A 115,343-nucleotide genomic window follows, 5' to 3' on the forward strand; every position below is an offset into this window, starting at 1 on the left:
TACAGCGCAGCCCGAGGGTGCGGGGGTGAGTGGGTTTTGACATGCCGGTCTTGTCGCCCAGGGGCGCGAGCGCTCGACCGTTTGCGTTTTTCACTGCTTATTCTCTTCGAAGATGACCCGTATGCGGGTTACGTTATTGTTGGTTCAACGCACCGGCGGGGACTTCTGCACATAGTGAGGAGTGTGTAATACCTAGCTTGTGCAGCCACCCGCGGCCGGGACGGTAGCTGGTCCAAGTGGGTCCGTCAAATCGGAAACATCTGAAAATAAATGCGGACAGCGATCCCGTATCGACCACATGCGAGTGGACGCTGCGATTGTCACTGGGTTTGATGTCGCACAACCTCTCATTCAAGACGGAAAGAACGTTGAAATCCGTCCTCAACCTGCTCTCCCTGCGGACTACATCCCGCACAGCTCCCAACGCCACGCCCTTGATCTGATTGCTACGTATCGCTGGCATATCGCTGCTGAAGTCCCAGAGTGGCCTCAGCGGTGTCCATTCTGCTCCACCGCTTAATATCCTTTTATGCCACAGCAGTTCTAGTCTCCGCGCGCGGCCCTCGACCGCACTACACGCTGAAAGCCGCCTCCTCGCTGACAACGCCCGCATTCGACGCGTCCCTGCGTAACCGCCCGATCGCCGCGCGATTCACTTTCCCCTGCTCGGTAAGCGGCACGCGTTGCACGGCGGCCATCCGCACGGCCTTCGCAACGTGCACGCCGCACGCCGCTTCGAGCGCACGCATGCATCGCGCGATATCGACACGCTTGCCCGCCCACGGCACGACGACGACATCCCACAGATAGCCGCGCGCGACATCCGCCGATGCCACGGCGCGCGCATAGCGGACATCGGGCAAGGCGCACAGCGGCGTTTCGATTCGCGCCGGACCGATGACCGCGCCATCGATCTCGGCGACATCGGCGGCGCGTCCGAGCACATGCAGATGCACGTTTTCGTCGATGAAGCCGATATCGCCGGTCAGGCACCAGCCGTCGCGAAACTTCTGCGCCGCTTCGATCGGCTGCCGGTGATAGCCCTGCGCCACCGCTCTCGATCTCACCTCGATGGCGCCGTGCTGTCCCTCGCGCGCGAACCTGCCATCGGCGCGGCGAAGACGCACATCGACGCCCGGCCGGATGCGGCCCGCCGTGTCCAGCAAACCGGGATCGGCCAGATAATCCGATGGCGTCAGCACGCTCACGAGCCCCGCCTCGCTCGCACCGTACATATGCGTGAGCACGGGTCCGAGCCGCGCGATCGCGCGCCGCCGCAGAATCGCGGGCGCCGATCCGCCGATATGCGCGATCGAGCGCAGCGAAGACAGATTGCGCCGATCGACGTCCGGGTGATCCATCGTTTCGAAGAGTTGCGGCTCGACGAGGAGCACATCGGTGATGCGTTCGGCTTCGATCGTCGCGAGCGTGTCGGCGGGATCGTAGGACGGTTTCAGCACCACGGTGCCGCCGCCCATCAACGTGTTATCGACGAGCACTTGCGACAGATAGGCGAGCGCCCCGTTGACGAGCTGCCGACGGTCCTCGGGACTCGGCGCGCTCACCATCGCCGAATACACCGCGAAGCTGCGGCGGCTCGCTTTCGGCGCGCCGGTCGAGCCGCCCGACGATACGACCACCGCGAGATCATCGCGTCGTGCGCGGCTTTGCACGGGCACATCGTGCTGCACGCGTGCGCGCATATCCAGACGCGAACGCGCCGGGCCCGTGCCGACATAAGCGAGGCGCGCGCCGCTGCGCTCGGGCACCAGATGTCTTGTCTCCGCGAACGCGACGAGCAATGCCGGCTGCATGCGGGTCACGAACGCCGCGCGCTGCTCGGCCGATGCGATCGCGGGCAGGAACATCGTCGCCGCGCCGAGCAGGTTCGTCGCGTAACGGATGGCGAGCGCGTCGGGGCAATTCGGCGCGAACATCGCGACGAGCGCGCCGCGCGTAATGCCGAACGACGCGAGCGCCCGCGCATAGCGATAGATCGATGCGCGCAGCGCGCCGCCCATCACGTCTTCGTCGAGATAGCGCAGCACCGCGCGATCGGCGTGCGCATCGAGTTGATCGAGCAGGACATCGACGTAGGACCGATAGGCCGCTTTTTCACAGGTTTCCATGACCGCATCCCTCCTTTGTGAGCGATGGATGCAGTGTGCTTATGGAGAATGAGGTGAAAATGAGCGGCTACGCGATCTCTTTCGAAAGCACGTCGCCGATGGCGCTCGCCGTCGCTTCCACATTCCGCTCATTCAGCGCCGCGACACACATCCGCCCCGAACGAATCAGATAGACGCCGTGCCGCTCGCGCAGCACATCGACTTGCGCGGCGGAAAGCCCCGTATACGTGAACATCCCGCGCTGCGCCAGATATCGCGCGAGCATCGCGTCGGGCACGTTGCCGCGCAGCCGTGCGTGAATCTCGCCGCGCATACGCGCGATGCGCGTGCACATCGACGCCAGCTCCTCTTCCCACGATTGCCGCAGCGCCGGCGTCGTGAGCACGTTCGCGACGATCATCGCGCCGTGCGTCGGCGGGTTGCTGTAGTTCGCGCGCACGGCGCTCGTCAGTTGCCCGAGCACGCGCGGAGCCGATTCCGCCGACTCGCAAACCACCGACAGCGCACCGCAACGTTCGCCATACAGCGAGAAGTTCTTCGAGAACGAATTGGCGACGAACGCCGGCACGTTCTGACGCACGAGCTCGCGAATCGCGAACGCGTCCGCATCGAGCCCGGCGCCGAATCCCTGATACGCCATGTCGATGAACGGCAACAGCTCACGCTGCCTGATCGCTTCGATCAGCTTCACCCATTGCGCATCGGTGAGATCGACGCCGGTCGGGTTGTGACAGCACGCATGCAGCAGCACCACGCTCCTCGCGGGCAGATCGCGAATGGCCGAAAGCATCGCGTCGAATTTCAGGCCGCCGCTCGCTTCGTCGTAGTACGGATACGTGCCGACCGTGAAGCCCGCGCGCTCGAAGATGAAGCGATGGTTGTCCCACGTCGGATCGCTCACCCAGACTTGCGAGTCAGGGAAATAGCGCTTGATGAAGTCCGCGCCGACCTTGAGCGCGCCGGAGCCGCCGAGCGTCTGCACGGTCGCGATGCGGCCTTCGGCGCGCGCCACGGAGTCATCGCCGAAGACGAGCGACTGCACGGCGTCGCGATATGCTGCGAGCCCCGACATCGGCAGATACGGCTTCGCCGCGGGTTGCGCCAGCCACTGCGCTTCGGCTTCGCGCACGGCGCGTATCACGGGCAGACGGCCTTCGTCGTCGTAGTAGATGCCGATGCTGAGATTGACCTTGTTGTCGCGCGGGTCCTTCGCGAAGTCTTCGTTCAGCGAGAGGATCGGATCGCCGGGATAGGCATCGATGTGTTCGAACATGACTGTCTCCTTCAGACGCGCGACAACGCCGCACTCGCGCGACGACGGTTGCGAACGGCATAACCCACGCCCAGCACCGCGAGCCACACCGGAATCAGATAGACCGACATGCGCAGATCGGGAATCAGGCACATCACCACGAGAATGCCGCCGAGGAACAAGAGGCACAGATAGTTGGTGAGCGGATAGCCGAGACTCTTGAACACGGTCGTCTCGCCGGCGCGCGCCTTTGCGCGGCGGAATTGCAGATGGATGAGGCTGATCATCGCCCAGTTGATGATGAGCGCCGACACGACGAGGCCCATCAGCAACTCGAACGCCTTGCCCGGCATCAGATAGTTGATGAGCACGCACGCTGCCGTCGCGATGGCGGAGACGCCGAGCGCGATGAGCGGAATGCCGCGCTTGTTCACCTTGAGCAGCGCGCGCGGTGCGTTGCCTTGTTGCGCGAGGCCGTAGAGCATGCGGCTGTTGCAGTAGACGCCGCTGTTATAGACCGACAGCGCCGCCGTGAGCACCACCGCATTGAGCACGTGCGCGACGAAGTTGCTGTTCATCGCGTGGAAGATCAGCACGAACGGGCTGCCGCCGGTCACCACCTTCTGCCACGGATACAGCGAGAGCAACACGCCGAGCGCGCCCACGTAGAAAATCAGAATGCGGTAGATCACCTGATTGGTCGCACGCGGAATGGTGTGCGACGGATCGTCCGCTTCGGCGGCGGTGATGCCCACGAGTTCCAGCCCGCCGAACGAGAACATGATGACGGCCATCGCCATCACGAGACCCGAGAAGCCGTTCGGGAAGAAGCCGCCGTGACGCCACAGGTTCGTGACGCTCGCTTCCGGTCCGGCGCCGCCCGAGACGAGCAGCCAGCCGCCGAAGCCGATCATGCCGACGATCGCGACCACCTTCACGATGGCGAACCAGAACTCCAGCTCGCCATATGACTTCACGCTCGTGAGGTTGATCGCGTTGATCACGCAGAAGCACACGAGCGCGGACACCCACGTCGGGATGCCGGGCCACCAGTACTGCACGTAGATGCCGACCGCCGATAGCTCGGCCATCGACACGAGAATGTAGAGCACCCAGTAATTCCAGCCCGACAGAAAGCCCGCGTATTGCCCGCAATACTTGTCCGCGAAGTGGCTGAACGATCCCGCGACAGGCTCGTCGACGACCATCTCGCCAAGCTGACGCATGATGAAAAAAGCGACGATGCCCGCGATCGCATAGCCGAGCAGCACCGACGGTCCCGCCGTCTTGATCGTCTGGGCGATGCCGAGAAAGAGCCCGGTCCCGATCGCGCCGCCGAGCGCGATCAACTGAATGTGACGGTTCTTCAGGCCGCGCTTGAGCGTGCCGTGTCCCTCATGTGCCACGTGTCTCTCTCCTGTGCTCAATTTAGGGGAATCAGTGTAAATTTGTTACGGCACAATATGATTTTCTAAGACGCGCAGACAAACCCTAGGTTCCGCGTCCGGATTTCATGATTGGGCTCATCGGAGAAAGAAAATTGCAGACTATCGAGTTCGATCGTATCGACCTGCGTTTGCTCGGGATTCTGCAGTCGCGCGGACGCATCTCCAATCTCGAACTGGCGGAAGCGATCAATCTGTCGCCCGCGCAAACGCTGCGGCGTCATCGAAGGCTGGAGGAACTGGGTGTGATCAAGGGCTACGAGACACGGCTCGATGCGCAGGTCCTCGGCTTCGGCGTGGTGGCCTTCATCCAGGTGACGATGGAACGCGGCCACGTGCGCGATCTCGCGAAGTTCAAGAACGTCGTCGCCAAGCTCGCGGAGATACAGGAATGTTTCGCCGTGACCGGCGATATCGATTACATGCTGAAGGTGATCGCGCGGGATCTGAAGGGGCTGTCGGAGTTTCTGCTCGATACGCTGATGCGCATTCCCGGCGTGAGCGGCGTGAAGTCGAGCGTGTGTCTCGACGAGCTGAAGTGCGTGAGCGCGGTGCCGCTGGACGCCTAGCGCGGCCCGCGCTCGCCTGCGCGATGTTCAGATCGACATCCCGCCCGACACTTCGATGCGTTGCGCGTTGACCCAGCGATTGTCCTCGGACAGCAACGACGCGATCATCGGTCCGATGTCGTCGGGCAGGCCCGCGCGGCCGAGCGCAGTCATGTCGGCGATGCGCTTGTTCAGCTCCGGATTGTCGCGCACCATGCCGCCGCTGAAATCGGTCTGGATCGCACCCGGCGCGACCACGTTGACGGCGATTCTGCGCGGCGCGAGTTCCTTCGCCAGGTACTTCGTCAGCACTTCGACCGCGCCTTTCATCGAGCCGTACGGCGCGCTCTCCGGCACGATGATGCGTGTCAGTCCCGAGGAAATATTCACGATGCGACCGCCGTCGCGAATCAGCGGCAGCAGCTTCTGCGTGAGGAAGAACACGCCCTTGAAATGGACGTTGTAGAGCGCATCGAGTTCGGCTTCCGTCGTCTTCTCGATGCTGTTGTGATGCGACGTGCCCGCGTTGTTGACGAGAAAGTCGAAACGGTCGGCGCCCCAGTCGGCGAGCGTCGTGCGTACATCGTTCACGAAGGCGTCGAAGGCGCTCGTGTCGCCGGTATCGAGTTGCAGCGCGCGCGCCTTGCGGCCCGTCCCGGCGACGAGCGCCGCGACCTGCCCGGCTTGCGCCTCATTGCTGTGATAAGTGAAGATACTGTCGATGCCTCGCGCGGCAAGGCTCAGCACCGTGTTTCGGCCAAGCCCGCGGCTGCCGCCCGTGACGATAGCGATCTTTTCCTTCGACATGGCTCACGCTCCTTCAAAGCCCACAGAATAGCGAGCGGAGCGCCGATCGATAATCCACTTCAATCCGCACGGGCCGTGCGAAAAGTCGAACAGCCGCGCGATCAGCCGCACAATCAGGCGCGTTGAAGCACGCGCGAAAGCACTTGTTCTTCGAGTTCGGCGAAGCCCAGCGCCGTGCGTGTGCGCGGCCTTTGCAACGACACCGCGGTATCGAGCGTGATGCGCCCCGCGTCGATCAGCACGATGCGATCGCCGAGCGACACCGCTTCCTGCACGTCGTGCGTGACGAGCAACGCGGTGAACTTGTGCTCGCGCCACAGCCGCTCGATCAAGCCCTGCATCTCGATGCGCGTCAACGCATCGAGCGCGCCGAGCGGCTCGTCGAGCAACAGCAGATCAGGCCGATGCACCAGCGCACGCGCGAGCGCCACACGCTGACGCTGCCCGCCCGACAGCCGCGACGGCCAGTCCTTCTCGCGTTCCGCGAGGCCCACTTCGGCGAGCGTCGCGCGGGCATCGTCGCGTTTGCTGCGGGGCAATCCGATCATCACGTTGTCGAGCACGCTCTTCCACGGTAACAGGCGCGCGTCCTGAAACATGATGCGCACTTGCAACTCGCTTGCGCTCGCCGGTGCGTTGCGCTGAACGACGCCGCCCGTCGGCTGATCGAGACCGGCGACGAGTCGCAGCAAGGTCGACTTCCCACAACCGCTTCGTCCGACGATCGACACGAAACTGCCGCGCTCGATCGAGAAATCCAGTTGATCCAGCACCTTGCGCTCGCCGAAGCGCTTCTCCACGCCGCGCAGCGAGACGGCGAGATCGCGGCCCGCGAACGGCGCGCGCGCATGGGGTTGCGTTTCGGCGCGCCTGAATACGGGCGTAAGCGTATCGATATCGATCAGATTCATGATTGCGCCTTCGTTTGATAGGCCGGATGCCAGCGCAGCGTCGCGCGTTCGATCGCGCGAGCGGCCATGTCGGCGAACTTGCCGAGCAGCGCGTAGAGCAGGATGCCGACCACCACGACATCGGTTTGCAGGAATTCGCGGGCGTTCATCGTCATGTAGCCGATGCCCGATTGCGCGGAGATCGTCTCGGCGCCGATCAGCCTCACCCCCATCAGGCCGAACGCGAAGCGCACGCCCACGTGAATCGACGGCAACGCGCCCGGCAAGATCACATGCCGATACAGCGCGAAGCCGGACAGACCGTAACTCTTCGCCATCTCGATCAGATCGCGATCGACCGAGCGAATGCCGTGATACGTGTTGACGTAGACCGGAAAGAACACGCCCAGCGCCACCAGCACGAGCTTGGCTTCCTCGCCGATGCCGAACCACAGGATCAGGAGCGGAATCATCGCGAGCGCGGGGATGTTGCGGATCATCTGCACGGTCGAGTCGAGCGCGACTTCGGCGGGCTTGAAAAGACCCGTCGCCAGCCCGAGTACGAAGCCGATGCCGCCGCCCATCGCGAAGCCCGCGAGCGCGCGGCCCGCGCTGACCTTGACGTTGGCCCACAGATCGCCGGATTCGATCAGCGTCCACGCGGCCTTCACCACCGCGAGCGGTTCGGGCAGCACGCGCGACGAAAGCCCGCCGGTGCGCGCGGCGCTTTCCCACGCGATCAAAATCAGCACCGGCACGAGCCACGGCAATGCGCGGCGAGCGATGGCATTGAGCGTCATGATGCCGACACCTTCGGCAGCTCCGACGTGCCGATAACTTCGCCGAACGGCCCCGACAGCGGTCCGCTCGCCTGCTCGCGCTGCTTGCGCGGCAAGAGCGGAAACACGAGTTCGGCGAAGCGATACGACTCTTCCAGATGCGGATAGCCCGAAAGAATGAAGGTGTCGATGCCCAGTTCCGCATATTGCTTCATGAGGCCGGCGACCTGCTCCGGATTGCCGACGAGCGCGGTGCCCGCGCCGCCGCGCACGAGCCCGACGCCCGCCCACAGATGCGGATACACCTCCAGCTTGTCGCGGCTGCCGCCGTGCAGCGCGGCCATGCGGCGCTGGCCTTCGGAGTCCATCTTCGCGAACTGCGCCTGCGCGCGGCGAATGGTGTCGTCGTCGAGCTTGCTGATGAGCTTGTCGGCGTCCGCCCATGCTTCCTGCTCGGTCTCGCGCACGATCACATGCAGACGAATGCCGAACTTGATCGAGCGGCCTTCGTCGGCGGCGCGGCGGCGGATGTCGGCCAGTTTCTTCTCGACGTCCTCGGGCGGCTCGCCCCACGTCAGATACGTGTCGATGTGCTTCGCTGCGATATCGTGCGCCGCCGCCGACGAGCCGCCGAACCACAGCGGCGGATGCTGCTTCTGCACCGGCGGATACAGCACCTTGCCGCCCTGCGATTGCAGATGCTTGCCGTCGAAATCGAAGCTGCCGTTATCGTGCGACTGTTCGAGCAGGCCGCGCCAGATGGTCAGGAATTCGTCGGTGATTTCGTAGCGCGTGTCGTGATCGTGGAAGACGCCGTCGCCGGCGAGCTCGTTCGGATCGCCGCCCGTCACGACATTGATGAGCAGACGCCCGTTCGAGAGCCGGTCGAACGTCGATGCCATGCGCGCCGACAATCCCGGCGAACTCAGGCCCGGACGGATCGCGACGAGAAACTTCAGACGCTTCGTCGCCGGAATGAGGCTCGACGCGACCACCCATGCGTCCTCGCATGAACGGCCCGTGGGCAAGAGCACGCCTTCATAGCCGAGCGTATCGGCGGCGACCGCGATCTGGCGGAAGTAGTCGTAATTCGCGGCGCGCGCGCCTTGCGAGGTGCCGAGATAGCGACTGTCACCGTGAGTGGGAATGAACCAGAAAACATTCATCGCGGAATCTGCCTCGTCTGTTCGTCGTGTGTTGAATGAGTGCTTGCCGCGAACGATGGCAGCGGCGCTCCGACGAGTCTAACGACGCGTCGCGCGCAGCCGAACCATCGATTCGCGCGAAGGATATGCGTGATCGTGCTAACGCCCGGAACGCGCTCAGGCGACGTTCCAGCGCGCCTCGGTCACGTCGAGTTTCTTCGGAATCAGCTTGAGCCCGGTGAAGGTATCGGCGATCTGCTGCTGGTACGCGAGCGTGGCCGGCTCGATCTGCTGCACGCCGTACGACGTGCGCCTGAGCGCGGTTTCGAGGATGTCGGTATCGAGCCCGACGAGCGGCGACAGTTGCGCGGCCACGGCCGGCACGTTGTCGCGCGCCCAGCGATCGACTTGATCGAGTTCTTCGAGCACGGTATGCACGAGCTGCGGCTGCGCCGTGGCAATCTTGCGCGTCGCGAGGTAGTACTGCACGTTGCGCACGAGCCCGCTCGCGTCGGTGAGCTGACGGGCGCTGGCCTGCTTCTCGGCGGCGGCGAGATACGGGTCCCAGATCGCCCATGCATCGATGCTGCCCTGTACGAAGGCGGCGCGCGCATCGGCGGGCGCGAGATAGACGGGCTGGATATCGGACCAGGCGAGGTTCGATTTTCTGAGCGCCTCGACGAGCAGAAAATGAACGTTCGATCCCCTGTTCAGCGCGACTTTCTTGCCGCGCAATTCCGCGACCGACTGGAGCTTCGAATCCTTCGGCACGACGATCGCCTCGGCGCGAGGCGCGGGCGGCTCGTGGCCGATATAGACGAAATCGACACCTGCCGCCTGCGCGAAGATCGGCGGCGTTTCACCGACCGTGCCGATATCCACCGCGCCCGCGTTGAGTCCTTCGAGCAGTTGCGGCCCGGCGGGAAATTCGAGCCATTGCACGGTGATGCCTTGCGCGGCGAGGCGCTTGTCGAGCGAGCCGCGCGCCTTGAGCACGACGAAGTTGCCGTACTTCTGATAGCCGATGCGCAGTGTCTTCGGCGCGTCGGCGGCTTGCGCGATGCGCCCGGCGAGTCCGCCCGACAGCCCCGCACCGAGCGCGGCGAGCGTGAAAAGCGTGCGGCGACGCGCGGGAAGGGAGGGCGTGCTCTTTCGGTCGGACATGCGGGGTTCCTCGTTGATCGAAGGCATCTTTACCGATGCCACTCCGAGGATGCTATCAACGCCCGCCTTTGCGGCTAAACGAGAAATCGTGATATCGATATCGTGCTTCGCGAATCTCATTCGTCACGCATATCGATAGCGCCCGATATTATTTGTCGCGCACGCGCCGCGCCTCTAGCATCACGCTTCCCTCAATAGCATGCGTGTGCATCATGAAGATCAAGCATCCATTCAAAGCCACTCTGTTCTCGATCCTGCTCGCGTGCGGCGTCGTGAGCGCGCAGCCGTCGCTCGCGGCGAATCAGACCGTGCGGGTCGGCATCATGTCCGGCGAAGACGAGGACGTGTGGCGCGCCGTCGCCGCCAATGCCGCGAAGCACGGCATCACGGTGAAGGTCACGACCTTCTCCGACTACACGCAGCCGAACGAAGCGCTCGCGCAGCACGACCTCGACGCCAACTCGTTCCAGCACAAGCCTTATCTGGATGCGCAGATCCAGGCCCGTCACTACGACATCGTGCCCGTAGGCTACACGTATGTGCAGCCGATCGGCCTGTATTCACGCAAATGGAAATCGGTCGATGCGCTGCCGCAGAACGCGGCCATCGGCGTGCCGAACGACCCGAGCAACGAAGGGCGCGCGCTTCTGCTGTTGCAGGCCAACGGCGTGATCAAGCTGCGCGAGAACGTCGGCCTCCTGCCGACCGCGCGCGATATCGCGAGCAACCCGAAGCACGTGCAGATCAAGGAACTGGATGCGGGCATCGTCGGCCGCGCGATCGGCGATCTCGACGCTGCCGTCGTCAACACCGACTGGGCGATCAAGGCCGGCATCAGGATTCCGCAGGAACGCATCGCGCAGGAGCAGGTGCCGGGCAATGCGTATCGCAACTTCATCGCGGTCAATGCGAAGGATGCGCAGGCGCCGTGGGTCAAGGCGCTCGTCGAAAGCTATCAGCAGACCAACGTCGCTTCGTCGATTCTGAGCGTGTATCACGGCGCGACGCTGCCCGCGTGGGAGGGCGCGCCCCAGCATTGAATCGCCGAAGTCTCGATGACGCGGCGGCGCAATGCCGCCGTGATGCCTGAAGCCTTTGCCGCGCCACCCGATTGTCGCGCGCCGTTCTCCAAAGCGTCTCCCTGACGGGCGTTTATCCGCCCGCGCACAGCCGACATACTCGCGCTCATTGCGACATTTCGATGCGGCGGCATTCGCCGATCAGGCAAGAGACTCATCATGAACATTTCACGGTTCTTCATCGACCGGCCCGTTTTCGCGGCCGTGCTGTCGGTGGTCATTCTGCTCGCGGGACTCATCGCGCTCACCAAGTTGCCCACTGCCGAGTATCCCGAGGTCGTGCCGCCTTCGGTCGTCGTGCGCGCGCAGTATCCCGGCGCGAATCCGAAGGTGATTGCGGAGACGGTGGCTTCTCCGATCGAGGAACAGATCAACGGCGTCGAGAACATGTTGTACATGCAGTCGCAAGCGAACAGCGACGGCAACATGACGACGACCGTGACCTTCAAGCTCGGCACGGACCCCGACAAGGCCCAGCAACTCGTGCAGAACCGCGTGTCGCAGGCGTTGCCGCGTCTTCCCGAAGACGTGCAGCGGCTCGGCGTGACCACGGTGAAGTCATCGCCTACGCTCACGATGGGCGTGAATCTCGTATCGCCGAACGATCGCTACGATCTCACCTACCTGCGCAACTATGCGCTCATCAATATCAAGGATCGCTTCGCGCAGGTGCCGGGCGTCGGCGAAGTCGTGCTGTGGGGCTCGGGCGATTATTCGATGCGCGTGTGGCTCGATCCGACGAAAGTCGCGCGGCAGAACATGACCGCGACCGATATAGTGAAAGCGATCCGCGAGCAGAACGTGCAGGTCGCGGCGGGCATCGTCGGCGGCGCGCCGATGACGACGCATGTTCCGCTGCAACTGAGCGTGAACGCGCAAGGGCGTCTGAAATCGGAGGACGAGTTTCGCCGCATCATCCTGAAGACTTCGCCCGATGGCGCCGTCACGCATCTCGGCGATATTGCGCGCGTCGAACTGGGCGCGTCGGAATATGCGCTGCGCGCGGGCATGGACGGAAAGAAGGCTGTGCAGATCATCATCTTCCAGCAGCCCAATGCGAACTCGCTGCAAATCTCCGACGATATCCGCAAGATCACCGCCGAGCTGCAAAAGGACATGCCCGAAGGCGTGAAGGCCGAGATCGTCTACGACCCGACGCAGTTCGTGCGCGAGAGTATCGACGCGGTGGTGCACACGCTCTTCGAAGCGGTGATTCTCGTCGTGCTGGTCGTGATCGTGTTTCTGCAGACATGGCGCGCATCGCTCATTCCGCTGCTCGCCGTGCCGGTGTCGATCGTCGGCACGTTCTCGCTGATGCTCGCGTTCGGCTTCACCATCAACGCGTTATCGCTGTTCGGCATGGTGCTCGCGATCGGCATCGTCGTCGATGATGCGATCGTGGTCGTGGAGAATGTCGAGCGCAACATCGCGTCCGGTCTGTCTCCGCTCGAAGCCTCATACGAAGCGATGCGCGAAGTGAGCGGGCCGATCATCGCGATCGCGTTGACGCTCGTCGCGGTGTTCGTGCCGCTCGCGTTCATGTCGGGGCTGACGGGACAGTTCTACAAGCAGTTCGCGATGACCATCGCCATCTCGACGGTGATATCGGCGTTCAATTCGCTCACGCTCTCGCCTGCGTTGTCCGCGCTGCTGCTGAAGGATCATCACGCGCCGAAGGACTGGCTCACGCGCGCGATGGATCGTGTGTTCGGACCGTTCTTCAAGCTCTTCAACAAGGTGTTCAATCGCGGCTCGGAGCGTTATGGCAGCGGTGTGCGCGGCATCATCAACCGCAAGCTCGCGATGAGCGTGATTTACGCCGTGCTGCTCGGCGGCACGGTCCTCTTCGGCAAGATCGTGCCCGGAGGCTTCGTTCCCGCGCAGGACAAGGACTATTTCGTGAGCATCCTGCAACTGCCCGCGGGCGCATCGCTCGATCGCACCGAGAAGGTCGTGAGCGACATGGGCCGGATGGCGCGCCAGCAACCCGGCGTCATTCACACGCCCGAGTTTCCGGGGCTTTCCGTCACGGGTCTCATGAATTCGTCGAGCAGCGGTCTCGTGTTTTCGGTCGCGAAGCCTTCGAAGGAACGCGGCAAGGGCGAAACGGGCGCGGATATCGTCGCGGGTCTCAACGCGCAGTACAGCGCGATCAAGGATGCGGCCATCGCCACGTTCCCGCCTCCGCCGGTTCAGGGGCTCGGGACCATCGGCGGATTCAAGCTACAGATCGAGGATCGCGGCGCGCTCGGCTACGAAGCGTTGAACAAGGCGACGCAAGCCTTTCTCGCGGCGGCCGCGAAAGCGCCCGAGCTCGGACCCGCGTTCTCGAGTTATCAGATCAACGTGCCGCAACTGAATGTGGAGCTTGATCGCGAGAAGGCGAAGCAACTCGGCGTCTCCGTTACCGATGTCTTCGACACGATGCAGATCTATCTCGGCTCGCTCTACGTGAACGACTTCAACAAGTTCGGCCGTGTGTATCAGGTGCGCGCTCAGGCCGATGCGCCCTTTCGCGCGAACGCCGACAGCATCCTGCAACTGAAGACGCGCAACGAGCGCGGCGAGATGGTGCCGCTATCGTCGCTCGTGAAAGTCACGCCGACGTATGGCCCGGAGATGGTCGTGCGTTACAACGGCTTTCTCGCCGCCGATATCAACGGCGGTCCGGCGCCCGGCTATTCGTCGGGTCAGGCGATGGCGGCCGTCGAACGCATCGCGAAGGAAACGCTTCCGCGCGGCATCCGCTTCGAATGGACCGATCTCACCTATCAGCAGATCCTGACCGGCAATGCCGCGTTCTGGGTCTTTCCGATCAGCGTGCTGCTCGTGTTCCTCGTGCTCGCGGCCATGTACGAAAGCGTCACGCTGCCGCTCGCGATCCTGCTGATCGTGCCGATGAGCATTCTGTCCGCGCTCGCCGGCGTGTGGCTCACGCGCGGCGACAACAACATCTTCACGCAGATCGGCCTGATGGTGCTCGTGGGGCTGTCGGCGAAGAACGCGATTCTGATCGTCGAGTTCGCACGCGAGCTGGAGATGCAGGGCCGCTCGATCGTGCAGGCGGCCATCGAGGCGTCGCGGCTGCGCCTGCGCCCTATCCTGATGACGTCGATCGCGTTCATCATGGGTGTCGTGCCGCTCGTGATGTCGACGGGCGCGGGCTCGGAAATGCGCCGCGCAATGGGCATCGCCGTGTTCTTCGGCATGCTGGGCGTGACGTTCTTCGGCCTGATGCTCACGCCCGTGTTCTATGTGATCCTGCGCAAGCTGTCCGGTTCGAAGCCGCTGCGCGACAGACCCAACCGCGCGACTCCGGCTGCTTCACCCGTGGCGCGCGTGCAGGCCCAAGAGCAAGCGCGAGAACCCGCGTTGCTCGACTGACGCGATTACGCCGTGCGCTGCAAGGTCTCGGCGAGATGATTGACGACCGCGCGTGTCTTGGCGGCCATCTTCTGGCCGAGCGAAATGATCGCGTGCACGGGCGGACCGTCGACATCGGCTTCGGGCAGCACATGCACGAGCCTGCCGGCGCGCACATGCGGCAACGCCACGCGATCGAAAATCTGCGCGATGCCGAAGCCCGCGACGGCCGCCTCGACGAGCGCCTGACCGTCCGCGAGCACGAGCACCGGCTGCGGCGCGAACGCTTTCGCCGATGCACCGTCGCGCAAGGTCCAGGGCCGCAGCCGCCCCATCGGGCCACGGAAGATCACAGCGTCGTGATCGCCCATTTGATCGATGCTCTCGGGCGTGCCTTTGCGGTCGAGATAATCCGGCGACGCATACAGGCCGCTGCGCAGATCGCAGAGCTTGCGCACCGTCAGTTCGCTGTCCTCGGGCAGCGCGCCGATGCGCACGACGACATCCCATCCCTCGCCGATCGGGTCCGACATGCGATCGGTCAATGCAAGCTCCAGCGTCACCTTCGGATGCTTCGCGCGAAAGTCGAGAAAGCTCGGCAGCAGCAGCCTGCCGAAGCCCGCGGGCACGTCGATCTTCACGCGTCCGGCCGGCTCCGAGCGGCGCGCCGCGAGTTGCTGCTCGGCTTCGCGCAGTCCGTCGAGCGCATCGCGCGCAGCTTGCAGATAAGTCTCGCCATCTTCGGTGAGCCGCACGGCGCGCGTCGTGCGTTGAAAGAGGCGCGTGCCGAGCCGCGCTTCCAGCCGCTGCACCGCCTTGCCCACATTCGACTTGCTGTTGCCCATTTCTTCCGCGGCGCGCGTGAAGCTGCCGGTTTGCGCGACCGCCACGAAGACGGCGATTTCGTTGATCGGTGCATCGACGCGCTCGCTCATTGCTCGCCCCTTTTGTTGGTGCAAAGCACTGTAGCAGCGTTGTCCGGACATCGCCCGCCATGCCGATTGTCTCCGCGCGAGCGACGGTGCGACGCCCCCAGCAGCGTTTATCGGCGCGACCATTCCCGCGATACTTCATTCCAACGGGAAGCACTCCCGGCACTCCTTCACCGATACGAGGCACACCATGAAACTCTTTATCGCTCAGGCCACCTGTTCGCTCGCGGTGCAAGCCGTCGCCAACGAGCTGGGTCTCGCGCCCGAACTCGTGCATTTCGATGTATTCGGCAAGACGACCTCCGATCAGTCCGACTTCGCCGAAGTGAACGATCTGCTCTATGTTCCCGCGCTCCAGATCGACGGCGAAGCGGAACCCTTGACGGAGACGATCACCATCGCGTCATATCTCGCGGACCAGCATCCCGAGTCCGGACTGATCCCGAAACACGGAACGATCGAGCGCGCGCGCATGGATCAGTTGCTGACGTTCATCGCGACCGAGATCGCGCAGAAGCATATCCCGCTCATGCGCAAGCTGATGACGCCGGAAGGCATCGCGTTTCACAGCAACAAGCTGCTCAAGGCGTACGGCAAGCTCGACGCGCGTCTCGCCGATGGCCGCGCGTATCTCACGGGCGAGCAATTCACCGTTGCCGATGCCTATGTGTGGGCAACGATGTGGCACGAACGCTCAGGCGTCAATCTGGATCATCTGACGAACCTGAAGGCGTATATCGAGCGTATCGAAACGCGCGCCTCGGTACGCAAGGCGTTACGCGACGAGGCGGAACTCGTCGCGGCGCACAAGGAACGGCTGGCGGCGTAAATGTGGCGGCGAACCCGCCCGTCGATTCAATGAAGACGCCGCACCGCGCGCAGCAGCAGGTCGCCGTCTTCCGTGATGCGAGGCAGGCGGGCGCCGCTCACGAGTTGTTCCATCGCGATGAGCTGGCGTTCGAGAAGCGTGTCGAGTTCGTGCCGGTCGCCGATCTGGTCGGCGGCGTCCTTGACTAGCATGAGGGTTGCAAATTCGTGTGCGCTGAGCATACCTGTCTCCCGATCGTTCGAATAACTGATGTAGGTCGGCGTCGGTTGAAGGCAGGGGCGCGCATGATTTCAGCGCGCGCTTCAGGACACATGACCCGGGGGTACCTCTGGCCGCGAAAAGCAGCGGGACTTGATAATAGGGCGGGGTCGTCATCCGCGGCAATTCGGGTCGTCCCGGATATTGGGAGTTTGAAAGCCGCCAATCGCGATTCTCACAGCCCGCGCACCACCTCTCTCACAAACGCCGCAATGACCTCCTCGTTCCTCGACAGAAGCAGAAACGATCCGACCCGCGTCGACACGAGCAGCCCCGCTTCGATCATCGACGCGATATGCGCCGAAACGGTCGACTGCGAAAGCCCGCTGCGTGCCTGAATCGCGTTCAGGGGCACGGCGCCGGCGAATGCGGCGTGCGCGTGCGGGAAAGCTTCCGGGGCTTTCAGCCACGCAAGGATGTCGCGGCGCAAAGGATTCGCGAGCGCCTTGTGGATGAGATCGGCGTCCATTTCAGAACATGTCCGGTGCAGGTTCGCCCTTCCCGGCCCGGACGACCGTCTCCTGCCCGGACCTCGATGCGATGAACGGACCCGTGATCATGCTCGAATAGCTCTGCCCCGGTCCGACCATCGGGAACACATCGGCGTTCTGATCGATCATCACTTCGAGAAAGGCCGGGCCATCGAACGCGACGAATTCACGCAGCTTGTCTTCCAGTTCGCCCGGCGTCCGGACGCGACAGGCAAACTCGAAACCATCGGCCTGCGCCGCCAGCACGAAATCCTTGCGATGCAGCGCCTTGTCGCTCACGAACATGCGCCCGTCGTAGAAGAGCCGTTGCCACTGCCGGATCATTCCGTCGCCGCAATTGTTGAGCAGCAGCACCTTGACCGGCACGCCATAGGTGCTCGCCGTTTCCAGTTCGCCGATATTCATGCGGATGCTGCCGTCACCGTCGATATCGATCACGAGCGCATCCGGCCGCGCGAACTGCGCGCCGATCGCCGCGGGCAATCCGAAGCCCATCGTTCCCATGCTTCCCGATGTCAGCAGGCTTCGAGGTTCGACAAAATCGAAGAACTGCGCGGCCCACATCTGATGCTGGCCCACGCCCGTGCTGATGATCGCCCGCCCGCCGGTGATGTCGCTGAGTTTCTCGATCACCCATTGCGGCTGAATCGCGCGATTGTCGCGATCGTAGTTCATGCCGTGACTGCGCTTCAGATCGTTCACATGTTCAATCCAGCCGGAAGGTGCCCGCGATGCAGGACCGTGCTCCATCAGCGCAAGCAGCGCGCGTTTCGCGTCGCCTACGTGATTCCAGTGCGTTCGTTGGACCTTGTCGATCTCCGCTTCGTCGATGTCGATATGCGCGACATGGCGCGCTCCCGGTGCGAACGCATCGGGACGGCCACCGGCCACGCGGTCATCGAATCGCGCACCCACGGCGATCAGGAAATCGCAGTCTTCCACCGCATAGTTCGCACACGCAGCGCCGTGCATCCCCAGCATGCCGAGCACGCGCTCATGTTTCGCGGGCATCGCGCCGAGTCCCATCAATGTCGTCACGACGGGAATCTCGTAGCGTTCGCTGAAGCGGCGCAATTCGGCCGACGCACCGGACGCGATCACTCCGCCGCCCACGTACAGAAGCGGTCGCCTGCTTTGTGCAAGCAGATCGAAGAATGCGGCGCATTTGCGTTCATCGAGACGATCGGCCTTCGCCATCTGACGAAGACGCTCCGAATAGCCGCGAAGCTGCAACGTGCCCTGCCCGCGATACACGCCCTTCCAGTTCTGAATGTCTTTCGGAATGTCCACGACGACCGGCCCCGGCCGGCCCGTGCGCGCGATCTCGAACGCGGTGCGCAGCGTCTGTTCCAGCTTGTCCGGATCGGTCACGAGAAACACCTGCTTCGCGCACGCCGACATGATGTTGAAGACCGGCGCTTCCTGAAACGCGTCGCTGCCGATCGCGGCGCGCGGCACTTGTCCGCAGATGAGCACGACGGGCACCGAATCCCCGTTGCAATCGGCGATAGGCGTGACCGCGTTCGTCGCGCCCGGCCCCGATGTCACCATAAATACGCCGACCTTGCCGCTGGCTCTCGCATAGCCCGCCGCCATGAAGCCGGCCGCCTGCTCGTTGGCCGGCACGACGAAGCGAATCTGCTTCTGCGGCTGGTCCGCATGCATTTCGTTGAAGCGGAAGACCGCGTCGTAAGTCGGCAGGATGGCGCCGCCGCTATATCCGAACAAGGTATCGACGCCTTGTTCGGCAAGCACGCGCAGGATGATGTCGGCGCCTGAAATCGCCTCGTCGATGTGCTGGGTCATCGCCGCCTCACTTCGCGAATGCACGCGTGATGACATCGCTTTGCCGCGCGACATGCTCGCCGTGATAACCCGGCGCCGTCGATGCGGAGGCAGCGGGTCCAACATACGAGAGCGTCGCGCCCGCTGGCAGCATCTCACGCAACTGCGGCTCGACGAAACTCCATGCGCCCTGATTGCGCGCTTCCTCCTGACACCAGATCACACGCTTCACGTTCGGATAACGCGCGAGCACCGCGGCGAGCCCTTCGGATGGAAACGGATAAAGCTGTTCGACGCGGATGATCGGCGTATCGTCGATGCCGTGCTTGCGGCGATAGTCGAGCAGCTCGAAATACGCCTTCCCCGAAGTGACGACGACACGCTCCACGTTGCCGTCACCCGCCGTATCGGTGGCCTCATCCGGCAGGATTTCACGGAACGCGCCGTGCGCCAGCTCGTCGAGCGTGCTGACCGCTTCTGCGTGCCTGAGCAGCGACTTGGGCGTCATCACGACGAGCGGACGGCGATCGAACGCGAGCGCCTGCATGCGCAGCAGATGGAACATTTGCGCGGGCGTCGTCGGCTGCATCACGCGCATGTTGTCCTGCGCGCTCAGTTGCAGATATCGTTCGAGCCGCGCCGATGCGTGCTCCGGTCCCGCGCCTTCCTGTCCGTGCGGCAGCAGCAAGGTCAGCGCGCTGCGCTGTCCCCACTTGGCCGCGCCCCCCGCGATGAACTGATCGATGACGACCTGCGCGCCATTCGCGAAGTCGCCGAACTGCGCTTCCCAGATCACGAGGGCATCACGTTTCACCGTCGAATAGCCGTATTCGAACGCGAGCACGGCGGCCTCGGAGAGAATCGAATTGGTCACCGTGAAGCGGCCCTGCACGTCGCGAACGTGATCGAGCGGGATGAACACGCCGTCGGCACGGCTCGCGCGCTTCTGGTTATGCAGCATCGCATGCCGATGATTGAACGTGCCTCGCGCGCTGTCCTGTCCGCTCAGACGCACATCGACGCCCGCGTGGAGCAGCGAAGCGAACGCGAGATGTTCGGCCATGCCCCAGTCGAGCGGCTTCTTGCCGCTCGCCATGTCGCGGCGCGAGTTGAGCAGCTTGTTGACGAGCGGATGAAGCTCATAGCCATCGGGCACGCTGGAGATGCGTCGCGCCAATACGCTCACTTGTTCCGGCGACGGCGGCTCGTAACGCGTCGGGATAACCGCATCCGCTGCACCCGATGCTTCGATAACCTCGCTCCCGCGCGCCTGATCGAAGACCTCGCGCCGTGCGCCGGCGAGCGCCTCGACCTGCTCCGCCGTCATCGCGCCTTGCGCGATCAGCTTGCGCGCGTAGAGCGTGCGCACGCCGGGATGCGCCGCGATCGCGCGATACATCAAGGGCTGCGTGATCGCGGGCGTGTCCTGCTCCTGATGCCCGTGCTTGCGAAAGCAAACGAGATCGATCACCACGCTGCGCCTGAACTCGGTGCGATAGTCGAGCGCGAGGCGCACGGCCATCGCCACGGCTTCCGGATCGTCGCCGTTCACGTGCAGAACCGGCGCCTCGATCAGCTTGACGATATCGGTCGCATAGAACGACGAGCGCGTATCGCGCGGGTCCGAGGTCGTGAAGCCGATCTGATTGTTCACGACGACATGCACGGTCCCGCCCGTGCCATGTCCGCGCGTGTACGAAAGGCTCAGCGTTTCCATCACGACGCCCTGACCGGACATCGCGGCATCGCCGTGAATTTCGACGGGCAGCACGCTGCCGGCATCGTCGGATATGAACGCATCCGCTTTCGCGCGCGCCATGCCCTGCACGACCGGATTCACGATTTCCAGATGCGACGGATTGAACGCGAGCACGACCGCGACCGGTCCGTCGGCGGTTTGCGTGATGGTGCTGAAGCCCTTGTGATATTTGACGTCGCCTTCCGGAAGCGTGTCCGCGTGCCTGCCTTCGAACTCGTCGAATAGCGCGTCCAGTGGCTTGCCCGCGATGTTGACCAGCACGTTCAGGCGTCCGCGATGCGCCATCCCCATCACGACGGAGCGCACCTTCTTCGACGCGCCGTATCGCACGAGTTCATCGAGCAACACGATCAGCGATTCGCCGCCTTCGAGCGAGAAACGCTTCTGTCCGACATAGCGCGTGTGAAGATGCTTTTCGAGTCCCTCGGCCGCGCTCAGGCGTTCGAGAAAACGGCGCTGATCCGCGGTCGAAAACGATGGCTTCGCCCGCGTGGATTCGAGTCTCATCTGCCACCAGCGCCGTTCGTTCGCGTCGGTGAGATGCATGAACTCCGCGCCCAGTGTGCCCGTGCAGGTTTGCTCCAGCGCAGCGACGATCTCTTCGAGCGTCGCGTCCTCGTCGAAGAAATACGTGTCGGCGGTGCTGAATCGCGTGGCCATGTCCGCCGCCGTCAAGCCGTAGTAGGCGGGCGTGAGTTCGGCCAGCGCGCGCGGCGGCTCCCATTGCAGCGGGTCCAGGCGAGCCGTGCGCGTGCCGACCGTCCTGAACGCGGCGATGAGCGCCTGCACCGCGACCTGCTTTCTTGCAAGCGCGAGTCCATCATCGCGCGACATCGGCATGTAGTGCCGCCCTCTGGCAAGCTCGATGAAGCTCGATACCACCGGCGCGTGCGGCTCGTCATCGCGATCGCTTCCGTCGATGGCGGGTGTATCGTTCAGCGCATCGAACCAGGCGCGCCATTCATCGGTGACCGATGCCGGATCGCCCAGATAGGCTTCGTACTGCTCCTCGACATACGGTGCGTTGGCGCCGAACAAAAATGAGTTTTGATGTTTCTCGATCAACATGATGACTATCCTTCGAATGCTTTCCCGAGATGAAGTCTAGTCAGCCGCGCTCGCGCCGGCTCATGCATCTGGCGCGTTGGCTGGCCAGTCGATGCCGGATTTGGGCCACGCCCGCCTGCGTGCAGTCAGGCGCTCGCTTGTTACATCGAAGCAAAAGTCAATTACCGGGCAAGGCGTGCTTCGCGCGCGAGCGTTGGGATAGACTGGGCCGTCCCCAGCGATTGAAGCTCCTACTTAACGAAGGTCACGGCATGAAAGTCGCCATTGTTCTGTTCGACGGCGTGCAGGCACTCGACGTTGCAGGCCCGCTCGACGTGTTCGCGGAAGCCAACACGCATCTCCCCGATCATCAGCGTTATGAAGTCTCGCTCGTCGGGCGCGAAGCGGGCATGGTCACGTGCTCGAACGGAATGCAGATCGTCGTCCCGGTCGGCTATCTCGATTCCGATACCCAATACGATTTGCTGCTGGTGGCCGGCGGACCGAACCTGCCCGACTGGAACCCGCCCCACGAATTCATCTCGTGGCTGCAAAAGCAGGTGCGCGGCGCGGCGCGATTCGGCTCGGTCTGCAATGGCGCGTTCGTGCTGGGTCATGCCGGTTTGCTCGACGGCATGCAGGTCACGACGCACTGGGCCGATGCGGGCCGCCTCGGCAAGGCGTTCCCGCGCGCACGCGTGCAGCCGGACAAAATCTTCATTCGCGATGGCCGCCTCTTCACCTCCGCCGGCGTGTCGGCGGGCATCGACCTCTGTCTGGCGCTCGTGGCCGAGGACTGGGGACACGAACAGGCGGTTCGCGTCGCCAAGCGCCTCGTGGTCTACATTCAGCGCGAAGGCGGGCAGTCCCAGTACAGCCCTTATGTCGCGGCGGACAAAGAAGAAGCGCCGATCATCGGCAAGGTGCATCGGTATGTGACGGATCATATCGGCGATGCGCTTTCCATCGAACAGCTCGCCAGCGCGGTGTCGGTGAGTCGTCGCACGTTCTCCAGAGTGTTCGCGAAGTACGCGCAGGTGACGCCGTCGGCGTTCGTCGAACAGGTTCGCGTCGATACGGCGAGGAAACTGCTCGAATCGAGCGATGCGCCGCTCAAGACCGTCGCATTCAAGTGCGGCTTTCACAACGCCACGCACATGCGCACGACTTTCTCCCGACGCTTGAACGTCACGCCGAAGCAGTATCGCGAGCGGTTTCGTGGCACGCCGCAAATCACGACGCTGCCGATGCCGCTGGCTTATGAAGACGTCGCCGAGGAATTCGTGCTGGAGGAACTGGCGGAAGCCGCATAGGTCCTGCATGAGCACGACGCCTGTGACCGGAACCTCGCCCTTTCTTGCGGATATCGTCGCGCCGAAGTTATCGGTGATTTTCTGCGGCATCAATCCGGGGATGCTCGCCGCATCGACGGGCCATCACTTCGCGGGACGAGGCAATCGCTTCTGGCGGGTCGTGCATCTCGCCGGCTTCACGCCGGAGCAGCTTCATCCCGAAGACGATCGCACCTTCCTTCGATACGGATACGGCCTCACCACTGCTGTCGCGCGTCCCACGGCGCGCGCCGATGAGTTGTCGCGCTCCGAGATCGAGGCCGCGGCGTCGGCGTTCGAGGAGAAGATCGCGCATCTCGCGCCGCGGTATATCGCGTTTCTGGGGAAGATGGCGCTGTCGGCCATCACCGGCAAGCGCGATATCGCATGGGGACTTCAGGCCGAATCGTTCGGCGGCGTCCATGCATGGGTATTGCCGAACCCGAGCGGTCTGAATCGCTCCTTCAGCCTCGATGCATTGGTGAGCGCATATCGCGAGCTTCACACGGCCGTTGCATCGGCGGATGAGGATCACGCCGCGCGATCGGCGTAGGCGCGTGGCGCATTTGCCGCCTGCCAGGAAGGCGACTGCCTGAAGCCGCAGCCATCGACGATGGCGACGAGCACTTCCATCTCACCCAATCTGTCCATTCCGAATCCCGCTCGCAAGTTGTTTGCGTTGCGCTTGTAGGCAGCATGTCCTGCAAGGCGGTGCGCGATGGTGAACCGTTGCGTTCAAATTCGATGACCTTGGCCGAATCGGCACATTCATTGGCCCGATTGCGCTGTCGCTCGTCCTTCAACAACGAAGCCTCGTCGCCGACAATAAAGCTACGCGATGCGCGGCGAATATCGCCCCATCGATTTACATCGTTTCACTAACTAATTTAAGAGCCTCACATGTTCTCTGCCATGCTGGAAGTCAATCCCGTTCCCGAGCAATTCGACGCCTACCTCGGCATGGCGAAGATGCTGCGGCCCGAGTTAGAAAAGATCGATGGCTTCATCGACAACATGCGCTACGCGAGCCTGACCCGCGACGGCTGGCTGCTGTCGTTATCGAGCTGGCGCGATGAGAAGTCGCTCGTGCGCTGGCGTACCGAGGCAAGGCATCACAAGATCATGCAGGCCGCGCGCGATCGGGTATTCGCGGACTATCGCCTGCGTATCGGTCAGGTCGTCGCGGACACGCATATTCCCGAAGGACAAGCGTTGCTGGAACAGCGTCTGGATGTCACGGAAATTGGCGAAGGCAAGGCCGTGACGCTGCTCGATGCGAGCCGCAAGCCCGCGTGGATAAAGCAGGCCGGCGCGCGAGGCGTCGCTGAATCGCTGGGGCTCGATCTGGCCGCGCCCGGCCTCGTCGCGTGGGATGTATTCGATGCGCTGCTCGCGCCTGGAAACGTCATCGCCGTGGCGACGTGGCGCGATCAAACTGCCGCCGATGCGTTCTCACGCGAAGCCACGCTGCCAAGCGATGTGCGCCTGCGCCACATTCGCGTGATCCGCGAGTACGGCATGTTCGATCGCCGCGAAGCGCCGCAGTACTTCGAAGAGGCACAACGCCGGATGTGATGAGCACGCATATGAACACGACCGATTCCGTTCTGGACGCACCTCGCGAGATAACCGCCGAACGCGCGCCCATGAAACAGCCCGCGCTCTCGCGGCGTCTTGCCGCTGGCCTGATCGGCATGCTGCTCGCGTCCCTGCTCGCGATACTGAACGAACAGGTCACGGCATTCGCGATGGCCGACATCCAGGGCGCGCTCTCGATCGGACACGACGACGGAACCTGGCTCACCACCTTGTTCGAAGCGGCCAACGTCGCGACGATGGTCTTTGCGCCGTGGTTCGGCATCACGTTCACGCTCAAGCGATTCACCATCGGCGCCGTACTGGCCACGATGTTCTTCGGCGTACTGTGTCCGTTCGCGCCGAACCTTCCGGCGCTCTATACGTTGCGCGTGCTGCAAGGCATCGCCGGCGGTTGTCTGCCGCCGATGCTCATCATCGTGGCGCTGCGTTATCTGCCGCCGAAGATCAAGCTATACGGGCTTGCCGGATACGCGATGACCGCGACCTTCGGGCCCGCGCTCGGCACGCCGCTCGCCGCGTTGTGGACCGAGTATGTGAGCTGGAAGATGGCTTTCTGGCAGATCGTGCCGCTCGGCGTGGTGAGTTGCATCGCGATCCGGCAAGGTCTTCCCGACGATCCGCTCAAGCTCGAACGCATCCGCTCTTTCAACTGGACGGGGTTTCTCACCGGAGGCCCGGCCATCGCGATGCTCGTGATCGGCCTGTTGCAAGGCGATCGACTGGACTGGCTGAATTCGGATTTCATACGCGTGATGTTCATCGGCGGAACTGCGTTGCTGGCGGTGTTTCTCGTCAACGAATGGTTCCATCCGGTGCCGTTCTTCAAGCTCCAGTTGCTGTCGCGAAGAAACTTTGCGCACGGACTCACGACGCTCGCTGGCGCCGTGATCCTGCTGGTCGGCGTGGCCGCGATACCAGGGCAGCATCTCGCGAGGATTCACGCATACCGGCCGCTGCAAGCGGCGCCGCTGTCGTTGCTGGTCGCGCTTCCGCTCCTGCTTGCGCTGCCATCGACGGCCGCGCTGCTGAACCTGAAGCGCGTCGATTCGCGCTGGGTGATGGCGGGCGGCCTGTCGCTGATGATCGCGACCTGCCTGATGGGAAGCTTCATGACCTCCGAATGGATCCGCGACAACTTCTATCTGCTTCAGTCCTTGCAGATCGCCGCGCAACCGATGGTGATTCTCGCGATCCTGATGGGCGTCACGACGGGTTTGCCGCCGACCGAAGGCCCCTTCGCCTCCGCGATGTTCAACTCGCTCAAGACCTTCAGCGCCGCTGCGGCGACCGCGTTGATCGAAGGGCTCGGCACGGCTCGCGAGCGTTTCCATTCGACCATGCTCGTCGATCAACTCGGCAATCGGGCGCTCGTCACGAGTCAGGGCATCGACACTGCCAGTGGTCTCAGCGAACTCGCCCATCGCGTGCATGAACAGGCATTGGTGCTGATGTCCGCCGATCTCTATCGCGTGATGGCGTGTGTTGCCATCGCGCTTCTTCTCCTCGTTCCGGTGTTGCCCGTGCGGATCTTTCCGCCGTGGACCGCTACGCCGCCCTCTTCCCACTAAGGGAGGCTTTCATGTCATCCATCATCCGCTCTCGTTCCAGACTCGTTCGCATTGCAACGCCGATGATCGCGCTCGCCGTCGTCGCGTGGGCGGGCGTCAGGCTACTTTCCGATTCGACCAGCCAATCCACGAACGATGCCTATGTTCAGGCCGATTTCACGCTCGTCGCGCCGCGCGTCGCCGGCCAGATTGCCGATGTGCTCGTCGACGACAATCAATCGGTCAAGGCGGGCGAAGTGCTGGTGCGCATCGACGATAGCGATTTCCGCGCGGCGCTGATGAGCGCGCAGGCCGACGTGAGCGCGGCAAGCGCCGCCGTCGCGAACTTCGATGCCGAAATCGCGCGGCATCCGTCGCTCGTCGATCAGGCGCGCGCGACACTGCGATCCGACGACGCCGCCATCGAGTTCGCGCGGGCCAACGCATCGCGCTATCAGAATCTTTCGGACACGGGCGCGGGCACCGCGCAGGAGCAGCAGCGTGCGGCCAGCACGCTCGCGCAGCAACTCGCGCAACAGGCCCACGACCGCGCCGCGCTGACCACGACCGAGCAAAACCTCGACGTGCTGCGCACCCAGCGCGACAAGGCGGCAGGCGCGCTGGCGCGCGCCGAAGCGGCGCTCGTGCAGGCGAAGCTGAACCTGTCGTACACGGAGATTCACGCGCCCGTCGACGGCAAGGTCGGAAGGCGTTCCGCGCGCGTCGGCGCATTCGTCACGGCGGGCGCGCCGGTGCTCGCCATCGTTCCGCTCGCGGATGCTTATGTCGTCGCCAATTTTCAGGAGAACCAGATCACGAAGATGCGGCCCGGCGAGAGCGTGCGGATCAGGATCGACAGCTTTCCCGGCGTGGTCATCAAAGGCCGTGTCGATAGTCTCGCGCCCGCCACCGGCGTGAATATCCACGGCAAGACCCCGAAAATGCCGGAGGATAACGAATCGTCGGACGAGCTTGGCGTGCTTTCCGACAACGCTGTCCCATCCGTTTCTCTCACTTCGTCAGCGCGATCCAGACCCCGCTTGCCAAAGCGTTCCGCGATCTTTTGGGCGGGAATGCGCGTGCTGCAGGACCAGACCAACTCGTGCGCGCTCGACTCCGAGGTAATGCGGTTGCCGGAATCGCGCTGATAGTCCGTTAGCTGTACCTTGTCCCCTACCGCAGCGCGCCAGTTGAAAGCGCCCGTCGCGTAAGTGATCTCGGATTCGTACGCTTCTGCCTTACTGAAAACCTTGGTTTCGAACCGGACACGATCTGCATCGAGGACCACCGGCCAGCGATTGAGGACCCTCACCCGATCCCAGCCGTCGTCGCTGTGAACAAGCCAAAAGAACCCGCGTATGGGGTGAAACAGAAGATATTCATCCCAGGTCCACCCGCGCGCAGTATCACGGCAACGCATGAGGCCCAGCACCGCATACTCGGCCCCATCGAAGATAGCCTTGTCGCCTAGTGAAAGCGCGGTCTCCACGCTTTCCGCTTCGCTGTGTTTCGAGAACACCTGAGCTTTGTCACCGGTGCAATCGATGCCCGTGTGACACGTTCCACAGCTGACGAAATCCGCGAGGCCCGCAACGAACGAAACCGGAGCGCCACATTTCGGGCAATCGAAAGGCACGACATCGCCGCGATATCGCCCGGCCGACTCGCGGATCTCCATTTCGTCGCGCAGCCCCTGACAGCCCAGCCTATCGAGCTCGACTGCCGCACCACGATAGACAACCGGCCTCCCTCCTTGCTCGGATACACCGGCGTCAGAGTAATCGAGCGTGGCGAACGCATCGTCGCAACGGCAGTCAACGACCCGCGCGACCCAGCCATCGCCGATATGAAACGGCAACTCTCCCTCGCCGCCGCTGCACTGCGCGGTGCGAATGTCCGACGCCTGATACAAGACCTCGCCGAGCCGGATCGCAACACCGGGCTTGATCTCCTCGAACGCGGGAAACGTAGCCTGCGACAACAGATCGTCACGCGCAGTCATGACGTAGTCGCCCGATGCATCGGATAGCCAGGCGTCGCTCCCGTCATCGCAAGCGCAATACCACTCATTCCAATACCCAGCGCTGTAGCGCAACTGGATCCGGCCGACGACCGTGAACGCTCGGCCCTCATACCGCCCCGTCACGCCGATACGAATCGGCGAGTAGTCCTCGAGAGCCTCGGTCATCGCGCCGATGCGCTCGAGTGCGTCGCCGCTCTTGAGCAGCGTACTGCGGCAATACGGGCAGATTGCCACTACTGCCGACGCGGCGCGGAATTCGACATCCGCACCGCATTGAGCACAAACAGATCGGAACATCGTGAACTCAGCCCGTCAACTTCTTCAGGATCTCCGCCTTCGCAGTCTCGTATTCCTGCGTCTCGATCAGACGCTGATCGAGCAAGGACTTCAATTGCGCGAGACGCTGTGCGAAATCGACAGGCACCGATTGCGTCGACATATTTACGGGCGTCGCCTGAGCGGCCGACGCGGCATTGAGACTCTGCGCCATGGCCGCACCGAGGCTTGCGCCCGCCGCGATACCCGCACCCACGCCGGCAATCCCGCCTTCGTTTTGTGCCGCGAGCGGGATGGCCTGCGCGGTCTGATACTTTGTGTAGGCGTTCATGTCCCCGATCATGCCCATCGAGATCCGTGCGTCGAGCGTGCGCTGCAGTTCGTCGGGCAGCGACACGTTTTCGACGGCGAATGAGTCCAGCGCGACGCCATAGCGCTCGAATACCGGCGCAAGCTCCGTCGTCATTCGTGCGGACAACTGGACCTGACTGGCCGCCATGTCGACAAACGGAATGTCCGCGCTGCCAAACGCCGCGCTCATGGATTGCACCACGAGGTTACGCAACTGGTTTTCGAGATCGTCGACGGTGAACACGTCGCGCGTGCCGCTGATCTCCCGATAGAACTTCCCGGCATCGCTCAATCGATAAGAGTAGATACCGAAGGCGCGCATCCGCACCATGCCGAAGTCCTTGTCCCTGATCGTGACGGGTTGCGCGGTTCCCCAGCGTCGCCCAAGCTGCAGACGCGTGCTGAAAAAGTACACGTCGGATTTGAAGGGAGACTCGAACAGTTTGTCCCAGTTCTTGAGGTAAGTCAGCACCGGCAGCGTGCGCGTGGTGAGTTGATGCAGACCCGGCCCGAACACGTCGGCGACTTTGCCTTCATTGACAAAGACCGCCATTTGCGACTCTCGGACGGTCAATTGCGCGCCATAGCGGATTTCGGCGTCTAGCATGGGATAACGCCACGCGAGTACGCCTTCCGCGTCTTCTGTCCATTGCAGGATATCGACAAACTGCTTGCGTAAAAATAACCCGAGACCCATCGACGCGTAACCTTTTATGAAATTTGACTTCGTAGCGGATTGATTCAATACGGCAGCAGACCTGGCGCATTTAACTGAGACACGCGGCGTTAACCACGCCGACTGTCAGTGAAACAGCCCCCATCAGCCCACCCATCGCGACATTGTTATCCTCGATTGCGCGGTCCATGCCGGGCAGAATGCGCGCGAGCACCGCATGTGCGAGGAGTTGCACAATGAGCGCGCCCACGGCCCACGCCGTCACCAGCGGCAACGTTGCAAAGTGAACGACGCTCGACGCCAGCGTGAGGCTAAAACCCAATAATGCGCCGCCTAGCGACAGCACCGCGGCCACGTTGCCGCCGCGGATCAACGCGAGTTCGTCGAAAGGCGTGACCTTGATATAAACTCCGGCGAACCCAGCCAGCAGAATAACAGTCGATACCAGATGGACTGCATACGAATAAGCCTGCTCCATGTTTGTCTTTCACCCGCCCCGCAAAAGTGACATTTCCTGACAATTCAATCTCAATAATCGCAGCACTCCAGCGATTCGCGCAGAGTATATCCAGTGTCATGCTTTTCGCCCATCGGAGACGTGGTGCATAAACGCGTTCTCGTTTTATCCACACTGGTCGTCTCGACATGCGGGCTCGGTTATGAACTGATCAGCGGCGCGCTTTCGAGTTATCTGCTTGGCGATTCGATCCTGCAGTTCTCGACGGTGATCGGCTGCTATCTGTTCGCAATGGGCATCGGCTCGTGGCTGTCCCGATACATCGAGGACGACGATGTGCTCGACCGCTTCGTCGATATCGAATTGCTGGTGGGATTGCTGGGCGGCATTTCCGCTGCCGCGCTGTTTGCCGTGTTCGCGTGGCTGTCCACGCCGTTCCGAGCGGCGCTCTACGCATTTGTGCTCGTGCTGGGCGTACTGGTCGGCATGGAAATCCCGCTCGTGATGCGCGCTTTCCATCAACGCCGCGAGACCTTCCGCGATACGGTGAGCAACGTGCTCACCTTCGACTATCTCGGCTCGCTGGCCGTATCGCTCATCTTCCCTCTCGTGCTGGCGCCGCGGCTCGGTCTGCTGCGCACAGGCTTCCTGTTCGGCATACTGAACGCCCTCGTCGCGCTCGCCACCACTTATGTTTTCCGCACCCAGTTGAGTGCGGTGCCGCAGAAAGTGCTGCGCGCCTCTCTCGTTATCGGGCTGCTCGCGGCCGGGTTCGTCGCGTCGGAGCGGCTCTCTCATTGGGCCGAACATGGGATTTTCGGCGACGAGATCGTACATGCCGAGACCACGCCTTATCAGCGCATCGTGCTCACGCAATGGCATGACGACATGCGCCTGTACCTCAACGGCAATCTTCAGTTCTCCTCGCGCGACGAGCATCGCTACCATGAGGCGCTGATCCACCCCACTTTCGAGGCGCTACCGTGGGCGCGTCACGTGCTGGTGCTGGGCGGCGGCGACGGTCTCGCGGTGCGCGAGATCCTGAAGCACAAGGAGATCGAGCACATCACGCTCGTTGACCTGGACCCGGCGATGACGCGGCTCTTCTCGACCTCGGCTCCGCTCGTCAAGCTCAATGGCGGCTCGCTGAAGGACCCGCGCGTGAGCGTCATCAACGACGACGCGGTGCGCTGGCTGGAATCCAATACGAATGTATTCGATGCGATCGTGGTCGATTTTCCCGACCCGACGAACTTCGGTATTGGACGCCTCTATTCCGTTCCGGTATATCGGTTGCTCGCACGGCATCTGGCAGAAAAAGGCTATGCGGTCATCCAGTCGACCTCGCCCTACTTCGCGCCGCACGCATTCTGGACCATCGTCGCCACGTTGCACGAAGCTGGACTCAACACGTGGCCGTACCACTGCTACGTACCGTCATTCGGCGACTGGGGCTTTGTGATTGTCGGCAAGCGCGCGGACTTCGCAGTGCCGACGCGTTATTCGGTTGCCACACGCTGGCTCGATGCCCAGACTGCCGCCGACATGTTCCATTTTCCAGCGGACATGCCGGCGCTGCCCATGGCGCCAAACCATCTTAACGACCAGCCGCTCGTGCGTCATTTCGACGAGGACTGGAAACACGTGTTGCGCTGATGAACCGACGCACTTTTCTGCTTGCGTCAGCTTCGGCGTCGCTCGTCGCGTGCGGACGCAGCGGCTGGCTCGAGACGACGCCGGCCGTCGGCTACCCCGGCATGCGCGAAGGTCACGCACTACGCGATCGCGCCACGCTGCCGCCACCATCGGCCGTCCACACTGTCGACGTGGCGATCCTCGGCGCGGGAGCAGCCGGCCTTTCCTGCGCGTGGCAACTCGCGCGCGCGGGACACCGAGACTTTATGGTCCTGTCCGGGCCGGAGTATGGAGGCAACTCGGCTGGCGGGACATTCGGTGATCTTGGCTACCCCAAGGGAGCCCATTACCTGCCGCTGCCTTCCAAAGAATCGACGCACTTGCGCGATATGCTGAGCGACCTCGGGATCATCGAAAGCGGCGCATTTACCGATCGTCCGACCTTCGACGAACGCGTGCTGATCCACGCACTCGACGAGCGGCTGTATCTGAACGGCCGATGGCAGGACGGGCTGGCCCCTGCTACATGCAGGGCGCGAAGTCGATCAACGTCTATCTGCTCTTCAACCATAACCCGACGACGTGGCAAGGCGGCATCAACTTCACGGCGTTCTTCGGCGGCAACTCGCTTTCGCAGCCGTATGCCGATCGCAACTTCGTCGGCCTTTTCGCGACTCGCAATTTCTAGGCGTTTCGTATGCATCCGGACTCCACGCCCGGATGCGCCGCCCAGTCCAATTAAATGAGGACGTCTCATGCTAAGCAGGTTGATCGGTCGCCTGGAGAATCAGCTTTTTCGTCATCGCTTCGTCGTGTTGCTGGCCCTTGCGCTGCTGACGGCCACCATGGGATGGTTCGCGATCCAGCTTCGGATGGACGCGGGCTTCGAAAAGCAGATTCCCGTGGGGCACGAATACGTAAAGACGTTCCAGCAATATCGCAACGAACTCTTCGGCGCGAACCGGCTGACCGTGGTGGTCAAGGCGCGTCACGGAACGATCTGGACCAAGGCGGGGCTGACGCGCCTCTACAAGGTCACGCAGGCGGTGATCCTGCTACCCAACGTCGATCGCCTGGGCGTCCAGTCGCTCTGGACGCCCAACTCGTTCGTCAACGAAATCACCGAGGAAGGCTTCCGCAGTCAGCCGATCATCTCCGGCACCCTGACCGACGACACGCTGACCCCTGACGATGTCGCGAAGATCCGGCGCTCCACTTCGGACGGCGGCTTCATCGGGTCGCTCGTCTCACGCGACCAGACCGCCGCGATGATCACGGCGGAGATCAACGAAACGGGCGCGGATGGCAGGAAGATCGACTATGTGGCGTACAACCACATGCTCGAAAAGCTGCTGCGCCAGCCCTACGAGGACGGCGACTATGAAATACAGATCATCGGCTTCGCCAAGCAGATCGGCGACATCGCCGACGGCGCGAGTTCGGTGCTGGTGTTCTGCGGGGTGGCGCTCCTCCTGACCGCGCTCGCGGTCTACTGGTATTGCCATTCGGTGCGCTTCACGGTTCTTCCGGTCATGTGTTCGCTCACCTCGCTCGTCTGGCAGTTCGGCGCGCTGCGCTTGCTGGGCTACGGACTGGACCCGCTCGGCGTGCTCGTTCCTTTTCTCGTCTTCGCGATCGGCGTATCGCACGGCGTGCAGCAGATCAACTACATCACCCGCGAACTCGGCCACGGCAAGTCGTCGATGGAGGCGGCCAGGCTCAGCTTTTCGGGCCTGTTCGTTCCCGGCACATTGGCGCTGCTGACCGCGCTGGTCTCGTTCGTCACGCTGCTGCGCATACCCATTCCGATGATTCGCGAACTCGCGATCACCGCATCGCTCGGCGTGGGCTTCAAGATCGTCACCAATCTCGTCATGCTGCCGCTCGTCGCGTCGTACTTCACCTTTTCGCGCGAGTACGCCGACAAGGTGTTGAAGAAGCGCGAGCAGCGCGTCGGATGGCTGCGTATCCTGGCGCGCGTGGCCAGGCCGCGCAATGCGGTGATCGTGCTGGTGGCGGTCGGCGCCCTGTTTGCGACGGCGGTCTGGGAAAGCCGCGACCGCGTCGTCGGGACGCTTCAGCCCGGCGCGCCGGAACTGCGGCCCGAGTCGCGCTTCAACCGCGATGCGGTGTCGATCGCGAGCAGCTTCGACGTAGGGCTCGACTGGTTGTCCGTCGCCGTGGAGGCGCCGGCCGGCTCATGCGACAACCCCGCCGTCGGCACCTTCGACGATCAGCTCGCCGATTCCCTGAGACGCGTACCGGGCGTGGTGTCGGTCGCGTCATACCCGGCGATGCTCCGCCAGTACAACGAAGGCTATAACGAGGGCAATCCGCGCATGAGCGCCGTGCCGATCGACCCGGTGAACTACGCGGCGCTCTCCGCCGAGATCGGGCGCGTGCGCGGCTATCTGAACAAGGATTGCAGCATGACGGCCATCCATGCATATCTCAGCGACCACAAGGCCACCACCATCAGTGCCGTCATCGCGGCCGTCGTGAAGTATCGCGACAGTCATCCGACGCCCGGCATCAAAGTGCGGCTCGCCGCCGGCAACGCCGGCTTGCTGGCGGCAATCGACGACGAAGTCGAGAAAAGCGAGTTGCCCATGATGCTGTATGTCGGCGCGGCGATCGTCCTGCTCGTGTTCTTCGCATATCGCGACCTGCGCGCGGTCATCGCGTGCTGTCTGCCGCTCACGGTGGGAACCTTCATCGGCTACTGGTTCATGAAGAAATTCGAGATCGGCCTGACGGTGGCGACCTTGCCCGTGATGGTGCTGGCGGTCGGCATCGGCGTGGATTACGCGTTCTATATCTATAACCGGTTGCAGGCTCATCTCGGCGCCGGCGAGGAGATCGTCCGGGCGCTCGAACATTCCATTCTCGAAGTGGGTATGGCGACGATATTCACGGCCATCACACTCGCCATCGGCGTCGCGACGTGGAGCTTCTCCGCGCTCAAGTTTCAGGCCGACATGGGCAAGCTGCTCGCCTTCATGTTCATCGTCAATCTGGTCATGGCGATGACCGCCTTACCGGCGCTCGCAGTCGTGCTGGACAGGCTGTGTCCGCGCCGCAAGCCGGTTCGGCCGCCCAGCGTATTCAGTCATTGAGAGGCGAACATGAAGAGATATCCTTTCGGCAAGACGTTCGCGGCGCTCTGTATTGCGTCGGCCATTCCGGCGCTCGCGACAGTCGCCGTGGCAACCGCCGGCACGGACCAGGCGCGCCCTGAACTCCGCGTTCAGCCCGCCGAGCAACTGACGACCGCGACGCGAACGCAGATCCTCGCGGCCACGCGCGCCGGCAAGCGCATCGTCGCGGTGGGCGATTTCGGCGTGGTGCTGCTGTCCGACGACGATGGCGCCACGTTTCGGCAGGCGCGCTCGGTACGCGCGCGCTCGACGCTCACGTCGGTCACGTTCGTCGACGATCGCACCGGCTGGGCCGTGGGTCACTGGGGCACCATCCTGAAGACGATCGACGGCGGAGAAACCTGGACGCTGGAGCGCTCCGATGTCGCGAGCGACCGGCCGCTCTTCTCCGTGCACTTCAGGAATGCGCGCGAAGGATTCGCCGTGGGCCTCTGGTCGTTGCTGCTGCACACCATCGACGGGGGCAACACCTGGACCGAGGTCAAGGTCCCGCCTCCTCCGGGATCGACGAAGGCCGACACGAACCTGTATCGCATGTTCGCGACCGCGCGAGGCACGCTCTTCATCGCGGCGGAACAGGGACGAGTCCTGCGCTCTACCGACGGCGGCGCATCGTGGCACTACCTGAATACCGGCTACGCGGGATCGTTCTGGACCGGCACGGCCACCAGAGACGGCACGACGATCGTCGCGGGTTTGCGCGGCACGGTCTACCGGAGCACGGATGACGGCGAGCATTGGCAACGCGCCGCGACATCGCTGCAAGGCTCGATCACCGATATCGCACAGCTCGAAAACGGCGACATCGTCGCCGCCGGTCTCGATGGAGATGAGTACACGAGCCACGACGGCGGCGTGTCGTTCCAGGGCGTGCAACGCACCGATCGCGCCGCACTGACCGCCGTGTCGGCTGCATCGGGTTCGAAACCCGTCTGGTTTTCCAAGGACGGACCTGTCAGATAGACGTGTCCGCCGCGATCTTGCATCGGCGGCGGCGTTCCCGAATCATGCGCACCTATCGCGACTGGCTCACGAGGCGCGGACCCACGATGAGCACCCAGCCCGCAGCAGCGCCGATAAAGCCGGCCGTCGCCAGGCTGACGAACGCCATGGTATCCGGGCCGAGTCCGCTTGCGAAGTAAGCGGTCATCCCGAGAAAATAGCCCACGATGCTGTCGAGCAGCGTGAGTTGCGCAAGCATCGCGACGACCACCAGCAGGAATACGACTACCGGCAGCGCGAAGACCCCGAGCACGGGCGCGAGACGATCGACGCCGACAAGCCCCGCCATACCCAGCAGATAGCCGATCAGCAGGCAGCAAACCGCCACCGCCCCGGCACGCACGCTGCCGCGCCCCGAGCCGAACGCAGTCCATCCGATGAACATCATCCAGACGGGCAACGACAAAATCGCGCTCGCCTGTGCCGCCAGCGCCGCGACCAGCGACACGAACACGACGGTCGCGGCGAACTGTCCGCCGCGTGCCGCATTGGGTCGCGTGTCTCGCGCTTCGGCCGGAGCCGCCTGACTCGTCTGTTCGTCGTTCATCGTCATTCTCCAACTGTCATGGATAAAACCACCCGCCTACGTCCCGCAACTCACGAGACAGCCTGCTCGCCGAGCCCGAGCCTTGCCAGCGCCCGCCGATATTCGATAGACATGCGATCCGCGGGAATGTGGATTTCATCGCGCAAATCGAGCGGCAACTGATTGGGAGACTGCGCTTCCACTTGCGGCGCATCTTCCGCATTGATCCGCATCGTGTAGTCGATCAGCGCTTGCGCCGGCGTGAGCCGGCTTTCATCCACCACGACCTGGAAAATCCGCGTCGACGTCGCGCTGACCGGCGATGCGATGTCGTAAATCCGGTAGACGTGCCCGGTCTTCGGATCGAAGACCTTGACCGACGATGCGAACGGCAACGTCAGTTCGTAGGAATAGACAGCGTGCCGATAGACCGGCGCGGCATCGGGATTCGAGTCGTCGGCATAGCGAACCTGTTCGGTGACGTCGGCCTGAAACGACAGCCGCGTCTCCGATATCGATACGTCGTACGGCGCGATGGCCTCTTCGGGTCCGCCGAAGGTGCCCGTGTGCACCCACGGCACATGGCAGATGTCGTTGAAGTTCTCGACATGCCGCGCCGCCGACGACTGCCACGTGCTCGTCGGCACCATCGCCACGGTGCCGCTGCCGTCTTCGATGGCGGGCCATTCGGGCAGGCCGGCGCGTGGCGTCGATGCGAGGCATACCCAGACGAAGCCATAGCGCTCCGTGCACGAGTACGTCTGCAACCGCAGCTTGGCCGGCACCGGAGAACCGGCGGGCAGCGCCGGAATCCGCACGCACACGCCCGCGCAGTCGTAGTGAAAGCCGTGGAAGCCGCACACGAGCACGCCGTCCTTGATCGAGCCGAGGCTCAGCTTCCCACCGCGATGACTGCATACGTCCCGCGCCGCCCTCACGCCCTCCGGCGTTCGGTAAAGGACCACGGGCACGTCGAGCAGGCGCGCGCCGGCCGGCTTGTCCGTCACCTCCGACGACAGCGCGACCGGATGCCAGAACGCCGCCAGCACGTTCCAGTCGGATTCGCTGAAGCCTGTGTTCGACGGCATCGCCGGCTTGGCCTGCGTATTGTTGACAGGGAGAAACATTGTCTCGACTCCTTAAAGATCCAGCGTGAGTGTGGTGCCGGGCTTGCCGCGCGACACGCAGATCATCATCCTGTCGCCGCACGCCTGTTCCCGTGGCGACAGGCAGTAGTCGCGATGTTCGATGTCGCCACCGAGCACGGTCGTCCGGCACGTGCCGCAGATTCCCTGCTCGCAATTCAGCGGCGGCTCGACGCCGTGTTCCCGAAGCACGTCGACGATGCTGCGATCGGCCGGCACGGTTGTCTCGACCTTGCTGCGCGCCAGTACCAGGTTGAAGCTCGCCGCGCTCGGTTCCGGTGCGGCGGGCGCGGCGAAATATTCGGTGTGCAGGGTGACGTCATGGCGCTCGCCCACCGACGCGGACACGGCCTTCATGAAGCCCGTCGGTCCGCACAAATACACGTGCGCGCCCGCAGGAATGCCTTGCGTGAGTCGCGCCGCGTCGAAGCGTTGATGAGGCGGCCCGTCGTCGAGATAGAGGCTGACTTGTTGCCCGAATGCGGCATGCTTCAGTTCGTCGCGGAAGGGCGTTCGCGCGAGCGAGCGCGTGGCGAAATGCATCGCAAACGCGCGGCCTTCGCGTGACAGGCGCCGCGCCATCGCCAGGAGCGGCGTCACGCCGATGCCGCCCGCGACCAGCACCGCCGGCGCGTCGACGTCCGCGAGCGCGAATGCGTTGCGCGGCGCCCCGACCGAGATGCGGCTGCCGGCCTCCACTGCGTCGTGCATGAACGCCGAACCGCCCCGGCCATCGACGACTCTCAGCACGGCGATCACGTACCGGTCGCGATCCGCATCGTCGTTCAGCAGCGAATACTGCCGCACCGCTCCGGTCGGCAGATACACGTCGATGTGGGCCCCTGCTTCGAACGAAGCCAACGGGCCGCCATCGGGCCGCACCAGTTCGAATGAACGAATCCCGTCGGCTTCGTCGATGACGCGCCTGACTCTTAGCTCCATCCTGTCGTTCATGACTCACATCCTCGGATTCGATCGCGGCGCCGGTCGGCTTGTGTTACGTCCGTCTCTCCGGGCCGACGATCGAAGCCCCCGCCTTGCGCTCGCCCGACAGGAACGCGGATAGCGCGGCCGCGAACGCCTCGGGCGCTTCGATGTTGCATAGATGGCCCGCGCCCTCGATGACCGTCAGCCTGCTTCCGGCAATGTGCTGCGCGAGATACTCGCTTTCGGACAGCGCGAACACGCGGTCATCGTCACCGGTGACGACGAGCGTCTCCACCTCGATGGACGGCAGCGCCCGACGAAAATCGGTCGTGACGAGCGCGCGCAGCGCCTGTTTGTACGATTCCGGCCGCAATGCGATGAGCGACAGGCGCAGCCGTTCGCGAATCGCGGCATCGGCTCTTTTGCCGGCCAGCACATCGACGAGACCCGGCGCGATATCGGCAATCGAATGGCCCGCCTCCAGCGGCCTGAGCCGCTTCGCGAGGAAGTCCTCGCGTTCGGCCGGCGTGAGCAGATTCGCTCCGGCGCTCGTCGCCGCGAGCGTGAGCGTCGCGACGCGCTGCGGACAACGCATATAGAAACTCTGCGCGATGAAGCCGCCCATCGACAGACCGACGATATGCGCGCGCTCTGCGCCGAGATGGTCGAGCAAGGCTTCGAGGTCGAGTGCGAAATCGTCGAAGACGAGTGTCTCGTCGGGGTCGTCGCTGTCGCCGTAGCCGCGGGCGTCCCAGGCGACGCAGCAATAAGCGCCGCCCAGCCGCTCCAGTTCGCCTCGCCAGTTGGAACGATTCCCGCCGACGCCGTGCAGAAACACGACGAGCGGTCCGGCGCCGGCGCGCTCGTATGCGAGCCGCACGCCGCCGCGGTGGTAGTGACCGGTCGAGATGTTCATCTGAGGCCGTCCGGCAGGACAGCGATCGCCTCGATCTCGATCAGGACGTTCGGATAGATCAGCCCCTCCACCTGCACGCCGGTGCTCGCGGGCCTGTACGCGCCGAAATATTGCTGGCGCACGGCCCAGTAATCGGCGGTGACGTTCTCGGTGAGTTCGCAGGCGAAATAGGTGGTCAGCTTGACGATGTCGGTCATCTTGCCGCCGGCGCGTTGCAGGATGGCCCGAATGTTGTCGAAGCACTGATGCGCCTGCGCGCTCAGGTCGCCCTCTCCCACGAGCCTCCCGTCCGATCCGAGCGCGATCTGGCCGGACAGAAACACCGTGTTGCCTCCTCGAACGGCGGGTGCGGGCGGCATCGCGTGCTCCCAATCCCATTCGGGCCGGATAGAAACGATATGGTTGTTGATCATTTTTTCCCTTGGAATGCGGACATCGCTGCCGCCGCGGCGGAGCGCGTGCGGCAGCCGTTTCGGAGTGCGTCGTCGCGTGCCGGGCGCGCGTGCTATTCGGCTACGGGCACCGCGCCCCGCAGTCGCGCACGCAACGCCCGCGTCTCGGCGAGATCGACACGCGGCGCGTCCGTCTCGACGATCACGACGCCGTAGTCATCGAATGCGCTGTCGGGCGAAACGTATTCGTCGAGCACGTCGCGCAGGACCAGCTCCGGGTCGCGATCAAGCGGATCGCCCCAGCCGCCGCCACCCTGCTTGCGCGCGAACACGATCTCGCCGGGCTGCTGGAAATAGCTTTCCCGCGCGATGTACACCGGCTCTTCGTTGGGCCCCGTGTAGTCGAGCACCACGAGATTGCCGACGCTTTCGCTGCCGCCCGCGAAGCCTTTGAGCGGATAGCGCGAATGCTGGACCTGGAAGTGATTGCCGACCGCATCCGTGGTGGCGCGCCGCTGCATCAGGTGCGCCGGAGAGCCGCGCCAGCGGCCGGGCGCGGCGGTGTCGATGCCGTACTCGTTCTGCAAATAGAGGAACGGGAACAGCACTTCCATCAGTTCGAACGACGGAATCCGCAGCGACCCGTGAGGCGCCGCATAGCCGCCCCATCCGTCGGCGCCATACGCGCCGCCGCTCGACACGGGCGCGGCCGAATAGTCGAAGCTGATGTAAAGCTCGCTGTCGTAGCGCTTGTTGAGGCCGAAGATCACATCGATGGTCAGGTCGATGAACGCCGAGCCGGTGCGCTCCGGCACGACCTTCTCCAGGGCTTTCATCGTCGCCTGACCGATGTCGTTGCCGATGCAGAGCGTCGAGTTGCCGACCGGCGCCGGCGAATACGGATTCACCACGGTGCCCTTCGGCAGATGGACCTTGATCGGCCGGAAGAACCCCGAGTTCACGGGAATCCCCGCCATCGCTACCGAGAATTCGGTATAGACCCACGACAAACTGTTGCCGGGCGCGCTGTTGATGAAGCCCTGCGTCTGCTCGTGCGTGCCCGTCAGATCGACCGAGCAGGTGTCGCCTTCCACCGTGATCGCCACGTCGACGTTGATGTCCTCGCCGCCGCCGAAGTCATGATCGAGAATGCTCTGGCCGCGATACACGCCGTCGGGCCATGTCGCGATCACGGAGCGGACTTGCTTCTCGCTGTAGTCGAGCAGGTAGCCGATCGTATCGATGATGGTTTCGAGGCCGTACTTCTCGATGAGACGCAGGATCCGGTCTTCGCCGACCTTGCACGAACCGATCATCGCGTTCAGATCGCCCATCATCGCGTCGGGCAAGCGATTGTTCGCGCGCAGCAGGTCGACGACGTCACGCCGCATCTCGCCCTTCTCGCAGATCTTCATCGGCGCGAGGCGGAAGCCTTCCTGCCAGATCTCGTTGGCCTTCGAGTTGTAGCCGCCCGGCACCGGTCCGCCGATCTCCATGAAGTGCGCGCGCACCGCCGGAAAGAAGACCGGCTTGTTGTTGTAGAAGATCGGCTTCATCACCGTCCAGTCGGGAAGATGACTCCCCCCGAAATACGGATCGGTCGCGATGATCATGTCGCCTTCGTTCAGGTTGTACTTGAACTCGCGCAGCATCGCCTCGACCGAGGTCAGCGAAGCGTAGATGTGGACCGGCTGCGAATTGGCGCGCGCGAGCAGATCGACCTGCGTGCCGCGTGCATAGAAAATGCCGGTCGAATAGTCGTGAGCTTCGGAGAAGGCCGGCGAGACCGATGTGTTTTCCATCGTCTTGCTGATTTCTTCGGAGACCGTCTCAAGGTATTGCCGGACGATCTCGGCGGTGATCCTGTCAACCATGTTCGCGCTCCCGGATTTCAGTGAGTGCAGCGTGTACGCCGCGGATGAGCTCGGTCGCGCGGTGATCGAGCGTCAGCGATTCGGGGTCGATCTCCACGCCATAGCGCTGGCGCGCGGACTCGACGCTCACGAGCCCGTCGACGACATCGGTCAGCACCTGTTCGGGCGCGCGCGCATACGGGTCGCCCCAGCCGGTCCCGCCGCCCATGACGACGGTGATCGTCGCATCGTCCTGCAACGGCCAGCCGGTGAGGACATCGAGGACATCCAGTTCCTTTTCGCCGATGCTGCGAATCTCGACTGCATTGCCGCTTCCCGCCTGCCCGCCATGCGGCGCGAGCCCGCTCCCCGAACGCGGAACGACGACGGCGCTCAGCCGCAGTTCACCTGCCGGCGGACGCGGAAGCGAGATGACCGCGCGCGTTCCCGGACTTCCCCGCTGTGTGCCGGGACCGCCGGAATCGGTCGCGTATTCGAATTGCTCGACGCGTCCGCCTCGCCCCGCTTCGTACAGTTCGACCGAAGGCAGCGGCACGCGCGCCGCGATACCGGGCAAGCCCCAGCCGTCGTGCTCGGCGGTGGCGTCGGTGTCGCCCAGCGCAAAGTTGGAGAAGTCGAACATTTCCGCCTGCTCGACGGTGCGGCCGTGACGGGCGAGGTGATGGATGGAGAACAGCAGCATCGCGTTCGACGTGACGCGTCCGCCGCGTCCCGGCAGCGCAAGATCGATCGCGGCGCAAACGGCCTCCGCGATCTCGCAGCCGGTATGCTGCAAGCCCCATCCCGTCGGCGCCGGGTAGCGCGGATTCACGAGCGTTCCCTCCGGCGCGATCACGTTCACGCAGCGCATCGATCCGGCATTGCACGGCACTTCGCCGCCGAAGGCCACGATGAGCGGCAGGACGGCAAACGTCGAACTCACGGACCGGCTCGCGTTGACGAATCCCGGCGACTGCGCATCGGTGCCGGAGAAGTCGATCGTCACCGTGCCGTCGCTTGCGCTCAGCGCCACGCGCACGGTTGCGTCACGGCCGCCGTGAGCGTCGTGTGCCAGCACGCCACGCCCTTCATGGCGACCGGGAGGAAGCTGCTCGATCAGCGCGCGCATGCGCCGCTCGGAATAGTCCAGCACCCAGCCGACCGCCGCCAGCAACGGCTCGCGGCCGTAGCTGTCGAGCAGGCCGCCGAGGCGCGCCCGGCCGATCTCGGCTGCCGCCATCATCGCTTCGATGTCCAGTCCGAACGCCACCGGATTGCGGCTATTGAGCGAAAGAGTTTGCAGCAGGTCGCGGCGCAGCTTGCCTTCCCGCACGAGCCGCACCGGCGTGCAGCGCGCGGCTTCCGCCCATAGCTCGGTCGCGCCCGGGTCGAGATTGCCGCGCACGTTGCCCGCGAAATCCTCCGTGTGACCGCACACCGCAACGTACAGCGTGATGGAATCGCCGTAAGAGACCGGCGCAACCAGCGTGAAGGTTTGCAGTCCCGCGCCGCCGCCATAGGGATCGTTCGTCAGCAGCATGTCTTCGGCGGACAGGTCGTACTGGAAATAGTCGATCACGGTGGCGGCCGTCATCGCCATCGGATACATGTAGAGCGGATTGCTGACCGCGATCAGTTGCCCTTCTTCGGTGAACAACGCGGTCGCGCAGCGGCGCGATACGCCGATGGTCGGCGAGTACGCCGTGTTGGCGAGCGTCGCTTCCATCTCGGCGACGACAGCCTCGAACTTGCTGCGCAGAATCGCGGCGGAAACAACGTCCTGTCTGGGTGGCATCGTCATGGCTTCCCCTTAGTCCAGGCTTTCGATGACGTAGGTCTGGTAGTGGTCGAGCACCGCTTCCTGGCCGGGATAGATGACGATCGTCGTCGCGGGTTCCTCGATGATCGACGGTCCCGCGATGATGTTGCCGGGTGTCACTTTCGTGCCGTCGTACACCGGCACGTCGAGATAACCCAGGCCTTCGAAGCTCGCCGAACGCGTGCCCTTGCGCGCCTGATCGGGCTTCTCCGAGCCGAACGGCTGGCTGCGGTACTTCATCGTGTCGCGCGTGCCGATGAGGTCGGAGCGCACACTCAGAATTTCGACCGGCTGTTCCGGCCGCTTGAACGAGTAGAGCTTCGCGTGCAGATCGTGGAAGTCCTGCAAGGTCTTCTTGAGCGTGAGATCCGACACGCGCTTCGTGCGCGAGCGGATCGGCACGGTCACTTCGTGCGTCTGGCCGACATAGCGCATGTCGATCGAGCGCTGTGCGACGACTTCGATCACACCGTGCGCCGAGGCGAGAAGCGCTTCCGGTTCACGCTCGATATCCTCGAAGATGCCGTTGAGCACATCGAGATCCACCTGGCCGATACGCGCGATGTAACTCTTGACCTTCGAAATCTTGAAGTCCGATATGAGGCAGCCGAGCGCGCAGAACACCCCGGCGTTCTTCGGCACGAGCACCGTCTTGATGCCGAGGTCCTTCGCCTGCACGCCCATGTGGATCGGCCCGGCGCCGCCGAACGCCATCAGCGCGAAGTCACGCGGGTCGCGTCCGCGCGACACCGACACGTAGCGCACCGCGTTGGTCATCGCACCGTTGGAGATGCGGAAGATGCCGCTCGCCGCCTCTTCCACCGAAATGCCCAGCGGCTCGGCGATGCGCGTGCGGACCGCTTCGCGTGCCGCCTCGATATCGAGCGCGATCTTTCCGCCGCCGATGGCGCCCGGATTCAGGTAGCCGAGAATCAGATTGGCGTCGGTGACGGTCGGCTCCTTGCCGCCGCGCCCATAGCAGGCAGGGCCGGGGTTGGAACTCGCGCTGCGCGGGCCGACGCGCAACGCGCCGCCTTCGTCGATCCAGGCGATCGAACCGCCTCCCGTCCCGATCGAGTGGATGTCGATCATCGGCGCGGCAACGCGATAGCGATTGACCCACGAATCGACACCGATGTCCGGCGCACCGTCGTTGATGAGGCAGACGTCGTAGCTCGTGCCGCCCATATCGACCGCGATGATGTCCTTGAACCCCGACCACTCGCCCACGGCGATCGCCGCCGTCACGCCGCCGGAAGGCCCCGACTGGATGAGCTCCACGCCGCGTTCCGTGCAGTAGGCGAGATCCATCACGCCGCCGTTCGAGAGCTTGATGAACAGCTTGCCGCCGAAACCGCTCTCGACGAGGCGCGCTTCCAGTCTGCGCAGATAGTTGCTGAGTTTCGGGCTCAGATAGGCGTTGAGCAGCGTGGTGCTGAAGCGCTCGAACTCGCGCACTTGCGGCAGCACTTCGGACGAGATGGAAATGTGCGCGTCCGGCAACTCTTCGCGAACGATCTCGCGAGCGCGAATTTCATGGACGGCATTCTGGAACGAAAACAGAAAGCAGATCGCCACCGATTCGACGCCGAGCTTCCTGAGTTCGCGCGCCGCCTCGCGCACTTCAGCTTCGTCGAGATGGAAAACGATCTTGCCTTCGCTATCGATCCGCTCGGTCACGCCCTTGCGCTTCTGGCGCGGCACGATCGGAAAGGGTGCCGGAAGACGGATGTCGAAATGGTCTTCCTTGAAGCCGGTGCGCAGTTCGATGATGTCGCGAAAGCCTTTCGTCGTGATCATCCCGGTGTTGGCCCCCGCATACTCCAGGATGGCGTTGGTGACGACCGTTGTTCCGAGAACGAAGGAACTCGTCTCGCGGAACAGCGTCTGCACGTCGGTGTGAAAATGCTCGGCCATCATGGCCACTGCATTGAGAATGCCGGTTGCCTCATCGGAAGGTGTGGTCAGCGTCTTGCCGCTGAATGTTTCACCTCCATTTCGGACAACGAAATCTGTAAATGTCCCACCGACGTCGATACCAATTTCGTAACCCACGAACGCTCTCCCTTATCAACGTGCGCGGATCGTCTCCGATGCCCGCGCTCATGCCGGATTTCGTCTTCGGAACTTGCTGTGTTCATCGGACGACCGCGCAGTTCGACAGCGCCGCACGACGTCCCGATGTGAATCAGGAGCCGTGGAGCCGCCGATCTGCCACCTTGCAAAGCCACATGCAAATGATTTCGATGCGCCGGAAAAAGCTCATGGGCGCGGATTTTCCTGCGCGCCATCGTGACCCGTCGCCAATACCGAACGCGACCGACTGTCTCGATGTCGTTCCTACGTCAATCAATTTATAGGTAACGCTACACATAAAGTATAGGTACTTTAACCATCAAATCAAGATAGCTCGGCGGCTTGACCGCAATCTTATGGGCTAGGACATACCCTGAGTTTTCTAATCAATAGGTATGTCGACCGATTAAAGTGCATACATAGATCGACATGGGGAATGCGGCAGCGCGCACGTAGACAGGCGGATCGACCAAAGGAGTCGATAGCGCCGCATGGCGGGCGATCATTGTGAGGAGAGGCTGTAAGGAGGGAGACAGCGATGGCCCAGGCGCGAGGGCTTTGATTCGACTATGCGACAGAGAGGACTTTGTGGCGACGCGCCGACGGCGAGTCGCCGAAACACGACATGCAGGTCAGGTCGAGGCGTTGCTCAGCGCTCTCCAGACGCCCTTTGTCGCGCGTCGCAGCGCGTCACGCTCGGGCACGCTCGGTCCGCTGCGTCGGCAGAAAACGATGAGTCCCTGGACATGGGCCATGATCAGCGTGCCGCGCATGGTGCATTCTTCGGCCGACAGGTTTGGATTGATCGCCGCGATGAGGTCGATCCAGATCTGGCAGAGTTGCTTGTTCCCTTCCACGACGAGTTCGCTTACGCCCTTGTCGCGCTCCGCCAGCGTCCAGATGTCGAGGCAGAAGGCGGCCACGCTGGACTTCGGCTGGCTCGCATCGACCAGAACGTCGTCGAAAAAATCGTCGATCAGTGCATCGAGACGCGCTTCGGGCGTGCGAAGCTTGTTCCTGCTCAGCTTGGAATAACGCTCGATATAGCGGCTGTAGGATTCGCGGATCGTCGCATGCAGCAGTTGGTCCCGCGTGCCGAAGTAGTGCTGGAGGGTGCTCAGTCGTAACCCGACGGCCTGAGCGACACGGTTCGCGCTGTAGCCCGCGTAGCCTTCGGATGCGAAAACGTCGATTGACGCTTCGAGGATTTCAGGAATGCGGCTCGCCTTGTTTCCGCGCAATCTCACTTTCGTCTCGGTAGGCTTGTCCCGTTCTTTACCTTGAATGTCCGCCGAAGTGATTTTGATCGCCATCGTTTTCATCAGGAAGTTCCAGTATCGAAATTTCTCGTCTTCGCGGTATCGGTGGATAGTTGCGCTCATCGCGCGGCGTCCCGGTCGCCATTCGCCGGACAGTTGCAGGCTATGCAACTATGCCACGTCCTGATATTAGCATGTCAGAGCGGGGAAATAGGTTCTATTACCTATAACCGGACGAGATGGCGCGGCGCTGGTCTCCAGCGTGCCCGAGAATTTCATTTCGCACTACTCCGATACTTAAAAGACCGATCGAATCATCCGCATTCGCGGATCCAGGCGCATTCGACCCACACCGCAGCTCAGTGCCCGCCAGCCCCCGCCGCGCCCGCACCCGCGCCCTTGCCCGGCTTCGTCAGCCAGATGAGCGGCACGATCGCGATGAAGATCACCGCGGACAGCCAGAAGATATCGTTGAGGCCGAGCATCGCGGCCTGCGTTGTCAACGAGCGCTCGAAGAAAGCCAGCGCCTGCGCAGGACTGCCGCCGAGCGTGCTTTGCACCGAACCGATCGCATCGACGAACGTGGGGTTATGCACGCTCGCCTGCTCGACGAGCTGCGAGTGATGCAGGATGGTCCGGTCATTCCAGCCCGTGCTCGCGAGCGATGTGCCGACCGCGCCCGCGAACACGCGCACGAAGTTCGACAAGCCCGCCGCCGCCGGAATCTTCGCGGGCGGCAGGCCCGACAGGATGATGGCCGTCAGCGGCACGAAGAAGAGCGCGGTGGGAATGCCCTGCAGCAGCGTCGGCACGACGAGCGTGAACGTATCCACGCCGGTCGTGTAGTGCGAGCGCATGAAGAACACCGCCGCGAATCCGAGAAAGGCGAGCGTGGCGAGCACGCGGGCGTCGGATCGCGGCATCAGCTTGCCCATCACCGGCGCGAGAATCACGGCGAAGATGCCGAGCGGCGCGGTGACGAGACCGGCATCGACGGAACGGTAGTTGAGATATTCCTGCATCCATTGCGGAAGCAGCACGAGGTTCGAGAAGAACACCGCATACGCGACGGAAATCGCGACCGTCCCGCCCAGAAAGTTGCGCCCCATGAAAAGCTTGATGTCGATCACCGGATTTTTCTCCGTCAGCTCCCAGATCAGAAAGAACACGAAGCTGATGAGCGCGAACACGCCCAGCGCGACGATCACCGGCGAATTGAACCAGTCGAGGTCCTTGCCCTTGTCGAGCATGATTTGCAGCGACGCCACCCACGCGATCAGCGAGATCAGTCCGACCTTGTCGATCGGCACGCGCTTCGCCGGTGTTTCGCGCTCGCGATAGATCGCCCATGTCACGCCCGCCGCGAACAGCCCGACCGGAATGTTGATGTAGAAGATCCACGACCACGAATAGCTGTCGGTGATCCAGCCGCCGAGCGCGGGACCGGCGATCGGTCCCACGGTCGCGGTCATCGCCCAGAGCGAGAGCGCGGTCGAGCTTTTCTCCTTCGGATAGGAGCCGAGCAGAATCGCCTGCGACAGCGGAATCAGCGGACCGGCCACCGCGCCTTGCAGAATGCGCGCGGCGAGCAGCACGGGCAGATTCGGCGCGATGCCGCACAGCCACGACGACACGACGAACAGCAGGATCGCCCAGACGAACAGCTTGATCTGGCCGACGCGCTGCGTGAGCCAGCCCGTGAGCGGAATCGAGATGGCGTTGGCGGCGGCGAACAGCGTGATGACCCACGTGCCTTCATCGACCGAGACGCCGAGATTGCCCGCGATCGTCGGAATCGCGACGTTGGCGATCGACGAGTCGAGCACGTTCATGAAGGTCGCGAGCGCAACGGCAAGTGTCGCGAGGACGAGCTTGCCGCCTTGCAGCGGCGCGGGTTGCGTGGTCGGGTTCATGGCTTTACCTGATTTGTTGATGACTGACCTGTCAGATATTTGGACGAAAAAATGCGCGTCAGCGTGACGTCACGTTTTCCGCGATGATCCTTTCGATCTCCGCGTTCGCCTCGTCGCCGTAGTGGCTGAAGACATCGGTTCGATACGACGTCGTCGATGCCGCGCCGAGTTGCGTGCCGGACTGATCGCGCGTTTCGACGTCCGTCTGCATCGACAAACCGATGCGCAGCGGATGCGCGTCCAGATCGCGCTGATCGAGCCGGATGCGCACCGGCAGACGCTGCACGACCTTGATCCAGTTGCCGGTCGCGTTCTGCGCGGGCAGCACCGCGAAGGCCGCGCCCGTGCCCGCCGAAAATCCTTCGACATGACCGTGGTACTTCACCTTCGCGCCGTACGCATCGGCGGTCAGCGTGACCGGCTGGCCGATGCGCATATGCGCCAGTTGCACTTCCTTGAAGTTGGCATCGACCCAGACGCCGTCGAGCGGGACGATCGCCATGAGCGGCGTGCCCGGCGCGACGCGCTGGCCGACCTGCACCGAGCGGCGCGCGACATAGCCTGTCACCGGCGCGGGCAGCGTATTGCGCGCGTTGTCGAGCCACGCGTCGCGCACCTTCGCGGCGGCGGCCTGCACATTCGGATGCCGTTCGATCGACGTGCGGTCGGTCAGCGCGTGATTCGACTCGGCCTGCTGCCGGCCCGCGTCGAGTGCTGCCTGCGCGGCGCTCACGGCATCGCGCGCATGAGCGATGTCCTCGCCCGAGACCGCGCCGGTGTCGGCGATCGCCATGCGGCGCTTCAGGTCCGACTGCGCGCGCGTCAGATCGGACTGGCGCTGCGCGACCGTCGCCGCGTAGTACGCGTTGTTGACGTACAGGCTGCTCACTTGCCGCACCGTTTGCGCGAGATTCGCTTCGGCATTGGCGAGCGCGACCTTCGCGTCGGCGGCGTCGAGCGTGACGACGGGATCGCCCTGATGGACGATCTGCGTGTCGTCGGCGTTCACGGCGATCACCGTGCCGCTCACTTCGGGCGTCAGTTGCACGAGATTGCCGCTGACGTAGGCATCGTCGGTCGATTCGAAGAAACGGCCCGTCGTGTAGTAATAGCCGGCCCAGCCCGCGCCGCCGAGCGCGATCGCCGCCGCGAGCAGCGAGAGCAGCAGCTTGCGCTTGCTGCGCGGTTGGGTCGTCGTGTCGGCCGCCGATTGATTCGCGTCCGTGCGTTCGGTGGTGATGGTGTCGCTCATGTCAGTGCTCCGTTCCCTGTTGGCCGATCAGCGTGCGGCGAGCGCATCGGCTGATGTATCCGTGTAGCCGCCGCCCAGCGCGGCCGCGAGCGCGATCTGCTGATCGCGCCGGTCCATCTTCAGATTCGCGACCGCGCGTTCGGACGCGAGCGCGTTGGTCTCCGCGTTCAGCACGGTCAACTGGTTCGCGAGGCCCGCGCGGTATTGCGTGAGCGCCAGTCGCTGCGCGCTGTGCGCCGCGTCCTGCGCGACGTTCGCATCGACGAGTTGCGCATCGGTCGAGCGAATCTGCGAGAGGTTCGTGGCGACGTCGTTCAGCGCGGTGACGAGCGTCTGGTCATAGGTCGCGACGGCGTAGTCGAAGCCGGCGTAGCGGTCCTTGAGTTGCGCTCGCAGCGCGCCGCCGTCGAAAATCGGCAGATGGATCGCCGGGCCTGCGGACACGGTGCGGCTTGCCGCCGTCAGCAGCCGGCCGAAGCCGAACGCGTCGAGGCCGAGCGACGCGCTCAGGTTGATGTCGGGGTAGAACTCCGCCTTCGCTTCCTTGATGTCGTGCGTCATCGCGTCGACACGCCAGCGCGCCGCGACGATATCCGGTCGGCGGCTCACGAGATCGGCGGGAAGATTGCCGGGCAGACGCACTTCATCGCCGATGCCGAGCTGCGGACGCGCGATCGACAAGCCACGGTCCGGACCCTTGCCGACGAGCGCCGCGAGCTGATAGCGCGTCGCGACGATACGGCCATCGAGCGCGGACAGCGCCGACCGGCTCGACGCGAGATCGGCTTCGGCGGTCTTGCGTTCGACTTCGGTATCGAGCCCGTTGGCGATGCGGCCCGCGGTGATGCGCACGATCTTGTCGCGCTCGTCGACCTCGCTCTGCGCGATGTCGTGCAGCGCATAAAGCCGCGCGAGCTGGTTGTACGTGCGCGCGATGGACGTGTCGAGCGCGAGCCGCACGGCTTCCGCGTCGGCGCGGCTCGCCTGCACTTGCGACACGGCGGATTTGAGCGCCTCGCGGTTCTTGCCCCACAGATCGAGATCGTAGGAAGCGGACAGCAGCCCCTTGTTCTCCGACTGCCACGAACCGGCGTACGGCGGCGGCACGAGCGCGTTCTCGGAAAATCGCTGGCGTGTGTAGGAATAGGACGCATCGACGCGCGGCAGCGTGCCCGCTTTCGCGGTTTCGCTATACGCAGAGGCCGCCGCGATACGGGCGCGCGCCTGTTCGAGCGTCGGGCTGCCGGCGAGCGCTTCGTCGAGCAGCGCGCGCAGTTGCGCATCGCCGAACTGATCGGCCCAGTCGGACGCCGGCCAGCGGCCTTCATCGGCGGGCAGGCTCTGCTGCGTCGCGTAGTCTTGCGGCTGCGCCGGTTCCTTGTCGCTATGGATGCCTGCGTAGTTCGCACACGCCGAAAGCACCGCGGCGAGCATCAACGTGACGCCGGTCCGCGCGATCCGCGAACCGAACGTGCTGCGATTTTCTTGCTTTTTCATTTTCTGACCTGTCAGATAAATGGACGAAAAAAATGCGCGGACGCCGTGCGCCGCGCGCTCAGTCTTCGAGAAACTTGTTCAGCAGCCGGCGGAATTCCTGGAACTCGCTCTTGCTGAACTTCCTGAGGCGCTTGTTCAGCACGACCGGCGCGATATGCGGCAACTCCGCCGCGACTTTCTCGCCTGCCTTGGTCAGCGTGAGATTCACGACGCGGCGATCTTCCAGACTGCGCGTGCGTTGCAGTAAATCGCGCGCTTCGAGTTTGTCGAGCATGCGCGTCATGAGGCCGGTGTCGATGCCGAGCAGTTTCGACAACTCGAACGGCGTCTGCGTCTTGCCGCCGCGCATGGACATGAGAATCCCCATTTGCTGCGTGGTGATGCCGAGATCTTTCAGCGCGGCGTCGAGTTCCGCGGCCAGCAGGTTGCGCGCCTTGTTGACCGCGAAACCGACGCTCTGCGTCAGTGTGAAGCTTTCGGGAGTGTAATGGTCCATGCCTGTTCTCCAGTGCGGCGAACTGCCATGGAACGTAACTTTACTGCAAAGTCAGATTTTGTCAACGTCTATTTCTTCACTTAGAGACCGGGCATGATTGGATAAGGAATCGTGTGATCCTCGACGCGCTTCACGCCCGGGATGCTTTCCGACGCGATCCGCATGGCGTCGAGCTGATCTCTCGACCAGACCGTGCCCCACAAATGCACGACGCCTTCACGCACAACGATATTGCGCCCCGGAAACGCCCAGCCGCGTCCCGCGAGGTCGCCCATCAGCATCGCGCGGATTTCCGCATCGCTTGCCAGCGCTTGCGGCGCGGCTTCGATGGCAAGCGACGACGCCAGCGCCTGCACCAGATTCGAACGGCTGACTATGCCGACGAGACGGCCGTCGCGCAGCACCGGCACGCGCTTGATGTGATGGCTTTCGAGCACCGCGGCGATATCGGCGAGCGACGTCTCCTCTTTCACGCAGATGGGCTCGCGGCTCATGATTTCGCCGACCGTCGGCGCATGCGACCTGATGTAGTCGGCCGCGCCGCCGTCGGAGCCGAGCATGTCGAGCCACCACGAGCGGCGCTTGCGCTTCTCGGTGCCGATCTCTTCCCGATGCAGCAGATCGCCCTCGCTGACCATGCCGATGACCTGCCCTTCCTGATCGACGACGGGCGCAGCGCTGATGCGATGCTCCACGAGCAATCGCGCCAGTTCATGCACTCTGGTTTCGGGCGTGACGGAAACGACGGGGGAAGTCATTACATCGCGTGCTTGCATCATGTGCTCCGGAAGTCGATTGACGAGGCCGTATCGACATGCGCGCTTCTGCTCGCGCAAGTCCGGAATCACTTTAAGGATCGACGTGCTTTTAACCGTTGACCTGCATCAAGCATTTCGCTGGAGCACACCTGCGGCCGACGGACGCGGCCCCGCCCGGCTCAATGTGCGTCGATGAACGCGGTGACATCGGCGAGAACGGGCGAATCCTTGCGCCGCTTCGCCGAAAATGACTTGACGACCGTATCGTGGCCGTAGCCCGCGTATTTCTTGAGCACGACGGCATCGTGATGCGCGCGCAAAGCCTCGGCGAAACGATCGCTGTTGCGCGGATCGACATCGGTATCCGCCGTGCCCGCGGCGAGCAGCATCGGCGGTTCGTTTCCCGAAACGAACGCGATGGGCAACGCTCCCGCGCGCAATGCTGCCGGAAAGATCTCGTCCATGTGCGGGTCGCTCGTCGGGATGGCGGCGTACGGCCCCGCGAGTCCGATCATCCCCGCAAGCGACGTGTTCGCGATGCCCTGCGCGGCCAGATAGCGCGGATCGGTCGCGAGCATGGCGGCCATGTGCGCGCCCGACGAATGACCCATCAGGAAGATGCGCCGGGGATCGCCGCCGAACTCGTGCGCGTGATCGCGCGCCCAGCGCACGGCTGCGGCGGCGTCATCGAGAAAGCCCGGAAAAACCGCCTCCGGATAGATGCGGTAGTCCGGCGCGACCGTCACGATGCCGTGCGCGGCGAGCGCTTCGCCCACGTCGCGCGAGTCCGATCGATGCCCGCTCTGCCAGCCCCCGCCGTAGAAGTACACGACGACGGGCAGATTCGCGCGATCGCGTGATTCGGGCGCGTAGACGTCGAGCCGCTCGCGCGGCTCCTTGCCATAGGCAATGCCGTCGGCGCGCTCGGTGCCGTGCTCGAACGCGCGCGTCGCGACTACGCCGCCCACACATGCTGCCAGCGCCAGCGCCAGCGCCATGAATTTTCTTCTTGCCGGGAAATGCATATTGCCGTCTGTTCTCCAACTTTCCAACTGCCATTAGACGCTGTGCAATTGCGAATGTCCGTACGCAAGATATCGAAAGCTTTTTGCAAGAATATAGTTCGTTCTCCAATCTGTTGCATGGCGTGATGCATGGCATCAAGTGTCATTCATACCGATTCCTGACACGTGCCTGCAACCAGCCGACGACTTTTGTATCTCTCCGCACATTACGACACGATCTGGCTGGATACGCTTCATCGTCGATGACACCGGTCCGCCCGGAATCGGACCTCACATATCGAGAGCGCCCAAGGCGCCGCGCACAACTCAAAGAGTCAAGAAAAATAAGGCAAGCCGTCGGGACTCGGTATTGCCATAACCGCTGAGGGAGCTTCACATGGATCGTTCGGAACCGCCCAACGAGGCGAGAGCACGCCTGCCGATTTTCGACCAGGAACCTGTTCGCACCGCACAGTCTCAGATGACTGCGTTCACCGCGGCGCTGCAGGCACACACGGGCCGGCCATTCACACACTACGACGAACTGCACGACTTCTCGGTCCGGGACTATCGCGTCTTCTGGAAGTGTTTCATGCAATGGACGCATGGACTGAAGTGGTCGGGCGATGCGGAGCCCGTGTGCGTCGGCGATATATGCGAGCAAGCGCGTTTCTTTCCCAACGTAACACTGAACTATGCGGAGAATCTGCTCGACTTCGCAGTTGCCCCCGCCGATGCGCCCGCGCTCACCGCCTGCCATGCCGACGGACGCCGCGTGCATCTGACGCGCGGCGAGTTGCGCGCCCGCGTCGCCCGCCTTGCCGATGCGCTCACGCAGCTGGGTCTGCGCGAAGGCGACCGCGTCGCGGGCGTGATGCGCAACGACGCCGATGCGATCGTCACCGCGCTTGCCGTGACCGCGATCGGCGCGACGCTGTCGACCGCCGCGCCCGAGATGGGCATCGAGACGCTGCTCGACCGCTTCACGCAACTGGAGCCGCGTTTCCTGTTCGCGCATACGGCCGCACAGCCGTTCGACACCGGCACGCCGCTCGCGCAAAAAATGGCCTTGCTCGCCGACGCGCTGCCGACGCTCGCGGGCATCGTCAGCCTCGACGGCGATCCTTCGGCCCTGCGCGCCACGCCGCCCGTCAACTCGCTCGACGCATTGCTCGCGGCCGGCGATCCGCGCCGTGTCGAATGGAAGCGCTTCAACTTCAATCATCCGCTCTTCGTGATGTTCTCGTCGGGCACGACCGGCAAGCCGAAGTGCATCGTGCACGGCACGGGCGGCAGCCTGATCGAGCATCTGAAGGAGCATCGGCTGCACTGCGATCTGCGTCCCGGCGATCGCATGTACTTCCACACCAGTTGCGCGTGGATGATGTGGAACTGGCAATTGTCGGCGCTCGCATCGGGCGTCGAAATCGTGACCTACGACGGGCCGATCGCATCGGTCGATACGTTGTGGCGGATCGTCGCCGAAGAGCGCGTCAATGCGTTCGGCACGAGTCCCGCGTATCTGAAGATGTGCGAGGACGCCGGTCTCGTGCCAGCGCGTGAATTCGATTTGAGCGCCCTTCGTTCGATGATGTCGACCGGCGCGATCCTCTTCGACGCGCAGTTCGAATGGGTCCGCAACAACGTGAAGCCGCTGCGGCTGCAGTCCATTTCCGGCGGCACCGATATCCTCGGCTGCTTCGTGCTCGGCAATCCGAATCTTCCCGTGTATGCGGGCGAAGCGCAGTGCAAGAGTCTCGGGTTCGATGTCCAGGCCTGGCGCGACGGCGCGCGCGCGCAAGGCGTCGGCGAACTGGTGTGCGTGAATCCGTTCCCGTCGCGGCCGCTCGGGTTTCTGAACGATCCGGACGGCGAGCGCTTTCACAAGGCGTATTTCAGCGCGAATCCCGGCGTATGGACGCATGGCGACCAGATCGAGTTTCCGCCGGAAGGCACCGCGCGCCTGCATGGGCGCAGCGATGGCGTGCTCGTCGTGCGCGGCATCAATGTCGGGCCGGGCGAGATCTACGGCGTGCTCAACGACATTCCCGAGATACGCGAGGGCATCGTCGTTCAGCAGCGCATGCGCGATGCCGCCAGCGCCGATGGTCCGGGCAATCCCATCGGCGAGCGTCTCGTGCTGCTCGTCACGCTGAAGCCGGGCGCGCGGCTCAACGGGACGCTGATCGCGCGGATTCGCCGCGATCTCGTGCGCCGCACGTCGGCCGCGCATGTGCCGGATGTGATCGCGGCCGTCGACGATCTGCCTATCACGCATAGCGGCAAGCTCACGGAAGCCGCGGTGCGCAACGCGGTCAACGGACTCGACGTGACCAACGCCGCCGCGCTGCGCAATCCCGCCTCGCTCGATGCGATCCGCACGCACCCGGCCTTGCAGCCCCGCTCCGCCGATTCGCCGCAAACCTACGCGACGCGCGAAGAACTGGAACGGCTGCTGCGCACCAAATGGGAGCAGTTGTTCGCCTTCGCGCCGATCGGCCGCGACGACAATTTCTTCGAGCTCGGCGGACATTCGCTGCTGGCGGCGCGGCTCGTCGCGGAATTGCAGCCGGTCATCGGCCGCCCGATTCCGCTCGCGACGATGCTGCGCGCGCCGACCATCGCGAAACTCGCCGACGTGATCGAGAACGGCGCGCTGCCGCAGACATCGGAAGTGCTGGTGCCGATGCGCGAAGGCGATGGCGCGCCGCTCTTCTTCGTGCACAGCGTGACGGGCTCGGTGCTCGAATGCACGCGGCTCATCGGGAGCCTGCGCAAGACGCGCCCGGTGTACGGTCTGCAAGCGATCGGGCTCGACGGTGAAACGCCGCCGCAACGTCGCGTCGAGGAAATGGCGAAAACGTACGTCGACGAGATTCGCAAGGTTCAGCCGACCGGGCCGTATGCGCTCGCCGGCTTTTCTTTCGGCGGGCTGATCGCGCTCGAAATCGCGCAGCAATTGTTCGGCGCGGGCGAGCGCACGGAATTCGTGTGTCTGCTCGACACCTACGTGCAGGAACGCTGGCTGCCGTGGTTCGCGCTGCTCGAATTCAGGCGCGATTATGCGAGCCGGCTGTTGAAGACGCTCTCCGGCATGTCGCCGAAAGCGCGCATCGGTTTCGCGGCGGCCAAGTTCCACGCCGCCGTGAACAAGGTGGCGATGCGGCTCGGGCGTGTGCCGCAGGCGCAGGCGGCACCGGCTGCCGCCGATCCGATGCCGCCGGTCCTGAGGCGCATGCGCGATACGTGCCGCACCGCGATGAACAACTATCGGCCGAAGCCGTACGCGGGCGGGCGGATCGTCTATGTGCGCGCGGCCTTGCGCGACGAGGACCGGGGCGATCCGCTGCCGCTGTATCGCAAGATCGCTCGCGGCGGGCTGACGGTCGCGGAAGTGCCGGGGAACCATGCGGGCGTGATCGAAGAACCGGGCGTCTATGCCGCCGCCGCCGCGCTCGACAGAGACTACGGCGTGGAAGACGAGTCGGAAGTGCGGCGCCGCGGTCACAGCGTCATGGTCCGGCGCGCGTAGAAGTGCTGACAGGATCGTCGGCCGCTCGCCGATAAGGAGCGGCCGACGATCCCGCGATCAGTTGTGACCTTGCTCGCTCTTGCCGACATAAGGCGGCGCGAAGCGGGTCCAGAAGAGATAGCAGGCCAGCACACTGGCCGCGCCCACTCCGGTGCCGAGCGGCACGCCCAGCGGACCGTAGAAGCGAATCAGAACCGCATTGGCCGCCAGCTTGGTCGCGAAGCCCAGCACGGAAATGACCGTGATCGCCCTGTAGCGCGCTTCGCTCGCGAACAACTGGATCAGCACGCACATCCCGAAAGAGAAAGGAATCTGCGAAAGCCCGAAGCGAAACAGGCTCGTGACCGCGATCGTGTCCTCGCTCGTGAACGCGCCCTTCTGAAAGAACAGCTTGATCGCATACGGCGCGAAGATATAGGCGATCGCGGCGCCGACCGAGCCCACGGCCAGCATCACGAACGACCATTTGATGGCCGTGCTGCGCGCCCGCGCATGATCGCCGCGATGCAGGATTTCCGAAAGGATCGGCAGAGTTGCGCGGCTGATCGCGATCGCGCCCATGCTCACGAGCAGCGAGAGCAGGCGGTTCGCATAGCCGAGCGTCGCGATGGCGCCATCGCCCATATGCGCCATGAAATACTGATCGACGGGAAGCCACAGATTCGCGACAACCGAGCCGATCAAGAGCATGCCCATCGAGCGCGTCATGCCCGGCCACTCCTTCGCCCGCAGCGACAGACGCGGACGCGCGGGCACGGCATCGGCTCGTTTAGCGAGTATCCGGAGCCACGCCGCCTGGATCACGATGCCGATCGTCGTGCCCACGATGAGCGGCATGGTCGACGTATTGTCGCGCGCGCTCAGCACGAAAACGAGCAACGCGATCGCCGGCACGCATTCGAGCAGCGTGTTGATGTGCTTTTCGGAAGCCTGGAGCCGGGCGGCCGAGATGCAGATCGTGAAGGCCAGCACGCCGACCGGCGTCATGCCGACGACCATCTGACGGCACATCTCGCGGGTCGATTCGGCGAGGCTTCCCGAGAAGAAGCCCACCATGTGAGGCCAGAAAAAATAGAGCAGCAACGAAAACACGATGCCGATGGCGAGCCCCGCCCCTTCGAGTTCGCCGAGAAGCTGGTTCTGCCGGGCCTTGTCGTTTCTGAGCGCGACGAGCGCGGGAACGAGCAGCACGCTCAACTGGTTCGTGATCGTCGCGGGCAGCCACGTGACGAGCGTGAGCGCGAGCTGATAGGCATCGACGGTGCCGCTGATGCCGTATCGGTACGCGATCGCCATTTCCTTCGATGCGCCGATGAACTTCCCGGCGAGCACGAATAACAGCAGGACGAAAGCGCTCCTCGCGATGCGCTTGTGATCCTGATGAACGCCAAGCAGACGCTCCCTTAGCGATTGCACTGTTGCGGTCAGCACGCTTCCTCCGGCAAATGAATCCGATCCGCGCAGGACCGGCTGGCCGCTTGCGCACCGAGGGAGCGTGCATCAAAGGCGACGGGCAGACTGTTCGCCACGCCACCGGCGCGCGATGATGCGGTTTGGCGCCGGCATTTCGCACGCTCGCCTGGTGTGCTACCGGGCAGAAGTCGGCGGGTATAACGTGCGAGAGTTGCGGCTGCGCGACGGCTTACCGAGGCCTCGCCATCGAGAAATCCAAAGCGTGCATGGGATGTCAATGAAGAAATCGATCGTGGTTGGCGGGATATTGATTGTCGTTTCCTTGCTCGTGATCAACACGCCCGGCGTAACCAGACACTTTCAGACGGTCTACGCTGCCTGGGACGATGGCCGTCTCCTGGATCGCCTTACATTCCATAACCTGATGCGCTGGTGGCGGCAGTTCAGAGACGAGCGCGACAGCGGCGCTCATCGCGCGAGCCTCACCAGTTCGCCGGTCCCGGCGACGGCGAGCTGCCCGGATACTTCCTTCACGCCGCCCAAACTGGTCGATCCGCGCAGCCCGAAGGCGTTCGGCGCCACCGGCAACGGCAAGACCGACGACACCAAAGCATTTCAGGCCGCCGTCGATGCCGGCGACGTGCTCGTGCCCGCTGGAACCTATGTGCTGAATCACACGGTCGTCATCACGGCCAGTAACCGGCATATTCAGTGCGAGCCCGGCGCGACGCTCAAAAAGACGGTCCGCGAGGACAGCAACATGTTCAACTTCGAGGGTCCGTCGACGGGGAACAGTCTCGTCGGCTGTAACTTCGTGGGCGCGAATCCGACTCGCATCCGTGACTGGGACAGCCCCGGACATTACGATATTCCGGTGCAGACCAACGGCGCGGTCGACAACTTCACGCTCGCGGGCAACAGCTTCCGCGATTTCTTCGGCCAGTCGATGTTCCAGACCGAAGGACAAGGCGGCGGGACCGGCGCCGTTCTCGTGTTCAACTCGTTCGCCAACTGCCCGCTCTACGGCATCGCGCTGGTGGGCTCGGTCAAGGGACGCATTGCCTACAATCTGGCGGATAACTGCCGTATGGGCCCCGAGAACAACGACGCCACGCAGGACACCGGCGGCAACGTCCTCGAATGCAACCGCATGATCAACGGCGGCAATATCACGGGCGGGTCGAATGGCGAGGGCGGCGTCGACTATAGCGGGAACGTCGTCCGTCATAACATCCTCGATGGCGGCTATATGCAGGTCAGCCCGCCCGAGCGCGGCAAGGCGGCGAGATATATCGACAACACCTGCAACGACTGCGGGACTGAATAAGCGCTCATTCTTCGCTCATTCTCGACGCCCACAATCCTTCTCAACCGATGCGTGACCACGCCGCACCGCGTTTCCAGGAGAAGGATCATGAAAAAAATCGGTTATGTCGCCGTCGCTACGCTGCTTGGTGTCGGACTGGTGGGTAGCGCTCAGGCGCATGTGTTCGTCGGCATGAGTGTGGGGATGCCTGTTATGCCAGTTATGCCTGTTGCGCCTGTCGTGGCGGTTGCGCCGTATGCGCCCGTGGTTCCGGTGCCGCCCTTTGCGCCGGTTGCGCCGGTTCCGGTCTATGCGCCGCCCGTCGCTTACTACGCGCCGCCCGCACCGGTGTATGCGCCGTCTGTCGCGGTGGGTTACTGGGGCGGGCGTCCGAACTGGGGATATCGGCATTACGCGGCGGGATACTGGAGGTAGTCGGCCGAGTTTCAGCCGACCTCCGACAGCACTCGCCGATCAGCAAGTGACTTGCGTCAGTTCCGTTTTGCCGGCTTGCCCATGATCGCGTCGAGCGATTCGCCGATCACCACGATTTCCGTGCGGCGGTTCTTCGCCTGGCCTTCGGGGGTGGCGTTGCTTGCTGCGGGGCGGTCGTAGGCGAAACCCTTCGTAGTGACGCGCGAGGATGCGATGCCTCGCTCTTCCAGCGCACCCGCGACGGTCTGCGCACGCGATTCGGAGAGCGCCTGGTTGTACTCGTGCGTACCGGTATCGTCGGTGTGACCCTCGACGATCACGGACTTCTTGCTGCGCTTGAGCAGCACGACCGCGCGCTGGATGGCGGGTCCGGAATCGCCGCGCAGACCGGACTTGTCGAAGTCGAAGAGCACGCGGTCGGGCAGACGCACTTGCACGCCTTCGGGCGTTTGGGTGACTTCGATGCCGACCTGCTGATTGAGGGCGATCTCCTTGTCGCGATCGGGGCCGGTGGCACAGGCCGCGAGAAGGGAGATCGAAAGCGCGCACGCGGTGAGGGAGAGGAACTGCTTCATGTTGCTTCCTGCTGTGGTGGTAAAGGGTTTCAGCCCCAACGGACTCCTTTCCGATTGCCCGACGTCTGCAATTCGAATGAAAGTGGGAAATTATTAACCAAAAATTCCATGCCGGGAGGCGATAAACTATCGCAGTCCGAATGGTTCTCGGAGGATTACCGACTATTCAAAAACTTAGAGGTAATGCGATGACGTCAATTTTCAGATCAGTCTGAGTGCGAAACACCGCCGACGCATCACGCTTCGGGACGTCGAGCGCTTACCGCCTTCGCGACAACACCACCTCCCCAGCAAACCCCATCGCCCCACCCTCCTCGATACGCACCCCTTCATTCCACTTCGCCATCCGTTCGGACCGTGAGAACGACCCGACCTTCAACTGCCCCGCGTTCCAGCCCGTCGCAAGATGAACGATCGACACATCCTCGGTTTCCCCCGATCTCGCCGACACAATCGACGCATAGCCATGCTTCCTCGCCGCCCGAAGCGCCGCGAGCGTTTCCGTCACCGTGCCTGCCTGATTGAGCTTGATGAGCGCCGCATTGCAAGCCCCTTTCGCCGCACCATCCTCGATAAGCCCGGCGCGCGTAACGAAAAAGTCATCGCCCACGATCTGCACCTTGCTTCCCGCCGCTCGCGTGAACGCGATCATCCCCGCTTCATCGTCTTCCGATAGCGGGTCTTCGATCGAGACGATCGGGTATCGCGCGATCCATCGCAGCAACTTCTCGATCATCGCGTCGGTGTCGAGCCGCACGTTGTCCAGCCCGAGCGTGTACTGTCCGCCTTTGCCGAATTCTGACGCGGCGATATCCAGCGCGATGCCCATATCCGTGCCCGGAACGAAACCCGCCGCTTCGATCGATGCGACCAGCACGTCCATCGCTTCCTCGTTGCTGGAGAACGCGGGCCACCATCCGCCTTCGTCCGCCACGCCCTGCGCCGCGCCGCGTCTGCGCATGAGCACGCCCGCGTGCCGATAGACCTCGGCGGTCATTTCGAGCGCCTGCGCAAAACTCGTGGCCGATGTCGCGATCACCATGAAATCCTGCACATCGACGCGCCGTTCCGCATGCGCGCCGCCGCCGAAAATCTGGATTTGCGGAAGCGGCAAGGTCACTTCCTCGTCGCCCGCGACGTGACGCCAGAGCGGCAAGCCGCGCTCATCGGCGGCCGCATGCAACGCCGCAAGCGATGTCGCGATCAGCGCGTTGCCGCCGAGCCGCGACTTGTCCGGCGTGCCATCGAGCGCGATGAGCATCGCATCGATCGCCGCCTGCTCCGCGACCTCGTGGCCTCGCAACGCGGGCGCAATCTCGCGCGCGATGCCGGCGATGGCCGTCTTGACGTCCTTGCCATCGAACGTTGTGCCGCCATCGCGGAGTTCCATCGCTTCGCGCGAACCGCGAGACGCACCGGCGGGCGCGATGCCGCGTCCCCGCGCGCCGGTTTCCGTGACGATTTCCACTTCGACAGTCGGCCGTCCGCGCGAATCCCAGATACGCCGCGCTCGCACTTCTTCGATTCGACTCATGCGGAAAACTCCCTTTGCCAGAACGTTGTGATGTCGGAGAGCGTGCTGTCAGGCCGTCCGATCAGTTCGATCGCGGCAGCGCGCACGCGAGCGCGGCGGTGTTCATCGAGATACTCCACCGGCGATTTGCCGTCCACGCGCGCCAGCAGCAGCGCCGCGAGCAGCGATGCGACGCGCTCGAGCAACGCGTCCGGTTTAGTCCACGCGATATGCGGCACGTAACGCTCGACCAGCTTCGCAAACGACAGCATCAGCGCAGCAAGCGCACCCGGCGAGCGCACCGACTTGAGCAGGAAATGATTGAGGCAGAAGGCCACATCGAAGGCAGGATCGCCGTACCACGCGCATTCCGCATCCAGGATCACCGGCCCCGCCGGTCCCAACAGGATGTTCTTCGGGCTGACATCGCCATGAACGAGCGCTTCTCGCGTGCCCGCCGTGCGCTCGATCAGCGAGCGCAGCGCCGCCGCCACTTGCGGGTTTTGTCGAGCGGCTTCTTCCAGATACGGTTCGAGACGGATCGCGTGAAAGGTATCGTCATTCGCGAACCGGGCGGCGATCTCGGCGTCGCCGGCGGTCGCTGCGTGAATCCGGCCCAGCACGTCGCCCAGTTGCGCCGCGATCGCCGGATCGACGCGGCCATCCATCAACTCGCGCTTCCAGTTCGCGTATGTCGGCGGGAGAAACGCCATGACGAAGCTCTTGGTTTCGTGATCGACGCCGAGCACTTCAGGCACATGCCCCGGCACGATCCGGCCAGCCGTCCGAAGCCAGCCGATCTCCGCATAGACGCGCTCGACCGGCACGATCCAGTCTTTCGCGACCTTGAGCTTCGGCAGAGCCTGCTTCAGGCAGTAGGTCTCATCGCCGATATCGAGCCGGAAAATATTCGAGGAGACGCCGCCGGTCAGCGGCGTGAGCGTCGCGGGAGCGGCGTCATCGGCAAGATGGAGTCGTCGCAGCAGATGCGCGAGTGCGGAAGGATCGTCTGCAAGATCGATGTAGTGGTCCACCCCTGGCGTCCTCGCAGCAGTGATTCGAACGAGCCGTCGTCGGCCAATGGTAGCCGATTCGCCAAGGGAAACACGCGAAGCGCATCTTTCTTGCTTACCGATGTTCCAGACCGCCGCTCACGCGCGGCCGACGACCAGCCGCCATCGCGGGCAATCCCGCCCCGGCCGGGGCTGGCACGGAGGAATGATGCGTCATACCCGAATCACCCCCGGCATTCGCCACGCAATTTCTGCCATCCTGATTGCACTGCTTACCTCATGCGGCGGTAGCAGCGGCGACTCGGGCGGAAGCAGTTCTTCGGCGCCCGCGGGTGGCGTCAAGTTGCAGGTTGTGGCGTTCGGAGACAGCCTGTCTGACGTCGGGACGTATCAGCCGATCGCGAGCGTGGTCGGCGGCGGACGATTCACGACGAATCCGGGGCAAGTATGGTCCCAGGACGTCGCGCAGTATTACGGCGACACGCTCACCGCGGCTTTCACGATCGACCTCGGGCACGAACTGAAGGCCCAAAGCGGATTGGGCTACGCGCAGGGCGGCGCCACGGTCGCCACGCCGGCCGATCAGAATCAGTTCCTGACGGACGTAATCGGCAACGTCGAGATGCCGGTCACGCAGCAGATTTCGAGCTATCTGTCGTCGCACGGCAGTTTCAATTCGAACCAGCTCGTGCTCGTCTGGGCCGGCGCCAACGACGTGTTGCGCGCGGGCAGTCCGCCCGCCGCGAACACGACCGTGCAGACCGCGGCGACCACGCTCGCGCAACAAGTCGCGCAGATCGTGCAAAGCGGAGGCGTGCATGTCGTGGTGGTCAACGTGCCGAACATCGGACTTTCGCCCGATGGCATCAAGTCGTCGGATGGCGGCGGCAACTTCACGCAACTCTCGCAGCTCTTCAACGCGACGCTGAACTCCGCCCTGCAATCGAACGGTCTGCAGGGCAAGGTCATCGTCGTCGACTCCTACGCCTGGACGACGCAGACTATCGCGAACTTTCAGGCCAATGGCTTCACCGTGTCCAACACGGGTCAGGCATGCGATCCGTCGAAAACACCGCACGACACGTCGCTGCTCTGCTCGCGGGCGACTTACGTCTCGTCGAACGCGGATCAGACGTACATGTTCGCCGACGATCTCCATCCGACGACGCGCATGCACGCTCTCTTCGCGCAGTACGTCGAGCAGCAGATCGCGGCGAGCGGGCTGGGGCACTGATCGCAACAGCGCCCGTTCGCCTACGCGCCGAAACCGAACAGCCGGCGCGGTGTCTCCCATTGAATCTGTCGACGCACCTGCGCATCGGGCACGATCTGCTCGAAGAGCGTCAGCAACGGCCCATAATCGAGCCGCTCCGGTGCCCGAAGGAACGGCCAGTCCGAACCCCAGACGCAGTTTTGCGGCCCGAACGCGCGTAGCAGCGCCTGCGCATACGGCCACGCGTCTTCGTACGGATGCGCGCGCGCCGAGTACTTCTGCCAGCCCGACAGCTTGACGCTCGCGTGGCCGCTGTCCGCGAGCCGCAGCAGCGCCTGAAAGCCGGGCTGCGCGATGCCCGCGCCGATGTCGGGCCGCCCGCCGTGGTCGATCACGATCGGCGCCGCCTGCCGCGACAGCCAGGATTCGAGCGCGACCATCTGGTCACCGGTTACCTGGATCTGCGCGACCATCCCGAGGTCCGCGAGCGACGCGAAGAGCGCGCCCGCGCCGAGCACGGCATCGACGCCTTCCATCGCCGGGTTGAACGCGACGCCGGCGACGCCCGCGCGATGCAGCGCCGCAAGCTCGTTGCGCGATATGTCGTCATCCACCACGGCGATGCCGCGCAGGCGTCCTTCGTATGTCTCCAGTGCATCGAGCAGGCATCGGTTGTCGGTCCGGTAGCCGCTCGTCGGACCGACGAGCAGTGCATGCCGCACGCCATACGCATCCATCACCCGGACGAACTGCGCGGCCGTGCCGATTTCCTGCTGCGCGGGCCGATACGGCGTGTCTTCCCGATACGGAAAGCGCGCGGGATCGAACACGTGGCAGTGACAGTCGATCTTGTCTTCTTCGAATACGCTCATCTCTGTTCCCCATTCAGACCGATGCGACGCCGAGCCCGTCGAACACGCGCCGCGCCGCGCGGTACGCAAGCGCCAGCCGCGCGTCGGCGGGCAGGGACGGATACGGCATCTCGACGCTCAGCGCCACATCCGCAGGCAACGCGCGCAGCAGCGCGTCGAGCGGTAGCGCGCCGTCGCCCGGCGGCAGGCGATCGGTGCGCGCTTCGCGGATCGCTTCGTCGTCGCTGGCGGGAAGCGCGGCGCGCGCATCGCACAGTTGCGCGGAACCGATCCAGCCGGGCGGCATCCTCGCGATATCCTCCGGCGTGCCGCCCGAGCGCGACAGATGTAGCGCGTCAACGAGCACCGCGAGATTCGGATGACCGACCCGCGCGATCATCTCACGAGCTTGCGCGAGCGAGCCGACATGCCGCCAGCGCATGAATTCCAGATCGATGCGCAAGCCGAACGGACGGCCGAGTTCGGCCAGCGCGGCAAGATTGGCGGCGAGGCGGTCCTCGTCCGGATCATCGCCCGATACGTTCACGCAACGCGCGCCGAGCGACGCCGCCGCTTCGAAGAGCGGCATGAACGAAGCGGGATCGAGCGCCGGCACGACGGGAATGAATTCGACGTCGTGTACCGCGATGCCTTCGCCCGCGAGCGCGTCCCGCAATTCATGGAGCGTCGCGGAGCCGGACGTCATCGGATATGCGACGCCGCCCGGCACCGCCGGATGCATGCGCAGACCGACCGCATCGAAACCCGCACGCGCGGCAAGCCGGACCCAAGGCACGGGCGCAACATCCAGCGCGGTCAGATGCGCGACCGCGAGAGGCCGCGCGAGAAACGGAGCGGCCTTCAATACGTGGCCCTCCCGCCCGTCAGATCGAAGGTGAAGCCCGTCGTGAAGCTGCACGCGGGACTCGCGATCCAGCTCACCATCGCGCCGACTTCGTCGATCTGGAGAAAGCGGCCCATCGGAATCTTCGCCTTGCTCGCCTCGATGTGCTGCTCCGACATCTCGTTGAACAGTTCCGTTTCGACCATCGCGGGCGCGACGCAGTTGATCAGCACGTTGTCGCGCGCCAGTTCCTTCGCGGCGGACTTCGTGAACGCGATCACGCCCGCCTTCGCGGCGGAGTACGCGGAGATGTACTGCACGCCCTCCTTCCCGGCGATCGACGCGACATTGACGATGCGCCCGCCGCCCCTCGCGCGCATATGCGGGATGGCGGCGCGGCAGCAGTAGAACACGCTGTTCAGATCGACGTTCAGCACGCGCTGCCACGCATCGACGGGATATTCCCAGCTCGGCGCGACCGGTCCGTTGATGCCCGCGTTGTTGACGAGAATGTCGATATGCCCGAGCGCCGCGACGGTCGCTTCGAACGCGCGGACGACCGATTCGTGCGATGCGACATCGACCTGCTGCAGATGATCGGCTTCGAAGCCAAGACGCCGCGCATCGCAGCCGGCGACATCGAGGTCCCAGATCGCGACGCGCGCGCCGTCGGCCTTGAGCTTCCGGGCGATGCCGAGGCCGATTCCGCGCGCCGCGCCCGTCACGATGGCGATGCGGCCGTCGAGAGAGTGACTCATTGCAATGATTTCCTTGAGGTCGTTCAGATGGAGGAGGAAGCGGAACCCGCGAATTCGATTCGCCTGATGTCGCCGACGACGAACACATACGAGAGCGCGCCAAGCAGCGTCACGGCCGAGATGAAGGCGAGCGCATACACGAACGAGCCTGTCGCGTTGACGATCAGCCCGACCACGAGCGGCGTGACGATGCCGGCCGCATTCGCGAACAGGTTGAAGATGCCGCCGCTCAGGCCGAGCAGGCCCTTCGGCGCGATATCGGAGACGATCATCCAGGCGAGCGCCGACATCCCTTGCGCGAAGTACGCAACGCACAGGATCGCGATCACGACGGTGATCGAATCGACGTAATTCGCCAGCACGATGCTCGATGCGGCGACGAGCCCGGCGATCACCGGCAGCTTGCGCGACCAGTTCAGCGAGATGCCGCGACGCAGCATCGCATCGGAAATCCAGCCGCCCGCGAGCGTTCCGACCGACGCGGCGATGAACGGCAGCACCGCGACCATGCCGACCTTCAGCCACGGCATGTGGCGTTCGGTGACGAGATAGGTCGGAAACCACGTCAGAAAAAACACGTTGGTCGAATTGCACGCGAACTGGCCGATGCAGATGCCGAGCATGCTGCGGCGGCGCAGGAGCGCGGCGATATCGGACCAGCGAAAACGCGTCGCCTGCTGGCTGCCGTCGACCACGCCGCCGCCGCTCGCGATGTAGTCGAGCTCGGCGCGATTCGCCCGTTTCGACTCGTGCGGTTCGCGAAAGCGCATGAGCCAGATCGAACCGAACACGATGCCGACCGCGCCGACGATGCCGAACAGCGCACGCCATCCATAGCGATGATCGATCCAGAAAAGCAGCGGGCTCAGAAACGCGAGACCGACATACTCCGCGAAGGTGTAGACGCCCGTCGCGCGGGCGCGCTCGCTCTGCGGAAACCATATCGCGACGACGCGGCTGTTGGTCGGAAAGCATGGCGCCTCCGCAATGCCGATCAGGAGCCGCATGATCAGGAGCGAGACGAAGCCCGTCGCGAGCCCCTGCAGACCGGTGAACAGCGACCACAAGGTCAGCGCGAAGAAATACGTCCAGCGTGTGCCGATGCGGTCGAGCATCACGCCGCCCGGAATCTGCGACGCGGTGTAGGTCCACGAAAATGCGGAGAAGATCACGCCCATCAGCGCAGGCGTCAGACCCAGTTCGTAGCTCATGCCGGGCGCCGCAATGCCGGCGACGCTGCGATCGAGGTAGTTGATCATCGTGCCGATCGCGAGCAGCGCGAGGATGCCGAAGCGCGCGCGGGTGCGCGTCGCGGCCGGCGCCGCCGCGGCGGCTTGCGCGCCGATCGCGCGAGGCGAGTGGGTCTGGTTCATCGTGTCTCCGTCCAATGTTTTCCGGTCTGCGCGCCGCCGTGGCAAAGGCCCGACGCGTCCTGGAAATACTAGAGAGTTGGCCGTGGGCTGTCGTATGCCGAGTTTCGGCTACCCTATAACCTTTGGTTAATCGCCCGAACGGGCAGCCGGAGAAACGATGCGCTTCAAGCTGCGGCAAATGGAGGTGTTTCGCGCGGTCATGCTGACGGGCTCGATCAATGCAGCGTCGAAAATGCTGTATGTATCGCAACCGGCTGTCAGCAAGCTCGTCGCGCATACCGAGACCACGCTGGGACTGCGCCTCTTCGAGCGCGCGAAGGGCCGCCTGATCCCGACCGCCGAGGCGCAGGCGCTGTTTCGCGAAGTCGAGCAGGTGTATCAGTCGGCGCTGCGCGTCGATGAATTCGCGCGGGCGCTCGCGCTCGGCCCGGCAAGCCTGCTGCGTATCGCGTGCAGCCCGTCGCTCGCGCCGGCCGTCGTCGCGCCTGCCATCGTCGAACTGAAACGGCAGTTGCCGGGGCTCAGAGTCGACTGGCATACGACGCTCATGGCCGACATGCCGCTCGAAGTGCTGAGCAAGAGCGTCGAAGTGGCGGTGACCTCGCTGCCGATCGAACACGAGCATCTCGAAGTCGTGCCGTTCATGCGCGGACGGATGGTATGCGTGCTGCCGCCGGATCATCCGTTCGCCGCGCGCGAGCGGATCGCGCTCGCGGACCTGAAGGACGAACCGATGATCCTGTTCAGGCGCGACATCCCGTTCGGCACGATGATCGCGCGGGCGTGCCAGCAGGCCGATGTCGAGCTGACGTCGGCGGTCGACGTGACCCGCGCCGATCAGGCGCTCGCGCTCGTGCGTGGCGGCCTCGGGCTCGCCATCGTCGATGAGTACGCGACCGGCGGCATCGACTGCATCGTGCGGCCGCTCGTCGAAGATCTGGAGATGGTATCGACGTTCGTCTATTCGAAGTTCTCGCCGCCGTCGAGGAGCGCGATGGTGTTGATGCAGGCCGTTTGGCGGCGCGCGGACGAACTGGGCCGGCGGATTGGCAACATGCCGGGCGAAACGAGTTGAGCGGCACTGGTTTCGGGGCGCATGAGCGTTGTCGATTTACCCGCGAGCCGCTCGTCGTCTATATGGACCGATCGAGTCCGTCGACATGGAGAACACATATGCGCAAGCTCATCGTTTCGGCTTTCATCAGTCTGGATGGCGTGATTCAAGCCCCCGGCGGGCCAACGGAAGACACCAGCAACGAATTCCGTCTGGGTGGCTGGATCGTGCCTTATGCCGACGAAACCATCGGCCAGCACGTGCAGAGTCTGCTCGCGCAGCCGTTCGATCTGCTGCTCGGACGCCGTACTTACGACATCTTCGCGTCGCACTGGCCGCACGTTCCGGCCGATTCGAAGAGCCGCGCCATCGCTGACGTCTTCAATCGCGTCGCCAAGCACGTCGCCACGCATCGGCCCGATGGTCTTGGCTGGCAGAACAGTCACGCGCTGCAAGGCGGTCTCGCCGACGCGGTGCGCGCGCTCAAACAAGAAAACGGCGCCGATCTGCTGACGTTCGGAAGCGGCGACATGGTGCGCCAACTGCTCGCGGCCGGTCTCATCGACGAACTTTGCCTTCTGATCTACCCCGTCATGCTGGGACGCGGCAAGCGCATGTTCAGCGACGACGCGCAGGTGTCCGCCTTCACGCTGGCGCATTCGACGCAGACGCCCGGCGGCGTGCTCATCACGCGCTATATCCGCGACGGCGAAGTGCGCACGGGCGCGTTCGAATAAGGCACCCGCTGAACCAAACCCGCTTGTGCTTAAATGTGCTTTCCGTTCAGCCACGGAGCACGTCCCGATGACGAGTACCTGGTTGCATAACCTTCCGTTATGGGAAATGACGCTCGTCGTTTTCGGCGTGGTCGGCATCGCGGGAGCGGGAATCCATTTCGTGGCGGGCCGACTTGCGGCGAGCGCGCATCGGCGGTCGTTCATCGCGCTCTCGCCCGGTCTTCTTTCGCCGATAGGCGTGATCTTCGGCCTGCTCATCGCGTTCACCGCCGCGCAAGTCTGGAACGATACGGCGCAGGCCAACGCCGCGGTGGATACGGAAGCCGGCGCGCTTCGCTCCGTCGTCGTCCTGTCCGCGGTTTTCCCGGAAGACGCGCAAGCGCAACTGCGCAAACTGGTGCGCGAGTACATCGAATACACGGCGACGACCGAATGGACTTCGATGGCGCAAGGCGCGGTCACGCTGAAGATCAGCCCGCCCACGCTGAACCGCGCGATGCAGTTTGCGCTCTCGTTGCCGGCGAACACGCCCGGTCAACAGACCGCGCAGCACCAGGTGGCGGTGTCTCTCGAACAGGCGCTCGAAGCCCGTCGTCAGCGCATTCTGGTGAGCCGCTCCGAGGTCAGCGGCATCAAGTGGCTGTGCCTGAGTTTTCTGGCCGCCTGCCTCGTCTTCGCCATCGCGCTGATTCATGGCGAAAACCGTTTGACGTCCGCCGTCGCGATCGGCTTGTTTTGCGTGTGCCTCGCGACCACCGTGTTGCTGATCCTTTCGCACGATCGCCCGTTCTCGGGCGCGATCGCCGTGTCGCCCGAACCGCTGTGGCAGGTCATCCCCGAGGATCGATGATTCCGTCGGCATCTTTCGCACGCTCGTTCGATCGACTATTTACTTGACATCTAAACTATCTAAACCTAAATTATCGATGTGAGAAGACAACGGTCGGAGAGCGAGCATGCGCATCGTCTGCATTGGCGGAGGCCCGGCGGGCCTGTATTTCGGGCTTTTGATGAAGCACCGCCACCCTGGCTACGACATCACCATCGTCGAGCGCAACCGGCCGTATGACACGTTCGGCTGGGGCGTCGTGTTCTCGGACCAGACGCTCGGCAACCTGCGCGCGGCGGACCCGCAAAGCGCCGACGCCATCCTCGATGCCTTCAATCACTGGGACGACATCGAAGTGCATATCGGCGGCCGCACGATCCGCTCGTCGGGTCATGGGTTCTGCGGCATCGGCCGCAAACGTCTGCTGAACATCCTGCAAGCGCGTTGCGAAGAACTCGGCGTGAAGCTCGTCTTCGAAACGCATGTCGTGAACGACGACGACTACGACGCCGACCTCATCATCGCGAGCGACGGCGCGAACAGCGCGGTCCGGCAGAAATACGCGGCGACCTATCAGCCCGACATCGATATGCGCGATTGCCGCTTCGTGTGGCTCGGCACGAACAAGTGCTTCGAAGCCTTCACGTTCGCATTCGAAAAGACCGAATGGGGCTGGTTCCAGGCGCATGCCTATCGTTTCGACGACAACACATCGACGTTCATCGTCGAAGCGCCCGAGCGCGTATGGCGCGCGGCCGGCCTCGCCGACATGAGCAAGGAAGACGGCATCGCGTTCTGCGAAAAACTCTTCGCAAAGTATCTCGACGGCCACGCGCTGATGTCGAACGCCACGCATTTGCGCGGCTCGGCGCAATGGATTCGCTTTCCGCGCGTCGTGAATCGCGAATGGGTGCACTGGCGCGATGGCGCGAACGGCAAGCGCACGCCTGTCGTGCTGATGGGCGATGCGGCGCATACCGCGCATTTCTCGATCGGTTCCGGCACGAAGCTCGCGCTCGAAGACGCGATTGAACTTGCGAACAGCATCGACACCGCATTTGCAAAACAGAACGGCGATCTCGAGGGCGCGCTCGCGCATTACACGCAGGTGCGCAGCGTCGATGTGCTGCGCATCCAGAACGCCGCGCGCAATTCGACGGAATGGTTCGAGCATGTGGACCGTTACGCGGACTTCGAACCGGAGCAGTTCGCGTATTCGCTGCTCACGCGCTCGCAGCGCATCTCGCATGAAAACCTGCGCGAACGCGATGCGCGCTATCTCGCCTCGTTCGAAGACTGGCTCGCCGCGCGTGCGGGCATCGAGCGCACTGCACAGCAACGTTCCGTGCCGCCGATGTTCACGCCGTTCAAGCTGCGCGGCGTCACGCTGAAGAATCGCGTGGTCGTATCGCCGATGGCGCAGTACTCCGCCGTCGATGGCGTCGCGGGCGACTATCACCTGATGCATCTCGGCGCGCGCGCGATGGGCGGCGCCGCGCTCGTGATGACGGAGATGACGTGCGTGTCGCCCGAAGCGCGCATCACGCCGGGATGCCCCGGCATGTATGCGCCGGAGCATCTTGCCGCGTGGACGCGCATCGTCGATTTCGTGCACGCGCAATCGGATGCGAAGATCGGCATACAGATCGGACATGCGGGCGCGAAGGCATCGACGCGCGTGAGCTGGGAAGGCATCGATCAGCCGCTCGACGATGGCAACTGGCCGCTCGTGTCCGCTTCGCCGCAACAGTATCTGCAAGGCGTGAGCCAATGGTCGCGCGAGGCGTCGCATGACGAACTGCGCGAGATCGAAGCGCAATTCGTGCGCGCGACCGAGATGGCAGCGCTTGCGGGCTTCGACTGGCTCGAATTGCACTGCGCGCACGGCTATTTCCTGTCGAGCTTTCTCTCGCCGCTGACGAATCAGCGCACCGACCAATACGGCGGCTCGCTCGAAAATCGTCTGCGCTATCCGCTCGAAGTATTCGCGGCGATGCGCGCGGCATGGCCGCAAGACAAGCCGATGTCCGTTCGCATCTCCGCGCACGACTGGGTCGATGGCGGCACGACCCCCGACGATGCAGTAGAGATCGCACGCGCATTCAAGGCGGCGGGCGCGGACATGATCGACGTGTCGTCGGGACAGGTCAGCAAGCAGGAAAAGCCCGTGTACGGCCGCATGTTCCAGACGCCGTTCGCCGATCGGATCCGCAACGAAGCGGGCATCGCGACGATCGCCGTCGGTGCGATATCGGAAGCGGATCACGTGAACAGCATCATCGCGGCGGGACGCGCGGATCTCTGCGCGGTGGCGCGTCCGCATCTCGCGAATCCATCGTGGACATTGAACGAAGCCGCGAAGATCGGTTACTTCGATGTCGCATGGCCGAAGCAGTATGCCGCCGCCAAGTCACAACTCGAACGCAATCTGGAACGCGAGCGTGCGCTCGCCGCCGACAACGCGCGCCTCACGCCGCAAGAACGCGCGCAACGCGCCGAAGGAACGGTCTGATCATGACAGCTCTCGCCGATAAACACGCGGTCATCACGGGCGGCGGCAGCGGCATCGGTGCATCGTGCGCCCAGGCGCTCGCAAAGGCGGGCGCGCGCATCACGCTGATGGGCCGCGATCTCGCGCGTCTCGAAGCACAACGCGACGCGATGCGCGCTCATGGCGATGTCGCGTGCGTGAGCGTCGATGTCACGAATGAAGCCGCCGTCGAAGAAGCGTTCTCGCGCGTCGGTGCCGTCGATATCCTCGTCAACAACGCGGGTCACGCGCAAGCCGCGCCCTTCACGCATACCGACGCCGCGCTCTGGCAACGCATGATCGACGTGAATCTCACGGGCGTGTTCCTCTGCACGCGCGCCGTGCTGCCTTCGATGCTCGAACGCGGCTATGGACGCATTGTGAATGTCGCGAGCACGGCGGGGCAAGTCGGCTATGCGTATGTCGCCGCGTATTGCGCGGCGAAGCACGGCGTCATCGGTCTCACGCGCGCGCTCGCGCTCGAAGTCGCGACGAAGGGCGTGACCGTCAACGCAGTGTGCCCCGGCTACACCGAAACCGAACTGCTGCGCGCGTCGCTCGATCAGATCATGTCGAAGACCTCGCGCAGCGAACAGGACGCACGCGACGCGCTCGTGCGCCACAACCCGCAACGCCGCTTCGTGCAGCCGGAAGAAGTCGCCAACGCCGTGCTATGGCTTTGCGCACCCGGTTCCGACGCGATGAACGGCCAGTCCATTTCCGTATCAGGTGGAGAAGTCACGTGACCCACGCCGCACGCAACAAGAAAACGACCGCCGCGACGGAGCAGAAAACGCCGCGCAAGGGCATCGAGAAGCTGGCTGACAACGTCGTCGATCTGGAAATGAGCACGGGCGCCGACAGCCACATGGGACTGCGCCTGTGGCTGCGCATGCTCACGACCACCAACCTCGTGCAAGCCGAATTGCGCAAGCGCCTGCGCACGGAGTTCGATACGACCTTGCCGCGCTTCGATCTGATGGCGCAGCTCGAACGTCACCCGGAAGGGCTGAAGATGACCGAGCTATCGCGCCGCATGATGGTCACCGGCGGCAACGTGACAGGCATCACGGATCAGCTCGAAAAAGAAGGGCTCGTCTCGCGCTATACCGATCCGAACGATCGCCGCTCGACCAGCGTGCGCCTCACGCCGCAAGGCCGCACCGCATTCGACAAGATGGCGACCGCGCACGAGCAATGGGTCGTCGAAATGTTCGGCGGCCTCGAACTGAACGAGAAATCGCAGACGCATCAGCGGCTCGGCAAGCTCAAGCAGCATCTGATGAATACGCTAAAGGACTGAAGGAGACAGCGATGACCTCATCCGCCGCCGACGCGCTTCTCGCCGGCAACCGCACCACGCTCGCGGACTATCGCGCGACGCACTTCGGCTGGTCCGTGACCAACGGCGTCGCGACCATCATGCTGAACCGCCCCGAGCGCAAGAACCCGCTGACGTTCGAATCGTATGCGGAGTTGCGCGACCTGTTTCGCCAGCTCGCCTATGCGACCGACGTGAAGGCCGTCGTGATTCACGGTGCGGGCGATAACTTCTGTTCCGGCGGCGACGTGCATGAAATCATCGCGCCGCTCATCGATCTGCCGATGCCCGAGTTGCTGCTCTTCACGCGCATGACCGGCGATCTCGTCAAGGCGATGCGTCATTGCCCGCAGCCGGTCGTCGCTGCCGTCGATGGCGTCTGCGCGGGCGCGGGCGCGATCCTCGCGATGGCGTCCGACATGCGCCTCGGCACCGCGCGCAGCAAGCTCGCGTTCCTCTTCGCCCGCGTCGGCCTCGCCGGTTGCGACATGGGCGCGTGCTCGATCCTGCCGCGCATCATCGGCCAGGGACGCGCGGCCGAACTGCTCTTCACGGGCCGTTCCGCGAGCGGCGACGAAGGCTATCAATGGGGCTTCTACAACCGGCTCTGCACGCCCGAAACCCTGCTCGACGAAGCCGCGAAGCTCGCCTCCGAACTCGTCGCGGGCCCGACCTTCGCGCATGGCATCACGAAGAAGATGCTGCATCAGGAATGGAGCATGAGCATCGACGAGGCGATCGAATCGGAAGCGCAGGCGCAGGCCATCTGCATGAGCACGCGCGATTTCGAACGCGCCTATCGCGCATTCGCCGCGAAGACGCGGCCCGTGTTCGAAGGAGACTGAATGAACGCCGATCTGCACGGCGCGCTCGCGTGGCCCTTCTTCGATGAACGCCATCGCGAACTCGCGCGCAATCTCGATGCATGGGCAAACGCGCATCTGAAGCACGTCGATCACGCCGATACCGACGCGGCCTGCAAGCGCCTCGTGCGCATGCTGGGCGACGCGGGCTGGCTCAGGCATTGCATCGGCGGGACGCAATACGGCGCATCGAACGACACGATCGATACGCGCGCCGTGTGCCTGCTGCGCGAAACGCTCGCGAAGCACGACGGCCTCGCGGACTTCGCCTTCGCGATGCAGGGGCTCGGCTCCGGCGCGATCTCGCTCGCGGGCACCGACGAACAGAAGGCGCGCTATCTGCCGCGCGTCGCGAACGGCACGGCACTGGCTGCATTCGCGTTGTCCGAGCCGGAAGCGGGTTCCGATGTCGCGGCGATGTCGCTCGATGCGCGCATCGATGGCGACAGTTACGTGCTGAACGGCGACAAGACCTGGATCTCGAACGGCGGCATCGCGGATTTCTATGTCGTGTTCGCGCGCACCGGCGAAGCGCCGGGCGCTCGCGGCATCAGCGCGTTTATCGTCGATGCGGATACGCCGGGATTGCAGATCGCGGAACGCATCGACGTGATCGCGCCGCATCCGCTCGCGCGTCTGCATTTCGATAACGCGCGCGTGCCGCGCAGCCGGATGCTCGGCGCGCCCGGCGAAGGCTTCAAGATCGCGATGCGCACGCTCGATATCTTCCGCACGTCCGTTGCGGCGGCGTCGCTGGGCTTTGCACGCCGCGCGATGCAGGAAGGCCTCGATCGCGCCGCGTCGCGCAAGATGTTCGGCCAGACGCTCGGCGATTTTCAACTGACGCAGGCCAAGCTCGCGCAGATGGCGCTGACCATCGACACGAGCGCGCTGCTCGTCTATCGCGCCGCGTGGCTGCGCGATCAGGGCGAAAGCGTCACGCGCGAAGCGGCGATGGCGAAGTGGCACGCGAGCGAAGGCGCGCAACAGGTCATCGACGCCGCCGTGCAGTTGTGGGGCGGCCTCGGCGTGACACGCGGCGTGGCGGTCGAATCGCTGTATCGCGAGATTCGCGCGCTGCGCATCTATGAGGGCGCGACGGAAGTGCAGCAACTGATCGTCGGACGCGACTTGCTGAAAGCGCATGGAGAACGTCAACGATGACACGCACCTTCGACATGCCGATGCGCATCCGCTTCGCGCATTGCGACCCGGCGGGCATCGTCTATTTCCCGCAATACCTCGTGATGACGAACGCGCTCGTCGAAGACTGGTTCAACGATGCGCTCGGTATCGACTATGCGCGGATGATCTCCGCGCGCCGCGTCGGGCTGCCCATCGTCAAGCTCAATTGCGAGTTCTCGCGACCGAGCCGCATGGGTGAGACGGTGACGCTCACGCTCGCCGTCGATTCCGTCGGACAGCGCTCGATTCGCATCGATATCGTCTGTCATTGCGAGGGCGAAGTACGCTTTCGCGCCAAGCAGGTTCTGGTCACGACATCGCTCGACGATGGCCGCTCGATCGACATTCCCGGCGATATCGCCCACGCCATCGAACATTTCGCGCCGGGCACGAGCCGCGCACTGAACGAGGAGACACGCTCATGAAAAAGACCCTTCTGCCTTCGGGCTGGATCAAGCCGCGCGGCTACGCAAACGGCGTCGCGGCGCGCGGCACGCAGGTGTATATCGCCGGGCAGATCGGCTGGGACGAAGAGGCGCGCTTCGTCAGCCGCGAGTTCGGCGCGCAGGCTGTGCAGGCGCTGCGCAATGTCGTGGCCATTCTGCGCGAGGCGGGCGGCCAGCCCGAGCATCTCGTGCGCATGACGTGGTACGTGACCGACAAGCGCGCCTATCTCGCGGCGGCGAAGGAAATCGGCGCGGCGTTTCGCGAGCTGATCGGCGATTACGACATCGCGATGAGCGCGGTGCAGGTCGTCGCGCTCATCGAAGACGACGCGCTGGTGGAAATCGAAGCCACGGCTGTCATCCCCGACTAAGCGGAGAGCACGATGGAACGGTCAGCACACGTCGATACATTCGCGCGCGATCATCTGCCGCCGCAGGAACAATGGCCGGTGTTCATGCTCGACAACGCCGATGTCGCCTATCCCGCGCGCATCAATTGCGCGACCGAGCTGCTGGATCGCGCAATCGAACGCGGATACGGCGATCGTCCCGCGATCTGGTCCGATCTGAACGGCGAACCGCATGCGACGAGTTATCGCGAGTTGCGCGCGCTCGTGAATCGCAGCGCGCATGTGCTCGTCGATGAAATGGGCTTGCGTCCGGGCAATCGCGTGCTGCTGCGCGGGCCGAATACCTTGCAGATGGCGGTCGCGTTCTTCGCGGCGCTAAAGGCGGGTCTCGTCGTCGTGCCGACCATGCCGCTGCTGCGCGCGAAGGAGTTGAAGCAGATCATCGACAAGGCGCATATTTCGGCGGCGCTCTGCGACGTGCGCCTGACCGAAGAACTGAAACGCTGCGAGACGAAGGGCGACGAGTTCCACTGCGAAGGACTCGCGCGCGTTCTCATGTTTCACGACGACGCGCCCGGTTCGCTCGAATCGCTCGCGGCGGCGAAGCCCGATCGATTCGATGCCTGCGATACCGCCGCCGACGACGTGTGCCTCATCGCGTTCACGAGCGGCACGACGGGCGCGCCGAAGGGCTGCATGCACTTTCATCGCGATGTGCTTGCGATGTGCGATCTCTTCCCGCGCCACATCCTTAAACCGACATCGGACGATGTGTTCTGCGGCACGCCGCCGCTCGCGTTCACGTTCGGTCTCGGCGGCCTGCTCTGCTTTCCGCTGCGCGTGGGCGCATCGACGGTATTGCTCGAAAAGCTCACGCCGGAAACGCTGCTGCAAACCGTCGAACGTTATCGCGCGACGATCATGTTCACCGCGCCGACCTTCTACCGGCAGATGGCGCCGCTCATCAAAGGCTTCGATGTGAAGAGCCTGAAAAAAACGGTGTCCGCGGGCGAAGCGCTGCCCGATTCGACGCGCACGCTATGGCGCGACGCGAGCGGCATCGAGATGACCGATGGCATCGGCGGCACGGAGATGATCCATATCTTCATTTCGTCGGCGGGCGCGGACGTGCGCGAGCATGCGATCGGACGCGCGGTGCCGGGCTACGTCGTGCAGGCCGTCGACGATGCAATGCAGCCCGTGCCGCCCAATACGCTCGGCAAGCTCGCGGTGCGCGGCCCGACGGGCTGCCGCTATCTCGCCGACGAGCGTCAGTCGAAGTTCGTGCGCGACGGCTGGAACCTGCCCGGCGATTCCGTCATGATCGATGAAGACGGCTACGTGTTCTATCAGGCACGCGCCGACGACATGATCGTATCGGCGGGCTACAACATTTCCGGCCCTGAAGTGGAAAGCGTGCTGATGCAGCACGAAGCCGTTGCGGAATGCGGCGTGATCGGCGTGCCCGATGAAACGCGCGGGCAAGTGGTGAAGGCATTCGTCGTGCTCAATCCCGGCTTCACGGGCGACGATGCGCTCGTCGCCGCATTGCAGGACTTCGTGAAGCGCACTGTCGCGCCTTATAAATATCCGCGCATGGTGGCCTTTCTCACTGCGTTGCCGCGCACCGAAACGGGCAAGCTCAAACGCTTCGCGTTGCGCTCGATGTAGCGGGAAGGAAAGACGTTTGCTTGGTAGAGTACGGGTCATGCCCGCCGCGAGGCGGCTCGCCCACTCTTCCGAGCGAACAAGAAAAATGCTTCTTTCACGACGTTTCCTTGTTGTTTCTCTTTCCGCCGCGCTTGCCATCTCCGCGCAAACTGCGACCGCCGCGAGCAAGACGCTCGTGTTCTGTTCCGAAGGCAGTCCCGCCGGCTTCGATTCCGCGCAGTACACCACCAGCACCGATTTCGATGCGGGCGCTCACGCCGTCTACGATCAGCTCGTCGAATTCAAACGCGGCACGCTCGATCTCGTGCCCGGTCTCGCTGAGAAATGGGACGAAGCGCCGGACGCAAAGACCTTCACGTTTCATCTCCGGCATGGCGTGAAATTTCAATCGACATCGTGGTTCAAGCCCACGCGCGACTTCAACGCGGACGATGTCGTGTTCACGTTCAAGCGCATGATCGATCCGAACGATCCGTTCCAGAAGGCGCATCCGGTCAGCTTTCCGTATCTGACCGATCTCGGCTACGACAAGAACATCGCGTCCGTGGAGAAGCTCGATGATTACACCGTGCGCTTCACGCTCAAGACGGCGGATGTCGTATTCGTGCGCAACATCGCGATGGAATTCGCGTCGATCGTGTCGGCGGAATATGCCGCGCAGTTGCTGAAGCAAAACAAGCCCGAGAACCTCAATCAGAAGCCGGTAGGCACGGGCGCGTTCGTATTCCGCGACTATCAGAAGGATGCGACGATCCGCTACGACGCGAATCCGACATACTGGAACCGGAAGGACGTGCATATCGACAAACTCGTCTTCTCGATCACGCCGGATGCCGCCGTGCGCCAGCAGAAGTTATCGGGCGGGGAATGCCAGGTGACGTCGTTTCCGCGCCCCGCCGATATCGGCGCTTCGAAGCAGGACCCGAAGCTCACGGTGCTGTCGGGTGTCGGCTTCAATGTCGCGTATGTGGGCTACAACACGACGCACAAGCCGCTCGACAACGTGAACGTGCGACGCGCGCTCGACATGGCGATCGACAAGCAGGCGATCATCAAGACCGTCTACGAAGGCGCGGCCACGATGGCGACGAACCCGATGCCGCCATCGCAATGGTCCTATAACAAGGCGTTGAAGGACGCGCCGCGCGATCCCGCGAAGGCGAAGGAACTGCTGAAGGAAGCGGGCTTTCCGAACGGCTTCACCATCACGCTATGGGCGATGCCCGTGCAGCGCGGCTATAACCCGAACGCGCGTCTGATGGCGCAACTGATTCAATCGGACTGGGCGAAGATCGGCGTGAAGGCGAATATCGTCACGTACGAATGGGCCGAGTACAACAAGCGCGCGAAGACGAACGGCGAGCACGACGCGATTCTTTACGGCTGGCTCGGCGACAACGGCGATCCCGACAACTGGCTCGGCACGACGCTCGGTTGCGATGCGGTCCACGGAAGCAACATGGCGAAGTGGTGCAACAAGCAGTTCGACGATCTTCTCGCGAAAGCGCGCCTCGTCACCGATCAGAACGCGCGCACGAAGCTTTATGAAGAAGCGCAGGTGGTCTTCAAGGATCAGGTGCCGTATACGCCGCTCGCGCACGCCAACATCTTCCAGCCGATCTCGAAGCGTGTGCACGGCTATCTGATCAGCCCGCTTGGCGGACATCGCTTCGACGGCATCACGCTCGACTGATCAGCCTCCGCGAAACCACGCATCGATGCTATCGCGCTCTTCGCGCTTGCCCGACTGCGTCTTGTACGCGTCGCCGCCACCGACCGCGCTGGTGGCGGCATCCGGCATAACGTGCGCGTCGCTCTTCGCGTGCGTCACCTGAACGGCCGTCGTGCCGTGAGATACCGGCGTGACCTTGCCGGAATCGTCCGCGAACGCGGGCACGGCTGAAAGCGCCGCGCTCGCAGCGAAAAGAATGCTGATGGTCTTCGCTCTCATGGCGATCCCCGTGAATGTGTCGATAAAAAGAGGCGCGATCGATCAACACGGTTACCGGAATCGAATCATCGTGCCGAAAGCATCGCGCCCGCCTGATCCATTGCATGGCCTGTGCCAATGACGATGGACGCATCGCTCCAATCCGCTCAAAGGCCCGTGAATAAAGGCATTCCGCCTGACGCTCGATAGCCGTCGCAGCGCACGCATGTCGGATGACGGCCAACGCTTCACCGTGCCCTGTGCGACGCAATCCGACAGCACGAACGCACGTGTGTCGTTTTCTGCCGTTTTCCAGACGCGTGAGCGAAGGCATGCACGCGTCCCGATCCGCACACTCTGGAAACATCATGCCGAGGGCCGCGTGCCTCATCGGCGGCCTTCTGCGCGACCACACCGCAGTCCTTCGTGTTCGCCTTGAAAATCAGGAGTGAGACAATTGAGTTCCTCGCACGAGCGCAATGCCCGCAGCAAATCGTCGCCGCATCTCACGCTGGGCGATATCACCGTCGTCGATCACGCTCTTCTGAAACGTGCCGTGGGCGCGATGGCGCTCGGCAATGCGATGGAATGGTTCGACTTCGGCGTCTATAGCTATATCGCCGTCGTGCTGGGCAAAGTATTTTTTCCGTCGAGCAGTCCGTCCGCGCAATTGATCGCGACCTTCGGCACATTCGCCGCGGCGTTCCTCGTGCGGCCGATCGGCGGCATGGTGTTCGGCCCGCTCGGCGACCGCATCGGCCGCCAGCGCGTGCTCGCCATGACGATGATCATGATGGCGGCCGGCACGTTCTGTATCGGCCTGATTCCGAGCTATCACTCGATCGGCATTCTCGCGCCCGTGCTGCTGCTCGTCGCGCGTCTCGTGCAGGGTTTCTCCACAGGCGGCGAGTACGGCGGCGCGGCGACCTTCATCGCCGAATTCTCGACCGATGCGCGGCGCGGCTTTTACGGCAGCTTTCTCGAAGTCGGCACGCTCGCGGGCTATATCCTCGGCGCGGGCACGGTTGCACTGCTGACGGCGACGCTTTCGCACGACGCGCTGTTGTCATGGGGATGGCGCGTGCCGTTCATGATCGCGGGCCCGCTGGGTCTCGTGGGCCTCTACATCCGCATGAAGCTCGAAGAAACGCCGGCGTTCAAGAAGGAAGCCGAGACGCGCGAGGCGCATGAACGCTCGCGTCCGAAGCAGCGCTTCACCGAGCTTCTCTCGCAGCAGTTCAGGCCGATGATGCAATGCGTCGGGCTCGTGCTGATCTTCAACGTCACCGACTATATGGCGCTGTCTTATCTGCCGAGCTTTCTGTCGGCGACACTGCATTTCGACGAAACGCATGGCCTCTTTCTCGTGCTGCTCGTGATGGTGCTGATGATCCCGATGACGCTCTTCGCGGGCCATCTCTCCGACCTGATCGGCCGCAAGCCGGTGATGCTCGTTGGCTGCATCGGGCTTTTCGCGCTGTCGATTCCCGCGCTTCTGCTCGTGCGCACGGGCGCGCTGCTGCCGGTGTTCCTCGGCCTGCTGATACTCGGCGCGCTGCTTTCCACTTTCACGGGCGTGATGCCTTCGGCGCTGCCCGCGCTCTTTCCGACGCGCATTCGTTACGGCGCGCTCGCGATCGGCTTCAATGTGTCCGTGTCCCTGTTCGGCGGCACGACGCCGCTCGTCACGGCATGGCTCGTCGATGCGACGGGCAATCTGATGATGCCCGCGTATTACCTGATGGCGGCATCGGTGATCGGCGTAGTGTCCGTGCTCGCGTTGCGCGAGACGGCGCGTCAGCCCTTGCTCGGCTCGGGGCCGTGCGTCGCCACGAAGGCGGAAGCGCTCGCCCTGACGCGCAAGAAGCTGAAAGTCGTTCAAACGGGCAGGCGCGAGCGCGAGGTCGTCCCGCAAAAGAAGCGTGCGTGAACGCCCCCGCGTTCATGCTGCAAGCGCATTTCTCAACGCTTCGAGAAACCTGACGTAAGCGGTCGCGCCGGGGTCCGCGTGCCCGATGCTGCGCTCCTGAACCCACGCCGCGCGGCCCTTTTTCGATTGCAGCGTGGCCGTCGCGCTGACCTGTTCGCTGGCCTTTGCGATCATCGCGTCGAGCGTGTCCGTCGCGCTGCCTTGCGATGCGGCCAGCACATCGAGACTCGGCACCAGCGCATCGAGCACGGTCTTGTCGCCGACCTGACTCTTGCCGCGTTCGATGATGCGCGCCGCCACCGCCTGGCCGATCGCGAGCGCCTCATCGCGCCCGATCGCGTCCTTGTCCTTCACCGTCTTCGCGGCGGCAAGCAGCCCACCGCCGACGAGCGCCGCGAACGTCGATGGATTCGCCGTCGAAAATGCCTTGGCGGCGGCCAGCATGATTTCGTTGAGCGTTGCTTCTTCGGGCAGCGCGCCCAACGCCTTTACGACCGCCGCCGATCCGGACTGCACCGTGATCCCGAGATCGCCATCGCCGAGCGCCGCGTCGAGATCGCGCAGTTCATCGGCATGCGCGGGCAGCGCGCCGAGCGCGCGTGTGAGGATGTCCCGCAGTTCCTTGCTGGTTACGCTCATCGCATGCTCCTTTCAGGACTCGGTGCCGTCGCGGAAGAACGGCGAGCGCGCGGGCGCTTCGAGCAGCGCTTCGAGCTCGTCGTCGAGCAGCATGACCGTGATCGACGCGCCTGCCATTTCGAGACTCGTCACGTATTCGCCGACATACGAACGCGCGATCTTCAGCCCTTCGTCGGCGATGAGCTTCGCTGAACGTCGATACAACAGATAGAGCTCTTCGAGCGGCGTCGCGCCCAGGCCGTTGACGAGCAGCGCGACGCGCGAACCTTTCGGCGCGGCGAGATCGCCGATGATTTGTCCGGTGAGACGTTCCGCGATGGCATCGGCGGATTCGAGCTTGCCGCGATGCGTGCCCGGCTCGCCGTGAATGCCGATCCCAATCTCCATCTCGCCTTCGGGCAGCGTGAACGTGGGTTTGCCGGCGGCGGGCAGGATCGTGGGCGAGAGGCCGACGCCCATCGTGCGGCAGTTCGCGTTGGCCTTGGCGCAGATGCGCGCGACATCGTCGAGCGAATCGCCGCGTTCGGCGGCTGCGCCTGCGCATTTGAAGGCGAACACCATGCCGGCGACGCCGCGCCGGTCGTCGGCGCGGTCTTTCGGTGCGGAGGCGACATCGTCGGTGAGCACGACCGTTTTTATGTCGATGCCTTCGGCTTCCGCGAGGTCCGCTGCGAGGTCGAAGTTGAGCACGTCGCCGCCGTAGTTGCCATAGACATAGAGCACGCCGGCGCCGCCGTTTACGGCTTTCGTCGCTTCGAAGATCTGCTCCGATGATGGCGATGAGAATACGTTGCCGACCGCTACGCCGCCGCATAGGCCCTCGCCTACGTAGCCGAGGAAGCCGGGCATGTGGCCCGAACCACCACCGGTGATGATGCCTACGCGGCCCGGTTTTGGAGCGTCGGCGCGGACCAGCGCGCGGTGGTCTTCAGTCGCGGATTTGATCCATTGCGGATGCGCGAGGAGGAGCGATTCGATGATCTCATCGACGAAGGATTCTGGGTTGTTGATGATTTTTTTCATGGTGTTTTTGCGGCTCCTTTTGGGATTGTTGGTTCGCTTGCTTGCTGTTGCGCTTGCGTGAAATCCTGCTTTCGTGTCGGTCTATTGGCTCTGCCCCTCCCCGGGGCGGGGGTCACTTTCTTTGCTGCTGCAAAGAAAGTAACCAAAGAAACAGCTATCCCCAGCCTAAGCACTTCACACCGGCCGCGGCACAGACGATTGGCCTAATGGCCCGGCTGTAGCGAGTGCCCTCGTAGGTCTCGCGGGGCTTGGACCGCGCACGGTCTGTCACCTCGCACCGCTTGCTTCACTGGTTCAGCACCAAGTAGCTCCAGCCCGCTTCGCGGCCGACCGGTCAATCGGGTTTGCATGTGCTTCTTCGACGGTTTCCCTCGCAGACCCAACGGCAGCGCGTAGCGCTGTGCCGAAGCTATTTGGTGCTGAACCAGTCCGTAGTGCCGTGCGATGTGTCAGACCGTGCGCGAGCCAAGCCCGGTAAGTCCTTTGGGGGCGACACTTAGGCGAGTGCCGCATGCGGCTGGCAAGCATGGCCAACGTGCGTGTGACCGCGGGCGGTGAGAAGCTGCTTTCTTTGGTTACTTTCTTTGCAGCAGCAAAGAAAGTGACCCCCGCCCCGGGGAGGGGCAGTGCTAATGGACCGACACGAAAGCAGGATTCCATAGAAGAAAGAGTTCAAACCTTCCTCCGCTGACTGAGCGCATCGAGCAACACGGCGGCGAAGATGACACCACCTTGAATGAACTGGGTCCAGAAGGGGTTCACGCCGAGCAACGAAAGGCCGACGTTGATGACGCCGATAAGCACCACCCCGATAAAAGTGCCGACGATAGAACCTCTGCCGCCAGCAAGCGAAGTCCCCCCAATGACAATAGCCGCGATAACCTGCAACTCCAGCCCATTAGCCGCCGAAGGCAAGGCGGAATTCAGCCGCCCGGCGAGCACGATCCCGGCGATCGCCGCAGTAACGCCCGCCAGCATGTAAGTAAAAAACACCACACGCCTGACAGGAATCCCAGCAAGCCGCGCCGCTTCCTGATTCCCGCCGACGGCAAACACCTGATGCCCGAACGTCGTCTTGCGCAACAACACATGCCCGGCGACGAACACGACCAACATGACGATCATCGGCATAGGCAGACCGGCGACGGTCTTCGCACCGAACATCGTGAACGCGTTGGGGAAATCGAACTTCGTGCGGCCATCGGAAATGGCGAGCGTGAGGCCGCGCGCCATCGCCATCGCGGCCAGCGTGACGATGAAGGGCACGAGCCTGAGCCACGAGATCACAAGCCCGTTGAGCGCACCCGCGAACGCGCCCACCGCGAGCGCGACGCCTAGCCCTGCCACGCCCAACCCGACCGCGCCCGGACTCGACCCCGCCATGACGGTCGCCGCCACCATGCCGCTCAACGCGACGAGCGAGCCGACCGACAAGTCGATGCCCGATGTGATGATGACGAACGTGCCGCCCACCGCTGCGATGCCCACCACGGACACCTGCACCATGATGTTCGTGAGCGTGCTCGTGGTGAGAAACTCGGGCGATGCGATCGACAACGCAATACAGATGATGACGAGCGCCGCGAACAAAGGCCCGATGCCGCTCCTCAATTGACGGATCACACGGCGCGACAGCGCCTCCGTGTCCGAACGATCGGCTGCCGTGGAGGTCATGCGCCTGCTCCTGTCGTTGCCCACTGAATGACCGTTTCCGAATCTGCCTTGTCTCGCGCGATCTCGGTCACGATGCTGCCGCGATACATCACCAGCACGCGATCCGACATGCCGAGCAACTCGGGCAGCTCCGAACTCACCATTACGACGGCCGCGCCGGCGCGCGCCATCGTCACCATGTGCGCGTAGATTTCCGACTTCGCGCCCACGTCGATACCGCGCGTCGGTTCATCGAGCATGATGACGACCGGACTCGTCGCGGTCGCGCGGCCTAAGATGACCTTCTGCTGATTGCCGCCCGAAAGCGTCCCCGTGATCTGCAACACCGACGACGCACGCACGCCGAAACGCGCGCTCGCATCCTGCGCGAGCTTGCGCTTTTTCGCGCGGCTCACGAAGCCGCCGCTCGCCAGCGCCTTCAGGCTCGACAACGCAATGTTCTCTTCGATGTTCGCTTCCAGCACGAGCCCTTCGAGCTTGCGATCTTCCGACGTATAAACGAGCCCGTGACGCACGCCCTGCGTCGGCGAATGATTGGCGATCTTCCTGCCCTTCACGAGAAGCTCGCCATTCGTCACCGGCAGCGCGCCGAAGATCGTCTTCAGCAATTCCGTGCGCCCCGCGCCAGCGATGCCCGCAATGCCCACTATCTCGCCCGCGCGCACCGAAAAGCTCGCGTTACGCAGCAACGGCGCGCTCGCGAGATTGCGCACTTCGAGCACGACCGGACCGTAATCGCGCGGCTCCCACGGATAGAACGATTCGAGATTGCGCGCGACCATCGCCTGCACGAGATCCGCTTCGGTCCATTCGGACATCGGGCGCGCGCCGACGGTCGCGCCATCGCGCATCACGACAGCGGAATCCGCCAGCTCGAACACTTCTTCCAGATGATGCGAGATGAAGATGATGCCCATGCCTTCCGCGCGCAGCCGCCGCACCACCGCGTACAGATTGGCGATGTCGTGGCTTTGCAGCGCGGCGGTCGGTTCGTCCATCACGAGAATGCGCGCATCGCGCGCGATCGCCTTCGCCACTTCGACGAGTTGCCGCTTGTTCAACGGCAGATCGCCGAGCCGCATCCACGGCGGCACGTTGTCGAGGCCCACGCGCGCCAGTGCCTCGCGTGCCATCGTGTTGGCGTCGCGCATCCTCACGAAGCCGTTGCGCGAAGGCATGCGGCCGAGGAACAGGTTCTCCGCGACCGTCATGTCGTTGATGAGCGAAAGCTCCTGATAGATGACGGCCACGCCCGCATCGATCGCCGCATGGGTGCCGCGCGCGAGCGGCATGCCGCCGATGTCGATCGTGCCTTCGTCGGGCTCATACGCGCCCGACAGCACCTTCACGAGCGACGACTTGCCCGCGCCGTTCTCGCCGACGATCGCCACCACATGTCCCGCGTGCAGGTCGAGACTCACGCCGCGCAGCGCCTTCACGCCGGGAAAGCTCTTCACGATGCCCTGCATGCGCAACAACGGCGCTTCGGTTTCCACGTTCATGTCGTGCATTCCGTATGCATTCCGTGTGCATTCCGTATGCGGGCCGCGCGTCGCTGGAACGCGCGGCCGCCGGTTGCCCTTACTGCTTCACTTCCTCGGACCACAGGCCGTACTTCTTCACCTCATCCGAATCGATGTTCGATTTGTCGATGAGCATCGTCGGCCATGCGTAGTTCGCGGGCACGTCCTTCTTCGCGTTGTAGTCCGCGATGAACTGCAGCGACTTCGCCGCCATCTGGATCGGGTTCTGCGAGATCGTCGCGTCCTGCTTGCCCGCGCGGATCGCGGAGAGCGCCTGCGCGGTGCCGTCGGCGCCGATCACGAGAATATGCTCCTTGTCGCCGAGCGGCTTGTAACGGCCCGCGTTGTCGATGGCCTTTTCCGCGCCCACGGTGTTGTCGTCGTTCGCGCCGAAGACCGCATCGATCTGCGGATATTTCTGCAGGATGCTCGTCATCGCGTTGAGCGACTTCTCCTGATCGAACGCGCCTTCCTGACGCGCGACCACCTTGATGTTCGGGTACTTCGCGATCTCTTCGCTGAAGCCTTTTTCGCGATCCGTCGCGGCCGTCGTGCCGACGAGAACTATCAGATCGACGACGAAGCCCTTCTCCACGCCATAGCGCTTCTTCAGATGCTCGGCGATCCACTTCGCGCCCGTCTGCCCGAGCGCGACGTTATCCGACGCGACGAACGACGTGACCTTGCCGCCATCCGATCCACGATCCAGCGTGAAGACCGGAATGTTCATCGAGTTGGCTTTTTCGACCGCGGGAATGATCGCCTTCGAATCGATCGGATTGAGCACGAGCGCGGTCACGCCCTGGCTCAGCAGGTTGATCGCATCGTTGACCTGCTGTTGTGCATCGCCGTTCGCGTTGGTCTGCACGAGATCGAAGCCCTGATCCTTCGCGCCGCGCTCGACGCCCGCCTTCAGTCCGACGAAGAACGCGTTGTTCAAAGTCGCGATCGAGAAGCCGATCTTGGGCTTGCCGCCCGCTGCGGTCGCGGCCGGCGCGCTCGCCGGCGCGCTTGCCGGTGCGCTCGCCGCCGAACTGGTGCTGCTCGTCGACGACGAGTTGTCGCTCTTCGAGCATCCGCTCAACGCGGCCGCCGCGCATAGCAATACGGCGCCGCTCGATTTGCCGAACGTTCCCCAACTGTCGAATCTTGCCGAACTCCAGGCCATGGCTGTCTCCGTTGTACGAGTTGTTCAATGCGATTTTTCGCTTCGATGAGGCTTCGCTTCCCGCCACGCGTTTCAGCGATCCTCCGTGTTGCGCCTGCCGTAAGTCTTGAACTTCTCCATCACTTCATCCATCTGTTCATCGGAAAGCAGGGGCGGCGCGCCGATCTGCAACGCCAGCAGATACTGCTTCGCCAGCACTTCCACTTCATGCGCGAGCCACACGGCGCGCGCAAGATCCGCGCCGAGCGCGATCACGCCATGATGCGCGAGCAGACACGCGCGGCGATCGTCGAGGGCGTCGAGCGCATGATCGGACAACTGCTGGCTGCCGAAGACCGCATACGGCGCGCAGCGTATCGACTTGCCGCCCGCCGCCGCGACCATGTAATGCAGCGCGGGAATATCGCGTCCATGAATGGCGAGTGCGGTCGCCGCGATCGAATGCGTATGCACGACGGCGTTGATATCGCCACGTGCGCGCAGGATGTCGCGATGAATGCGCCATTCCGACGATGGCCGTTCCACGCGCAGAAGCTCGGCATCGTCGGCGATGTCGAGCGGCAGCCACACGATCTGCTTCTCGTCGAGCTCGCGCGCGCTCACGCCGCTCGGCGTGATCAGCAAGCCTTCTCGATATCGCGCGCTCACGTTGCCCGACGTGCCCTGATTGATGCCGAGCCGCTCCATCTCCAGCGACGTTGCGACGATCGCGCGGCGCAGCGCGCTTTCATCGGCCGCGATCATGCGGCGTTCCCCTCGGCGGCGAACAGCGTTCTCAGCGAGCGTTCGAACGGCGCATGCACGATGCCGCGCTCCGTGACGAAGCCGCTGACGAGCGCGTGCGGCGTGACATCGAACGCGGGGTTGCGCGCCTTGATCGCATCGGGCGCGATGCGTCGTCCGGCGAGATGCGTGACTTCCTCGGCATCGCGCTCCTCGATTTCGATGCGCGAACCGCCCGGCGTCTCTAGATCGAGCGTCGATGAAGGGCAGGCGACATAGAACGGAATGCCGTAATGATGCGCGGCGATGGCGAGCCCCAATGTGCCGATCTTGTTGGCGAAGTCGCCGTTCGCGGCGACGCGGTCCGTCCCGACGATGACGACATCCACGAGCCCTTGCGACATGATCGACGCGGCGGCGCTATCCATGATGAGCGTGACATCGACGCCCGCCTGCTGCAATTCGAACGCCGTGAGACGCGCGCCCTGCAGAAGCGGACGCGTTTCATCGGCATAGACCTTGAACGCGATGCCCGCGCGATGCGCCGCATAGATCGGCGCAGTGGCGGTGCCGATGCCGGTCGTCGCGAGCGCGCCCGCATTGCAGTGCGTGAGCACGCCGCATCCTTCGCGGATGAGCGGCATGCCGTGCTCGCCGATGCCTTCGCACAGCGCCTGATCTTCTTCGTGTATCCGCTTCGCTTCATCGACGAGCGCTTGGTAGAGCGTCGCGGCATCGTTCGTATCGACATCGCGTGAATGACGCAGCATGCGCCGCACGCCCCAGCTCAGGTTGACCGCCGTAGGCCGCGCCGTTTCGAGCCAGTTCGCATGACGTTCCAGCTCCGCGCGAAACTGCGCGACGGGCAGCGCGGCCGATCCGCGCATCGCGATGCAAAGCCCATACGCCGCCGCGACGCCGATCGCCGGTGCGCCGCGCACGCGCAACTCGCGAATGGCGCGCCATACCGCTTTCTCATCGGCGACGTTCTCCACCACGATCTCATGCGGCAAACGCGTCTGATCGAGCAGCAACAGATCGCCGTCGCGCCATTCGATCGTCGGCGGAAGCGTCGTGAACAAGGGCTGCGAAGCCATGAGGTCTCCTGTCACATCGTTGCGATGTCGCGCTGAATCTCGCGCGCGAGCGTCGCCACCTGTTCGATATCGCCGAGCGTGGCGCGCTCGACGAGCAGCGTTTCCGCGCAACGCAGACAGCGCACTTCGATATTCGCCCGCACTTGCGCATCCGGAATGCGCGTGATCTCCGCGACCTTCGCCATCCCGACGATGCGCCGAATCATCTTGCAGCCTGCGAAGCCGAGCGTATCGGCCAAGAGACGCCGCATGAAATGCGCGCGATACGCCGTAAGCGCGCGGCTTTCCGCGTCCGCGCCGATGAAACGCCGCTTGCTGCGGCTCTCGTTGTCGCGCCATAGCTCGACGAATTGCGCGCTGAAGCCGTTCCAGATGCGCACCATCTGTTCGAGCAGCCATTCCTGATACGCGACGGGATCGCGCCCGTCGATGCGTCCGTGCCAGTCGCGCGAGAAGAACGCGAGCAGCAGATTCGCGATCACCGCGCCGACATCGAAGCCCATCGGCCCATAGAACGCGAACTCGGGATCGATCACGAAGGTCTCGTCTTCGTTGACCATGATCGACCCGGTATGCAGGTCGCCGTGCAGCAAGGTCTCGGCGTGGTTCATGAAGGCCCACTTCATGTCGGCCGCCGCGATGCGCAACGGCTCGTGCGTTCTCAGCCTTTCGATGGCGCCCTTGGGCAACGCGGGACTGTAGACGTTCGACGGATGATCCTCGAACGGAAACGTGAACACGAGGTCCTCGGTGATCTTGCACAGTTCCCAGTTCACCGCCGCGCTCGCCGCGTGCTTCTTGATATCGGGCGCGAGAAAGAGATCGGAGCCGTAGAAAAGCGTGTGCGCGAGATAGGTCGAAAGATGATCCGCGAGACGCGGATACATCGCGCCATCCATCAGACCTTGCCGCAGGATGCGATGCGACGCGAGGTGCTGCATCACCACGAGAAAGCGCTTGCTGTCCGCGTGATAAACCTTCGGCACATGCCGCGGACACAGCGCGCCGAAGCGCCGCAACGCAGCGACTTCGTGCTCCATGCGCTGACACGAAAGCGGCCACGTCTTGCCGACGAGCCGCAGAAACGGCGGCGCCTGCTTGACGACGACGCTGCGCCCGGGCGCCTTCGCATTCGTCACGAAGTACACGTAGTTCAGATTGCCGTCCCCGACTTCGACGACGTCGAGATCGTCGGGATCGCCCAGCAGCGCGCGCACATCGGGCACGTCGCCGAGATAGGCGGCGAGTTCCTGCGCGGTGAAAGCTTCAAACTCCATCGGTATGTCTCCTCCGATGTTCAGCGACGCTTGCGCACCAGATCGAACTTGAAGATGCTCGTGTTGTAGTAGTCGTTGCTATAGCAAAGCGGCTCGCCGCTCTGATCGAAATCCACCTCGTCCAGCAGCAGAAAGAGACCGAAGCCGTCGCCCAGTTCCGGCAGATCGCGCGGCGTGAGAATGGTCGGCTGTATCGACGTATGCGTATGCGACAGCCGCCGTCCCGTGCGCGCGAACATGCCGAAGAGCGACTCGCCAAGCTCGCCCTCGGCGGCATCGAACACGTGCTTCGGGATCGTGTCGATGCAATACGCGGCGATGGCGTCGTCCGCGCGTCGCACGCGCTCGATTCTCACGCACGGATCGCCACGCGCGATGGCGAGCTTTTCCGCGAGACTCTCCGAAGCCGCGACGGTCTCCATCTGGATGCGGCTCGTCGACGGCACCGCGCCCACGCTGCGAATCATGTCCGTCACCGACATCAGATCATCGAGCCCGCCGTGCAGCTTCAGCGAAATTTGTCTGATGAAGGTGCCCTTGCCTTGCTGACGCGACAACAAGCCATGCGAGATCATCTGCGCGACAGCTTCGCGCAGGCTGGAACGGCCGACGCCGAGCAGCTCGCAAAGCTCTATTTCAGTGGGAATCTGATCGCCGGGCTTGAGCTTGCGCTCGCGGATCATGGTGAGAAGCGACTCCTGAATCTTGTCGCTCATCGATCGCTCGACGCTCAGGCGCATGAGGGTCTCTGGGATGGCAGTCCCTGAAATATACATCAGACGTCTGATGTTTCTGTAAGGACTTTCCCGAAGCGTTTAATGCTTTATACGCGGGTTTTCTTTATGCGAGTGCAGCACGAATGTGCCCGTCGCGCGCATCGCGACGGGCTTTGCAGTGCACGATTTTATGGCCGTTACGCGAGCGTGGCGGCGTCGATAAAAGGCGTGATGTTTTTCATCGCGCGCTCGACGTAGACATCTTTTTCGCCGACAGGCGCGACGTAATGCAGCGCACTGCACGCCGCCTCAACGCCTTCGAGCCGCGCGATCACCCACGCCGCCAGATACTGGGATGCGAGGCATCCGCCCGCCGTCGCAACGTTGCCATTCGCGACGAAGGGTTGATCGAGCGTGCGCACGCCCGCTTCCTCGACCCAGGGCTTCGTGGTCAGGTCGGTGCAGGCGGGCACGTCCCGAAGCAGGCCGAGCTTCGCGAGAATGAGCGTGCCGGAGCATTGCGCGCCGAGCAACTGGCGCGCGGGATCGAGCCTGATGCGCGCCATCAGCGATGCATCGGCTGCGACCTGGCGCGTCAGCATGCCGCTGCCGACGATCACGGCATCGGCGTTCGCGGCATCGTCGAGCGTGGCTTGCGCCTTCAGCACGACGCCGTTCATCGAACGCACTTCTTCCGATGGCGACGCGATCGACACCTTCCAGTCCGGCTTTTTCACGCGATTGAGAATGCCGAGCGCGATCAGCGAATCCAGTTCGTTGAAGCCCTCGAAGGTGAGAATGGCGATATGCATGTTGTGCTCCTTTCAGCGCATGTGTTGCATGTGCCCATGCTACGGCCCAGAATGAATACAATCAAAAAATTGTCATGAATACATGCCGAAACCACCGCGCTACAAACAGATCGTCGATCGATTCGTCGAGGACATTCGGTCCGGTCGCCTGAAAGCAGGCACACGGCTGCCGACGCATCGCGGGCTTGCCGCGCGCGAGGGACTCGGCATCGTGACCGCGACGCGCGTCTATGCCGAGTTGAACGCGATGGGTCTCGTCAGCGGCGAAACGGGACGCGGCACGTTCGTGAAGGAAACGACGCTCGCGCGTGAGCTTGGCATCGATCAGGTCGCCATCGCCGCGGATACGGTCGATCTGAACTTCAACTATCCCGCGCTGCCCGGTCAGGCGGAGTTGCTGCGCAATGCGCTGCGGCAGTTGTCATCGGCGGGCGATCTCGAAGCGCTGCTGCGCTATCAGCCGCATGGCGGACGCGCGCGCGACCGGGCGACGGTCTCGCGTCATCTCGCGCGCCGTGGGCTCGATGTGGGCGCGGATCGCGTCATGCTCGTCGATGGCGCGCAACACGGTCTCGCCACAACCGTGATGGCGCTGCTCAAGCCCGGCGATGTGGTCGCCGTCGATAGCCTTACCTATCCCGGATTCAAGCTGCTGGCCGAGGCGCATCGGCTCGAACTCGCGCCGCTGCCGGCGTCAGGCGCGGGCCCCGATCCCGACGCGCTCGATGCGCTATGCAAGCGGCGGCGCGTGCGCGCCATCTACACGATGCCGACGCTGCACAATCCGCTCGGCTGGGTGATGACGGCGACGCGGCGCAGGCAACTGGCATCGCTTGCGCGCAGGCATGGCTTCTTCGTCATCGAAGACGCCGCCTACGCCTTTCTTGCCGACGACGCTCCGCCGCCGCTTGCCGCGATCGCGCCCGAACTCACGGTGTACGTCTCGGGATTTTCGAAGAACGTGGCGACGGGTTTGCGTGTCGGCTATGTGGTCGCACCGCTCGAATGGGTGCCGAAGATCGAGCGCGCGATCAGAGTGACGACGTGGAATACGCCCGGCGTGATGACGGCGATCGCGTGCGGCTGGCTCGAAGATGGCACGGTCGACAGGCTCGAAGCGGAGAAGCGTGCGGATGCGTCGGCGCGGCAGGTCATCGCGGCGAGCGCGTTGGGACGTTTGAAGCGCGTCGCGCATCCCGCGTCGTATTTCGTGTGGCTGCCGATGCCCGAGGAAGTACGCGCGGACCGCATCGCGGCGGCGCTGATGGAAGAGCGCATTTCGGTGTCGCTGGCCGAGCCGTTCTGTACCGCGATACAGGTGCCGCACGCGTTGCGGCTGGCGCTGGGATCGGTGGATGCGGGAACGTTGAGGCACGCGCTGGAGAAGGTCAGAGAGATCGTCGAAGCGCACATCGACATATGACCACTCACGCCGCGCTTTGCAGCATGTCGAGAAAGGCGCGCACTTTCGCGCTCAGCAAACGCCGCGAACTGTAGAGCGCCCAGATTTCGACGGGCGGTCCCGCATCCAGACCGAGCGCGACGAGCCGTCCCGCGGCGATCTCCGGCTCGACCAGCAAGCCCGGCAACAACGCCGTGCCCGCGCCTTCGAGCACCGCCTCGCGCGCCATCAGCAACGACGACAGACGCAGCACCGGTTCGGGCGTGATCGTGCGCTCGCGGCCGTCGTCGCCCTGAATCCGCCATGCCGCGCTGTCCGCACGCGCGAGCACGACGGCAGGCAAGGAAGATGCGTTGTCGTCGATCGTGAAGCCGCGCGCCGCGACCAGCACGCGCCGGTCGGTCGCGATGCGCCGTCCCACGAGGAGTTCGTCGGCATCGGGATTGATGTGGATGACGAGGTCGTAGCCGTCCTGCACCGGGTCCGCGACACGATCTTCGGAGACGATCTCCAGTTCGACCTGCGGATACGCCGACGCGAAACGCGACGCGATGCGCGGCAACACGACGTGCGCGAACACGATCGGCGCACTCACGCGCAGGCGTCCGCGCGGCACGGGGGCGCGCGAGCGAATCGCTTCGGCGGCGTCGTCGATGTCGGCGAGCAGGCCGCGCGTGCGTTCGTGCAGCGCGCGGCCTTCCTCGGTCAGCCGCAGCATGCGAGAGCCGCGCTCGATGAGCCGCACGCCGAGACTTTGCTCCAGCTCCGCGACGCGCCGCGAGAGCGTGGCTTTCGGGCGGCCCGTGTTGCGCGCGGCGGGTCCGAAACCGCCGTGGAGCGCGACGGCGTTGAAATCGGCGAGTGCGGTGAGGTCCATTTTTCGTTCCATCAGCGAGACGAAGCGTCTCGATCCATGGTCTTTCGGCTCGGAAGCGGAACGTCTATCGTAGGTGCTGTACTCAACGTATCCAAGGAGATCGACATGACTATTCTCGTGACGGGCAGCACCGGCGTGATCGGCACACAGGTTCTCGACCATCTGAAGGACAGCGGCGCGAGCGTGCGCGCGCTGACGCGTTCGCCGGAGCGCGCGAGCTTTCCGGCGGGCGTGACGCCGGTCAAGGGCGATCTGAGCGAAATCGGCACATTGCGCGACGCGATGAAGGACATCGACACGCTCTTTCTGCTCGCGCCCAACGCCGCCGACGAGCTGACGCAGGCGCTGCAGGCGATGAGCATCGCGCGCGAGGCGGGCGTGAGAGGCATCGTGTATCTGTCGGTGTTCAAGGGCGATGTCTACACGGACGTGCCGCACTTCACCAGCAAGCACACGGTCGAGCGCATGATCGAGGATTGCGATCTGCCCGCGACGATCCTGCGCCCCGCATACTTCATGCAGAACGACATCCGCCTGAAAGATGCGCTGCTGCATCACGGCGTGTATGGCATGCCGATCGGCGCCAAAGGTATTTCGATGGTGGATGTGCGCGATATCGGCGATGCCGCCGCGCGCGAGCTGCTGCGCCGCGAACGCAGCGACGCGCCCTTGCCGCGCGAAACCTACGAACTCGCCGGCCCCGATGCGCTGACGGCCGACAGCATCACGGCAATCTGGCGCGACGCGCTGCAACGCGAGATCCGCTACGGCGGCGACGATCTCGATGCGCTCGAAGCGCGCATGAAAGGCGCGGGCCCGGAATGGCTCGCCTATGACATGCGTCTCATGATGCAGCGCTATCAGCAGGACGGCGCCGTGGCTTCGTCGCAGGAAATCGCGCGCCTGACTTCGCTGCTCGGCCGTCCGCCGCGCGCATATCGCGATTTCGCCGCCGATGCCGCACGCGAATGGATCGCGCAATGACTCGACGTTAAAGCGGATTAAAAATACCGGGCTCGATAAAACAACGCCGAAGTTACCGAAGCCCGGCTTGACACGTGAAATTCATACTCACGAAATTAATCTGTACGCGACCGGCGCATATTTACCGCACACGCCGTCAGCCCCAACGGCGGCGGCCTTGTCCGCGCATCCGGCAAAATCCACCTTCAAAAATCCCCGAAATGGCAAACGATTGCCGCTATATTTATGCTTCAATTGACGCGATTATCCGTCTTGCAAACCCCGATGCCTCCGCGATTCATCATCGCGATCCATCGATTGGAAATGGCCCATGCGGAGTCAATACGAGGCGTCGAGCCCGGAAAATAATATCAAGGCGGAACATGAGCGTCTGGCGCATTTCCAGCGATGGTTCGCCACATTCGCGAGCCTCGCCCATGCGCGGCTTCCGCTGCCCGCCTATCTGCAAAAAGTCACCGACACGCTGAGAGAAGTCGCGGGCGTCGCGTCCGCCGTGGTGGAGTGGATCGAGGGCGAATCGCTCGTCTATCGCGCGGCGAGCGGCGCGGCGGCGGCGCACATCGGCGTGCGCCTGCCTACTGCCGGCAGCCTGTCGGGACTTTGCATCACGCGCCAGCAGGCGCTCATCTGCCGCAATTCGGCGACCGACCATCGCGTCGACCGCGCCGCGTGCGAGGCGGTCGGCGCCGTATCGATGGTCGTCGCGCCCGTCGTCTACGAAGGCCGCTCGGTCGCGGTGCTGAAGCTCATTTCCGGCGCAGTCGATCATTTCGGGCAAGCCGACATCAGTATTCTCGACGCGTTTTGCGCGTGCATCGCGGAGACCATCGCGCGCGAGGAGATCGCGCAGGAAAACCGCAAGCTCGTGAAGGAAAACGCGAGCGTGTCGGCGGATCTCTCCGTCGAGTCGTCGCTGCGCATCGAGTACGAAAAAAAGCTCGCCGACGCCATGCGCCGCCGTCAGACCGTGCTCGACAACGCGCATGTCGCGTTCGTGTCGATGGACGAGGCGGGCATGGTCGTCGACTGGAACGAGGCCGCCGTGCTGCTCTTCGGCTGGAAGCGCGAAGAAGTGGCGGGCCGCGAACTCGCGTCGCATATCATGCCCGAGCGCTTTCGCGACGCGCATCGCGCCGGTCTCACGCGCTATCTCGCGACGGGCGAGGCGCGCATGATCAACCGGCGTTTCGAGCTGCCCGCGCTGCGTCGCGACGGCAGCGAATTCGCCGCCGAGCTGACGATCAGCGAAGTCTGGTACGAAGGCCAGCGCCAGTTCGCGTGCTTCGTGCACGACGTCACCGACCGGCACGTCGCGACCGAGGCGAACGAGCGCCTGCGCCTGCTCATCGACTCGGTGAGCGACTACGCGATCTGCATGGTCGATCAGAACGGCTACGTGCGCTCGTGGAACGACGGCGCGCGCGCGATCTACGGCTTCACGGCGGCCGAAGCGATCGGCCGGCACTTCGCGCTCTTCTACACCTCCGACGAACACGGCCGCGACCGTCCCGGCGACGACCTCGCGCTCGCCGCCCGACGCGGCCGCGTCGAGCACGAAGACTGGCACGTGCGCAAGGACGGCTCCGAGTTCTGGGCGCACGTCATGCTGAGCGCGCTGCCCGGCGGCAACGGCGGCGAGCAGAGCTTCGTCAAGATCACGCGCGACATGACCGCGCGGCGGCGTCTCGAAGAACTGGAAGCGTCAAGCCGGCGCATGAACGAGTTTCTCGCGCTGCTCGGCCACGAACTGCGCAATCCGCTCGCGCCGATCCGCAACGCGGTGAGCATCCTCAAGCTCAAGGCGTGCGACGATGCCGAGGTGACGCGCAGCCGTCAGATCGTCGATCGTCAGCTCGCGCATCTAACGCGCCTGGTCGACGATCTGCTCGAAGCCGGGCGCGTCAGCTCGGGCAAGATTCGCCTGACGACCACGACCGTCGATATCGCCGATGTCGTGCATCTGAGCGTGGAGGCGAGCCAGCCGCTCTGCGACGAGCGCGCGCAACGCATCGACGTGAAGTCGAACGGCCAGCGGCTGTTCGTCAACGGCGATCCGACGCGGCTAGTGCAGGCGCTCAACAACCTGCTCAACAACGCGTCGAAGTTCAGCCCGCCGAACTCGACGATCACGCTCGAAGTCGGCCCGCGCGGCGGCTCGGTGCTGGTGCGCGTGACCGACGAGGGCCGCGGCATTTCCTCCGAAGCGCTCGGCACCGTGTTCGATCTCTTCGTGCAGGAGCATCCGCCGGGCGCGCATCCGGACGAAGGCGGTCTCGGCATCGGCCTCACGCTCGTGCGCGCGATCGCGGAACTGCACGGCGGGCATGTCGAGGCGAAGAGCGGCGGCGCGGGACGAGGCAGCGCGTTTTCGCTCTGGCTGCCGCTCTCCGAGCCGCCCGCGAGCGGCGCGCCGGCTGGCGGAACACCGTCCGTCGTGGCGAGCCGTCAGCTCGACGTGCTCGTCGTCGATGACAACCGCGATTCCGCCGACAGCATGACGCTGCTCGTCGATATGCTCGGCCACCGCGCGCGTGCCGCCTATGACGGACCGGGCGCGCTCGATTCATTCGAAGCGCATCGCCCGCAGGTCGTGCTGCTCGATCTGTCGATGCCCGGCATGACCGGCTTCGACGTGATCCGCCGTATGCGTGACGATGGCAATCGCGTGATCGTCGCGGCGATGACCGGCCTCGGTTCCGACGAAGACATCGCCCGCACGCGCGCCGCCGGTTTCGACGCGCATCTCGTCAAGCCGGTCGATCTTCCGGAACTGGAGCGCGTGCTGGCGCTGGCGGCGCGCGTCTGACGATTTCGGGCGCGCCGGGAACCGCACGCACGCGCGCGGGCGTCTTCGCGAGTCGATACGGCACCTTCAGCACCGGCCAGAACGCGCCGTTCGCGTCGCGGGCGGCGGAGAGGACATCGGCGAGAAAATCGCTGTCTTCGAGCAACTCGTCCACGCGCATCACCGGCACGGCTTGCGCGATGCTGCGAGCTGCCGCTATCTTCGGCTGCGTGATGCAGCGCGCGCGTTCGGCGTCGGAGACATCGCCTTCGATCCAGATATGGCCGTCGAGGCAGGCGAGCGTCTGTCCGCGCGACGCGCCCTTGCCCGCCGCGAACAACGCGCACCACGCGGCGACGTCCTGCATCGAAATTTCGATGAACGTGCCCGCGTCGTCCGAAGGCATTGCCAGCCGCGCGACGATCGCGAAAAGCGCGGCCTGTCCGCCGAGAATGTCCGCAGCCGATGCGCCGGTCTTCACCGGCGCGCCGTCGCTTTTCGTGAGGTCCATGAGACCGCCCATCGCCTGAATGACGGTATCGAACGCCGGCCGCGACGGATACGCCGACGCGATGCCGAAGCCCGATATCGAACAATAGACGAGGCGCGGATTGATCGCGCCGAGCGTCTCACGCGTGAAGCCGAGCTTCGCGAGCGCGCCGGGACGCAGATTTTCGACGAGCACGTCGGCGTCTTCGAGCAGCGTGCGCAGATGAGCGCGATCGGCTTCGTGCTTGAGATCGAGCGCGATCGTCTGCTTGTCCGTGTTGTTGAGCGCGAAGAAATAGCTGATGCCGCCCTGCCCCGGCGTCCACGAACGCGCGACCTCGCCGTCCGGAGGCTCGATTTTCACGACCTCTGCGCCGAGCGCCGCGAGATGCTTGCCGACGAGCGGCGCCGTCGTGTACTGGCCGATCTCGATCACCCTGACGCCCGCGAGCGGCGCGGTGTCGCCGTCGCGCGTGCGTGTGTCCGGCTTCGCGACGGCGGGCGCATCGCTCAACGCAGACGTTTCGAACATCGAGACCTGCCGATAGGTTTCTCCATCGATGCCGTTCGCTTCGATCGAGCGCGCGGCCTGCGGATGACGCATACGGAAATTCGCCTCGTCGTGCAGATCCGCGATGCCGACGATCGGCCCCGCCGCCACGCCGATGCGCTCGCAAATGCGCGTGCAGTCTTCCGTCGCGAGCGTCGTCGTCCAGGTTTCGATGAGCGCGTCGAGTTCATCGACATGATTGACGCGATCGGCGAGTGTCGCGAAGCGCGCATCGTCGAGTGCGGGCACGCACGCTTCCTGCCGCAGCTTGCGCCATTGCTCCTCGGTGCTCGTGCAGACGAGAATCCAGCCGTCTCGCGTGCGATATGCGTTCCACGGCGCGCACGCCGGATGACGATTGCCCACGCGTGCCGCGCTGCGCCCGGCGAACGCGGCGGGGAGGAAGGTCGTCAGCGCGCTCGCGGCGCAACCCATCAGCGTGACGTCGATGTTCTGCACGATGCCGCGCAGGCGCTTCACGCGCACCGCCGACGCGATGGCCGCCGCTGCATAAAGCGCCGCCGATATCTCCGTGAGCGCAATGCCGATGCGCGCGGGCCCGCTGTGCGCGAAACCTGTCGTGTCCATGAGGCCGCTCATCGCCTGGATTTGCGCGTCGCTCCACGGCGTGCCGGCGCGTGAATCTTGCGGGCCTGTCGCGGTGATGTCGCACACGATATGCATGCCCGATGCTTTCCAGTCAGCCGCATGATCGACATCCGACGATACGACGATCACGTCGTAATCCACCGAATTCGCCGCTGCGAAATCCACCGAAGCGCCTGCCCGTTCGAGCAACGTCGCGCACAGCTTGACCGCATCGCGCCCGCCGCAAGCCAGTACCCGCAAATCTTCCAGCATCATCGTCTCCTTTCGTATTTCCACGGCTGGCGCGTCTGCGCCCGCGTTGCTAACATCGTTCGATGCGAACCCTTCCGTCACTCAATGCGCTGCGCGCCTTCGAAGTCTGCGGGCGGCTGCTCAGCGTCCAGCTCGCCGCCGACGAGCTGAACGTCACGCCCGCCGCCGTCAGCCGCCAGATCAAGCTGCTGGAAGACCAGCTCGGCGTGCCGCTCTTCGAGCGCGGACATCGCGCGATCACATTGACGCCGATGGGTTCGCGCTATCTCGCCGACGTGATCCGCAGCTTCGACACCTTGCGCACCGCGACCGTCAATCTCACCGAGGCGAGAAAGCGCCGCACGCTGAAGATCCGCGCTTACACGACCTTCTCGATGAACTGGCTGCTGCCGCGTCTCTCGACGTTCCATCGCGACCATCCGGATATCGAAGTGAGCCTGACGACGTCGCTGCAACCGGTCGACTTCAACACCGAGGACGTCGATGCCGCGATTCGTCTGTCGCACGCGCCTTCGTCCGATCTCGGGTTCGATCGGCTCGTGCCGAATGAACTCGTGCCGGTGTGCAGCCCATCGTTTCTGAGCGCGCATCCCGATCTCAACGATGCGACGCCCGGTTCTCTTCGACACGTTCCGTTGCTGCATTCGCTCGCGCGCCGCGAAGACTGGGCTAAGTGGCTCGATGCCGCTGGTGTTCATGGCGTGAATCCGCTCGGTGGGCTCAGTTACGAAAGTTCGATCCTCGCGTATTTCGCGGCGACGCAAGGGCATGGCATCGCGATGGCGCAACGTGTGCTCGTTGCGGATCAGTTGAGCGCGGGCTCGCTCGTTATGCCTTTTTCTTTCGTGCTTGATCTTGGGGCTTTTACTTACTACCTGATCTATCCGCCTGCGCATCTTTCTAGTCCCGAGTTCGTTGCGTTTCGTACTTGGCTGCTTTCTACGGGGGAAGCCTCTTCCTGATGGGCTCGGTTGTTCGTTCGGGCTTCTATGGAATCCTGATTTCATGTCGGTCTATTTGCTCTGCCCCTGTGCGGGGCGGCAGTCACTTTCTTTGCTGCTGCAAAGAAAGTAACCAAAGAAACAGCTTTCCCCAGCCTAAGCACTTCACACCGGCCGCGGCACAGACGATTGGCTGAATGGCCCGGCAATAGCGAGTGCCCCCACAAGCAGATAACGGCTTGGACCGCGCACGGTCTGACTCGTCGCACCACAGAACAAACTGGTTCAGCACCAAATAGCTCCGGCCCGCTTCGCGGCCGACCGGTCAATCGGGTCGGCGCGCGCTTCTTCTTCGTTGGTTTCCCTCGCATACCCAACGGCAGCGCGTAGCGCTGTGCCGAAGCTCTTTGGTGCTGAACCAGCACGCTTGATTCACTAGCGCGTCAGACCGTGCGCGATCCAAGCCCGGTAAGTCCTTCGAGGGCGACACTTAGGCGAGTGCCGCTTCCTGCTGGCAAGCATGGCCAACGTGCGTGTGACCGCGGGCTTAAACGAGCTGCTTTCTTTGGTTACTTTCTTTGCAGCAGCAAAGAAAGTGACCCCCGCCCCGGGGAGGGGCAGTGCTAATAGACCAATAAGAAATCGGGATTCCACGAAAGTCCCCGCAAAAAGACAAACTACCGCCCCCTATACCGAGGCTTACGCTTCTCGGCAAACGCCCTACGCCCTTCCACACGATCTTCCGACTCCCTCATCGCGCCCCAGGCGAGTTCAGTAAACTCAAGCGCCTGCGCAAGAGGCACATTCGCACTAGTCTCGATAACCTTCTTGATCATCTGCACCGCGAGCGGTCCATTCGAAGCGATCGTGCGCGCGAGTTCCAGCGCATCGTCCATCAAGGCCTCCGGCTCGCAGATATCCGATATCAATCCAACGCGATACGCGTACTCCGCATCAACCTTGCCCCCGGTAAAAAGCATCTTCATCGCGATAGCCGACGGCACCGCGCGCTGCAACGCCTGAATGCCGCACACGGCAGGAATGCTCGCGACGACCGCCTCCGGCAAACCAAAAACCGCACTCCTAGACGCGATCCGCAAATCGCACTGCAACGCGAGCTCCAGCCCGCCGCCCAGGCAATACCCGTTGATCGCGCCGATGATCGGCTTGAAGATACGCAACGAGCCAAGCTCCATCAGCCGCACATAGATGCCTTCGGCGCCCGCACGATCGATCGACTTCACGAACGACGATCCGAACGATGTCGACGGCGGCAGCGTGCGCTTCAAATCCGCGCCCACGCAGAACGACTTCGCTCCCGCACCGGTGATGACGATCACGCGAACATCATCGTCGTCGCGGGCATCGGCAAGACGCGCGCGCAGTTCGGTGAGCGTGTCGATATCGAGCGCATTGAGCGCTTCGGGCCGGTCGAGCGTCACGACAGCGACGTGATCGGAAACGGTGTAGCGAATGGTCATGATGTCCTCCTCGACTCAAACGCTCGGCGACGACAGCGAGCGCCCGCCGCACACATACAGCGTCTGCCCGGTGATGTACGACGCCTCTCGCCGCGCGAAAAAGCGCACCGCTTCCGCGATATCCTCCGGCGTGCCGATACGCTGCACCGGCACCGACTTCTTCAGCTTCTCCTGAAGCGCTGCGTCGAAAGCCTGAAAGAGCGGCGTATCGACGATGCCCGGCGCAACCGCATTCACCGTGATGCCGTCCTTCGCCCATTCGAGCGCGAGACTGCGCGTGAGACTCACCACGCCGCCCTTCGCCGCCGAATAGTTCGCCTGCCCCACGCCGCCGAGCCACGCACGCGACGAGATGTTCACGATGCGCCCGTGCTTCGCCGCGCTCATATGCGCCAGCACCGCGCGGCAGCACAGGAATTGCGACTTGAGATTCACGTCGATGACCGCGTCCCAGTCGTCGTCGCTCATGCGCGTAATGCGCTTGTCGCGCACGATACCCGCATTGTTCACGAGCACGTCGATGCGCCCGTAACGCTCGATCACCGCATCGACCGAACGATTCACCGACTCGCTCTTCGTCACATCGACGGGCAGCGCGATCACTTGCGCGCCGGATGCGGCGAGCGTCGTCGCGGCTTCGTCGAGCGCGGCGCGATCGAGATCGAATAGCGCGATGCGCCTGCCGTCGCGTGCCAGCGCCTGAGCGATACCGAAGCCAATGCCCTTCGCGCCGCCCGTGACGATCGCGACTTCCTGTGATGAAGCGTTCATTGCTGTCTCCTTGAACGAATGCCCCGATGCTAGGCCGCTCCAAGCCGCGTCTCAAACGACATTTTCTGCGCTGTCGATTGAGTTTTCGTGTGTGCGTTTTCGATTGATAAGAAGTCAATCGAGCACGCAAAAAATGTCGTTTGAGCGCGCGAAAAGCCAACCCTACGATGCGTCCATCACAAACACACACGGAGACGCATCATGGACACCACGCTTCCCAACGTAGCCGCGCCGGCCGCAACGCCGCTCACCGGCGCACAGCGAAAGGCGATCGTCGCGGCGACGCTCGGCACCATCGTCGAGTTCACGGACTGGATCATCTATGCGACGTTCGCGTCGCTGTTCTCGCGGCAGTTCTTTCCGGCGAACAACGCGAGCATCGCGCTGCTCGCGGCCTTCGCCGTGTTCGCGGTCGGCTTCGTGATGCGGCCCATCGGCGGCGCGTTGCTCGGCGCGTATGCCGACCGTCACGGACGCAAGAACGGCCTCGCGCTGTCGGTTGCGCTGATGGCGGGCAGCTCGCTCGTCATCGCGGCATGTCCGGGCTATGCGTCCATCGGCATCGCGGCGCCGCTCGTGCTCGTCGCCGCGCGGCTCGTGCAGGGTTTCGCGGCCGGTGGCGAGTTCGGCTCCGCATCGACCTTTCTGATGGAATCCGCATCGCCCGCGCGGCGCGGCTTCGCGGGATCGTGGCAACACTTCGCGGTGAACGGCGGCGTGCTCGTGGCGGCGTCGATCGGTGCGCTGCTCACATCGATGATCGATGCGCCCGCGATGGCCGCGTGGGGCTGGCGCATCGCGTTCACGATCGCCGGACTGATGGGCTTCGTCGCGCTGTGGTTTCGGCTGGCCGTCTCCGAAACCGATGCGTTCAAGAAGAACGTCTCGTCGCGTCAGCACACGCGTCATCCGGTCGCGACGATCCTGCGCGAGCATCGGCGCGCCGCGTTGCGCGTGATCGGCATCGCGATGGCGGGCAATCTCTGCGTCTATCTCTGGCTCGTGATGTTCCCGACGCTCGCCCACATGCGCGGCCTGCCGCTGCGCGAAGCGTTCAGCGCGAGCGTCGTCTCGATCGTCGTGTCGCTCGTCGCGATTCCGCTGCTCGGCATGTTGTCGGACCGCATCGGCCGCAAGCCGGTGCTGATCGCGTTCGCCGCGGGTTCCGCGCTCTTCGCGTATCCCGCGCTGCACTTTCTCACCAATGACTACTGGAGCGCGACGGTCATCGTCACCATCGGCATGTTGCTGTCGTCGGGATTCGCCGCGACCTGCGCGACCGTGATGGCCGAGCAGTTCCCCGCGCATGTCCGGGCAACGGGCGTCGCGCTGCCTTATGCGGTCTCGGCCGCGCTCTTCGGCGGCACGCTGCCCACCATCGTCACCGCGATGAACAGCGCCGGTCTCTCGCAATACCTCTGGATCTATGTGGCCGTCGTGTGCGCGGCGAGCTGCATCGTCTATGCGCGCATGCCGGAAACGCGCGGCAAGACGCTGGATTAAGGCTTTCTTTTATCTAATGCAATGGAGACAACCATGCGCAAAGTAGTGATCGGCGGCGTCGGCATGACGCCCTTCGGCAAGTTTCTCGAACGCAATCTGAAGTCGCTCGCGGAAGAAGCAGTGTCGCTCGCGTTGAAGGACGCGCATGTCGGCGTGAACGATGTCGACCGCGTGTTCTTCGGCAACGCGGCGGCGGGCGTCGTCACGGGACAGGAAATGATTCGCGCGCAGTCGTCGCTGCGTAACACCGGACTCGACGGCAAACCGATGTTCAACGTCGAGAACGCTTGCGCGTCCGGCAGCTCGGCGTTGAATCTCGCGTGGCTTTCGGTGGCGTCGGGGCAGGCGGAGACGGCGCTCGTCGTCGGCGTCGAAAAGCTGTCGCACGAAGACAAGGCGGTGTCGTTCGGCGCGTTCGCGAAGGCCGTCGATCTCGAAGAGCCGCTGCCCGAAGGCGTGACGACCGGAACCGGCTCGCTCTTCATGGACCTGTACGCCGCGAAGGCGCGCAAGTGGATGGAAAAGACCGGCGCCGAGGCGAGCGACTTCGCACGCGTCGTCGTGAAGAGCCGTCATGCGGGCTCGCTGAATCCGCATGCGCAGTTCCGCAAGGAAACGAGCGTCGAGGAAGTGCTGACGAGCCGCATGGTCAGCGATCCGCTGACGCTCTTCATGTGCTCGTCGATCGGCGACGGCGGCGCGGCCGTGTTCATCTGCTCCGAGGAATTCGCCGCGAAGCACGACATTCGCCCGGTGTACATTCGCGCGAGTTCGATCGTGTCGGCGAAAGCGGACGGCTCCGGCGAACTCGTGGCGGTGCGTGCGGCGCGCGCGGCGTACGAGGAAGCGGGCATCGGACCGGAAGACGTGGACGTCGTCGAATTGCACGATGCCTCCGCGCCTGCCGAACTCATCCACTACGAGAACCTCGGCCTGTGCGCACCCGGCGATGCGCCGAAGCTGATCCGTTCCGGCGATACGGGCATCGGCGGAAGGATTTCGGTGAATCCGAGCGGCGGCCTGCTCTCGCGCGGTCATCCGGTCGGTGCGACGGGCGTCGCGCAGATCGTCGAACTCACCGAGCAGTTGCGCGGCCGGGCCGGCGCGCGGCAACGTCCGGGCGCGAAGGTCGCGCTCGCGGAGAACAACGGCGGTCAGCTCGCGGGCGATTCGGCCGTCGCGCTGGTCACGATTCTTTCGACGTAAGCTCGGCGCATTCCACCGTCACATTCCCCCGCTCCTCGAAGCGCGCGAGCACCGGCGCTTCGGCCAATGCATCGGTGACGAGCGTCCAGTCGCGCTCCAGCGGCGTCCAGTGCTGCTGGTTCGCGCGTTCGAGCTTGTTCGACGTGACCAGCACGAACACGCTCGCCGCCTGGCCCGCGATGCACTCCTTGAGGAACGCCTGCTCCGCCGTCGCTTCGCACAGTCCGCGTCCCGCGACGACGCCATCCGCGCCGAGAAACGCCTTGTCGAACGTGACGCGCGTGAGCGCCACCTGCGCGATCGGCCCGAGCGTGCTCATGCTCGATGGCCGCACGTCGCCACCGATCAGCGTCACGCGCACATCCGCCGATGCGAGCACATTGACCGCGAGCAGATTGTTCGTCACGACGTGCACTTCCGAGCGGCCGGCGAGCGCGCGAGCGAGCGCCGCGTTGGTCGTGCCGCCGTCGAGGAAGATCGTGTCGCCGTCCTGCACGTGACGCGCCGCCGCGCGCGCGATCGCTTCCTTGTGCTCGCGAAAACTCTCGCGCCGCGTATCGAGCGATTCTTCCGGCTCGTGCATGCCCACCGATGCCGCCCCGCCATACGTGCGCACGATGCGCCGCTCGTCGGCGAGCGCGCGCAGGTCGCGGCGCACCGTCGCCTCCGACATGCCGAAGTGATCGCACAGCGCGGCGACATCGTTCATGCCGGAGAGCACGGCCCTGAGCATGGCTTCGCGGCGTTTCTCGACTTTCATCCTGTTTCCTGAGTTCTTTTCGGTTCTGACGGCGACGCACAGTGTAGCGAACCGGCCGGGTCCGTCCGATGCTTGCGATTATTCCGAGCGTATCGCGATCGATTTGATCGATTCGATCAGGATAAACACGCACAACGACTGGTTTGCGCAAAACGAACCGGAGGGCTACACTCCGAATTGCCCGGTTCAATCACTTTATGATCGAACCGGGCAGAAACCACTCTGGAGACATGTATGGCTCAGATTCATATCAAGCGCGCCGTCGAGCGCGTGCCCGGCGGCATGATGATCGTTCCGCTTCTGATCGGCTCGCTGATCGCGACGTTCGCGCCGAACATGCCGAAGTTCTTCGGTTCGTTCACGAACGCGCTCTTCACCGGATCGCTGCCGATTCTCGCGGTGTTCTATGTCTGCATGGGCGCGAGCATCGACGTGAAGGCAACGCCCTATCTGCTCAAGAAAGGCGGCGCGCTGTTCGCGACGAAGGTCGGCACGGCGATCGTCGCGGGCATCGTGCTCGGGCATTTTCTCGGCGAGCAGCCGATCACGTCGGGACTGTTCGCGGGCATCTCGACGCTGGCTGTCGTCGCCGCGATGAACGACACCAACGGCGGCCTCTACATGGCGCTGATGGGCCAGTACGGCCGCTCGGAAGACGTCGGCGCGTACACGATCATGTCGCTCGAATCCGGCCCGTTCCTGACGATGGTCACGCTCGGCGTCGCGGGCCTCTCGGCGTTTCCGTGGCCGACGCTCGTCGGCAGCATTCTGCCGCTCGCGGTCGGCATGCTGCTCGGCAATCTCGATCGCGAGATGCGCGAGTTTCTCGGCCGCGCCGTCCCGGTGATGATTCCGTTCTTCGCGCTGGCGCTCGGTGCGAGCCTCGATCTGCACAAGGTCTGGCAAGCCGGTCTGCTCGGCATCGGCCTGGGCTTCGCGGTCGTCGTCGTGACGGGCATTCCGCTGTACTTCGCGGATCGTCTGACGGGCGGCACGGGCGTGGCGGGCGCGGCGGCGGCGAACACGGCGGGTAACGCGGCCGCCGTTCCGGCGCTGATCGCGGCGGCCAATCCGGTTTATGCCGACGCGGCCAAGTCCGCGACGCTGCTCGTCGCGGCATGCGTGGTCGTGACGGCGATCGTGTCGCCGATCCTGACGGCGTCGATCGCAAAACGCGTGAACGCGCGGCTCGATGCGCGTTCGTCGTCGAAGACACGCGAGGCCACGCAATGAAGAGCTTGCTGATCGTCGCCGACGATCTGTCGGGCGCGGCCGATTGCGCGATCCCATTCGCGGCGGCCGGCCTGCAAACCGTCGTCTCGCTCGACGCGGATGCATCGCACGCGAACGCGACGGTCATCGCCGCCGACACCGACACGCGCCGCCTCACGCCCGCCGACGCCGCGAAGCGCACGGCGAGCGCATGGCAGACGTTGCGCGCGCCGGGCCGGCGTCTCTACAAGAAGATCGATTCGACCTTGCGCGGCAACTGGACCGCCGAAGTCGCGGCGCTGACGCGCATCGCCGGACCGGCGATCGTCACGCCCGCGTTTCCCGCGACGGGCCGCACGGTGCGCGATGGCCGCGTGTTCGTGCGCGGCGTGCCGCTCGAAGACACGGAAACGTGGCAACTCGAAAACGCCGGGCAGAACGCGGGACTGCGCGGGATGCTCGACATGGTGGGCTTGCGCGTCGCGCACGTGTCGCTCGATGCGTTTCGCGCCGCGCCGCAGGATGTCGCCGTGATGGTCGCGTCTGCGGCGGCATCGGCGCATGGCATCGACGCGATCATCGTCGATGCCGAAACCGGCGACGATCTCGCCGCGCTCGCACGCGTCACCGCATCGATCGACGCACCGTTTTTCTGGGTCGGCTCGGGCGGGCTCGCGCGCGAACTGGCCGCCTTGCCCGATCTCTTCGATGCCGATGCTTCGCCGCAGCCGGCAAGCGCGATCGCCCCGGCGCAAGGCCCGATCCTCGCGCTCGTCGGCAGTCTCTCCGCGATCTCCGAGCGTCAATGCGCGCTGCTGTGCGCCGAAGCCGGCGTGCGCGAAATGATCGTGCCGCCCGCCGTGTTGCGCGACGGCGCGCGTCATCCGCAATGGCTCGCGTGGCATGAACGGATCGGCGATTCGGTGCGCGACAAACAAGACGCGATCGTGCGCATCGGCCGCGACGACGCGTTCGATCCCGCGGAAGGCGCGTTGCTCTCGAACGCGCTCGCGGCGCTCGTCGCGCCTCACTTCGACGCGCTCGGCGGACTGATCGCGACCGGCGGCGAGACCGCGCGCGCGATCCTCGCCGCCGCGAACGTCGGCAGCCTCGAACTCGTGCGCGAAATCGAAGCGGGCGTCGCGCTCGGCCGGCCATCGGGCGGCAAAGGCCCCTCGATCGTCACGAAAGCGGGCGCGTTCGGCAGCGAGCACGCATTGCTCGGCGCTTACCTTCATTTGCGCGGCGCGGATATTCCCATCGCGCGCCGGCACACGACATCACCAGACGAAAGATCATGAACAACACTCTCCCCGTTATCGGCATCACGATGGGCGACGCGAGCGGCGTAGGCCCGGAAGTCGTCGTCAAGAGCCTCGCGCACGATGCCGTTTATCAGCAGTGCCGGCCGCTCGTGATCGGCGATGCGCGCCGTCTCGAGCGCGCCAACGAACTCGTCGGCGGCAAGGCGAAGGTGCGGCGCATCGCGGATGCGACCGAAGCGCGTTATGAGCCGGGCGTGATCGATTGCATCGATCTCGGCCTGATTCCCGACGACTTGCCTTTCGGCGAACTGTCCGCCGTCGCGGGCGATGCGGCGTATCGATACATCGCGCGCGCCGTCGAACTGGCGCAGGCGCATCAGATCGACGCGATCTGCACCGCGCCGCTCAACAAGGAAGCGCTGCACGCGGGCGGCCACAAGTTTCCCGGCCACACGGAGATGCTCGCGCATCTGACGGGCGTCGACGAAGTGTCGATGATGCTCGTCGCGCCGCAACTGCGCGTGATCCACGTGACGACGCACATCGGCATCATCGATGCGATCCGCAAGATCGAGCCGGGCCTCGTGCAGCGCACGATCGAACGCGGCAACGCGACGCTCGTGAAGGCGGGCATCGAGAAGCCGCGCATCGGCGTGTGCGGGATCAATCCCCATGCGGGCGAGAACGGGCTGTTCGGCTACGGCGAGGAAGAGGAAAAGATCATTCCCGCCGTGAAGGTGCTGCAGGAACGCGGCCTCGATGTGACCGGCCCGCTGCCCGCCGATACGCTCTTCTATCGCGCGGGACGTGGCGACTTCGATCTCGTCGTCGCGATGTATCACGATCAGGGGCACGGTCCCGTGAAGGTGCTCGGCCTCGAAGCGGGCGTGAACGTGACGGTCGGGCTCGATGTGATCCGCACGTCGGTGGATCACGGCACGGCGTTCGATATCGCGGGCAAGGGCATCGCCGATGAAGGCAGCATGCTCGAAGCGCTGCGTCAGGGCGCGGAGCTGGCGACGCGCCGCCATTGAATGCGGTTGGCGCGATAATGGGTGCTTCACACGAAGCACGCGCGCCGACCGATCATGACTTCCTCTCTCGAAACGCTGCACGACATATGGCGCATCGCCGGCTTGCCCGACGATGCGCTTTCTTTCATCGACCTTCCGGGTCGCGATCCGGTTTTTCCTTCCAGCTTTGCGATTGGCGCGGCGGCGCAGGCCACCATCGGCGCGGCGGCGCTCGCGGCGTGCGAGCTAGGCGCGCTGCGTGGCGTTGAGCGGCAGCGCGTGTCGGTCGACATGACTCATGCGGCTGTCGAATGCACCGGAGCGTTCACCGTCGATGGCAAGGAGCCGGAGACGTGGGGACGCTTCTCCGGGCTCTATCGGTGCGCCGATGGCTACGTGCGCATTCACGCGAACTTCGAGCATCATCAGGACGGCGCGCTTCGTCTGCTCGGGCTCGATCCGCACACTGCGACGCGCGAGGATGCCGAGCGCGCGTTGCTCGCGTGGCGCGGTCGCGATTTCGAGAACGCGGCGGCTCAGCGCGGGCTCGTCGTCACGATGCTGCGCACGTTCGACGAATGGGACGCGACGCCGCAAGCGCAAGCCATCGCCGCGCAGCCGTTGATGACCATCACGCGCATCGGCGACGCGCCGCCGCTCGCATTGCCGCCCTTGTCCGCCGATGCGCGTCCGCTCGACGGCCTTCGCGTGCTCGATTTCACGCGCATTCTCGCCGGGCCGGTCGGCGGTCGGGCGCTTGCTGCGTTCGGCGCGGACGTGATGCTCGTGAATGGACCGCATCTGCCGAATATTCCTGCTATCGCGGATACGAGCCGGGGCAAACGCTCGGCGTTGCTCGATCTCCGCTCGGCTTCGGATCGCGACACGCTCTGGCGTTTGATCGACGATGCGCATGTGTTCGCGCAGGGGTATCGGCCGGGCGGGATCGCGTCGCTGGGTTTCGGGCCGCAAGAGGTGGCGAAGCGCAGGCAGGGGATCGTCTATACGTCGCTGACCGCGTATGGCACCGACGGTCCGTGGGCCGATCGGCGCGGCTTCGATTCGCTCGTCCAGACCGCGATGGGGTTCAACGCAGCCGAAGGCGAAGCGGCGGGCGAAAGCAAGCCTCGTCCGTTGCCCATGCAGATGCTCGACATGGCGAGCGGCTTTCTGATGGCGTTCGGCGCGGCCGCCGCGCTATGGAAACAGCAGCGCGAAGGCGGAAGCTGGCATGTTCAGATATCGCTCGCGCAGACGGGGCATTGGCTGCGTGGACTCGGGCGCGTCGAGGATGGATTGAAGGCGGCGAAGCCGGATTTCGCGCCGTATGTCGAGCGGTATGAATCCGGCTTCGGCGAATTGATGGCCGTGCGGCCGAGCGCGCAACTGACGCGCACGCCTGCGGGCTATGCGCGCGATTCGGAGCAACCGGGAACGTCGGCGGCGCGGTGGTGACAAGCGTTTGCTAAAGCGCGATCGTCACCCGGCGCGCGACATCGCCTGAGCCAGTTCTTCGTTTCCGCGCGCCTGCAAAGTATCGGCGGCGTTGAGGCGATCGCGCGTCTCCTTGTTCTGGCTCAGCTTTGATTTGCCCACGATCGACGTCACCGCGATCTCGATGCCCACGATATTGCGCAGCATGCCGTCGATGAACTCGGGCTCGGAGTCGCCCATCTTCCACGGCTTCGGCTCGTTCGCCTCATGCCGACGCGTCAGACGCGCGACGAGTCCGCGCACGAACGGCTCGTCGTCGCGCACGGTGAGCACGCCATGCGCATGCACGACTTCGTAGTTCCAGGTCGGCACCTGCCGATGCGCCTCATGTTTGCTCGGATACCAGTTCGGCGAGATATAGCCCTCGGCGCCGCGAAAAATCACCATGACCGGCGTGCCGGTCGGGCACCGCTGCCAGATGTCGTTGGCGCGCGCGACGTGCGCCGTGAGCAGTCCGTGCGTGCCTCGGTCGGGATCGAATTCGAACGGAATGTGATTGGCGTCAAGGCCGGCGTCGTCATGCGTGACGAGGATTCCGAGCGCATGCGCGCGAATGATCCGATGAAGTTCTTCGGGACGAGTCTCTGCGAAGTGCGGCGGGATATACATCGTGAATGCTCGGCAAAGGTGATGGGACTCCGTCACTATCGCCCTAAACAGGCACAATAAGAAGATCCAGTTTCGCTTGTTTTCTATGGTCCAGTTGAACAGAGCCGGCACGGGGCAACGCATCTACGATCTGCTGCGCGCACAGATCGCCGACGGCACGTTGCCTGCGGGCGCATCCGCGCCATCGACGCGCGCGCTGGCCGCCGATCTGGGCGTCTCGCGCACGACCGTCACCGCTGCCTATGAGCAGCTCGCCGCCGAAGGCTTCCTCGTCACATCGGCGGGGCGCGTCGCGCGTATCGCCGCGCCGCCGGTGCCGCTCGCGCCGCCCGGCCCGGCGCGCGTCGCCGGCACCGCGCCCGCGTTGTCCGCATACGGCGAGCGCGTTTCGACACTGCCCATGCCCGTGCTTCATCAGACGAAGCAGGGCAGCGTCAACTTCCTCTACGGCGCGGTGTCCTCGCGCGACTTTCCTTCGCTGATCTGGAAGCGGGCGTATCAGGCCGAGCTTCTGCATCAGCCGGACAGCCTTTACTACGTCGCGCCCGAAGGCGATGCCTCGCTGCGGCGCGCGTTGCAGGCGTATCTGGGACGGGCGCGCGGGCTTGTCTGCGACAGCGAGCAGATCGTCGTGGTGAACGGCACGCAGCAGGCGCTCGATCTATGCGCGCGCGTCTTGCTCGATCCCGGCGATACGTTCGCGTTCGAAGACCCCGGCTATCTGATCGCGCGCCATTGCTTCGAAGCGTCGGGCGGGGTGCCGCTGCCCGTTCCCGTCGACGAACATGGTCTCGACACGCGCCGTCTCCCCGCCGATGGCCGCGCGCGGCTCGCTTACGTGACGCCCTCGCATCAGTTTCCGTTGGGCGGCGTGCTGCCGGTTGGACGCCGGCTCGAATTGCTCGAATGGGCGCAACGGCACGATGCCTGGATCATCGAAGACGATTACGACGGCGAGTTCCGTTACGGCCAGCGCCCGATCGATGCGTTGCAATCGATCGATTCGAATGGCCGCGTGATCTACATCGGCACATTCTCCAAGGCGCTTTCGCCGCATCTGCGGCTGGGCTATATGATCCTGCCGCACGATCTCGTGCCGGTGTTCCGTAAGGCCAAGAGACTGAGCGACCGTCATTCGGCAGTCATCGATCAGCGCGTGCTCGCATCGCTGATCGAAGGCGGCGCGTACGAACGTCACGTGCGGCGCGTCCGACGCGAATACGAAC

95 protein-coding genes and 3 pseudogenes (1 of these 98 running past the window's edge) are annotated in these 115,343 nt (G+C 64.0%); 42 read left to right on the forward strand and 56 right to left on the reverse strand.

Features of this window, described 5'->3' with window-relative positions; genetic code table 11:
• Positions 1-572: 572 nt before the first annotated feature.
• The 3 genes from QCE73_RS20565 to QCE73_RS20575 all read right to left on the reverse strand — a co-directional run bounded on the left by QCE73_RS20565 (position 573) and on the right by QCE73_RS20575 (position 4,787).
• Positions 573-2,129: an AMP-binding protein gene (locus QCE73_RS20565; protein ID WP_309883331.1), complete on the reverse strand. Its 1,557-nt coding sequence runs from the start codon at positions 2,127-2,129 to the stop codon at positions 573-575.
• A gap of 67 nt (positions 2,130-2,196) precedes the next feature.
• Positions 2,197-3,402, reverse strand: coding sequence for an amino acid aminotransferase (locus tag QCE73_RS20570; protein WP_309883332.1), 1,206 nt, complete (start codon positions 3,400-3,402; stop codon positions 2,197-2,199).
• Between the two features lie 11 nt (positions 3,403-3,413).
• On the reverse strand, positions 3,414-4,787 hold the full coding sequence (locus tag QCE73_RS20575; RefSeq protein ID WP_309883333.1) for an amino acid permease: 1,374 nt from the start codon (positions 4,785-4,787) through the stop codon (positions 3,414-3,416).
• A 134-nt stretch (positions 4,788-4,921) separates the two neighbouring features.
• Between QCE73_RS20575 and QCE73_RS20580 the strand changes: the two genes are divergently transcribed.
• Complete coding sequence (locus tag QCE73_RS20580; protein WP_238290222.1) at positions 4,922-5,395, forward strand: Lrp/AsnC family transcriptional regulator; 474 nt, start codon at positions 4,922-4,924, stop codon at positions 5,393-5,395.
• Positions 5,396-5,422: 27 nt separating this feature from the next.
• On the opposite strand, the gene QCE73_RS20585 is transcribed toward QCE73_RS20580, so the two are convergent.
• The 5 genes from QCE73_RS20585 to QCE73_RS20605 form a co-directional block, all read right to left on the reverse strand.
• Positions 5,423-6,181 (reverse strand): SDR family oxidoreductase, encoded by a 759-nt coding sequence (locus tag QCE73_RS20585; protein WP_309883334.1) that lies wholly within the window; start codon positions 6,179-6,181, stop codon positions 5,423-5,425.
• Between the two features lie 113 nt (positions 6,182-6,294).
• Positions 6,295-7,092 carry an ATP-binding cassette domain-containing protein gene (locus QCE73_RS20590; RefSeq protein WP_309883335.1) on the reverse strand — a complete coding sequence of 266 codons (798 nt, stop codon included), beginning with the start codon at positions 7,090-7,092 and terminating at the stop codon, positions 6,295-6,297.
• Positions 7,089-7,871: an aliphatic sulfonate ABC transporter permease SsuC gene (gene ssuC, locus QCE73_RS20595; RefSeq protein WP_309883336.1), complete on the reverse strand. Its 783-nt coding sequence runs from the start codon at positions 7,869-7,871 to the stop codon at positions 7,089-7,091. Before ssuC ends, QCE73_RS20590 begins: the two co-directional genes overlap by 4 nt.
• Entirely contained in the window at positions 7,868-9,016 is a 1,149-nt protein-coding gene (gene ssuD, locus QCE73_RS20600) for an FMNH2-dependent alkanesulfonate monooxygenase (RefSeq protein ID WP_309883337.1), read from the reverse strand. The genes ssuC and ssuD overlap by 4 nt, the downstream gene beginning before the upstream one ends.
• Positions 9,017-9,172: 156 nt before the next feature.
• Positions 9,173-10,177: a sulfonate ABC transporter substrate-binding protein gene (locus QCE73_RS20605; protein WP_309884176.1), complete on the reverse strand. Its 1,005-nt coding sequence runs from the start codon at positions 10,175-10,177 to the stop codon at positions 9,173-9,175.
• A 194-nt stretch (positions 10,178-10,371) separates the two neighbouring features.
• Here QCE73_RS20605 and QCE73_RS20610 point away from each other — a divergent pair, with 194 nt between their 5' ends.
• Both QCE73_RS20610 and QCE73_RS20615 read left to right on the forward strand, forming a co-directional pair.
• Complete coding sequence (locus tag QCE73_RS20610; protein ID WP_309883338.1) at positions 10,372-11,199, forward strand: MetQ/NlpA family lipoprotein; 828 nt, start codon at positions 10,372-10,374, stop codon at positions 11,197-11,199.
• 198 nt (positions 11,200-11,397) lie between these two features.
• Positions 11,398-14,622 carry a multidrug efflux RND transporter permease subunit gene (locus tag QCE73_RS20615; RefSeq protein WP_309883339.1) on the forward strand — a complete coding sequence of 1,075 codons (3,225 nt, stop codon included), beginning with the start codon at positions 11,398-11,400 and terminating at the stop codon, positions 14,620-14,622.
• Positions 14,623-14,627: 5 nt separating this feature from the next.
• Here the strand turns inward: QCE73_RS20615 and QCE73_RS20620 are convergent, their stop codons facing one another.
• The gene (locus tag QCE73_RS20620; RefSeq protein ID WP_309883340.1) at positions 14,628-15,536 is read right to left on the reverse strand and encodes a LysR family transcriptional regulator; all 909 of its coding nucleotides are present in this window, start codon (positions 15,534-15,536) and stop codon (positions 14,628-14,630) included.
• Positions 15,537-15,723: 187 nt separating this feature from the next.
• On the opposite strand from QCE73_RS20620, the gene QCE73_RS20625 reads away from it, so the two are divergent.
• Complete coding sequence (locus tag QCE73_RS20625; protein ID WP_187604468.1) at positions 15,724-16,362, forward strand: glutathione S-transferase family protein; 639 nt, start codon at positions 15,724-15,726, stop codon at positions 16,360-16,362.
• Between the two features lie 26 nt (positions 16,363-16,388).
• On the opposite strand, the gene QCE73_RS20630 is transcribed toward QCE73_RS20625, so the two are convergent.
• The 4 genes from QCE73_RS20630 to QCE73_RS20645 all read right to left on the reverse strand — a co-directional run bounded on the left by QCE73_RS20630 (position 16,389) and on the right by QCE73_RS20645 (position 21,723).
• On the reverse strand, positions 16,389-16,583 hold the full coding sequence (locus QCE73_RS20630) for a hypothetical protein (RefSeq protein ID WP_035505105.1): 195 nt from the start codon (positions 16,581-16,583) through the stop codon (positions 16,389-16,391).
• 212 nt (positions 16,584-16,795) lie between these two features.
• Positions 16,796-17,089 carry a helix-turn-helix domain-containing protein gene (locus QCE73_RS20635; RefSeq protein ID WP_309883341.1) on the reverse strand — a complete coding sequence of 98 codons (294 nt, stop codon included), beginning with the start codon at positions 17,087-17,089 and terminating at the stop codon, positions 16,796-16,798.
• Between the two features lies 1 nt (position 17,090).
• Positions 17,091-18,917 (reverse strand): biosynthetic-type acetolactate synthase large subunit, encoded by a 1,827-nt coding sequence (gene ilvB / locus QCE73_RS20640; protein ID WP_309883342.1) that lies wholly within the window; start codon positions 18,915-18,917, stop codon positions 17,091-17,093.
• Positions 18,918-18,924: 7 nt separating this feature from the next.
• The gene (locus QCE73_RS20645) at positions 18,925-21,723 is read right to left on the reverse strand and encodes a 2-oxoglutarate dehydrogenase E1 component (RefSeq protein WP_309883343.1); all 2,799 of its coding nucleotides are present in this window, start codon (positions 21,721-21,723) and stop codon (positions 18,925-18,927) included.
• 251 nt (positions 21,724-21,974) lie between these two features.
• On the opposite strand from QCE73_RS20645, the gene QCE73_RS20650 reads away from it, so the two are divergent.
• From QCE73_RS20650 to QCE73_RS20670, 5 genes are all read left to right on the forward strand, one after another.
• Entirely contained in the window at positions 21,975-23,015 is a 1,041-nt protein-coding gene (locus tag QCE73_RS20650) for a GlxA family transcriptional regulator (RefSeq protein WP_309883344.1), read from the forward strand.
• Between the two features lie 7 nt (positions 23,016-23,022).
• Positions 23,023-23,586, forward strand: coding sequence for a G/U mismatch-specific DNA glycosylase (gene mug, locus QCE73_RS20655; RefSeq protein ID WP_309883345.1), 564 nt, complete (start codon positions 23,023-23,025; stop codon positions 23,584-23,586).
• Positions 23,587-23,933: 347 nt separating this feature from the next.
• On the forward strand, positions 23,934-24,608 hold the full coding sequence (locus QCE73_RS20660; RefSeq protein WP_309883346.1) for an antibiotic biosynthesis monooxygenase: 675 nt from the start codon (positions 23,934-23,936) through the stop codon (positions 24,606-24,608).
• A 71-nt stretch (positions 24,609-24,679) separates the two neighbouring features.
• Positions 24,680-26,200, forward strand: a complete 1,521-nt coding sequence (locus QCE73_RS20665) for an MFS transporter (protein WP_309883347.1) — start codon at positions 24,680-24,682, stop codon at positions 26,198-26,200.
• An 11-nt stretch (positions 26,201-26,211) separates the two neighbouring features.
• Entirely contained in the window at positions 26,212-27,327 is a 1,116-nt protein-coding gene (locus tag QCE73_RS20670) for an HlyD family secretion protein (RefSeq protein WP_309883348.1), read from the forward strand.
• Here QCE73_RS20670 and QCE73_RS39435 read toward each other — a convergent pair.
• The 3 genes and pseudogenes from QCE73_RS39435 to QCE73_RS20685 all read right to left on the reverse strand — a co-directional run.
• A pseudogene (locus tag QCE73_RS39435) lies at positions 27,309-28,499 on the reverse strand (DUF4178 domain-containing protein); the annotation flags it as partial. The gene QCE73_RS20670 and the pseudogene QCE73_RS39435 sit on opposite strands and share 19 nt — an antisense overlap.
• A 7-nt stretch (positions 28,500-28,506) precedes the next feature.
• Complete coding sequence (locus QCE73_RS20680) at positions 28,507-29,526, reverse strand: SPFH domain-containing protein (RefSeq protein WP_309883350.1); 1,020 nt, start codon at positions 29,524-29,526, stop codon at positions 28,507-28,509.
• A gap of 70 nt (positions 29,527-29,596) precedes the next feature.
• Positions 29,597-29,983 carry a DUF350 domain-containing protein gene (locus tag QCE73_RS20685; RefSeq protein ID WP_309883351.1) on the reverse strand — a complete coding sequence of 129 codons (387 nt, stop codon included), beginning with the start codon at positions 29,981-29,983 and terminating at the stop codon, positions 29,597-29,599.
• A 120-nt stretch (positions 29,984-30,103) separates the two neighbouring features.
• On the opposite strand from QCE73_RS20685, the gene QCE73_RS20690 reads away from it, so the two are divergent.
• The 5 genes and pseudogenes from QCE73_RS20690 to QCE73_RS20710 all read left to right on the forward strand — a co-directional run bounded on the left by QCE73_RS20690 (position 30,104) and on the right by QCE73_RS20710 (position 35,718).
• Positions 30,104-31,618, forward strand: coding sequence for a polyamine aminopropyltransferase (locus QCE73_RS20690; RefSeq protein ID WP_309883352.1), 1,515 nt, complete (start codon positions 30,104-30,106; stop codon positions 31,616-31,618).
• Positions 31,618-32,124: pseudogene (locus tag QCE73_RS20695) on the forward strand (NAD(P)-binding protein); the annotation flags it as partial. The gene QCE73_RS20690 and the pseudogene QCE73_RS20695, both read left to right, overlap by 1 nt.
• A pseudogene (locus QCE73_RS20700) lies at positions 32,121-32,285 on the forward strand (DUF1302 family protein); the annotation flags it as partial. The pseudogenes QCE73_RS20695 and QCE73_RS20700, both read left to right, overlap by 4 nt.
• 67 nt (positions 32,286-32,352) lie before the next feature.
• Positions 32,353-34,713, forward strand: a complete 2,361-nt coding sequence (locus tag QCE73_RS20705) for an efflux RND transporter permease subunit (protein ID WP_309883353.1) — start codon at positions 32,353-32,355, stop codon at positions 34,711-34,713.
• Positions 34,714-34,722: 9 nt separating this feature from the next.
• Entirely contained in the window at positions 34,723-35,718 is a 996-nt protein-coding gene (locus QCE73_RS20710) for a YCF48-related protein (protein WP_309883354.1), read from the forward strand.
• Between the two features lie 52 nt (positions 35,719-35,770).
• Here the strand turns inward: QCE73_RS20710 and QCE73_RS20715 are convergent, their stop codons facing one another.
• The 15 genes from QCE73_RS20715 to QCE73_RS20785 form a co-directional block, all read right to left on the reverse strand.
• The gene (locus QCE73_RS20715) at positions 35,771-36,304 is read right to left on the reverse strand and encodes a DUF1097 domain-containing protein (protein ID WP_309883355.1); all 534 of its coding nucleotides are present in this window, start codon (positions 36,302-36,304) and stop codon (positions 35,771-35,773) included.
• Positions 36,305-36,354: 50 nt separating this feature from the next.
• Positions 36,355-37,410 carry an aromatic ring-hydroxylating dioxygenase subunit alpha gene (locus QCE73_RS20720; RefSeq protein WP_309883356.1) on the reverse strand — a complete coding sequence of 352 codons (1,056 nt, stop codon included), beginning with the start codon at positions 37,408-37,410 and terminating at the stop codon, positions 36,355-36,357.
• A gap of 12 nt (positions 37,411-37,422) precedes the next feature.
• On the reverse strand, positions 37,423-38,382 hold the full coding sequence (locus QCE73_RS20725) for a PDR/VanB family oxidoreductase (RefSeq protein ID WP_309883357.1): 960 nt from the start codon (positions 38,380-38,382) through the stop codon (positions 37,423-37,425).
• A 43-nt stretch (positions 38,383-38,425) separates the two neighbouring features.
• Positions 38,426-39,271 (reverse strand): alpha/beta fold hydrolase, encoded by an 846-nt coding sequence (locus QCE73_RS20730; protein ID WP_309883358.1) that lies wholly within the window; start codon positions 39,269-39,271, stop codon positions 38,426-38,428.
• Entirely contained in the window at positions 39,268-39,684 is a 417-nt protein-coding gene (locus QCE73_RS20735) for a RidA family protein (RefSeq protein WP_309883359.1), read from the reverse strand. Before QCE73_RS20735 ends, QCE73_RS20730 begins: the two co-directional genes overlap by 4 nt.
• A gap of 92 nt (positions 39,685-39,776) precedes the next feature.
• Positions 39,777-41,537, reverse strand: a complete 1,761-nt coding sequence (locus QCE73_RS20740; RefSeq protein WP_309883360.1) for a hydantoinase B/oxoprolinase family protein — start codon at positions 41,535-41,537, stop codon at positions 39,777-39,779.
• On the reverse strand, positions 41,530-43,317 hold the full coding sequence (locus tag QCE73_RS20745) for a hydantoinase B/oxoprolinase family protein (protein WP_309883361.1): 1,788 nt from the start codon (positions 43,315-43,317) through the stop codon (positions 41,530-41,532). Before QCE73_RS20745 ends, QCE73_RS20740 begins: the two co-directional genes overlap by 8 nt.
• Positions 43,318-43,326: 9 nt before the next feature.
• Positions 43,327-45,390, reverse strand: a complete 2,064-nt coding sequence (locus tag QCE73_RS20750; RefSeq protein ID WP_309883362.1) for a hydantoinase/oxoprolinase family protein — start codon at positions 45,388-45,390, stop codon at positions 43,327-43,329.
• A 653-nt stretch (positions 45,391-46,043) separates the two neighbouring features.
• A complete protein-coding gene (locus tag QCE73_RS20755) occupies positions 46,044-46,793 on the reverse strand; it encodes a TetR/AcrR family transcriptional regulator (RefSeq protein ID WP_309883363.1) in 750 nt (249 codons plus the stop codon).
• Between the two features lie 236 nt (positions 46,794-47,029).
• On the reverse strand, positions 47,030-48,583 hold the full coding sequence (locus QCE73_RS20760; RefSeq protein ID WP_309883364.1) for a DHA2 family efflux MFS transporter permease subunit: 1,554 nt from the start codon (positions 48,581-48,583) through the stop codon (positions 47,030-47,032).
• 58 nt (positions 48,584-48,641) lie between these two features.
• Entirely contained in the window at positions 48,642-49,835 is a 1,194-nt protein-coding gene (locus QCE73_RS20765) for an HlyD family efflux transporter periplasmic adaptor subunit (protein WP_309883365.1), read from the reverse strand.
• 27 nt (positions 49,836-49,862) lie between these two features.
• Complete coding sequence (locus QCE73_RS20770) at positions 49,863-51,332, reverse strand: efflux transporter outer membrane subunit (protein ID WP_309883366.1); 1,470 nt, start codon at positions 51,330-51,332, stop codon at positions 49,863-49,865.
• Positions 51,333-51,390: 58 nt separating this feature from the next.
• Positions 51,391-51,828, reverse strand: a complete 438-nt coding sequence (locus QCE73_RS20775) for a MarR family transcriptional regulator (protein ID WP_309883367.1) — start codon at positions 51,826-51,828, stop codon at positions 51,391-51,393.
• 80 nt (positions 51,829-51,908) lie between these two features.
• The gene (locus QCE73_RS20780; protein ID WP_309884177.1) at positions 51,909-52,604 is read right to left on the reverse strand and encodes a CBS domain-containing protein; all 696 of its coding nucleotides are present in this window, start codon (positions 52,602-52,604) and stop codon (positions 51,909-51,911) included.
• 161 nt (positions 52,605-52,765) lie between these two features.
• Positions 52,766-53,584: an alpha/beta hydrolase gene (locus tag QCE73_RS20785; RefSeq protein ID WP_309883368.1), complete on the reverse strand. Its 819-nt coding sequence runs from the start codon at positions 53,582-53,584 to the stop codon at positions 52,766-52,768.
• Between the two features lie 403 nt (positions 53,585-53,987).
• On the opposite strand from QCE73_RS20785, the gene QCE73_RS20790 reads away from it, so the two are divergent.
• Complete coding sequence (locus QCE73_RS20790) at positions 53,988-57,122, forward strand: acetoacetate--CoA ligase (RefSeq protein ID WP_309883369.1); 3,135 nt, start codon at positions 53,988-53,990, stop codon at positions 57,120-57,122.
• Positions 57,123-57,179: 57 nt separating this feature from the next.
• Here QCE73_RS20790 and murJ read toward each other — a convergent pair whose 3' ends face one another.
• Positions 57,180-58,553, reverse strand: a complete 1,374-nt coding sequence (gene murJ, locus QCE73_RS20795) for a murein biosynthesis integral membrane protein MurJ (RefSeq protein ID WP_051627049.1) — start codon at positions 58,551-58,553, stop codon at positions 57,180-57,182.
• 112 nt (positions 58,554-58,665) lie between these two features.
• Here murJ and QCE73_RS20800 point away from each other — a divergent pair, with 112 nt between their 5' ends.
• Positions 58,666-59,862 carry a glycosyl hydrolase family 28-related protein gene (locus QCE73_RS20800; protein WP_309883370.1) on the forward strand — a complete coding sequence of 399 codons (1,197 nt, stop codon included), beginning with the start codon at positions 58,666-58,668 and terminating at the stop codon, positions 59,860-59,862.
• Between the two features lie 87 nt (positions 59,863-59,949).
• Positions 59,950-60,276 (forward strand): hypothetical protein, encoded by a 327-nt coding sequence (locus tag QCE73_RS20805; protein ID WP_309883371.1) that lies wholly within the window; start codon positions 59,950-59,952, stop codon positions 60,274-60,276.
• A 56-nt stretch (positions 60,277-60,332) separates the two neighbouring features.
• On the opposite strand, the gene QCE73_RS20810 is transcribed toward QCE73_RS20805, so the two are convergent.
• The 3 genes from QCE73_RS20810 to QCE73_RS20820 form a co-directional block, all read right to left on the reverse strand.
• A complete protein-coding gene (locus tag QCE73_RS20810; protein ID WP_309883372.1) occupies positions 60,333-60,851 on the reverse strand; it encodes an OmpA family protein in 519 nt (172 codons plus the stop codon).
• Between the two features lie 259 nt (positions 60,852-61,110).
• The gene (gene eno, locus QCE73_RS20815) at positions 61,111-62,385 is read right to left on the reverse strand and encodes a phosphopyruvate hydratase (RefSeq protein ID WP_309883373.1); all 1,275 of its coding nucleotides are present in this window, start codon (positions 62,383-62,385) and stop codon (positions 61,111-61,113) included.
• Positions 62,382-63,398 (reverse strand): phosphotransferase, encoded by a 1,017-nt coding sequence (locus tag QCE73_RS20820; protein WP_309883374.1) that lies wholly within the window; start codon positions 63,396-63,398, stop codon positions 62,382-62,384. Before QCE73_RS20820 ends, eno begins: the two co-directional genes overlap by 4 nt.
• Before the next feature lie 187 nt (positions 63,399-63,585).
• Here QCE73_RS20820 and QCE73_RS20825 point away from each other — a divergent pair, with 187 nt between their 5' ends.
• Positions 63,586-64,611: an SGNH/GDSL hydrolase family protein gene (locus QCE73_RS20825; protein WP_309884178.1), complete on the forward strand. Its 1,026-nt coding sequence runs from the start codon at positions 63,586-63,588 to the stop codon at positions 64,609-64,611.
• A gap of 20 nt (positions 64,612-64,631) precedes the next feature.
• Here the strand turns inward: QCE73_RS20825 and QCE73_RS20830 are convergent, their stop codons facing one another.
• From QCE73_RS20830 to QCE73_RS20845, 4 genes are read right to left on the reverse strand one after another with little or no spacing between them, the layout of a single operon-like run.
• Positions 64,632-65,462, reverse strand: a complete 831-nt coding sequence (locus QCE73_RS20830; RefSeq protein ID WP_309883375.1) for an amidohydrolase family protein — start codon at positions 65,460-65,462, stop codon at positions 64,632-64,634.
• Between the two features lie 13 nt (positions 65,463-65,475).
• Positions 65,476-66,306, reverse strand: a complete 831-nt coding sequence (locus tag QCE73_RS20835; RefSeq protein WP_309883376.1) for a TIM barrel protein — start codon at positions 66,304-66,306, stop codon at positions 65,476-65,478.
• Entirely contained in the window at positions 66,303-67,043 is a 741-nt protein-coding gene (locus tag QCE73_RS20840) for an SDR family NAD(P)-dependent oxidoreductase (protein ID WP_309883377.1), read from the reverse strand. The genes QCE73_RS20835 and QCE73_RS20840 overlap by 4 nt, the downstream gene beginning before the upstream one ends.
• Positions 67,044-67,066: 23 nt before the next feature.
• A complete protein-coding gene (locus tag QCE73_RS20845) occupies positions 67,067-68,416 on the reverse strand; it encodes an MFS transporter (RefSeq protein WP_309883378.1) in 1,350 nt (449 codons plus the stop codon).
• Positions 68,417-68,573: 157 nt separating this feature from the next.
• On the opposite strand from QCE73_RS20845, the gene QCE73_RS20850 reads away from it, so the two are divergent.
• From QCE73_RS20850 to QCE73_RS20905, 12 genes are all read left to right on the forward strand, one after another.
• A complete protein-coding gene (locus tag QCE73_RS20850) occupies positions 68,574-69,491 on the forward strand; it encodes a LysR family transcriptional regulator (RefSeq protein WP_035502042.1) in 918 nt (305 codons plus the stop codon).
• Positions 69,492-69,589: 98 nt separating this feature from the next.
• Complete coding sequence (locus tag QCE73_RS20855; protein WP_309883379.1) at positions 69,590-70,207, forward strand: dihydrofolate reductase family protein; 618 nt, start codon at positions 69,590-69,592, stop codon at positions 70,205-70,207.
• Between the two features lie 67 nt (positions 70,208-70,274).
• On the forward strand, positions 70,275-71,057 hold the full coding sequence (locus QCE73_RS20860; protein WP_309883380.1) for a DUF4239 domain-containing protein: 783 nt from the start codon (positions 70,275-70,277) through the stop codon (positions 71,055-71,057).
• A 106-nt stretch (positions 71,058-71,163) separates the two neighbouring features.
• Positions 71,164-73,548: a bifunctional salicylyl-CoA 5-hydroxylase/oxidoreductase gene (locus tag QCE73_RS20865; protein ID WP_309883381.1), complete on the forward strand. Its 2,385-nt coding sequence runs from the start codon at positions 71,164-71,166 to the stop codon at positions 73,546-73,548.
• A gap of 2 nt (positions 73,549-73,550) precedes the next feature.
• Entirely contained in the window at positions 73,551-74,312 is a 762-nt protein-coding gene (locus QCE73_RS20870; RefSeq protein WP_309883382.1) for an SDR family NAD(P)-dependent oxidoreductase, read from the forward strand.
• Positions 74,309-74,869 carry a MarR family transcriptional regulator gene (locus QCE73_RS20875; protein WP_309883383.1) on the forward strand — a complete coding sequence of 187 codons (561 nt, stop codon included), beginning with the start codon at positions 74,309-74,311 and terminating at the stop codon, positions 74,867-74,869. Before QCE73_RS20870 ends, QCE73_RS20875 begins: the two co-directional genes overlap by 4 nt.
• 11 nt (positions 74,870-74,880) lie before the next feature.
• On the forward strand, positions 74,881-75,732 hold the full coding sequence (locus QCE73_RS20880) for an enoyl-CoA hydratase family protein (protein WP_309883384.1): 852 nt from the start codon (positions 74,881-74,883) through the stop codon (positions 75,730-75,732).
• Positions 75,733-76,914 carry an acyl-CoA dehydrogenase family protein gene (locus tag QCE73_RS20885; RefSeq protein WP_309883385.1) on the forward strand — a complete coding sequence of 394 codons (1,182 nt, stop codon included), beginning with the start codon at positions 75,733-75,735 and terminating at the stop codon, positions 76,912-76,914.
• On the forward strand, positions 76,911-77,360 hold the full coding sequence (locus QCE73_RS20890) for a thioesterase family protein (RefSeq protein WP_309883386.1): 450 nt from the start codon (positions 76,911-76,913) through the stop codon (positions 77,358-77,360). Before QCE73_RS20885 ends, QCE73_RS20890 begins: the two co-directional genes overlap by 4 nt.
• Positions 77,357-77,752, forward strand: coding sequence for a RidA family protein (locus QCE73_RS20895; protein ID WP_309883387.1), 396 nt, complete (start codon positions 77,357-77,359; stop codon positions 77,750-77,752). Before QCE73_RS20890 ends, QCE73_RS20895 begins: the two co-directional genes overlap by 4 nt.
• Before the next feature lie 12 nt (positions 77,753-77,764).
• Positions 77,765-79,402: an AMP-binding protein gene (locus QCE73_RS20900; RefSeq protein WP_309883388.1), complete on the forward strand. Its 1,638-nt coding sequence runs from the start codon at positions 77,765-77,767 to the stop codon at positions 79,400-79,402.
• An 85-nt stretch (positions 79,403-79,487) separates the two neighbouring features.
• Positions 79,488-81,095 (forward strand): ABC transporter substrate-binding protein, encoded by a 1,608-nt coding sequence (locus tag QCE73_RS20905; RefSeq protein WP_309883389.1) that lies wholly within the window; start codon positions 79,488-79,490, stop codon positions 81,093-81,095.
• Here the strand turns inward: QCE73_RS20905 and QCE73_RS20910 are convergent, their stop codons facing one another.
• Complete coding sequence (locus QCE73_RS20910; RefSeq protein WP_309883390.1) at positions 81,096-81,353, reverse strand: hypothetical protein; 258 nt, start codon at positions 81,351-81,353, stop codon at positions 81,096-81,098.
• A 436-nt stretch (positions 81,354-81,789) separates the two neighbouring features.
• Between QCE73_RS20910 and proP the strand changes: the two genes are divergently transcribed.
• The gene (gene proP / locus QCE73_RS20915; protein ID WP_309883391.1) at positions 81,790-83,262 is read left to right on the forward strand and encodes a glycine betaine/L-proline transporter ProP; all 1,473 of its coding nucleotides are present in this window, start codon (positions 81,790-81,792) and stop codon (positions 83,260-83,262) included.
• A gap of 12 nt (positions 83,263-83,274) precedes the next feature.
• Here the strand turns inward: proP and QCE73_RS20920 are convergent, their stop codons facing one another.
• The 10 genes from QCE73_RS20920 to QCE73_RS20965 all read right to left on the reverse strand — a co-directional run bounded on the left by QCE73_RS20920 (position 83,275) and on the right by QCE73_RS20965 (position 93,914).
• Entirely contained in the window at positions 83,275-83,901 is a 627-nt protein-coding gene (locus QCE73_RS20920) for a DAK2 domain-containing protein (protein ID WP_250485823.1), read from the reverse strand.
• Between the two features lie 12 nt (positions 83,902-83,913).
• Positions 83,914-84,924 carry a dihydroxyacetone kinase subunit DhaK gene (locus QCE73_RS20925; RefSeq protein WP_309883392.1) on the reverse strand — a complete coding sequence of 337 codons (1,011 nt, stop codon included), beginning with the start codon at positions 84,922-84,924 and terminating at the stop codon, positions 83,914-83,916.
• Between the two features lie 672 nt (positions 84,925-85,596).
• The gene (locus QCE73_RS20930; RefSeq protein ID WP_035502068.1) at positions 85,597-86,598 is read right to left on the reverse strand and encodes an ABC transporter permease; all 1,002 of its coding nucleotides are present in this window, start codon (positions 86,596-86,598) and stop codon (positions 85,597-85,599) included.
• Positions 86,595-88,109: a sugar ABC transporter ATP-binding protein gene (locus QCE73_RS20935; protein WP_035502070.1), complete on the reverse strand. Its 1,515-nt coding sequence runs from the start codon at positions 88,107-88,109 to the stop codon at positions 86,595-86,597. Before QCE73_RS20935 ends, QCE73_RS20930 begins: the two co-directional genes overlap by 4 nt.
• A 70-nt stretch (positions 88,110-88,179) precedes the next feature.
• On the reverse strand, positions 88,180-89,289 hold the full coding sequence (locus QCE73_RS20940; protein ID WP_309883393.1) for a sugar ABC transporter substrate-binding protein: 1,110 nt from the start codon (positions 89,287-89,289) through the stop codon (positions 88,180-88,182).
• Between the two features lie 72 nt (positions 89,290-89,361).
• Positions 89,362-90,033 (reverse strand): L-fuculose-phosphate aldolase, encoded by a 672-nt coding sequence (locus QCE73_RS20945; RefSeq protein WP_309883394.1) that lies wholly within the window; start codon positions 90,031-90,033, stop codon positions 89,362-89,364.
• Positions 90,030-91,109 (reverse strand): S-methyl-5-thioribose-1-phosphate isomerase, encoded by a 1,080-nt coding sequence (gene mtnA, locus QCE73_RS20950; protein ID WP_309883395.1) that lies wholly within the window; start codon positions 91,107-91,109, stop codon positions 90,030-90,032. Before mtnA ends, QCE73_RS20945 begins: the two co-directional genes overlap by 4 nt.
• 11 nt (positions 91,110-91,120) lie before the next feature.
• Positions 91,121-92,386 carry an S-methyl-5-thioribose kinase gene (gene mtnK / locus QCE73_RS20955; protein ID WP_309883396.1) on the reverse strand — a complete coding sequence of 422 codons (1,266 nt, stop codon included), beginning with the start codon at positions 92,384-92,386 and terminating at the stop codon, positions 91,121-91,123.
• Between the two features lie 20 nt (positions 92,387-92,406).
• Positions 92,407-93,102 carry a GntR family transcriptional regulator gene (locus QCE73_RS20960; protein ID WP_238289916.1) on the reverse strand — a complete coding sequence of 232 codons (696 nt, stop codon included), beginning with the start codon at positions 93,100-93,102 and terminating at the stop codon, positions 92,407-92,409.
• Positions 93,103-93,299: 197 nt separating this feature from the next.
• Entirely contained in the window at positions 93,300-93,914 is a 615-nt protein-coding gene (locus tag QCE73_RS20965) for a DJ-1/PfpI family protein (RefSeq protein WP_309883397.1), read from the reverse strand.
• A gap of 82 nt (positions 93,915-93,996) precedes the next feature.
• On the opposite strand from QCE73_RS20965, the gene QCE73_RS20970 reads away from it, so the two are divergent.
• The gene (locus tag QCE73_RS20970) at positions 93,997-95,337 is read left to right on the forward strand and encodes a PLP-dependent aminotransferase family protein (protein WP_309883398.1); all 1,341 of its coding nucleotides are present in this window, start codon (positions 93,997-93,999) and stop codon (positions 95,335-95,337) included.
• 4 nt (positions 95,338-95,341) lie between these two features.
• On the opposite strand, the gene QCE73_RS20975 is transcribed toward QCE73_RS20970, so the two are convergent.
• Positions 95,342-96,193, reverse strand: a complete 852-nt coding sequence (locus tag QCE73_RS20975; RefSeq protein ID WP_309883399.1) for a LysR family transcriptional regulator — start codon at positions 96,191-96,193, stop codon at positions 95,342-95,344.
• A 105-nt stretch (positions 96,194-96,298) separates the two neighbouring features.
• Here QCE73_RS20975 and QCE73_RS20980 point away from each other — a divergent pair, with 105 nt between their 5' ends.
• Positions 96,299-97,177 (forward strand): NmrA/HSCARG family protein, encoded by an 879-nt coding sequence (locus QCE73_RS20980; RefSeq protein WP_309883400.1) that lies wholly within the window; start codon positions 96,299-96,301, stop codon positions 97,175-97,177.
• Between the two features lie 310 nt (positions 97,178-97,487).
• Positions 97,488-99,983, forward strand: a complete 2,496-nt coding sequence (locus tag QCE73_RS20985) for a PAS domain S-box protein (RefSeq protein ID WP_309883401.1) — start codon at positions 97,488-97,490, stop codon at positions 99,981-99,983.
• On the opposite strand, the gene QCE73_RS20990 is transcribed toward QCE73_RS20985, so the two are convergent.
• A complete protein-coding gene (locus QCE73_RS20990; protein WP_309883402.1) occupies positions 99,925-101,865 on the reverse strand; it encodes a CoA transferase in 1,941 nt (646 codons plus the stop codon). The genes QCE73_RS20985 and QCE73_RS20990 overlap by 59 nt on opposite strands.
• A 59-nt stretch (positions 101,866-101,924) precedes the next feature.
• On the opposite strand from QCE73_RS20990, the gene gcvA reads away from it, so the two are divergent.
• The gene (gene gcvA, locus QCE73_RS20995) at positions 101,925-102,824 is read left to right on the forward strand and encodes a transcriptional regulator GcvA (RefSeq protein WP_309883403.1); all 900 of its coding nucleotides are present in this window, start codon (positions 101,925-101,927) and stop codon (positions 102,822-102,824) included.
• Between the two features lie 656 nt (positions 102,825-103,480).
• On the opposite strand, the gene QCE73_RS21000 is transcribed toward gcvA, so the two are convergent.
• Together QCE73_RS21000 and QCE73_RS21005 are read right to left on the reverse strand one after the other, a co-directional pair.
• On the reverse strand, positions 103,481-104,284 hold the full coding sequence (locus QCE73_RS21000) for an enoyl-CoA hydratase-related protein (protein WP_309883404.1): 804 nt from the start codon (positions 104,282-104,284) through the stop codon (positions 103,481-103,483).
• 15 nt (positions 104,285-104,299) lie between these two features.
• On the reverse strand, positions 104,300-105,055 hold the full coding sequence (locus QCE73_RS21005) for an SDR family NAD(P)-dependent oxidoreductase (RefSeq protein ID WP_309883405.1): 756 nt from the start codon (positions 105,053-105,055) through the stop codon (positions 104,300-104,302).
• Positions 105,056-105,256: 201 nt separating this feature from the next.
• Here QCE73_RS21005 and QCE73_RS21010 point away from each other — a divergent pair, with 201 nt between their 5' ends.
• Together QCE73_RS21010 and QCE73_RS21015 are read left to right on the forward strand one after the other, a co-directional pair.
• Positions 105,257-106,558 carry an MFS transporter gene (locus QCE73_RS21010; RefSeq protein ID WP_309883406.1) on the forward strand — a complete coding sequence of 434 codons (1,302 nt, stop codon included), beginning with the start codon at positions 105,257-105,259 and terminating at the stop codon, positions 106,556-106,558.
• A gap of 33 nt (positions 106,559-106,591) precedes the next feature.
• The gene (locus QCE73_RS21015) at positions 106,592-107,764 is read left to right on the forward strand and encodes a thiolase family protein (protein WP_309883407.1); all 1,173 of its coding nucleotides are present in this window, start codon (positions 106,592-106,594) and stop codon (positions 107,762-107,764) included.
• On the opposite strand, the gene QCE73_RS21020 is transcribed toward QCE73_RS21015, so the two are convergent.
• On the reverse strand, positions 107,745-108,524 hold the full coding sequence (locus QCE73_RS21020) for a DeoR/GlpR family DNA-binding transcription regulator (RefSeq protein ID WP_309883408.1): 780 nt from the start codon (positions 108,522-108,524) through the stop codon (positions 107,745-107,747). The two genes, QCE73_RS21015 and QCE73_RS21020, sit on opposite strands and share 20 nt — an antisense overlap.
• A 234-nt stretch (positions 108,525-108,758) precedes the next feature.
• Here QCE73_RS21020 and QCE73_RS21025 point away from each other — a divergent pair, with 234 nt between their 5' ends.
• The 4 genes from QCE73_RS21025 to QCE73_RS21040 are packed head-to-tail and all read left to right on the forward strand — an operon-like array spanning position 108,759 to position 113,469.
• Complete coding sequence (locus QCE73_RS21025) at positions 108,759-109,757, forward strand: 2-keto-3-deoxygluconate permease (RefSeq protein ID WP_035502095.1); 999 nt, start codon at positions 108,759-108,761, stop codon at positions 109,755-109,757.
• The gene (locus QCE73_RS21030; protein ID WP_309883409.1) at positions 109,754-111,037 is read left to right on the forward strand and encodes a four-carbon acid sugar kinase family protein; all 1,284 of its coding nucleotides are present in this window, start codon (positions 109,754-109,756) and stop codon (positions 111,035-111,037) included. Before QCE73_RS21025 ends, QCE73_RS21030 begins: the two co-directional genes overlap by 4 nt.
• Positions 111,034-112,035, forward strand: a complete 1,002-nt coding sequence (gene pdxA / locus QCE73_RS21035; RefSeq protein ID WP_309883410.1) for a 4-hydroxythreonine-4-phosphate dehydrogenase PdxA — start codon at positions 111,034-111,036, stop codon at positions 112,033-112,035. The genes QCE73_RS21030 and pdxA overlap by 4 nt, the downstream gene beginning before the upstream one ends.
• 54 nt (positions 112,036-112,089) lie before the next feature.
• Positions 112,090-113,469: a CoA transferase gene (locus QCE73_RS21040; RefSeq protein WP_309883411.1), complete on the forward strand. Its 1,380-nt coding sequence runs from the start codon at positions 112,090-112,092 to the stop codon at positions 113,467-113,469.
• Positions 113,470-113,493: 24 nt separating this feature from the next.
• Here QCE73_RS21040 and QCE73_RS21045 read toward each other — a convergent pair whose 3' ends face one another.
• A complete protein-coding gene (locus tag QCE73_RS21045; RefSeq protein ID WP_309883412.1) occupies positions 113,494-114,117 on the reverse strand; it encodes an FMN-binding negative transcriptional regulator in 624 nt (207 codons plus the stop codon).
• Positions 114,118-114,202: 85 nt separating this feature from the next.
• On the opposite strand from QCE73_RS21045, the gene QCE73_RS21050 reads away from it, so the two are divergent.
• Positions 114,203-115,343 carry the 5' portion of a PLP-dependent aminotransferase family protein gene (locus QCE73_RS21050; protein ID WP_309883413.1) on the forward strand. The gene runs 314 nt beyond the window's last position, so 1,141 of the gene's 1,455 nt are visible here — the first part of the coding sequence; its start codon is at positions 114,203-114,205; the stop codon falls past the right edge of the window.

This window comes from Caballeronia sp. LZ029, assembly GCF_031451275.1.
Lineage (GTDB): Bacteria > Pseudomonadota > Gammaproteobacteria > Burkholderiales > Burkholderiaceae > Caballeronia > Caballeronia jiangsuensis.

Coding starts and splice junctions, on each gene's coding strand:
- QCE73_RS20665 (WP_309883347.1), top strand. CDS start 24,680: ATGAAACAGCCCGCGCTCTCGCGGCGTCTTGCCGCTGGCCTGATCGGC.
- QCE73_RS20755 (WP_309883363.1), bottom strand. CDS start 46,793: ATGAGCGCAACTATCCACCGATACCGCGAAGACGAGAAATTTCGATAC.
- QCE73_RS20870 (WP_309883382.1), top strand. CDS start 73,551: ATGACAGCTCTCGCCGATAAACACGCGGTCATCACGGGCGGCGGCAGC.
- QCE73_RS20965 (WP_309883397.1), bottom strand. CDS start 93,914: ATGCATATCGCCATTCTCACCTTCGAGGGCTTCAACGAACTGGATTCG.
- QCE73_RS20980 (WP_309883400.1), top strand. CDS start 96,299: ATGACTATTCTCGTGACGGGCAGCACCGGCGTGATCGGCACACAGGTT.
- QCE73_RS21000 (WP_309883404.1), bottom strand. CDS start 104,284: ATGACCATTCGCTACACCGTTTCCGATCACGTCGCTGTCGTGACGCTC.
- QCE73_RS20840 (WP_309883377.1), bottom strand. CDS start 67,043: ATGAGTCACTCTCTCGACGGCCGCATCGCCATCGTGACGGGCGCGGCG.
- QCE73_RS21010 (WP_309883406.1), top strand. CDS start 105,257: ATGGACACCACGCTTCCCAACGTAGCCGCGCCGGCCGCAACGCCGCTC.
- QCE73_RS20920 (WP_250485823.1), bottom strand. CDS start 83,901: ATGAGCGTAACCAGCAAGGAACTGCGGGACATCCTCACACGCGCGCTC.
- QCE73_RS20945 (WP_309883394.1), bottom strand. CDS start 90,033: ATGATCGCGGCCGATGAAAGCGCGCTGCGCCGCGCGATCGTCGCAACG.
- QCE73_RS21045 (WP_309883412.1), bottom strand. CDS start 114,117: ATGTATATCCCGCCGCACTTCGCAGAGACTCGTCCCGAAGAACTTCAT.
- QCE73_RS20760 (WP_309883364.1), bottom strand. CDS start 48,583: ATGAACCCGACCACGCAACCCGCGCCGCTGCAAGGCGGCAAGCTCGTC.
- QCE73_RS20730 (WP_309883358.1), bottom strand. CDS start 39,271: ATGAACATCTCGACCGGTCACTACCACCGCGGCGGCGTGCGGCTCGCA.
- QCE73_RS20725 (WP_309883357.1), bottom strand. CDS start 38,382: ATGAACGACAGGATGGAGCTAAGAGTCAGGCGCGTCATCGACGAAGCC.
- mtnK (WP_309883396.1), bottom strand. CDS start 92,386: ATGGAGTTTGAAGCTTTCACCGCGCAGGAACTCGCCGCCTATCTCGGC.
- QCE73_RS21025 (WP_035502095.1), top strand. CDS start 108,759: ATGGCTCAGATTCATATCAAGCGCGCCGTCGAGCGCGTGCCCGGCGGC.
- QCE73_RS20715 (WP_309883355.1), bottom strand. CDS start 36,304: ATGAACGACGAACAGACGAGTCAGGCGGCTCCGGCCGAAGCGCGAGAC.
- QCE73_RS20765 (WP_309883365.1), bottom strand. CDS start 49,835: ATGAGCGACACCATCACCACCGAACGCACGGACGCGAATCAATCGGCG.
- QCE73_RS20810 (WP_309883372.1), bottom strand. CDS start 60,851: ATGAAGCAGTTCCTCTCCCTCACCGCGTGCGCGCTTTCGATCTCCCTT.
- QCE73_RS20935 (WP_035502070.1), bottom strand. CDS start 88,109: ATGCACGACATGAACGTGGAAACCGAAGCGCCGTTGTTGCGCATGCAG.
- QCE73_RS20615 (WP_309883339.1), top strand. CDS start 11,398: ATGAACATTTCACGGTTCTTCATCGACCGGCCCGTTTTCGCGGCCGTG.
- QCE73_RS20865 (WP_309883381.1), top strand. CDS start 71,164: ATGCGCATCGTCTGCATTGGCGGAGGCCCGGCGGGCCTGTATTTCGGG.
- QCE73_RS20930 (WP_035502068.1), bottom strand. CDS start 86,598: ATGACCTCCACGGCAGCCGATCGTTCGGACACGGAGGCGCTGTCGCGC.
- QCE73_RS20565 (WP_309883331.1), bottom strand. CDS start 2,129: ATGGAAACCTGTGAAAAAGCGGCCTATCGGTCCTACGTCGATGTCCTG.
- QCE73_RS20645 (WP_309883343.1), bottom strand. CDS start 21,723: ATGTTGATCGAGAAACATCAAAACTCATTTTTGTTCGGCGCCAACGCA.
- ilvB (WP_309883342.1), bottom strand. CDS start 18,917: ATGACCCAGCACATCGACGAGGCGATTTCAGGCGCCGACATCATCCTG.
- QCE73_RS20885 (WP_309883385.1), top strand. CDS start 75,733: ATGAACGCCGATCTGCACGGCGCGCTCGCGTGGCCCTTCTTCGATGAA.
- QCE73_RS20720 (WP_309883356.1), bottom strand. CDS start 37,410: ATGTTTCTCCCTGTCAACAATACGCAGGCCAAGCCGGCGATGCCGTCG.
- QCE73_RS21040 (WP_309883411.1), top strand. CDS start 112,090: ATGACTTCCTCTCTCGAAACGCTGCACGACATATGGCGCATCGCCGGC.
- QCE73_RS20855 (WP_309883379.1), top strand. CDS start 69,590: ATGCGCAAGCTCATCGTTTCGGCTTTCATCAGTCTGGATGGCGTGATT.
- ssuC (WP_309883336.1), bottom strand. CDS start 7,871: ATGACGCTCAATGCCATCGCTCGCCGCGCATTGCCGTGGCTCGTGCCG.
- QCE73_RS20735 (WP_309883359.1), bottom strand. CDS start 39,684: ATGATCAACAACCATATCGTTTCTATCCGGCCCGAATGGGATTGGGAG.
- QCE73_RS20800 (WP_309883370.1), top strand. CDS start 58,666: ATGATGCGGTTTGGCGCCGGCATTTCGCACGCTCGCCTGGTGTGCTAC.
- QCE73_RS20770 (WP_309883366.1), bottom strand. CDS start 51,332: ATGAAAAAGCAAGAAAATCGCAGCACGTTCGGTTCGCGGATCGCGCGG.
- QCE73_RS21005 (WP_309883405.1), bottom strand. CDS start 105,055: ATGAACGCTTCATCACAGGAAGTCGCGATCGTCACGGGCGGCGCGAAG.
- QCE73_RS20775 (WP_309883367.1), bottom strand. CDS start 51,828: ATGGACCATTACACTCCCGAAAGCTTCACACTGACGCAGAGCGTCGGT.
- QCE73_RS21020 (WP_309883408.1), bottom strand. CDS start 108,524: ATGAAAGTCGAGAAACGCCGCGAAGCCATGCTCAGGGCCGTGCTCTCC.
- QCE73_RS20900 (WP_309883388.1), top strand. CDS start 77,765: ATGGAACGGTCAGCACACGTCGATACATTCGCGCGCGATCATCTGCCG.
- QCE73_RS20585 (WP_309883334.1), bottom strand. CDS start 6,181: ATGTCGAAGGAAAAGATCGCTATCGTCACGGGCGGCAGCCGCGGGCTT.
- QCE73_RS20790 (WP_309883369.1), top strand. CDS start 53,988: ATGGATCGTTCGGAACCGCCCAACGAGGCGAGAGCACGCCTGCCGATT.
- QCE73_RS20570 (WP_309883332.1), bottom strand. CDS start 3,402: ATGTTCGAACACATCGATGCCTATCCCGGCGATCCGATCCTCTCGCTG.
- QCE73_RS20910 (WP_309883390.1), bottom strand. CDS start 81,353: ATGAGAGCGAAGACCATCAGCATTCTTTTCGCTGCGAGCGCGGCGCTT.
- QCE73_RS20895 (WP_309883387.1), top strand. CDS start 77,357: ATGAAAAAGACCCTTCTGCCTTCGGGCTGGATCAAGCCGCGCGGCTAC.
- QCE73_RS20960 (WP_238289916.1), bottom strand. CDS start 93,102: ATGAGCGACAAGATTCAGGAGTCGCTTCTCACCATGATCCGCGAGCGC.
- QCE73_RS20630 (WP_035505105.1), bottom strand. CDS start 16,583: ATGCTCAGCGCACACGAATTTGCAACCCTCATGCTAGTCAAGGACGCC.
- QCE73_RS20710 (WP_309883354.1), top strand. CDS start 34,723: ATGAAGAGATATCCTTTCGGCAAGACGTTCGCGGCGCTCTGTATTGCG.
- QCE73_RS20705 (WP_309883353.1), top strand. CDS start 32,353: ATGCTAAGCAGGTTGATCGGTCGCCTGGAGAATCAGCTTTTTCGTCAT.
- QCE73_RS20590 (WP_309883335.1), bottom strand. CDS start 7,092: ATGAATCTGATCGATATCGATACGCTTACGCCCGTATTCAGGCGCGCC.
- QCE73_RS20625 (WP_187604468.1), top strand. CDS start 15,724: ATGAAACTCTTTATCGCTCAGGCCACCTGTTCGCTCGCGGTGCAAGCC.
- QCE73_RS20905 (WP_309883389.1), top strand. CDS start 79,488: ATGCTTCTTTCACGACGTTTCCTTGTTGTTTCTCTTTCCGCCGCGCTT.
- QCE73_RS20890 (WP_309883386.1), top strand. CDS start 76,911: ATGACACGCACCTTCGACATGCCGATGCGCATCCGCTTCGCGCATTGC.
- QCE73_RS20620 (WP_309883340.1), bottom strand. CDS start 15,536: ATGAGCGAGCGCGTCGATGCACCGATCAACGAAATCGCCGTCTTCGTG.
- QCE73_RS20825 (WP_309884178.1), top strand. CDS start 63,586: ATGCGTCATACCCGAATCACCCCCGGCATTCGCCACGCAATTTCTGCC.
- QCE73_RS20635 (WP_309883341.1), bottom strand. CDS start 17,089: ATGGACGCCGATCTCATCCACAAGGCGCTCGCGAATCCTTTGCGCCGC.
- QCE73_RS20610 (WP_309883338.1), top strand. CDS start 10,372: ATGAAGATCAAGCATCCATTCAAAGCCACTCTGTTCTCGATCCTGCTC.
- QCE73_RS21030 (WP_309883409.1), top strand. CDS start 109,754: ATGAAGAGCTTGCTGATCGTCGCCGACGATCTGTCGGGCGCGGCCGAT.
- pdxA (WP_309883410.1), top strand. CDS start 111,034: ATGAACAACACTCTCCCCGTTATCGGCATCACGATGGGCGACGCGAGC.
- QCE73_RS20740 (WP_309883360.1), bottom strand. CDS start 41,537: ATGGTTGACAGGATCACCGCCGAGATCGTCCGGCAATACCTTGAGACG.
- QCE73_RS20680 (WP_309883350.1), bottom strand. CDS start 29,526: ATGGGTCTCGGGTTATTTTTACGCAAGCAGTTTGTCGATATCCTGCAA.
- QCE73_RS20990 (WP_309883402.1), bottom strand. CDS start 101,865: ATGATGCTGGAAGATTTGCGGGTACTGGCTTGCGGCGGGCGCGATGCG.
- QCE73_RS20925 (WP_309883392.1), bottom strand. CDS start 84,924: ATGAAAAAAATCATCAACAACCCAGAATCCTTCGTCGATGAGATCATC.
- QCE73_RS20975 (WP_309883399.1), bottom strand. CDS start 96,193: ATGGACCTCACCGCACTCGCCGATTTCAACGCCGTCGCGCTCCACGGC.
- QCE73_RS20780 (WP_309884177.1), bottom strand. CDS start 52,604: ATGCAAGCACGCGATGTAATGACTTCCCCCGTCGTTTCCGTCACGCCC.
- QCE73_RS20805 (WP_309883371.1), top strand. CDS start 59,950: ATGAAAAAAATCGGTTATGTCGCCGTCGCTACGCTGCTTGGTGTCGGA.
- mtnA (WP_309883395.1), bottom strand. CDS start 91,109: ATGGCTTCGCAGCCCTTGTTCACGACGCTTCCGCCGACGATCGAATGG.
- QCE73_RS20650 (WP_309883344.1), top strand. CDS start 21,975: ATGAAAGTCGCCATTGTTCTGTTCGACGGCGTGCAGGCACTCGACGTT.
- QCE73_RS20940 (WP_309883393.1), bottom strand. CDS start 89,289: ATGGCCTGGAGTTCGGCAAGATTCGACAGTTGGGGAACGTTCGGCAAA.
- QCE73_RS20970 (WP_309883398.1), top strand. CDS start 93,997: ATGCCGAAACCACCGCGCTACAAACAGATCGTCGATCGATTCGTCGAG.
- QCE73_RS20830 (WP_309883375.1), bottom strand. CDS start 65,462: ATGAGCGTATTCGAAGAAGACAAGATCGACTGTCACTGCCACGTGTTC.
- QCE73_RS21015 (WP_309883407.1), top strand. CDS start 106,592: ATGCGCAAAGTAGTGATCGGCGGCGTCGGCATGACGCCCTTCGGCAAG.
- gcvA (WP_309883403.1), top strand. CDS start 101,925: ATGCGAACCCTTCCGTCACTCAATGCGCTGCGCGCCTTCGAAGTCTGC.
- QCE73_RS20985 (WP_309883401.1), top strand. CDS start 97,488: ATGCGGAGTCAATACGAGGCGTCGAGCCCGGAAAATAATATCAAGGCG.
- QCE73_RS20745 (WP_309883361.1), bottom strand. CDS start 43,317: ATGACGATGCCACCCAGACAGGACGTTGTTTCCGCCGCGATTCTGCGC.
- QCE73_RS20860 (WP_309883380.1), top strand. CDS start 70,275: ATGACGAGTACCTGGTTGCATAACCTTCCGTTATGGGAAATGACGCTC.
- QCE73_RS20850 (WP_035502042.1), top strand. CDS start 68,574: ATGCGCTTCAAGCTGCGGCAAATGGAGGTGTTTCGCGCGGTCATGCTG.
- QCE73_RS20845 (WP_309883378.1), bottom strand. CDS start 68,416: ATGAACCAGACCCACTCGCCTCGCGCGATCGGCGCGCAAGCCGCCGCG.
- eno (WP_309883373.1), bottom strand. CDS start 62,385: ATGAGTCGAATCGAAGAAGTGCGAGCGCGGCGTATCTGGGATTCGCGC.
- QCE73_RS20660 (WP_309883346.1), top strand. CDS start 23,934: ATGTTCTCTGCCATGCTGGAAGTCAATCCCGTTCCCGAGCAATTCGAC.
- ssuD (WP_309883337.1), bottom strand. CDS start 9,016: ATGAATGTTTTCTGGTTCATTCCCACTCACGGTGACAGTCGCTATCTC.
- QCE73_RS20785 (WP_309883368.1), bottom strand. CDS start 53,584: ATGGCGCTGGCGCTGGCGCTGGCAGCATGTGTGGGCGGCGTAGTCGCG.
- QCE73_RS20880 (WP_309883384.1), top strand. CDS start 74,881: ATGACCTCATCCGCCGCCGACGCGCTTCTCGCCGGCAACCGCACCACG.
- mug (WP_309883345.1), top strand. CDS start 23,023: ATGAGCACGACGCCTGTGACCGGAACCTCGCCCTTTCTTGCGGATATC.
- QCE73_RS20685 (WP_309883351.1), bottom strand. CDS start 29,983: ATGGAGCAGGCTTATTCGTATGCAGTCCATCTGGTATCGACTGTTATT.
- QCE73_RS20670 (WP_309883348.1), top strand. CDS start 26,212: ATGTCATCCATCATCCGCTCTCGTTCCAGACTCGTTCGCATTGCAACG.